The 112,939-nt window shown below is 69.7% G+C and carries 109 protein-coding genes and 2 tRNA genes (1 of these 111 cut by a window edge); 43 read left to right on the forward strand and 68 right to left on the reverse strand.

The genetic code is table 11. The features are described from left to right. The 4 genes in view from ABZW60_RS34105 to ABZW60_RS34120 are tightly spaced (at most 3 nt apart) and all read right to left on the reverse strand, a layout consistent with a single transcriptional unit that may run on beyond the window. A protein-coding gene (locus ABZW60_RS34105; RefSeq protein ID WP_355483972.1) for a CatB-related O-acetyltransferase crosses the window boundary here: on the reverse strand, positions 1-250 show its beginning. 392 nt of this gene lie to the left of the window's left edge; 250 of the gene's 642 nt are visible here — the first part of the coding sequence; the start codon lies at positions 248-250; its stop codon lies off the left edge, out of view. Beyond that, positions 247-657, reverse strand: a complete 411-nt coding sequence (ndk, locus tag ABZW60_RS34110; RefSeq protein ID WP_355483974.1) for a nucleoside-diphosphate kinase — start codon at positions 655-657, stop codon at positions 247-249. The genes ABZW60_RS34105 and ndk overlap by 4 nt, the downstream gene beginning before the upstream one ends. Before the next feature lie 3 nt (positions 658-660). Next, a complete protein-coding gene (locus ABZW60_RS34115) occupies positions 661-1,023 on the reverse strand; it encodes a DUF4233 domain-containing protein (RefSeq protein WP_355483976.1) in 363 nt (120 codons plus the stop codon). After that, positions 1,020-2,378 carry a folylpolyglutamate synthase/dihydrofolate synthase family protein gene (locus tag ABZW60_RS34120; RefSeq protein ID WP_355483978.1) on the reverse strand — a complete coding sequence of 453 codons (1,359 nt, stop codon included), beginning with the start codon at positions 2,376-2,378 and terminating at the stop codon, positions 1,020-1,022. The genes ABZW60_RS34115 and ABZW60_RS34120 overlap by 4 nt, the downstream gene beginning before the upstream one ends. Positions 2,379-2,452: 74 nt before the next feature. Here ABZW60_RS34120 and valS point away from each other — a divergent pair, with 74 nt between their 5' ends. The 3 genes from valS (at position 2,453) to ABZW60_RS34135 (ending at position 8,199) form a co-directional block, all read left to right on the forward strand. Beyond that, positions 2,453-4,993 (forward strand): valine--tRNA ligase, encoded by a 2,541-nt coding sequence (gene valS / locus ABZW60_RS34125; RefSeq protein ID WP_355483980.1) that lies wholly within the window; start codon positions 2,453-2,455, stop codon positions 4,991-4,993. A 160-nt stretch (positions 4,994-5,153) separates the two neighbouring features. Then, the gene (locus ABZW60_RS34130; RefSeq protein ID WP_355483981.1) at positions 5,154-6,707 is read left to right on the forward strand and encodes a hypothetical protein; all 1,554 of its coding nucleotides are present in this window, start codon (positions 5,154-5,156) and stop codon (positions 6,705-6,707) included. Between the two features lie 46 nt (positions 6,708-6,753). Then, positions 6,754-8,199, forward strand: coding sequence for a DUF234 domain-containing protein (locus ABZW60_RS34135; RefSeq protein ID WP_355484261.1), 1,446 nt, complete (start codon positions 6,754-6,756; stop codon positions 8,197-8,199). Position 8,200: 1 nt separating this feature from the next. On the opposite strand, the gene ABZW60_RS34140 is transcribed toward ABZW60_RS34135, so the two are convergent. Further along, positions 8,201-9,127: an AEC family transporter gene (locus ABZW60_RS34140; RefSeq protein ID WP_355483983.1), complete on the reverse strand. Its 927-nt coding sequence runs from the start codon at positions 9,125-9,127 to the stop codon at positions 8,201-8,203. Between the two features lie 68 nt (positions 9,128-9,195). Next, the gene (locus ABZW60_RS34145; protein WP_355483985.1) at positions 9,196-9,711 is read right to left on the reverse strand and encodes a MarR family transcriptional regulator; all 516 of its coding nucleotides are present in this window, start codon (positions 9,709-9,711) and stop codon (positions 9,196-9,198) included. A gap of 71 nt (positions 9,712-9,782) precedes the next feature. Between ABZW60_RS34145 and ABZW60_RS34150 the strand changes: the two genes are divergently transcribed. The 4 genes from ABZW60_RS34150 (at position 9,783) to ABZW60_RS34165 (ending at position 12,581) form a co-directional block, all read left to right on the forward strand. Continuing rightward, complete coding sequence (locus ABZW60_RS34150) at positions 9,783-10,211, forward strand: PPOX class F420-dependent oxidoreductase (RefSeq protein ID WP_355483988.1); 429 nt, start codon at positions 9,783-9,785, stop codon at positions 10,209-10,211. Beyond that, on the forward strand, positions 10,208-10,669 hold the full coding sequence (locus ABZW60_RS34155) for a nitroreductase/quinone reductase family protein (RefSeq protein WP_355483990.1): 462 nt from the start codon (positions 10,208-10,210) through the stop codon (positions 10,667-10,669). The genes ABZW60_RS34150 and ABZW60_RS34155 overlap by 4 nt, the downstream gene beginning before the upstream one ends. 74 nt (positions 10,670-10,743) lie before the next feature. Next, entirely contained in the window at positions 10,744-12,024 is a 1,281-nt protein-coding gene (locus ABZW60_RS34160; RefSeq protein WP_355483992.1) for a phosphodiester glycosidase family protein, read from the forward strand. A 20-nt stretch (positions 12,025-12,044) separates the two neighbouring features. Beyond that, a complete protein-coding gene (locus tag ABZW60_RS34165) occupies positions 12,045-12,581 on the forward strand; it encodes a YbhB/YbcL family Raf kinase inhibitor-like protein (protein WP_355483994.1) in 537 nt (178 codons plus the stop codon). Here the strand turns inward: ABZW60_RS34165 and ABZW60_RS34170 are convergent. Further along, positions 12,575-13,072, reverse strand: a complete 498-nt coding sequence (locus tag ABZW60_RS34170; RefSeq protein ID WP_355483996.1) for a hypothetical protein — start codon at positions 13,070-13,072, stop codon at positions 12,575-12,577. The genes ABZW60_RS34165 and ABZW60_RS34170 overlap by 7 nt on opposite strands. A gap of 86 nt (positions 13,073-13,158) precedes the next feature. On the opposite strand from ABZW60_RS34170, the gene ABZW60_RS34175 reads away from it, so the two are divergent. Together ABZW60_RS34175 and ABZW60_RS34180 are read left to right on the forward strand one after the other, a co-directional pair. Continuing rightward, positions 13,159-13,659, forward strand: a complete 501-nt coding sequence (locus ABZW60_RS34175) for a sigma-70 family RNA polymerase sigma factor (RefSeq protein ID WP_355483998.1) — start codon at positions 13,159-13,161, stop codon at positions 13,657-13,659. After that, entirely contained in the window at positions 13,656-14,264 is a 609-nt protein-coding gene (locus ABZW60_RS34180; protein WP_355484000.1) for a zf-HC2 domain-containing protein, read from the forward strand. The genes ABZW60_RS34175 and ABZW60_RS34180 overlap by 4 nt, the downstream gene beginning before the upstream one ends. A gap of 1 nt (position 14,265) precedes the next feature. Here the strand turns inward: ABZW60_RS34180 and ABZW60_RS34185 are convergent, their stop codons facing one another. The 4 genes from ABZW60_RS34185 to ABZW60_RS34200 form a co-directional block, all read right to left on the reverse strand. After that, a complete protein-coding gene (locus ABZW60_RS34185; RefSeq protein WP_355484002.1) occupies positions 14,266-15,504 on the reverse strand; it encodes a hypothetical protein in 1,239 nt (412 codons plus the stop codon). A 2-nt stretch (positions 15,505-15,506) separates the two neighbouring features. Beyond that, complete coding sequence (locus tag ABZW60_RS34190) at positions 15,507-17,066, reverse strand: alkaline phosphatase D family protein (RefSeq protein ID WP_355484004.1); 1,560 nt, start codon at positions 17,064-17,066, stop codon at positions 15,507-15,509. 126 nt (positions 17,067-17,192) lie between these two features. Continuing rightward, complete coding sequence (locus tag ABZW60_RS34195; protein ID WP_355484006.1) at positions 17,193-17,567, reverse strand: DUF1304 family protein; 375 nt, start codon at positions 17,565-17,567, stop codon at positions 17,193-17,195. Continuing rightward, positions 17,564-17,995: a cupin domain-containing protein gene (locus ABZW60_RS34200; RefSeq protein ID WP_355484008.1), complete on the reverse strand. Its 432-nt coding sequence runs from the start codon at positions 17,993-17,995 to the stop codon at positions 17,564-17,566. Before ABZW60_RS34200 ends, ABZW60_RS34195 begins: the two co-directional genes overlap by 4 nt. Positions 17,996-18,117: 122 nt before the next feature. Here ABZW60_RS34200 and ABZW60_RS34205 point away from each other — a divergent pair, with 122 nt between their 5' ends. Beyond that, a complete protein-coding gene (locus tag ABZW60_RS34205) occupies positions 18,118-19,149 on the forward strand; it encodes a helix-turn-helix transcriptional regulator (protein ID WP_355484010.1) in 1,032 nt (343 codons plus the stop codon). Here ABZW60_RS34205 and ABZW60_RS34210 read toward each other — a convergent pair. Further along, positions 19,136-20,035, reverse strand: coding sequence for an AraC family transcriptional regulator (locus tag ABZW60_RS34210; protein WP_355484012.1), 900 nt, complete (start codon positions 20,033-20,035; stop codon positions 19,136-19,138). The two genes, ABZW60_RS34205 and ABZW60_RS34210, sit on opposite strands and share 14 nt — an antisense overlap. A gap of 122 nt (positions 20,036-20,157) precedes the next feature. Here ABZW60_RS34210 and ABZW60_RS34215 point away from each other — a divergent pair, with 122 nt between their 5' ends. Further along, a complete protein-coding gene (locus ABZW60_RS34215; RefSeq protein ID WP_355484014.1) occupies positions 20,158-21,012 on the forward strand; it encodes an SDR family oxidoreductase in 855 nt (284 codons plus the stop codon). Positions 21,013-21,640: 628 nt separating this feature from the next. Here the strand turns inward: ABZW60_RS34215 and ABZW60_RS34220 are convergent. From ABZW60_RS34220 to ABZW60_RS34235, 4 genes are read right to left on the reverse strand one after another with little or no spacing between them, the layout of a single operon-like run. Further along, positions 21,641-22,468 carry a fumarylacetoacetate hydrolase family protein gene (locus ABZW60_RS34220; protein WP_355484016.1) on the reverse strand — a complete coding sequence of 276 codons (828 nt, stop codon included), beginning with the start codon at positions 22,466-22,468 and terminating at the stop codon, positions 21,641-21,643. Further along, positions 22,465-23,982, reverse strand: coding sequence for a hypothetical protein (locus ABZW60_RS34225; protein WP_355484018.1), 1,518 nt, complete (start codon positions 23,980-23,982; stop codon positions 22,465-22,467). The genes ABZW60_RS34220 and ABZW60_RS34225 overlap by 4 nt, the downstream gene beginning before the upstream one ends. A gap of 43 nt (positions 23,983-24,025) precedes the next feature. Next, positions 24,026-24,874 (reverse strand): carbohydrate ABC transporter permease, encoded by an 849-nt coding sequence (locus ABZW60_RS34230; RefSeq protein WP_355484020.1) that lies wholly within the window; start codon positions 24,872-24,874, stop codon positions 24,026-24,028. Continuing rightward, complete coding sequence (locus ABZW60_RS34235; protein ID WP_355484022.1) at positions 24,874-25,755, reverse strand: sugar ABC transporter permease; 882 nt, start codon at positions 25,753-25,755, stop codon at positions 24,874-24,876. Before ABZW60_RS34235 ends, ABZW60_RS34230 begins: the two co-directional genes overlap by 1 nt. A 189-nt stretch (positions 25,756-25,944) precedes the next feature. Here ABZW60_RS34235 and ABZW60_RS34240 point away from each other — a divergent pair, with 189 nt between their 5' ends. From ABZW60_RS34240 to ABZW60_RS34270, 7 genes are read left to right on the forward strand one after another with little or no spacing between them, the layout of a single operon-like run. Then, on the forward strand, positions 25,945-27,249 hold the full coding sequence (locus tag ABZW60_RS34240; RefSeq protein ID WP_355484024.1) for a sugar ABC transporter substrate-binding protein: 1,305 nt from the start codon (positions 25,945-25,947) through the stop codon (positions 27,247-27,249). Between the two features lie 2 nt (positions 27,250-27,251). Continuing rightward, the gene (locus ABZW60_RS34245; RefSeq protein ID WP_355484026.1) at positions 27,252-28,292 is read left to right on the forward strand and encodes a Gfo/Idh/MocA family oxidoreductase; all 1,041 of its coding nucleotides are present in this window, start codon (positions 27,252-27,254) and stop codon (positions 28,290-28,292) included. Further along, entirely contained in the window at positions 28,289-30,424 is a 2,136-nt protein-coding gene (locus tag ABZW60_RS34250) for a heparinase II/III family protein (protein WP_355484028.1), read from the forward strand. Before ABZW60_RS34245 ends, ABZW60_RS34250 begins: the two co-directional genes overlap by 4 nt. After that, a complete protein-coding gene (locus tag ABZW60_RS34255) occupies positions 30,417-31,178 on the forward strand; it encodes an amidohydrolase family protein (protein WP_355484030.1) in 762 nt (253 codons plus the stop codon). The genes ABZW60_RS34250 and ABZW60_RS34255 overlap by 8 nt, the downstream gene beginning before the upstream one ends. Beyond that, entirely contained in the window at positions 31,175-31,981 is an 807-nt protein-coding gene (locus tag ABZW60_RS34260; protein ID WP_355484032.1) for an amidohydrolase family protein, read from the forward strand. Before ABZW60_RS34255 ends, ABZW60_RS34260 begins: the two co-directional genes overlap by 4 nt. Further along, on the forward strand, positions 31,978-33,336 hold the full coding sequence (locus tag ABZW60_RS34265) for a hypothetical protein (RefSeq protein WP_355484034.1): 1,359 nt from the start codon (positions 31,978-31,980) through the stop codon (positions 33,334-33,336). The genes ABZW60_RS34260 and ABZW60_RS34265 overlap by 4 nt, the downstream gene beginning before the upstream one ends. A gap of 18 nt (positions 33,337-33,354) precedes the next feature. After that, entirely contained in the window at positions 33,355-34,644 is a 1,290-nt protein-coding gene (locus ABZW60_RS34270) for a glutamate-1-semialdehyde 2,1-aminomutase (protein ID WP_355484036.1), read from the forward strand. Here the strand turns inward: ABZW60_RS34270 and ABZW60_RS34275 are convergent. The 6 genes from ABZW60_RS34275 to ABZW60_RS34300 form a co-directional block, all read right to left on the reverse strand. Further along, positions 34,607-36,202 carry an alpha/beta hydrolase gene (locus ABZW60_RS34275; RefSeq protein WP_355484038.1) on the reverse strand — a complete coding sequence of 532 codons (1,596 nt, stop codon included), beginning with the start codon at positions 36,200-36,202 and terminating at the stop codon, positions 34,607-34,609. The genes ABZW60_RS34270 and ABZW60_RS34275 overlap by 38 nt on opposite strands. A gap of 119 nt (positions 36,203-36,321) precedes the next feature. Further along, positions 36,322-37,620 (reverse strand): ATP-dependent Clp protease ATP-binding subunit ClpX, encoded by a 1,299-nt coding sequence (gene clpX / locus ABZW60_RS34280; RefSeq protein ID WP_350277727.1) that lies wholly within the window; start codon positions 37,618-37,620, stop codon positions 36,322-36,324. 157 nt (positions 37,621-37,777) lie between these two features. Next, positions 37,778-38,389: an ATP-dependent Clp protease proteolytic subunit gene (locus ABZW60_RS34285; protein WP_355484040.1), complete on the reverse strand. Its 612-nt coding sequence runs from the start codon at positions 38,387-38,389 to the stop codon at positions 37,778-37,780. 30 nt (positions 38,390-38,419) lie between these two features. Then, positions 38,420-39,043: an ATP-dependent Clp protease proteolytic subunit gene (locus tag ABZW60_RS34290; protein ID WP_167215451.1), complete on the reverse strand. Its 624-nt coding sequence runs from the start codon at positions 39,041-39,043 to the stop codon at positions 38,420-38,422. 413 nt (positions 39,044-39,456) lie between these two features. Further along, the gene (tig, locus tag ABZW60_RS34295) at positions 39,457-40,851 is read right to left on the reverse strand and encodes a trigger factor (RefSeq protein WP_355484042.1); all 1,395 of its coding nucleotides are present in this window, start codon (positions 40,849-40,851) and stop codon (positions 39,457-39,459) included. Between the two features lie 78 nt (positions 40,852-40,929). Then, positions 40,930-41,002: transfer RNA gene (locus ABZW60_RS34300), tRNA-Pro, on the reverse strand. Between the two features lie 108 nt (positions 41,003-41,110). On the opposite strand from ABZW60_RS34300, the gene ABZW60_RS34305 reads away from it, so the two are divergent. The 3 genes from ABZW60_RS34305 to ABZW60_RS34315 all read left to right on the forward strand — a co-directional run bounded on the left by ABZW60_RS34305 (position 41,111) and on the right by ABZW60_RS34315 (position 42,539). Then, positions 41,111-41,181 (forward strand) — tRNA-Gly (locus tag ABZW60_RS34305). A 303-nt stretch (positions 41,182-41,484) separates the two neighbouring features. After that, complete coding sequence (locus ABZW60_RS34310) at positions 41,485-42,216, forward strand: phosphotransferase (RefSeq protein WP_355484044.1); 732 nt, start codon at positions 41,485-41,487, stop codon at positions 42,214-42,216. Further along, positions 42,213-42,539, forward strand: coding sequence for a hypothetical protein (locus ABZW60_RS34315; RefSeq protein WP_355484046.1), 327 nt, complete (start codon positions 42,213-42,215; stop codon positions 42,537-42,539). Before ABZW60_RS34310 ends, ABZW60_RS34315 begins: the two co-directional genes overlap by 4 nt. A 45-nt stretch (positions 42,540-42,584) precedes the next feature. Here ABZW60_RS34315 and ABZW60_RS34320 read toward each other — a convergent pair whose 3' ends face one another. The 5 genes from ABZW60_RS34320 to ABZW60_RS34340 form a co-directional block, all read right to left on the reverse strand. Then, complete coding sequence (locus tag ABZW60_RS34320) at positions 42,585-43,091, reverse strand: hypothetical protein (protein WP_355484048.1); 507 nt, start codon at positions 43,089-43,091, stop codon at positions 42,585-42,587. 13 nt (positions 43,092-43,104) lie between these two features. Continuing rightward, complete coding sequence (locus ABZW60_RS34325) at positions 43,105-44,628, reverse strand: nitric oxide synthase oxygenase (RefSeq protein ID WP_355484050.1); 1,524 nt, start codon at positions 44,626-44,628, stop codon at positions 43,105-43,107. Positions 44,629-44,730: 102 nt separating this feature from the next. Further along, positions 44,731-45,360, reverse strand: a complete 630-nt coding sequence (locus ABZW60_RS34330) for a DivIVA domain-containing protein (RefSeq protein ID WP_355484052.1) — start codon at positions 45,358-45,360, stop codon at positions 44,731-44,733. Further along, positions 45,357-46,532 (reverse strand): globin domain-containing protein, encoded by a 1,176-nt coding sequence (locus tag ABZW60_RS34335; protein WP_355484054.1) that lies wholly within the window; start codon positions 46,530-46,532, stop codon positions 45,357-45,359. Before ABZW60_RS34335 ends, ABZW60_RS34330 begins: the two co-directional genes overlap by 4 nt. A 282-nt stretch (positions 46,533-46,814) precedes the next feature. Beyond that, positions 46,815-48,683: a hypothetical protein gene (locus ABZW60_RS34340; protein WP_355484056.1), complete on the reverse strand. Its 1,869-nt coding sequence runs from the start codon at positions 48,681-48,683 to the stop codon at positions 46,815-46,817. 140 nt (positions 48,684-48,823) lie between these two features. Between ABZW60_RS34340 and ABZW60_RS34345 the strand changes: the two genes are divergently transcribed. The 5 genes from ABZW60_RS34345 (at position 48,824) to ABZW60_RS34365 (ending at position 56,805) form a co-directional block, all read left to right on the forward strand. Beyond that, a complete protein-coding gene (locus tag ABZW60_RS34345) occupies positions 48,824-49,885 on the forward strand; it encodes a MoxR family ATPase (RefSeq protein ID WP_355484058.1) in 1,062 nt (353 codons plus the stop codon). Beyond that, positions 49,878-51,659, forward strand: coding sequence for a hypothetical protein (locus tag ABZW60_RS34350; protein ID WP_355484060.1), 1,782 nt, complete (start codon positions 49,878-49,880; stop codon positions 51,657-51,659). Before ABZW60_RS34345 ends, ABZW60_RS34350 begins: the two co-directional genes overlap by 8 nt. Positions 51,660-51,723: 64 nt before the next feature. Continuing rightward, the gene (locus ABZW60_RS34355) at positions 51,724-52,953 is read left to right on the forward strand and encodes an MFS transporter (protein WP_355484061.1); all 1,230 of its coding nucleotides are present in this window, start codon (positions 51,724-51,726) and stop codon (positions 52,951-52,953) included. Between the two features lie 319 nt (positions 52,954-53,272). After that, complete coding sequence (locus ABZW60_RS34360) at positions 53,273-54,937, forward strand: ABC transporter ATP-binding protein (RefSeq protein WP_355484063.1); 1,665 nt, start codon at positions 53,273-53,275, stop codon at positions 54,935-54,937. Further along, positions 54,934-56,805, forward strand: a complete 1,872-nt coding sequence (locus ABZW60_RS34365) for an ABC transporter ATP-binding protein (protein ID WP_355484065.1) — start codon at positions 54,934-54,936, stop codon at positions 56,803-56,805. The genes ABZW60_RS34360 and ABZW60_RS34365 overlap by 4 nt, the downstream gene beginning before the upstream one ends. 43 nt (positions 56,806-56,848) lie before the next feature. Here the strand turns inward: ABZW60_RS34365 and ABZW60_RS34370 are convergent, their stop codons facing one another. Together ABZW60_RS34370 and ABZW60_RS34375 are read right to left on the reverse strand one after the other, a co-directional pair. Further along, complete coding sequence (locus ABZW60_RS34370) at positions 56,849-57,775, reverse strand: RNA polymerase sigma-70 factor (protein WP_355484067.1); 927 nt, start codon at positions 57,773-57,775, stop codon at positions 56,849-56,851. Then, entirely contained in the window at positions 57,775-58,707 is a 933-nt protein-coding gene (locus tag ABZW60_RS34375) for an NAD(P)-dependent oxidoreductase (RefSeq protein ID WP_355484069.1), read from the reverse strand. Before ABZW60_RS34375 ends, ABZW60_RS34370 begins: the two co-directional genes overlap by 1 nt. Before the next feature lie 163 nt (positions 58,708-58,870). Here ABZW60_RS34375 and ABZW60_RS34380 point away from each other — a divergent pair, with 163 nt between their 5' ends. Genes ABZW60_RS34380 through ABZW60_RS34390 form a run of 3 tightly spaced genes read left to right on the forward strand, consistent with a single transcriptional unit; the run spans position 58,871 to position 64,638 of the window. Beyond that, on the forward strand, positions 58,871-62,269 hold the full coding sequence (locus tag ABZW60_RS34380) for an alpha-N-acetylglucosaminidase TIM-barrel domain-containing protein (RefSeq protein ID WP_355484071.1): 3,399 nt from the start codon (positions 58,871-58,873) through the stop codon (positions 62,267-62,269). Between the two features lie 8 nt (positions 62,270-62,277). Then, the gene (locus ABZW60_RS34385) at positions 62,278-63,456 is read left to right on the forward strand and encodes an ROK family protein (protein ID WP_355484073.1); all 1,179 of its coding nucleotides are present in this window, start codon (positions 62,278-62,280) and stop codon (positions 63,454-63,456) included. A 30-nt stretch (positions 63,457-63,486) separates the two neighbouring features. Beyond that, entirely contained in the window at positions 63,487-64,638 is a 1,152-nt protein-coding gene (locus ABZW60_RS34390) for an AAA family ATPase (protein ID WP_355484075.1), read from the forward strand. Here the strand turns inward: ABZW60_RS34390 and ABZW60_RS34395 are convergent. The 13 genes from ABZW60_RS34395 to ABZW60_RS34455 all read right to left on the reverse strand — a co-directional run bounded on the left by ABZW60_RS34395 (position 64,635) and on the right by ABZW60_RS34455 (position 74,466). After that, positions 64,635-65,492 carry a hypothetical protein gene (locus ABZW60_RS34395; protein WP_355484077.1) on the reverse strand — a complete coding sequence of 286 codons (858 nt, stop codon included), beginning with the start codon at positions 65,490-65,492 and terminating at the stop codon, positions 64,635-64,637. The genes ABZW60_RS34390 and ABZW60_RS34395 overlap by 4 nt on opposite strands. Further along, entirely contained in the window at positions 65,492-66,214 is a 723-nt protein-coding gene (locus ABZW60_RS34400; RefSeq protein WP_355484079.1) for a CDP-alcohol phosphatidyltransferase family protein, read from the reverse strand. Before ABZW60_RS34400 ends, ABZW60_RS34395 begins: the two co-directional genes overlap by 1 nt. Positions 66,215-66,396: 182 nt before the next feature. Beyond that, a complete protein-coding gene (locus ABZW60_RS34405) occupies positions 66,397-66,837 on the reverse strand; it encodes a nitroreductase family deazaflavin-dependent oxidoreductase (protein WP_355484081.1) in 441 nt (146 codons plus the stop codon). 59 nt (positions 66,838-66,896) lie between these two features. Continuing rightward, on the reverse strand, positions 66,897-67,316 hold the full coding sequence (locus ABZW60_RS34410; RefSeq protein ID WP_355484082.1) for an SRPBCC domain-containing protein: 420 nt from the start codon (positions 67,314-67,316) through the stop codon (positions 66,897-66,899). Positions 67,317-67,333: 17 nt separating this feature from the next. Then, on the reverse strand, positions 67,334-67,783 hold the full coding sequence (locus ABZW60_RS34415; RefSeq protein WP_355484084.1) for a hypothetical protein: 450 nt from the start codon (positions 67,781-67,783) through the stop codon (positions 67,334-67,336). Between the two features lie 158 nt (positions 67,784-67,941). Then, positions 67,942-68,037, reverse strand: a complete 96-nt coding sequence (locus tag ABZW60_RS34420) for an LPXTG cell wall anchor domain-containing protein (protein ID WP_355484086.1) — start codon at positions 68,035-68,037, stop codon at positions 67,942-67,944. A 194-nt stretch (positions 68,038-68,231) separates the two neighbouring features. Then, complete coding sequence (locus ABZW60_RS34425) at positions 68,232-69,242, reverse strand: hypothetical protein (protein ID WP_355484088.1); 1,011 nt, start codon at positions 69,240-69,242, stop codon at positions 68,232-68,234. 156 nt (positions 69,243-69,398) lie between these two features. Then, complete coding sequence (locus tag ABZW60_RS34430) at positions 69,399-70,262, reverse strand: hypothetical protein (protein WP_355484089.1); 864 nt, start codon at positions 70,260-70,262, stop codon at positions 69,399-69,401. A 117-nt stretch (positions 70,263-70,379) separates the two neighbouring features. Continuing rightward, a complete protein-coding gene (locus tag ABZW60_RS34435; RefSeq protein WP_355484091.1) occupies positions 70,380-71,474 on the reverse strand; it encodes a PP2C family protein-serine/threonine phosphatase in 1,095 nt (364 codons plus the stop codon). A gap of 63 nt (positions 71,475-71,537) precedes the next feature. Next, positions 71,538-72,365 carry a DNA-formamidopyrimidine glycosylase family protein gene (locus tag ABZW60_RS34440; RefSeq protein ID WP_355484094.1) on the reverse strand — a complete coding sequence of 276 codons (828 nt, stop codon included), beginning with the start codon at positions 72,363-72,365 and terminating at the stop codon, positions 71,538-71,540. Between the two features lie 171 nt (positions 72,366-72,536). After that, on the reverse strand, positions 72,537-73,004 hold the full coding sequence (locus ABZW60_RS34445) for a ribose-5-phosphate isomerase (protein WP_355484096.1): 468 nt from the start codon (positions 73,002-73,004) through the stop codon (positions 72,537-72,539). Between the two features lie 10 nt (positions 73,005-73,014). Next, positions 73,015-73,770 carry a hypothetical protein gene (locus ABZW60_RS34450; protein WP_355484097.1) on the reverse strand — a complete coding sequence of 252 codons (756 nt, stop codon included), beginning with the start codon at positions 73,768-73,770 and terminating at the stop codon, positions 73,015-73,017. A gap of 81 nt (positions 73,771-73,851) precedes the next feature. Continuing rightward, positions 73,852-74,466, reverse strand: a complete 615-nt coding sequence (locus ABZW60_RS34455; protein WP_355484099.1) for a DsbA family protein — start codon at positions 74,464-74,466, stop codon at positions 73,852-73,854. Between the two features lie 111 nt (positions 74,467-74,577). On the opposite strand from ABZW60_RS34455, the gene pepN reads away from it, so the two are divergent. Both pepN and ABZW60_RS34465 read left to right on the forward strand, forming a co-directional pair. Continuing rightward, complete coding sequence (gene pepN / locus ABZW60_RS34460) at positions 74,578-77,151, forward strand: aminopeptidase N (RefSeq protein ID WP_355484101.1); 2,574 nt, start codon at positions 74,578-74,580, stop codon at positions 77,149-77,151. A 79-nt stretch (positions 77,152-77,230) separates the two neighbouring features. Continuing rightward, positions 77,231-77,761, forward strand: a complete 531-nt coding sequence (locus ABZW60_RS34465; protein ID WP_355484103.1) for a hypothetical protein — start codon at positions 77,231-77,233, stop codon at positions 77,759-77,761. An 8-nt stretch (positions 77,762-77,769) separates the two neighbouring features. Here the strand turns inward: ABZW60_RS34465 and ABZW60_RS34470 are convergent, their stop codons facing one another. Next, entirely contained in the window at positions 77,770-78,702 is a 933-nt protein-coding gene (locus ABZW60_RS34470; RefSeq protein ID WP_355484105.1) for a serine hydrolase domain-containing protein, read from the reverse strand. Positions 78,703-78,785: 83 nt separating this feature from the next. On the opposite strand from ABZW60_RS34470, the gene ABZW60_RS34475 reads away from it, so the two are divergent. Continuing rightward, positions 78,786-79,469, forward strand: a complete 684-nt coding sequence (locus ABZW60_RS34475) for a hypothetical protein (RefSeq protein ID WP_355484107.1) — start codon at positions 78,786-78,788, stop codon at positions 79,467-79,469. Here the strand turns inward: ABZW60_RS34475 and ABZW60_RS34480 are convergent. The 7 genes from ABZW60_RS34480 to ABZW60_RS34510 all read right to left on the reverse strand — a co-directional run bounded on the left by ABZW60_RS34480 (position 79,451) and on the right by ABZW60_RS34510 (position 85,287). Beyond that, positions 79,451-80,035 (reverse strand): GNAT family protein, encoded by a 585-nt coding sequence (locus ABZW60_RS34480; protein ID WP_355484109.1) that lies wholly within the window; start codon positions 80,033-80,035, stop codon positions 79,451-79,453. The two genes, ABZW60_RS34475 and ABZW60_RS34480, sit on opposite strands and share 19 nt — an antisense overlap. Position 80,036: 1 nt before the next feature. Then, positions 80,037-80,438: a DUF5130 family protein gene (locus ABZW60_RS34485; RefSeq protein WP_355484111.1), complete on the reverse strand. Its 402-nt coding sequence runs from the start codon at positions 80,436-80,438 to the stop codon at positions 80,037-80,039. After that, positions 80,425-80,721, reverse strand: coding sequence for a hypothetical protein (locus ABZW60_RS34490; RefSeq protein ID WP_355484113.1), 297 nt, complete (start codon positions 80,719-80,721; stop codon positions 80,425-80,427). The genes ABZW60_RS34485 and ABZW60_RS34490 overlap by 14 nt, the downstream gene beginning before the upstream one ends. A gap of 77 nt (positions 80,722-80,798) precedes the next feature. After that, on the reverse strand, positions 80,799-81,299 hold the full coding sequence (locus ABZW60_RS34495) for a hypothetical protein (protein WP_355484115.1): 501 nt from the start codon (positions 81,297-81,299) through the stop codon (positions 80,799-80,801). Between the two features lie 81 nt (positions 81,300-81,380). Continuing rightward, positions 81,381-81,992: a lytic polysaccharide monooxygenase gene (locus tag ABZW60_RS34500; protein ID WP_355484117.1), complete on the reverse strand. Its 612-nt coding sequence runs from the start codon at positions 81,990-81,992 to the stop codon at positions 81,381-81,383. A gap of 119 nt (positions 81,993-82,111) precedes the next feature. After that, positions 82,112-84,229, reverse strand: a complete 2,118-nt coding sequence (gene malQ, locus ABZW60_RS34505) for a 4-alpha-glucanotransferase (protein ID WP_355484119.1) — start codon at positions 84,227-84,229, stop codon at positions 82,112-82,114. A 53-nt stretch (positions 84,230-84,282) separates the two neighbouring features. Further along, positions 84,283-85,287 carry a hypothetical protein gene (locus tag ABZW60_RS34510; RefSeq protein ID WP_355484121.1) on the reverse strand — a complete coding sequence of 335 codons (1,005 nt, stop codon included), beginning with the start codon at positions 85,285-85,287 and terminating at the stop codon, positions 84,283-84,285. Between the two features lie 104 nt (positions 85,288-85,391). Between ABZW60_RS34510 and ABZW60_RS34515 the strand changes: the two genes are divergently transcribed. After that, the gene (locus tag ABZW60_RS34515; protein WP_355484123.1) at positions 85,392-86,120 is read left to right on the forward strand and encodes a mechanosensitive ion channel domain-containing protein; all 729 of its coding nucleotides are present in this window, start codon (positions 85,392-85,394) and stop codon (positions 86,118-86,120) included. A 66-nt stretch (positions 86,121-86,186) separates the two neighbouring features. On the opposite strand, the gene ABZW60_RS34520 is transcribed toward ABZW60_RS34515, so the two are convergent. The 4 genes from ABZW60_RS34520 to ABZW60_RS34535 are packed head-to-tail and all read right to left on the reverse strand — an operon-like array spanning position 86,187 to position 87,930. Further along, a complete protein-coding gene (locus ABZW60_RS34520) occupies positions 86,187-86,615 on the reverse strand; it encodes an OsmC family protein (protein ID WP_355484125.1) in 429 nt (142 codons plus the stop codon). A 38-nt stretch (positions 86,616-86,653) separates the two neighbouring features. Continuing rightward, positions 86,654-87,073, reverse strand: a complete 420-nt coding sequence (locus ABZW60_RS34525) for a globin (RefSeq protein ID WP_355484127.1) — start codon at positions 87,071-87,073, stop codon at positions 86,654-86,656. Positions 87,074-87,088: 15 nt separating this feature from the next. Further along, positions 87,089-87,505 (reverse strand): acyl-CoA thioesterase, encoded by a 417-nt coding sequence (locus ABZW60_RS34530; RefSeq protein ID WP_355484130.1) that lies wholly within the window; start codon positions 87,503-87,505, stop codon positions 87,089-87,091. Then, a complete protein-coding gene (locus ABZW60_RS34535) occupies positions 87,505-87,930 on the reverse strand; it encodes a thioesterase family protein (RefSeq protein WP_355484132.1) in 426 nt (141 codons plus the stop codon). The genes ABZW60_RS34530 and ABZW60_RS34535 overlap by 1 nt, the downstream gene beginning before the upstream one ends. Before the next feature lie 87 nt (positions 87,931-88,017). On the opposite strand from ABZW60_RS34535, the gene ABZW60_RS34540 reads away from it, so the two are divergent. Together ABZW60_RS34540 and ABZW60_RS34545 are read left to right on the forward strand one after the other, a co-directional pair. Beyond that, the gene (locus tag ABZW60_RS34540) at positions 88,018-88,776 is read left to right on the forward strand and encodes an SDR family oxidoreductase (RefSeq protein WP_355484263.1); all 759 of its coding nucleotides are present in this window, start codon (positions 88,018-88,020) and stop codon (positions 88,774-88,776) included. 12 nt (positions 88,777-88,788) lie between these two features. Continuing rightward, complete coding sequence (locus ABZW60_RS34545) at positions 88,789-89,244, forward strand: MaoC family dehydratase (protein WP_355484134.1); 456 nt, start codon at positions 88,789-88,791, stop codon at positions 89,242-89,244. On the opposite strand, the gene ABZW60_RS34550 is transcribed toward ABZW60_RS34545, so the two are convergent. Both ABZW60_RS34550 and ABZW60_RS34555 read right to left on the reverse strand, forming a co-directional pair. Next, complete coding sequence (locus ABZW60_RS34550) at positions 89,241-90,128, reverse strand: GNAT family N-acetyltransferase (protein ID WP_355484136.1); 888 nt, start codon at positions 90,126-90,128, stop codon at positions 89,241-89,243. The two genes, ABZW60_RS34545 and ABZW60_RS34550, sit on opposite strands and share 4 nt — an antisense overlap. Positions 90,129-90,223: 95 nt before the next feature. After that, the gene (locus ABZW60_RS34555; protein ID WP_355484137.1) at positions 90,224-91,129 is read right to left on the reverse strand and encodes a GNAT family N-acetyltransferase; all 906 of its coding nucleotides are present in this window, start codon (positions 91,127-91,129) and stop codon (positions 90,224-90,226) included. Positions 91,130-91,332: 203 nt separating this feature from the next. Between ABZW60_RS34555 and ABZW60_RS34560 the strand changes: the two genes are divergently transcribed. Then, positions 91,333-91,863 (forward strand): hypothetical protein, encoded by a 531-nt coding sequence (locus ABZW60_RS34560; protein ID WP_355484139.1) that lies wholly within the window; start codon positions 91,333-91,335, stop codon positions 91,861-91,863. On the opposite strand, the gene ABZW60_RS34565 is transcribed toward ABZW60_RS34560, so the two are convergent. Next, positions 91,854-92,825, reverse strand: a complete 972-nt coding sequence (locus ABZW60_RS34565; RefSeq protein WP_355484141.1) for a WYL domain-containing protein — start codon at positions 92,823-92,825, stop codon at positions 91,854-91,856. The genes ABZW60_RS34560 and ABZW60_RS34565 overlap by 10 nt on opposite strands. Before the next feature lie 54 nt (positions 92,826-92,879). On the opposite strand from ABZW60_RS34565, the gene ABZW60_RS34570 reads away from it, so the two are divergent. Continuing rightward, entirely contained in the window at positions 92,880-93,449 is a 570-nt protein-coding gene (locus ABZW60_RS34570) for a TIGR03086 family metal-binding protein (protein WP_355484142.1), read from the forward strand. Here ABZW60_RS34570 and ABZW60_RS34575 read toward each other — a convergent pair. Genes ABZW60_RS34575 through ABZW60_RS34585 form a run of 3 tightly spaced genes read right to left on the reverse strand, consistent with a single transcriptional unit; the run spans position 93,446 to position 96,576 of the window. Next, positions 93,446-94,198 carry an SDR family oxidoreductase gene (locus ABZW60_RS34575; protein WP_355484144.1) on the reverse strand — a complete coding sequence of 251 codons (753 nt, stop codon included), beginning with the start codon at positions 94,196-94,198 and terminating at the stop codon, positions 93,446-93,448. The two genes, ABZW60_RS34570 and ABZW60_RS34575, sit on opposite strands and share 4 nt — an antisense overlap. Then, positions 94,198-95,418, reverse strand: coding sequence for an acetyl-CoA C-acetyltransferase (locus ABZW60_RS34580; protein ID WP_355484146.1), 1,221 nt, complete (start codon positions 95,416-95,418; stop codon positions 94,198-94,200). The genes ABZW60_RS34575 and ABZW60_RS34580 overlap by 1 nt, the downstream gene beginning before the upstream one ends. A 12-nt stretch (positions 95,419-95,430) precedes the next feature. Further along, positions 95,431-96,576 carry an acyl-CoA dehydrogenase family protein gene (locus ABZW60_RS34585; protein WP_355484148.1) on the reverse strand — a complete coding sequence of 382 codons (1,146 nt, stop codon included), beginning with the start codon at positions 96,574-96,576 and terminating at the stop codon, positions 95,431-95,433. 73 nt (positions 96,577-96,649) lie between these two features. Here ABZW60_RS34585 and ABZW60_RS34590 point away from each other — a divergent pair, with 73 nt between their 5' ends. Next, positions 96,650-97,249, forward strand: coding sequence for a TetR/AcrR family transcriptional regulator (locus ABZW60_RS34590; protein WP_355484151.1), 600 nt, complete (start codon positions 96,650-96,652; stop codon positions 97,247-97,249). Positions 97,250-97,297: 48 nt separating this feature from the next. Here ABZW60_RS34590 and ABZW60_RS34595 read toward each other — a convergent pair whose 3' ends face one another. Then, positions 97,298-97,867: a YceI family protein gene (locus ABZW60_RS34595; RefSeq protein WP_355484153.1), complete on the reverse strand. Its 570-nt coding sequence runs from the start codon at positions 97,865-97,867 to the stop codon at positions 97,298-97,300. A 147-nt stretch (positions 97,868-98,014) separates the two neighbouring features. On the opposite strand from ABZW60_RS34595, the gene ABZW60_RS34600 reads away from it, so the two are divergent. The 3 genes from ABZW60_RS34600 to ABZW60_RS34610 are packed head-to-tail and all read left to right on the forward strand — an operon-like array spanning position 98,015 to position 100,202. Next, positions 98,015-98,473 (forward strand): MarR family transcriptional regulator, encoded by a 459-nt coding sequence (locus tag ABZW60_RS34600; RefSeq protein ID WP_355484265.1) that lies wholly within the window; start codon positions 98,015-98,017, stop codon positions 98,471-98,473. Between the two features lie 55 nt (positions 98,474-98,528). Then, positions 98,529-99,401 carry an aminoglycoside phosphotransferase family protein gene (locus tag ABZW60_RS34605; RefSeq protein WP_355484154.1) on the forward strand — a complete coding sequence of 291 codons (873 nt, stop codon included), beginning with the start codon at positions 98,529-98,531 and terminating at the stop codon, positions 99,399-99,401. 30 nt (positions 99,402-99,431) lie between these two features. Further along, positions 99,432-100,202, forward strand: coding sequence for a hypothetical protein (locus tag ABZW60_RS34610; RefSeq protein WP_355484156.1), 771 nt, complete (start codon positions 99,432-99,434; stop codon positions 100,200-100,202). 1 nt (position 100,203) lies between these two features. On the opposite strand, the gene ABZW60_RS34615 is transcribed toward ABZW60_RS34610, so the two are convergent. From ABZW60_RS34615 to ettA, 4 genes are all read right to left on the reverse strand, one after another. Further along, complete coding sequence (locus tag ABZW60_RS34615) at positions 100,204-100,824, reverse strand: dihydrofolate reductase family protein (RefSeq protein WP_355484158.1); 621 nt, start codon at positions 100,822-100,824, stop codon at positions 100,204-100,206. Further along, the gene (locus tag ABZW60_RS34620) at positions 100,821-101,300 is read right to left on the reverse strand and encodes an SRPBCC domain-containing protein (protein WP_355484160.1); all 480 of its coding nucleotides are present in this window, start codon (positions 101,298-101,300) and stop codon (positions 100,821-100,823) included. The genes ABZW60_RS34615 and ABZW60_RS34620 overlap by 4 nt, the downstream gene beginning before the upstream one ends. Continuing rightward, a complete protein-coding gene (locus tag ABZW60_RS34625; RefSeq protein WP_355484162.1) occupies positions 101,297-101,626 on the reverse strand; it encodes a metalloregulator ArsR/SmtB family transcription factor in 330 nt (109 codons plus the stop codon). Before ABZW60_RS34625 ends, ABZW60_RS34620 begins: the two co-directional genes overlap by 4 nt. A 106-nt stretch (positions 101,627-101,732) precedes the next feature. Then, complete coding sequence (ettA, locus tag ABZW60_RS34630) at positions 101,733-103,415, reverse strand: energy-dependent translational throttle protein EttA (RefSeq protein ID WP_355484164.1); 1,683 nt, start codon at positions 103,413-103,415, stop codon at positions 101,733-101,735. 107 nt (positions 103,416-103,522) lie between these two features. On the opposite strand from ettA, the gene ABZW60_RS34635 reads away from it, so the two are divergent. Both ABZW60_RS34635 and ABZW60_RS34640 read left to right on the forward strand, forming a co-directional pair. Then, positions 103,523-103,984, forward strand: coding sequence for a single-stranded DNA-binding protein (locus ABZW60_RS34635; protein ID WP_355484166.1), 462 nt, complete (start codon positions 103,523-103,525; stop codon positions 103,982-103,984). 81 nt (positions 103,985-104,065) lie between these two features. Next, positions 104,066-104,683, forward strand: a complete 618-nt coding sequence (locus ABZW60_RS34640) for an SRPBCC family protein (RefSeq protein WP_355484167.1) — start codon at positions 104,066-104,068, stop codon at positions 104,681-104,683. Positions 104,684-104,775: 92 nt separating this feature from the next. Here ABZW60_RS34640 and ABZW60_RS34645 read toward each other — a convergent pair whose 3' ends face one another. The 3 genes from ABZW60_RS34645 to ABZW60_RS34655 form a co-directional block, all read right to left on the reverse strand. Beyond that, a complete protein-coding gene (locus tag ABZW60_RS34645) occupies positions 104,776-106,455 on the reverse strand; it encodes a GTPase (RefSeq protein WP_355484169.1) in 1,680 nt (559 codons plus the stop codon). Further along, positions 106,452-109,958: an AAA family ATPase gene (locus tag ABZW60_RS34650; protein ID WP_355484171.1), complete on the reverse strand. Its 3,507-nt coding sequence runs from the start codon at positions 109,956-109,958 to the stop codon at positions 106,452-106,454. Before ABZW60_RS34650 ends, ABZW60_RS34645 begins: the two co-directional genes overlap by 4 nt. Before the next feature lie 1,185 nt (positions 109,959-111,143). Beyond that, on the reverse strand, positions 111,144-112,817 hold the full coding sequence (locus tag ABZW60_RS34655) for a PrsW family intramembrane metalloprotease (RefSeq protein WP_355484173.1): 1,674 nt from the start codon (positions 112,815-112,817) through the stop codon (positions 111,144-111,146). Between the last annotated feature and the right edge of the window lie 122 nt (positions 112,818-112,939).

Genomic DNA, 112,939 nt, shown 5'->3' on the forward strand with positions numbered 1-112,939 from the left:
TGGCGCCGTTCATGACGAAGCGGACGCCCTCGCCCAGCGCGCAGAACTTGCCGATGACCAGCTTCTCCGGGCCGTAGTGGTACAGCACGTTGCGGGTCTCGAACGCGGTCGGGTCGTCCGGGTCGTCGTAGTACGAGAACTCCCCGACCTCGATCAGCGGCGAGGTCACAAGGGGTTTCAGGAGCACCACCCGGGACTGCCCGGGCATCGGGTGCAGCACACCGGGGTCGGGGAGTTCGGGCAGGTTCACGGCAGGTCGGGGAACCAGATCTTGATCTCGCGGTCGGCCGACTCCGGGGAGTCGGAGCCGTGCACGAGGTTCTCGCGGTTGGACAGCGACAGGTCGCCGCGGATCGTGCCGGGGGCGGCCTTGCGGCCGTCGGTGGCGCCGTTCAGGGCGCGGACGACCTCGATCGCCTCGTCGCCCTCGAGCACCATCGCGACCATCGGGCCGCTGACGACGAAGTCCCGCAGCGGCGGGTAGAAGGCCTTCTCGACGTGCTCGGCGTAGTGCTGGTCGGCCAGCTCGCCGTCGATCGTGCGCAGGTCCATGGCGACGATCCGGAGCCCCTTGGCCTCGAACCGGCCCAGCACCTCACCGATCAGGCCACGGCGTACCGTGTCGGGCTTGAGCAGGACCAGGGTGCGCTGCGACATCTGTCAACTCTCTCTCGAAGGGGTCTGGCCGGCTGAGCCTAGCTGCTCCTGCGCTTTCTTGGCCTCCTCGATCCGGCGGCCGAGGACGATCGCGGCGACCCAGAAGGCGGCGAAGGCGACGCCGAGGACGAACATCACCGGGACGACGAAGCCGAGCCCGACCGCGCCGACCTGGACCAGCGAGCCGAGCACGTACCCGGCCCGGAACCGCAGCAGACCGGCCGCGACGAGTGCCAGGGCGAACAACCCGAGGCAGACCGGGACGGCCACCGCGGGGCGGATGTCGGCGACCGAGATCATCACCGGGGTGACGAGAGCCAGGACGACCGACTCGAACGCCAGCACGATCGACGCGAGCGACCTCATGTCTGGTCCTTGCCCTTACGGACCAGCAGCGCCCGCGCCTCACCCGCGGTGATGACGGATCCGGTGATCAGGACGCCGCCGCTGCCGAGCGCGACCGCGTTCTCCTCGGCGAGCCGGATCGCGTCGTCGATCGCGTCGATCAGGTGCGGCCGGACCAGCACCCGCTCCTCGCCGAACACCTCGGCCGCCAGCTCGGCGAGCTCCTCGGCCGGCATCGACCGCTCGACGAAGCTGTTCCGGGTGCAGATGACGGTTTCCATGATCGGCTCGTAGGCCTCGAGGACGCCGTACACATCCTTGTCCTTCATACAGCCGAGGACGCCGATCAGCGGCTGGAACTGGAACGCCTCCGAGACCGCGGCCGCGGTCGCCTCCGCGCCGTGCGGGTTGTGCGCGGCGTCGACGACGATCGTCGGGCTCTGCCGGACCACTTCGAGCCGCCCCGGGCTGGTGACCTGCTCGAAGCCGGCCTGCAGCAGCTCGGTCGTGACCCGCCCCTCGGTCTCCGGGCTGGCGCCGAGCAGCGCCTCCACGGCCGCGACCGCGGTGGCAGCGTTGTGCGCCTGGTACTCACCGTGCAGCGGGAGGAACAGCTCGTCGTACTCACCGCCGAGACCCTTGATCGAGACCACCTGGCCGCCGACCGCGAGCGTACGGCTGACGACGCCGAACTCGATCCCCTCGCGGGCCACCTGGGCGCCCACCTCGGCGGACCGGCGGAGCAGGACCTCGAAGACGTCCAGGCTCTGCTGCGCCATCACCGCCGTACCGCCGGGCTTGATGATGCCGGACTTCTCCCCGGCGATGGTGACCGGATCCGCGCCCAGCAGGTGCGCGTGGTCGACCGCGACCGGGGTGATCACCGAGACCGTGCCGTCGGCGACGTTGGTGGCGTCCCAGGTCCCGCCGAGGCCGACCTCGATCACCGCGACGTCGACCGGGGTGTTGGCGAACACGGCGTACGCCATGCCGACCATCGCCTCGAAGAACGTCAGCGGGTGCTCCTGCTCGGCGTCGACGAGCTCGAGGTACGGCGCGATCTCCTCGTACGCCTCGACGAACAGCTCCTCGCTGATCGGCTCGCCGTCCAGCGTGATCCGCTCCCGCACGGACTCCAGATGCGGGCTGGTGAACCGCCCGGTACGCAGCCCGGCCTCGCGGAGCAGGGTGTCGATCATGCGGGCCGTGGACGTCTTGCCGTTGGTGCCCGTCAGGTGCACCACCGGGTAGGCCTTCTGGGGGTCGCCGAGCAGCTCGACGAGCCGCTGGACGCGCTCCAGGGTGGGTTCGATCTTGTGCTCCGGCCAGCGCTGCTGGAGCCGTGCCGACACTTCGGCGAAGGAGAGGTCGCTCATCAGGAGGCCAAGTCTAGAGAGCGCTGTGGATAACCGGTCGGAAGCACCCCTTGACAACCACTAACATTGTGCGCATGAGCCAGACGTCCCGCGTTCCAGACAAGCCCAGCCTCGACGGCCTCGAGGAGAAGTGGGCTGCCGTATGGAAGGAGCAGCAGACCTACGCCTTCGACCGCACCGCCGAGCGTGCCGATGTCTACTCCATCGACACCCCGCCGCCGACGGTCTCCGGGTCGCTGCACGTCGGGCACATCTTCAGCTACACCCACACCGACCTGGTCGCCCGTTACCAGCGGATGCGCGGCAAGAAGGTCTTCTACCCGATCGGCTGGGACGACAACGGCCTGCCGACCGAGCGCCGCGTCCAGAACTACTACGGCGTCAAGTGCGACCCGTCGCTGCCCTACGACCCGGACTTCACCCCGCCCGCCAAGCCGGACCCGAAGAAGCAGCTCCCGATCTCCCGGCAGAACTTCGTCGACCTGTGCGGCGAGCTCACCCACATCGACGAGCAGGCGTTCGAGGCGATGTGGCGCCAGGTCGGCCTGAGCGTCGACTGGTCATATCTCTACACCACGATCTCCGAGGACTCCCGGCGGACGTCGCAGCGCGCCTTCCTGCGCAACTTCGCCCGCGGCGAGGCCTACCTGGCCGAGGCGCCGACGATGTGGGACGTCACGTTCCAGACCGCGGTCGCGCAGGCCGAGCTCGAGGCCCGGCCGTATCCGGGCGCCTACCACCGGATCTCGTTCCACGGCGCCGACGGCCCGATCTACATCGAGACCACCCGGCCCGAGCTGATCCCGGCCTGTGTCGCGCTGATCGCGCACCCGGACGACGAGCGCTACAAGCACCTGTTCGGGACGACGGTGAAATCGCCGCTGTTCGGTGTCGAGGTCCCGGTCCTGGCGCACGGGGCCGCCGAGATGGACAAGGGCGCCGGCATCGCGATGTGCTGCACGTTCGGTGACCAGACCGACATCCAGTGGTGGCGCGAGCTGCAGCTCCCGGTCCGCACGGTCATCGGCCGCGACGGCCGGCTGCTGCGCGACACCCCGGCCTGGCTCGAGGGCTCCGAGCTGTACGGTGAGCTCGCCGGCAAGACGGTCTTCAGCGCGCGCGAGCTGATCGTCCAGAAGCTGCGCGACAGCGGCGACCTGGACGGCGAGCCGAAGAAGACCGAGCGGATGGCGAACTTCTACGAGAACGGCGACAAGCCGCTCGAGATCGTCTCCACCCGGCAGTGGTACATCACGAACGGCGGCCGCGACGCGGGCCTCAAGCAGGAGTTCATCGAGCGCGGCAACGAGCTCGCCTGGGTCCCCGAGCACATGCGCCACCGCTACCTGAACTGGGTCGAGGGCCTGAACGGCGACTGGCTGATCTCCCGCCAGCGGTACTTCGGCGTCCCGTTCCCGGTCTGGTATCCGCTGGACCACGAGGGCCTGCCGGACTACGACCACCCGCTGATGCCGTCCGAGGCCGAGCTGCCGATCGACCCGACCTCGCAGGCCCCCCGGGGGTACGACGAGTCCCAGCGCGGCAAGCCGGGCGGGTTCGAGGCCGACCCCGACGTGATGGACACCTGGGCGACGTCGTCGCTGACGCCGCACATCGTCTGCGGCTGGGAGCGCGACGACGACCTGTTCCGCCGGACCTTCCCGATGGACCTGAACACGCACGCGCACGAGATCATCCGCACCTGGCTGTTCTCGCGGATCGTGCGCGCGCACTTCGAGAACGGCTCGCTGCCGTGGGCGCGGTCGCTCATCTCCGGGTTCGTCGTCGACCCGGACCGCAAGAAGATGTCGAAGTCCAAGGGCAACGCGGTCGTCCCGTCGGAGATCCTGGAGAAGTTCGGGTCCGACGCGGTCCGCTGGCGCGCGGCGATGGCGCGGCCGGGCCTGGACTCGCCGTTCGACGAGTCGCAGATGAAGGTCGGGCGCCGGCTCGCGATCAAGGTCCTGAACGCGTCGAAGTTCGTGCTCGGGTTCGGAGCGACCACGGTCGACCCGGCCGCGGTCACCGAGCCGATCGACCTGGCGATGCTGCAGCGGCTGCGGGCGGTCGTCACCGACGCCACGGCGGCCTTCGAGCGGTACGACTACACCGGCGCGCTGGAGATCAGCGAGCGGTTCTTCTGGACGTTCTGCGACGACTACGTCGAGCTGGTGAAGGAGCGGGCGTACGGCGGTCAGGGCGACGCCCCGGCCGCGTCCGCGAAGGCCGCGCTCGCGGTCGCGCTGTCGGTCCAGCTGCGGCTGCTCGCGCCGTACCTGCCGTTCGCGACCGAGGAGGTCTGGTCGTGGTGGCAGGAAGGCTCGATCCACCTCGCGTCCTGGCCGACGCCGGACGGTGACGTCGCGGTCGCGGCGCAGGAGCCCGAGGTGCTGGACGCGGTCTCCGAGGTCCTCGCGGGGATCCGGGGTGCGAAGTCCGAGGCGCAGGTCTCGATGAAGACCGAGGTGTCCAAGGTCGAGGTCAGCGGTCCGGCCGCGCGGCTGTCGCTCGCCGAGCGCGCCGAGCCGGACCTGCGCGCCGCCGGGCGGATCACCGGCGAGATCGTCTGGAACGCCGACGACTCCGACACGGTCAAGGTCGTCGCGACGCTCTGAGTGCGTCTGCCTGGTGCCCGCCTCCCCGGCCCGGGGCGGCGGGCACTCGCGCGTTCCGCCGGGTGGATCCTCACCCTGTGAGATCGGTTTGTCATGATGTGGAACCATCGGTGCGAGCCGAAAGCTGCACCCCGCGACCCGACCGTCCGAGGAGCCCCCGATGAGCGATCCCACCAACCCCGCGGATCCGAACGACCAGGCCGCCGACACCACCGAGTTCCCCGCCGTCCCCGAGACGCCCACGAACGACCTCAAGGCGCAGGACGGCACGGCTCAGCAGCCTGCAACCGACGGCCTGACGGAAGAACCTCCGGCGCCGGGCACACCGGGTGCGGGGTCCGTGGCCGGGGCCGGGACGACTGGGACGACCGGGACGACCGCAGCCGACAGCACGGCGGAGGGTGCGTTGCAGGGACAGACGGCGACCGACGGTGACCAGGAGGAGCTTGCGGCGCGAGGCTCAGCGAGCCAGCCGACGGCAGACGCCGCCGCGAAGGCCGGGGAGACCGGGCTGACTGCGCAGGACGGCGCGGGTCAGCAGGCACCGACGAAAGAACTTCCAGCGGAGGGCGCAACAGCCGGGCGGCCGTCGGCAGACGCAGATGTGAAGGCCGGGTCGGGCGGGCTCACGGTGCCAGGCGACGAAGGCAAGCAAGCGGCAAGCGACGGCGGCCTCGAAGGGGTTGCAGGACAGGGCGCTGAGGGCAAGCGGCTGGCGGCAGACGCCCCCGCGACGACCGGGCAGGCCGGCCGCACGGCGGAAGCCGGCGCGACGACCGGGGACGCCGGGCTCACGGCGGGAGCCGGTGGGACGACCGGGGACGCCGGGCTCACGGCGGGAGCAGGCGGGAAAGCCGGGACGGCTGCGGGTGCCGGGGCCTTGGCGGCTGGGGGTGGGCAGGGGTCTGGCGGCCGTGAGACGGCCGGGGACGCCGGGCTCGTGACGGGAGCAGGCGGGACGGCTGTGGGTGGCGGGGCCGTGGCGGCTGGGGGTGGGCAGGGGTCTGGTGGCGGTGGGGTCGCGACCGTGGCTGCGGAGGGGGTCGGGCAGGTGCCTGCGGCTGGGCAGGCGGCTACAGATGGGCAGACGGCTGCGGGTGGGCAGGCTGCTGCGGAGGCGCAGGCGGCTGCGGAGGCGCAGGCGGCTGCGGAGGGGCAGGCTGTTGCAAAGGGGAAGAAGGGGCTGCGGCGGTTCAGAGTTCGTGGGCCTTGGGTGACTGTGGGTGGGGCTGTTGTGGTGTTGGGGGTGTTGGCTCTGCTCGGGTATGTGTGGGGGCTGGGGCCGTTGAGCAGGCTGAATGCCGAGCGGGCTATCACGCCGCCGGCGAAGGTGGCGGGGCTCGATCGGATTACCGATCCGAAGATCCGCACGGAGGCGCAGCTCGATCAGATCCGGGATCGGCTGAGCCAGATCAACGACGGCAAGAAGGTGATGGTCGAGGCGTACGGCAGCCTCGAAGGCGACCGGTTCTACGTCCTGATCGCGCTCCGCGGCCGGGTCGACGTCGACAAGGTGGTCGCCGACTCCGGCGCGACCCCGGACAAGATCAAGAAGGTCGGCCGGTCCACCTGCATCGACGCGGTCGGCAACCTCCTCACCCAGTGCTACCGCGGCTCGAACACCCTCACCGTCATCGCCCAGGTCGCCAACGAAGGCGTCACGGTCGACCAGGTAGCCCCCGTCGCCGAAGAAGCCTTCAAAGCCATGCGATAGGATCGAAGACAACCAAGTTTGGTACGTTCATTTTTGGTTGTATCATGTGTGGGCCTCTAAAGGGAGGGTGCACATGGATCACTTCTACGGCCGGACCCGGGAGCTCGACACCCTCGAGAGGCTGCTGCGTCGCGTCGAGGACCGAGGTCGGACAGGACGTCCGGGCAAGGCTGTCCTCATGCGTGGGCGCCGCCGGGTCGGCAAGTCGCGGCTCGTCGAGGAGTTCATCGAGCGTTCTGGGCTCCCGAGCCTCTTCTTCACAGCGTCCGCGCAGTCCAACGCCACCGCCGACGTCCGCTTGTTCGTCGAGGCCGGTGCCGGCTCAACACTTCCGCAGGCCAAGCTGTTCGCCGGACAGACGCCGCACGACTGGGATGCAGCCCTGCAACTGCTCGCCGCCGCACTCCCCGCAGACCAGCCGAGCGTCGTCGTCCTGGACGAAATGCCGTACCTCATCGCGAACGACCCTGGCTTCGAGGGCACGCTGCAGAAGCTCTACGACCGTGAGCTGTCCCGCAAACCGGTGCTGTTGCTGTGCGTGGGCTCGGACATCGCCATGATGGAGCGCTTGAACGACTACGACCGGCCGTTCCACCAACGCGGGACGGAGATGGTGGTGCCACCGCTGAGCCCGGCCGACGTCGCGGACATGCTGCGACTGGAGCCTGCCGATGCGTTCGATGCGTACCTCATCTCCGGCGGTCTCCCGCTGATCCTCGACGACTGGCCGACGAACGCCGGCATCTTCGACTACCTCACATCGGCACTGGCCGATCCGACGACAGCGCTGATCGTCAGCGGCGAACGCTCACTCGCCGCCGAGTTCCCCGCTGACGCGCAGGCCCGACTGGTGCTCTCGGCCATCGGATCGGGCGAACGCACCCACACAACGATCGGCCGGGCCGCCGGCCTGCCCACAACCAGCCTCAATCGCGCACTGCACCTCCTGACCGCCAAGCGTGTGGTCGAGGCAGCGACACCGCTGTCCACCCGCCCGTCGAAGGAGACGCGGTACTACGTCGCCGACCCGCATCTTCGCTTCTGGCTGGCCTTCCTGGGTCCCCACCTCACCGAGGTCGAGCGCGGGCGCGGCGACCTCACGCTGGCACGCATCCGTCAGTCCTGGCCGTCATGGCGCGGCCGAGCCATCGAACCCGTGGTGCGCGAGTCCTTGCTCCGCCTGCCGACCGACGGACTCCCCCACGACACCGGCGCGATCGGCGGCTACTGGACGAGGACGAACGACCCCGAGATCGACCTGGTCGCAGCCGATCGCGGCCCGGTCGCGAAGCACATCACCGCCGTCGGCTCGATCAAATGGCTGGAGCGTAAGGCCTTCGACACGCACGACCTGAGCCGTCTCCACGTCCACCGATCGCAGCTTCCGGGTGCGAGCGAATCGACCCCGCTGATCGCGGTATCCCGCGCGGGCGTCGCGGTCGAGGGCGTCCAGGCGGTCGGTCCGGAGCAACTCCTCTCCGCTTGGCGCTGAGCTAAGTGAGGAGGCCGGCGATGAGGATCATGACCGGGATGGAGAGCAGGGTGCTGAGGAGTACTGCGCTGCGGGCGAGGGTTCGGCTGGCTCGGTAGTGGACTGCGTAGACGTAGACGTTCTGTGCGGTCGGGAGGGCGGCCAGGAGGGTTGGGGCCAGTAGGGCTGAGCCGTGCAGGTCGAGGATCCAGCGGGCGACGGCGTACGCGATCAGTGGCTGGGCGAACGTCTTCAGGCCGACGGCCAGTACGACGTCCCGCCGCAGCGTGATCGAGTCCTTCGTCCCGGCGCTCAGGCTCAGCCCGTAGGCGATCAGCGCGACCGGCACCGCGGCCGCGGCGATCAGGTCGATCGGCCGCATCGCCAACTCCGGCAACCGCACCCCGATCAGCGACACCAGCAACCCCAGCAGGGACGCGACCGTCAGCGGGTTGCGGAGCGGGCGCGTGACCATGGTCCGCAGCGAGACGCGCCGGCCGCTCCCCTGCCGGTCCCCGTCCAGTACGGCGAACGCGATCGGCGCCATCACCAGCACCTGGAACAACACGATGGGTGCAACCAACGCACCGTCGCCGAGCACGTACGCCGCGACCGGTACGCCGAGGTTGCCCGCGTTCACGTACGACGACGCGAGTACGCCGATCGTCGCCTGGGACCGGGTCCGCCGCCAGATCACCGCCGCGATCAGCAGGAACACGACCTGCACCACGAACAGGCTGATCAGGTTGGTGACGAGCACGACCGAGAAGATCGCCCGCAGGTCGGCCCGCGCGACGGTGGTGAACAGCAGCGCCGGCGTCGCCACGAAGAACGCCAGCCGGGACAGGACGAGCTCGTCCTGCGACCGCAGTACGCCGAGGACACCGACGACGTACCCGAGCACGGCCACCGCGACCAATGCGCCGAAGGCACCGACGACGGCGGACATCTCAAGCACTCAGCGGGCTGGACACGCGTCGATCGTAGGGGTAAGCGCTGTCCGGGCGGCCCGGTTGCTCAGGACCTGGACGGTGACGTGCGGCACCTCGAGACGATCCCGGCCAGCACTTCCCGCAGGTGTTCCCGGTCGGCGGCGCCGAGCTGCCCGATCAGGTCGTCGAGCGCCTTACCGACCTCCGCGTGGAACGCGGTGGCCGCGCGCCGGCCGGGCTCGGTCAGCGTGACCCGCACCGCCCGCCGGTCACCGGGCACCGGCGACCGCTCGGCCAGCCCGCGCTTCTCGGCGCGGTCCATCAGACCGGTGAGCGCCGCCTTCTCGACACCGAAGCACTGCGCGAGCTCCGCCATCCCCTTGGGTCCGTCCAGCAGGACGCACAGCAGCCTCGCCTGTTGCGGCGTCAGATCGTGGCGCTCGGAGACGCCGGTGTAGATGCCCTGCACCAGACCGGTGACCTGGACGAGCCCGGTCACGGCGTCCATCTCCGCAGGGTCCAGGTCCCCGCCGTGCACGTGCGCGAATCCGGCGAAGCGCCGCGCGCGGGCCGCGTCCGGCGGCGTCCCCGTCTCACTCACCACTCCACGGTACATGGGATGTATAGTTAATGGCGCATACAGTAAAGGCCATTAACTATCGAGGAGCCTCGATGTCCTTCAGCGAAGCGGAGACCGCCTACCTGCGGTCCCAGCCCCTGGGCCGCCTCGCCACCGTCTCGGACGACGGCCAGCCGGACGCCGTCCCGGTCGGTTTCGAGTACGACGGCACGCACCTCTACATCGGCGGGATCGACCCGGTCCGGACCCGCAAGTACCGCAACGTCCGGGACGGGAACACCAAGGTCGCGTTCGTGGTCGACGACCTGGTGTCGGCCCGCCCGTGGATCCCCCGCTACCTGCGGATCTACGGCGAGGCGGAGCTCGTGGAGCGCGAGGGCCAGTTCGGCACCGCGGCGTACCTGCGGATCACACCCACCCTCTCCTGGAGCTTCAACCTGGACGGACGCCCGTTCACCCACGACGAGAAGGTCGTCACGACCCGCACCGTCCACACCCCGGAGGAGGTGCCGAGCCGATGAGCTTCGACACCCGAGCCGGTACTCGCGGCGCGCGGCAGCCGAAAGGCCGTCTGCTGCGCTGGCTGAACACCCTGATGGCGCGCCGGATCCGGCGGCGCGGCGGCGGCAAGTTCATGGGCTTCGACGCCCTGGTCCTGCGCACGGTCGGGCGGAAGTCCGGCGCGGAGCGGATGACCCCGGTCGGCTGGTTCCCGGCCGCCGACGGCAGCCGGCTGATCGTCGCCTCCGCGGCCGGCGCTCCCGGCAACCCGGCCTGGTACTACAACCTCGCCGCCCACCCCGACCAGGTCCGGATCGACCTCGACGGGCGGACGATCGCGGTCCGCGCGGAGCAGCTGCACGGAGCGGAGCGCGCCGAGGCCTGGGAGCGGATCGTCGAGGCGGCGCCGCGGTTCGCGGAGTACCAGGTGAAGACCGATCGGGAGTTGCCGGTGATCCGGCTGGTCGAGCGGCCCTGAACCGTAACCTGGAAGATGCTCACGAGTCGGGGCGAGGTCTAGAAAGATTCCACCGCCTGCTCCGAGGATGGGGTATGACTACTTCCGCTCGAGCCTTCACGACCGCGCTGGCCGCGGCCGCGGTGTTCGGATCCCTGACCGTCGGCGCCCCCGTCGCCACCGCGGCCCCCACCGCAGAGCAGGCGACGCAGGCCTTGCCGCTCGGCGACGCCGATCTGGTGGAGACCCGCACCGACCGGACGCTGGCGCGCGGCGTCACGCTGACCCGGATCGTGCGCGGCACCGACCCGGCGCCGGCCGACCAGATCAACACCACGACGCGTGGCCCGTGGGTCGTCAACGTGCTCACCATCGACCCGCGGACGGCGCGCGGCCACTTGAAGGCGACGTACGGTCCCGATCTGGCCCGCGTCGAGAAGACGTCGGACCTGGTGAAGTCGGCCGGCGCGCTGGCCGGCGTGAACGCATCGTTCTTCACCTTCACCGCGAACCCGCAGTACCCGGGCGACCCGGTCGGCCTCGGCCTCTTCGACGGCAAGCTGCTCAGCGAGCCGCTCACCGACCCGACCGAGGCCAACCTGCTGATCGATGCCAAGAGCAACAGAGTGGTGACCGGCCACCTGCGCTGGACCGGCGCCGTCCGCAACCGCCTCAGCGGCGCGGAGCTCCCGCTCGAGTTCCTCAACCACCCGCCGGTGGTCCCGGCCGCGTGCGCCGCGCTGCCCGACCAGACCGCGTGCACGGTGCCGGGTGACGTCGTGCGGTTCACGCCGGAGTTCGGCGCCGCGACCCCGGCCGGCGCCGGGGTGGAGGTCGTGCTCGACCGCCGCGGCTGCGTCGTCCGTACGGCGACCACCCGCGGTACGACGCTCACCCCGACCCAGACCTCGCTGCAGGCGACCGGCCAGGACACCGTCGCGCTGCTGCAACTGGCGAAGGGCTGCCTGCGCACGGACCTCGCGGTGGCGGACGAGAGCGGCCGCAAGGTCCCGCTGCGCGACGGTCTGTACGGCGTGACCGGCCGCTACCAGCTGACGAAGAACGGCGAGATCGTCGTACCGGACGGCACCGGCAGCTTCTTCGACCGCAACCCGCGCACGATCGCCGGGACCACCCGCGGCGGGACGATCGTCCTCGCCACGATCGACGGCCGGCAGACGACGAGCGTCGGCACGACGATGGACGAGACCGCCGCGGTCGCCAAGGCGCTCGGCCTGCACGACGCCATCAACCTCGACGGCGGCGGCTCGACCGCGATGGCGCTCGGCGACGGCACGGTCGTCAACCACCCGAGCAGCACCGGCGGCGCCGAGCGGGCCGTCGGTGACGCGGTCGTCTTCGTCCCGGGCCGGTAAACCGGTAGTACGTTGAAAGTATGCGACTGGTGCTGTGGGCTGCCGTGCTGATGAGCGCGGCAGCCTGCGGCGGGGACCAGTCGGGGAAGGAGCCGGCCGTGACCGCACCGGACAGCATCACCGTCACCAGTACGGCGTTCCGCGACGGCGAGACGATCCCCCGCAAGTACACCTGTGACGGCGAGGGCGTGGCTCCACCGCTCGCCTGGAAAGAGATCCCGGCGAACGCCGGAGCGCTGGCCCTCGTCGTCGACGACCCCGACGCACCCCGCGGCACGTTCACCCACTGGGTCCTGCTGGACCTCGAGCCGACCGCCGCGTCACTTACGGAGGGCGGAGCGCCGCCAGGGGCGAAGCAGGCGAAGAACTCCGGCGGCAAGACCGGGTACTTCGGGCCCTGCCCGCCGAGCGGCACGCACCACTACCGCTTCACCGTCTACGCCTTGTCCGGGCCGACCGGTCTTCCCAACGGCGCCGATGTGGGCGAGGCGCTGGAGGCGATCGACGGCAAGAGCATCGCCCGCGGCCGGCTGACCGCGGTCTACGCGCGTCAGTAGCCGTAGCCGCCGCCGTCCGACGACGAAGGGGCCTTGGTCGGTGCAGCCGCTGTCGTGGTGGCGGCGTGCCAGGTGAAGTCGACACCGGAGAAGGCGTCGGAGAAGTTGTTGCCCTTGGCCTCGCCGGCGGTGTCGAGCTTGAACGTGTAGAGCGGCTTGCCCTGGAAGGTGAGCTGCTCCGCCCCCGTGTCGGAGCGCTTCATCGTGGCCAGGCCCTGCACCGCCTGCGCGTCTCCGGTCGCGGGAATCCAGAAGCTCAGGCAGTTGCCGGTGCACTTCAGAGCGCCGCCGGCCTCCTGGTCGGCGAAGTACAGCGTCTTCCCGGAGGCGTCGACGAGTGTCTGACCGACGCCGCTGACGTCCTTGACCGAGACCGCGTCCCCGGCCGGCGCCGCTCCGCCACCTCCGGCAGCCGGCGCGGAGCTGCCGCAGGCAGTGAGCCCGCCCAGCGCCGCCACCGTTGCTCCTAGCAACAAGATTGTGGTTTTCATCAGATCTCCTCTCCCCAGCAGATACGCGGGATCGGCCGCGGCGGTTCAGTTGAACCTTTCACCGCCGCGGTGCGTACTCCCTGGGTGTGGATGACGACACGGTGATCCGCGCGCTGTACGACAAGTACCGGCGGCCGCTGTTCGGATACGTCCTGCGTTCGGTGGGCGACCGGCAGTACGCCGAGGACATCGTGCAGGAGACGATGACGCGCGCCTGGACGCACGCGGCCGACCTGGATCCGGACCGGGCCGGTCGCTGGCTGTTCACGGTCGCCCGCAACCTGGTGATCTCCGGGCGCCGCCGGCAGCGTGCCCGGGTGGCGGAGGTGCCGATCGAGGACCGCGAGTTCCCGGCGCTCGGCGACGACATCGACCGGGTGCTGCAGGTGTGGCAGGTGATCGACGTCCTGCGAGGGCTCAGCCAGGACCACCGGCAGGTGATCGTCGAGCTGTTCTACCGCCGGCGCACCGTCAACGAGGCGGCCGCCGTCCTCGGGGTCCCGCCGGGAACGGTGAAGTCGCGCAGCTACTACGCACTGCACGCGTTGCGCGCAGCACTGGAGGAACGGGGTGTGACCGGCTCATGACGTGCCCGGAGACGATGTCGATCGGCGCCTACGTGCTCGGTGCGCTGGAGGCGTCCGAGCGCGCCGCGGTCGAGGAACACCTCGTGTCGTGTACGGCGTGCCGCGAAGCCCTGCTGCAGTTCGCGCACCTGCCGGGGCTGCTGCACGCCGTACCGGTCGAGGACATCGAAGCCGACCAGCCCGAGCCTGCGCCGCTCCAGCTGGGCAAGAAGAAGCGCCCACGGCGCATCTGGGCGCTGGCCGCGGCGTCGAGCGCGGTGATCGCCGGTGTCGCCAGCTGGGGTCTGCTGAGCGTGCCGGCGTCGGCGACCTGGACAGCCACGGACGGCGTCGGCGGCATCGACACGACGGCCAAGCTGACCAGCCGGGGTTGGGGTACGGACATCCAGCTCCGGCTGACCGACCTGAAGCCCTATGAGCACTGCACGCTGATCGTGCACGGCCGCGACGGGACTGTCGAGACGGCCGGCTGGTGGGCGGCGAACGGCAGCTACCAGGCAGACGTCCCGGCCAGTACGTCGATCCCGCTCGGCGACATCGACCACCTCGAAGTGGTCGACGCAGGGGACACCGTACTGAGCACGGTGTCCCCCACGACGCACTGATTCACCAGCTGTTGTTGGAAATTCCCGTGCCCAGGTAGACCTGGTCGTAGGTGTTGCCGTCGTTGTCGTCGGTGTACGCGACCGCAACTTCGGCGTACGGCGAGACCGCCACCGTCATCTGCTCCTGACGACCTTCCGGCACCGAGCTCAGCCGCTGCGGCGACAGTCGTCCGGTGTCGGTCCCATCGGTCCCGAAGCCGCGCACCCAGACGTCCGGGTCGGCACCTGGGACTGTCCAGCCGACCACCGTCTGCGCCTGGTCATCGATGCCGATCGACGGTCCGGCACCTGCCGCCGCTACTTGTACGTCGCCGTACCTGGCTGTGCCCGCGCTGCTGAACGAACGCGTCCAGACTCCAGCTGACTCCCACGCGACCGCGAAGTCGCCGTTGAAGTTGGCAGCCGCGGAGGGATGCGTCTGCTGGCCTGTGGTGTTCACGTTGGCTACCCGGCGAGAGAGCGTGGCCGCACCGTTCGCGCGTCCAAGCCGGATCAGCCCGATGTTGTAGTCGGCGTTGGCGTCGCCGTCCTCGTCCCACACGACAACCGCGTCACCGGAAGCCGACACTGCCACGTCCGGGTTGTGGTGCTGGCCGGTCGTCTGTGAGGCGGTCACCTCCCAGGCGCGTGTGGTCGGGCCGGTGTAGCCGGCTGCCTTCACCGTTGCCGGCGTGCCGGTCTGGATGTCCTCCCACGCCACGGTGAACGCGACCGCGGCACTGGACGGTGCACCATCCGGGTCGACAGCGACCCGCGGGTTGATCTGCTGGCCGGTCGCGCTGCTGTTGGCGTTGCCGGAGGCTGTCACGGTGCCGGCTGTGTTCACGACGCGGTACGGGATGTTGTAGTACCCGTTGCCGTCCGGGTCGTCCTGCCAGACGACGACCGCGTTGCCCTTGTCGTCCAGACCGACGTCCGGGTGCAGGTGTCGCCAGTTGGTCACACCGCTGCTGCCGCCGGCGGACAGCTTCGTCTCGTACACAGCCGTGCCGTTGCGGAACAGCCGCAGGTAGATCTCACTGTGCACCGGGTCGGTCGCGTTGTCCGTGTCGCGGTCGTCCTCCCACGCCACAGCGACGTACCCGTTCCGGTTGGTCGCCACGGACGCGGCGTCCTGGTCGCCGGTGGACACACTGTTCGCCGTCACCCAGGTGGGCGCGGCGATGTGCGCGTCGGCAGTGGTCGCGGTGAAGGTCAGCGCGGTGGCTGCCAGTGCGGTGATCGCCAGAGTCTTCTTCATCGTCACACCGCCTGCAGTCCGGGCCGGCCTTCTTCGATGACGAACGACTTCGCCGTGCTGACCGCGGCGCCGTGCTCCGACACACTGGCCAGCGCACGGAAGTCGGCCCGTAGCTGCGTCGGGCTGATCGTCGTCCGGACGTATCCGCGCCGGTTCTGGTAGAACCGCAGCCACGGGTTGTCCGCCAGGTTCGGGATCGTGGTGGATCCGTCGCCGTCGCCACTCGACGTGACCGAACTGGTCACCAGTTCGGAGCCGATGACGGCCGAGTTCGCGTTGCCGTAGTCGGCTTTCAGGTCACTGGCCCAGGCCCGGTGCACGTCGCCGGTCAGCACGACCGGGTTGCGGGTGCCGCGGTCGATCCAGCCTTGCTGGATGCGGGCCCGCGAGGCGCGGTAGCCGTCCCACGAGTCCATGCTCCCGGCGCCGGCCGAGTCGAACCGGCGGGCGAAGAACACCTGCTGGCCGAGGATGTCCCAGGTGCCGTAGTGCTGGTTGAGACCGTCGAGCAGCCAGGTCTCCTGGGCGTTGCCCGGCAGGCTGCGGGTGGCGAGGTCCGCGTCCGAGCACACCTTCCAGCCGTCACCACAGGCCTGGTCGTTGCGGTACTGCCGGGTGTCGAGCATGTGGAACGTCGCCAGGCTCCCCCACCGCAGCCGGCGGTACAGCGGGATCGAGTTGCCGCTGTTGGCCTGTGCCGGGCGCAGCGGCATGTTCTCGTAGTACGCCTGGTACGCCGCCGTCCGGCGCGCGGTCCACTGCGCCGTGGTGAGCGACGGCGTACTGTCCGCGCGCACCATGTTCGCGTAGTTGTTCTCCACCTCGTGGTCGTCCGGTACGACGATCCACGCCGCCGCCGCGTGCGCTGCCTGCAGGTCGGGATCCGACTTGTACTGCGCGTACCGCCGGCGGTAGTCCGCGAGCGACACGATCTCGCTCGCACCCGCGTGCAGACGGGGCCGGCCGCTGGTGGCGCCGTACTCGTAGATGTAGTCGCCGAGGAAGAGGATCAGGCCCGGGTTCTCCTCGGCCATCCGCCGGTAGACGGTGTAGTAGCCCTCCTCGTAATGCGCGCACGAGGTGAACGCCATCACCAGATCACGTCCGTTGGTGCCGACGGCCGGCGCAGTCCGGGTGCGGCCGACCGCTGAGAGATGTCCCTGCGCGCGGAAGCGGTAGAAGTAGTCCGCGTCCGGGCTGAGGCCGCTCGCGATGACGTGCACCGAGTGGGCGGAGGCGTACTTCGCCGTGACCGTGCCGGACGCGACCAGCGTGCTGAAGGTGTCGGTGGTCGACACCTGCCAGTCGACGGCGACGTCGGCGTTCGCCATCCCGCCCTGGCCGTCGGCGTTCAGCGGCGACGGGGCCAGACGGGTCCAGAGGACGACGCTGTTCGCGTCGGGCTCACCGGACGCGATGCCGAGTTGAAACGGGTACGGGACGGCGGCGGTGGCGGTGATCACGGACGACTGGGCCGCGACCAGCGGGAGCGCCGAGAGGGCGCTACCCCCGGCCGCGGCGAGTCCTCCGAGAACAAAGGTCCTGCGACTGATTGGGCTCATGAGCCTCACCTTCACGGGTACTCAGGGCGGTAGGCCCCCGGATCGGTCGAACTGCCGGTGACCATTCGGGAACCTTGAGTGTGCGTGGTGCTCCGTGCCCATGATTGCGCAGAACTGGTAAATTTCCTACAGCAGGACGAGCAGCAACAGAACGGCGGTCGGAACCCCTTCGAGCAGGGTGTTCAACCAGAGTCGCCGCTCCGTGGCGAGCAGCACGAGCGCGAGGAAGACGTGCTGCCCCGCGGTGAACGCGACCAGCGCCTCGCCCTGCGGTACGTGCCCGGTCCGGGCCAGGACGACGCCGAGCGCCAGCGCGATCCCGGTCGTGAGGTTGTAGAAGCCGAGGTTCACGATCCACAACCGGACCGCGTCGAAGTCCCGCCGCTCGAGCAGGAACATCGGATACAGCCGCGGATGGCGGTAGAAGAAGGACTCCATCAGCCAGACCGATCCCAGCATCACCGCGATCGCGATCGCGAGGATCTGCGCGGCGGTACTCACAGCGACACCGTGACGCCGTGCCTGCTGGTGATCTCGCCCAGCGCGGCGTAGTCGGTGGGATCGGCGCCGGCCAGGTCCGCGAAGAAGGCGCCCATCCTGCCGGTCTGGCTGATGGTCAGGAACTTCGCCGAGGGCGTCAGCACGGAGAACGTGTTGACCGTGCCGGCCGGGATGCTGATCGAGGCGCCCGGACCGAGGTCGTAGCCCTGATCCCCTGCCTGCACGAGGATCCTGCCCTGCAGGACGTAGAACGCCTTGCTCCACGACTCGGTGTGCGGCGGTGCCGCGTCGGCGCGCGGGGCGTCGATCTCGAACAGCTCGTACTGGCCGGCGGTGTGCTCGGCGCCGATCTTCACGGTCACGGTCGCGTCCGGCGCGACGTACTCGACGCCGCTGCCCGCGTTGCTGAGGTGCACTGTCTCGTTCATGGCTGCGACGCTAGGAAGCGGCCGACGACGGCGGTATCCCGTGCGGGCGGGCTCTTCCGGGGCGGCGGAATCCCCACATTTCGGGGATAGGCGGCGACGGGACGGCGGCGCATACTGAGCCCATGTGGGAGGGCCGGGCGCGGGCCGCGCGCCGGGAGATCGCAGCACTGGCAACCTCGGGGATGGGGGTCGCCGAACTGCACACGGCCGCGATCGAGGTGGTCGAACAGGTCGTCGGCAGCGAGCTCACCTGCTGGGCCGGGATCGATCCGGGCACGCTGGTGATCAGCTCGATGACCAGCGGCGCGGCCCGCATCCCGCCGGAGTACGAGCCACGGCTGGCGGAGACGGAGTACGCCGGGACGGTGCCGAACTCGTTCGCCGAACTGGCCCGCACGGCGCACCAGGTCGCGCGGCTGTCGGACCTGCCGTACCGCGAGGTGGTCGGGCACCGGCGGCTCAACGAGGTGTGGCGTCCGCTCGGCATCGAGCACGAGGTCCGGACCACGTTCGTCGTCGACGGGGACTGCTGGGGCGCGGCCGGGTTCGTCCGCAGCGGCCCGGACTTCAGCGATCGGGAGGTCGAGTTCCTGGGGTCGGTGGCGCCGGTCATCGGCGCTGCGACGCGGATCGCCGTCCGCACGGACGCGCACGGGTACCGCGGAGGGGTCGGCCCGTCGATCGTCGTCACCGGCCCGGCAGGTGAACCGCGGGCGATCACCGCGGCCGCGCGCACCTGGCAGGACGAGCTGGACGAGATCGCGCCGGGCCGTTTCGGCGTACTGCTGCGGGCCGTCGTCACCGGAACGCGCGCAGCGTCGTCCGGGACGTTCCAGGCGCGGGTGCAGACCGCGGCCGGCGAATGGGTCCTGCTGCAGGGCAGCCGGCTGCTGGGCGACACCGCGGACGAGGTCGTGGTGACGATCGAGCCCGCCTCGGGTCATCACCTGCTCGGCATGCTGCTCGCGGCGTACGGCCTGACCACGCGGGAGCGGGAGATCTGCCTGGAGGTGATCTCCGGGCACAGCACCGGCGCGATCGCCGACCGGCTGTCGATCTCGCCGCACACGATCCAGGACCACCTGAAGTCGGCGTTCGCCAAGGTCGGCGTCCGCAGCCGCGGCGAACTGGTGGCGACGCTCAGGCCGGGATGAGCTGCTTGCGATACGTCCCGGGCGGTACGCCGAAGTCGCGCTTGAACGCCTTCGCGAACGCGAACTCCGACGTGTAGCCGATCTCCTTGGCCACCGCGGAGAGCGGGCGGTCGTGGTCGCGCAGCAACCGCGCCGCGGTCGTCATCCGCCAGCGGGACAGGTACGTCAGCGGCGGCTCGCCGACCGCTTCGGTGAACCGCCGGGCGAACGCGGCCCGCGACAACCCGACACCGGACGCCAGGTCGGCCACCGTCCATGCCGCACCGGGCTTCTCGTGGATCAGCTCGAGCGACTGCACCACCGCGGGATCGGTCAGCGCCCGCGCCCAGCCGCGATCCGTCGGGCAGTCGTTGTTCTCGAACCAGGCCCGCAGGATCAGCACCAGCAGCGCGTCCACCAGCGCCGGTACGACGGCCGCGGCGCCCGGCCGCTGCGCGTCGAGTTCCTCACCGAGGATGCTGATTGCCGTGTGCAACGACCGGTGGCGGCCCGGGTTCGCCGGGACGACGACCACGTCCGGCAGCCTGCTCAGCACCGGGTGCGGGCGCTCGCGATCCAGCCGGTAGGTCCCGCACAACAGCAAGGATCGTGCGCCCTGCCCCTGCTGCGGCTCCTCGACCGACGGGTCGAAGTCGACCAGCGGGGAGTCGGGGTGGTCGGCGATCGCGTGCTCGGCGCCCCGCGGCAGCAGCACCGCGTCACCCGGCCCCAGCGGGATCGGATCGCCGTCCGGCGGCAGCAACCACGCCGTGCCTTGCAGGATCAGGTGGAACGTCGCGCCGAACGAGTGCACGAAACGCAGCCCCCACGGCCCGCGGACGTCGGTGCGCCCGGACGTGGCGGGGCCGGTCCGCATCGCGGCGACGACATCGGCGAGCACATCCATACCTGTCATGATACGCGCACCGATCAAGACGATCGGATATAAACCAGCGCTTCATGGACATAGATCCGCTCATCATGGCGACCTACTGTCGGTGACAGAACGTCAACTGACAAGGAGTCCGCATGAGCATCGTCGTCACCGCCGCCACCGGTCATCTGGGCACGCTCGTCATCGACGAGTTGCTGCGGCGGGTCCCCGCCGGGCAGGTCGTCGCGGTCGCGCGGAACGCCGCGAAGGCGGCCCCGATCGCCGACCGCGGCGTCGAGGTCCGGATCGCCGACTACGACGACCCGGACGCGCTGGCGAGGGTCTTCGGTTCCGGCGACACCGTCCTGCTGATCTCCAGCAGCGAGGTCGGCAACCGGCTCGCCCAGCACCAGGCCGTCATCGACGCCGCGAAGAACACCGGCGTCGCACGGATCGCGTACACCGGCATCCTCGGTGGCCCGGAGGCCGACCTCGCTCTCGCCGCCGACCACAAGGCGACCGAGCAGGCGATCCTCGACTCCGGCCTGACCTACACCTTCCTGCGCAACGGCTTCTACAACGAGGTCTACACCGAGCAGCTCGCGACGCAGCTCGAGCACGGCGTCGTCGGCAGCACCGGCGACGGCCGGCTCGCCACCGCGTCGCGGCGCGACTTCGCGGCGGCCGCGGCCGTCGTCCTCAGCACCGACGGCCACGACAAGACCGCGTACGAGCTGAACGGCGACACCGACTGGTCGCTGGCCGAGTACGCCGCCGAGCTCTCGCGGCAGACCGGCAAGGAAGTTGCCTACAACAACGTGCCTGGCGAGGTGCTGCTCGGCATCCTGACCGGAGCAGGACTGCCGCAGCCGCTCGCCGAGCTGCTCGTCGACATCGACAAGGGCGTCGAGCGCAACCTGCTGACCGGCCGCGGCAGCGACCTCACCCGGCTGATCGGCCGTCCGACGACCCCGATCGCCGACTCGATCGCCACTGCCCTGGCGAACTGAACCCGCCCAAGAACCGGATCACCCCGCACTCCAAACCCATGCGTCACGCTCACGCCTGCGCATTCACACCCACCCCGGGCGGCTTTCGTTTCAGGGGTCATCCACTCCTCTTGGGGGTTCTCTGCTCGTACACCAGTGGAGAACCCCCAACTCGAATGGATAACCCCTGGGCCGCCTGCGCGAGCCAGGCGCGCGGCGCCGCTCCCTCAACCGCGAGCGCGCCAGCTCCGGTCGTCGTGGGCGGACACAGGTTCTGGTGGGTTGGGACCAGTTGTGGCGAGTTGGGACCTGCGATATCAGGTCCCAGGTCTCCCGTTCTTGTCCCAGGTCACCGGTTCGTATCTCACCACGCACCCGGGCGCGCGCCGAACCAGGTGCAGATCAACAGGTAGAGCACCGCTGTACGCCGTACACGCCGAACGGATACACGCTCAGGTGCACTAAGCCGCTACCCGACACCTCCTGTTGGCGCGTCCGCGACCGAGTCACCTACGCGACAAGACACGGATATCCACTCCTGTTGGGGGTTCCCTGTTTGTACACCAGCAGAGAACCCCCAACACCAACGGATAACCCCTGGAATTGGCGTCGGCGCAGACGGGCAGACTGGTCCCGGGCGCTCGACTGGTCAGGGTGCTGCGACCAGCTTGTTGTGGTGTTCGCCCAGGCCGTCGGCCCAGACCCGCAGTACGTCGCCTTCGCGCAGGTACCGCGGTGGTTTCTGGCCCGCGCCGACCCCGGCCGGCGTACCGGTGCTGATCACGTCGCCCGGGTAGAGCGTCATGAACTGCGAGATGTAGTGCACCAGCCGCGCGACGCCGAAGATCATCTCGGCCGTCGAACTGTCCTGCAGCGGCTCGCCGTTCACGTCCAGCCCGAGCTTGAGCTGTTGCGGGTCCGGCACCTCGTCCGCGGTCAGGATCCACGGCCCGAGCGGGCAGAACGTCGCCGCGTTCTTGCCCTTGTCCCACTGCCCGCCGCGCTCGAGCTGGAAGTGCCGCTCGGACACGTCGTTGACCAGCACGTAGCCGGCGACGTACCCGAGCGCCTCGGTCTCCGAGCCCAGGTACGCCGCGGTCCGGCCGATCACCACGCCCAGCTCGACCTCCCAGTCGGTCTTCTCGGCGCCGCGCGGGATCACCACGTCGTCGTACGCGCCGACCACGGTGTCCGGCGCCTTCATGAACAGGATCGGCTCGGCCGGCGCCTCCTGCCCGCCCTCGGCCGCGTGGTCGGCGTAGTTCAGCCCGACACACACGATCTTCCCGGGGCTGAGCGGTGCGGCGAGCCGCACCGCCCCGAACTCCACCGGTGCGTCGGTGGCCGCGGCGGCGCGTTCCCGCCAGCGGTCCGGGTCGAACGCCTCGGAGGGTCCCGGCAACGTCACCACCCGGCCGTCGTCGGCCAGTACGGCGTCGCGCAGCCCGTCGTCGGCGTGGATCCGGAGCAGTCTCACTTGTTCCTCCAACCAGAGTTCTTGGCCCAGTTCAGGTAGGCGATCCCCAACGCGTGCGAGCCTTGCACCGGCACGAGCTGTACGGCGTCGTACACGCGCAGGGACTGCTGATAGACGAGCAGATCCTGCTCGGCGTACTCGCCCCAGCGCGCGCACTGCACCGCGTTCGCCGGCACCGCGACGCCCGTCCCGTCGACCCGGTACCAGACCTCGTTCGCGGACCGGATCAGCTTCTGCGTGAACGTCTTCGTGAAGCGCTGGATGTCCGTCGCGGGCCCGCCGTCGATCCCCGCGTCGTACGCCGCGTGCACGAACTCGGTGCTGATCGCGGCATGGCTCAGGTCCTCGATCTGCTTCGAGGCCGGGTAGGACGGCGTGTACTCCGAGATACCCGCGGTCTTCGCGTAGCCGGTGTACAGCTCGCTGTACGGCGGCCAGTAGGTCCAGACGTAGGCATCGCCAACGAGTCGCAGCGCGGGCTCGTACGCCTTCAGCATCTGCAGCACACGCGTCCGGTACTTCGGCTGCTTGGTCACACGGAACAGCTCGACCAGCACCTGACCGATGCCCTGGCTCTGGTTGTACGGCTGGATGGTGCCGTCGAACGGGATCGGCGCGCCCTTCGGCCACACGTAGTCGCCGGTGCCGTCAGCGCGCGAGACCCACTCCGGATCGTGGAACGCGACGGCCGCGACGGCGGCGTCCAGGACCTCTCGCGCGAACTCCTGTCGCGGCCCGCGCCGGAGCGTGGCGGACTGCAGCACCATCCGCGCGTAGCGGGCCAGCGGGAACGCGATCATCCCGGTGTGCACCGCGAAGACGTAGTACTGCGACTTGAAGGCGATCGTGGCCGCCGCCGGTGCGGGTGCGGTAGCGGGAGCTTCCCGGAGGTCGACCGCCGTCCAGCGCAACGACGCGTTGTAGGCGTTGTTGACCGCGGTCACGACGTACGTGGGCGCTGTCGGGTCGAGACTGACCGCGGGCAAGGTGACCACAGTCGTGGTGGCCGGGTTGCGGAGCACGAGATCGAAGGTGCCGTCGGCAACATTCAGCACCTCGGCGGTCGACTCGGCCGACCTGGTGCCGGCCCAGCGGAGCTGGACCGCGGGGGTGCCGTTCCCGTCGGGCAGCACGCCGTGGCCGGCGGTGTAGTTGCCTGCCGTGCGCCAGACCTTGCCGGAGCGGCCCGCGTAGTCGCGGACCTTCCGGGCGTGGTCGGTGGTCTTCATCAGGTGCCGGGCGCGGTCCTCGAACGTGCGCAGGTAGCGCTCGTCCTGGTAGGCCTCGTACATCCGGAGCAGGCCGAGCAGGAAGTACGACTCGCCCCAGGCGTACAGGCCTGCCTCGTTGTCCTGCGCGTTAGAGGCCAGATAGCCGGCCTGCGCGGCGTCGAAGGCTTCGGGCGAGTCGTAGACCAGCGGATCAGCGGAGGCCGACAGAGCGGGAAGACCAGCCCAGGCGGCGATTCCGCCGGCGGTGGTTCCGAGAACGAACGTGCGGCGGGTGGGGTTCATGGTTGCCTCACAAGGGGGAGGGGGCGGGGGCGGGGGCCGAAAATCAGCCTTTGACTGCGCCGCCCATGCTGTTGAGGATGCGTTTCTGCAGCAGGAGGAAGACGATGATGACCGGCACCAGCGAGATCACGGTGCCGGCGGCGAGACCGCGGACGTCGGTGCCGGCGACGCCGCTCAGATAGGCGATCCCGAGGGCGATCGGGAACTTGGACTGGCTGGTCAGCACCACCAGCGGCCAGATGAAGCTGTTCCACACCGACACGAAGCCGAGGATCGCCAGGACCGCGAGCGTCGGCGCGACGATCGGCACACAGATCCGCCAGAAGATCGCGAACTCGTTCGCGCCGTCGACCCGGGCGGCCTCGACGATCTCGTCCGGGATCTGCGAGAACGCCTGGCGGAGCAGGAAGATCCCGAGCGAGGACAGGATCGCCGGCAGGATCACCGCGGCGAACGTGTCGGTCAGGCCGAGCTCACTCATCACCAGGAACCGCGGGATCAGCATCAGCTCGCCGGGCAGGAACATGATCGACAGGAACAGCATGAAGAACACCCCGCGGCCGCGAAACGCGATCCGGGCCAGCGGGTACGCCGTCAGCGCGGACACCACGAGGTACACCGGGACCGTGATCCCGACGTAGATCACCGAGTTCACCAGGAACCGCGCGTACGGGATCGTCGTCCACGCCTCGCGGAACCAGTCGGCCACCGGCGGCCGCGGGATCAGATCGGGCGGGAACCCGAACACGTCCTGACTGGCCGGCTTCGTCGCCGCGCTGAGCAGGATCAGGAAGGGGCCGATGAACAACGCCGCCACGACGACGAGCAGCAGGTAGAGACCGACGCGGCGGACGTCGACCCGCCGCTTCGGCCGGTACAGCCGGCGGGCCATCAGACGTCCCTCCGCCGGGTCACCAGCAGGTTGAAGCCGGCCAGGACGATCATGATCGCCCACAGCAGCAGGCCGACGGCGCTCGCGTAGCCCATGTCGTAGTCCTCGAAGGCTTTCGACCAGATGTAGTAGCCGAGGGTGAGAGTGGAGTCGAGCGGCCCGCCGCGGGTCAGCACGTAGACGGACTCGAACGCGCGCATCGCCTCGAGCATGCTGAGCACGAGCGTCACCGCGAACGTCGGCCGCAGCGACGGTACGACGACGTGCAGCAGCCGCTGCCACGCGTTCGCGCCGTCGATCGTCGCCGCCTCGACCTGGTCCGCCGGCACCGACTGCAGACCGGCCAGGTAGATCATCATGAACAGGCCGGCGTTCTTCCACGCCTCCAGCAGCACCACGGTCGGCAGCGCCCAGTGCCGGTCGAGCAGGAAGTCGATCGGGCCGGTGCCGAACAGGCCGAGCACCCAGTTCACGACGCCCTCGCGGTTGAACACGTACCGCCAGGCGACCGCCACCGCGACCATCGACGTGATCACCGGCAGGTAGTAGAGCATCCGGAACGCCTGGATCGCGCGCAGCTTGAGGTTCACCAGCATCGCCAGGAACAGCGGTGCGATCACGGTCAGCGGCAGGAACAGCAGCAGGAACAGCAGCGAGTTGCGCAACGCGATCCAGACCCGCGGGTCGTGCGCCAGCCGGACGAAGTTGTCGAGTCCGGAGAAGCGCACCGGATGCACGATGTCGTAGTCGGAGAACGCCAGCTGGATCGCGATCACCGCGGGCCAGGCGAACATCGCGGCGTAGAACAGCAGTCCGGGCAGCATGAACACGTACGGCGTGTACCAGTGCTGACCGACGACGCGGCCCTTGAGACCGGGCATGTGGCTCCTCGTGTCTGAAACCCAGATTTCAGATACCAAGCTGACCGGAACCGTAACGCACATCTCACGGCGCAGGAAGCGGTAACTCCAGAAAATTTCGGGCAGTTTCCGTTGACTCCACCGAGCTGATGGCGAACACTCTGGTGTCTGTAAGCCAGGTTTAGGACATTCCGTTCTGAGGAGCCAACGATGGCCCGACCCCTGCTCAGACTCCGACTCGCTGTTGTTGCCACTCTCGTGCTGGCGCTGGCCGGCTGCGTGTCCGGCAGTCCGGCGGGCGGTGACGAGGACCAGAAACAGTCCGGCGACGCCTACTCCGGTGACGTCGAGTGGTGGACGATCAACCTGCAGAAGAACTACGGGCCGGACATCCAGAAATGGATCGACGCCTACCAGAAGGAGCACCCGAAGGTCCACATCAACTGGGTGGACGTGCCGGGTGCGGACATCACGACCAAGCTGCTGGCCGCGATCGCCAGCGGCAAGGTGCCGGACGTCGTCAACTTCACCTCCGCGACCACAGGGTTGTTCGCCGGCTCGATGGCCGACCTGAACTCGCTGTTCAGCAAGGAGGACGTCGCGGCGTACCTGCCGAACCTGACCGAGCCGCTGGTCGTCGACGGCAAGCGCTCCGCGATCCCCTGGTACAACGGCGGGACATCGCTGGCGTTCTACAACAAGGACCTGCTGGCCAAGGCGGGCTTCGACCCGGCCAAGCCGCCGAAGACGTACGACGAGGCGCTCGCGCTGGCGACGAAGTACCACGACGCGACCGGCAAGTCGGCGACCAACTTCATGGCGTACTCGAGCGTGGTGCAGGCCAACGGCATCCCGCTGCTGTCCGAGGACGGCAAGCAGGCCGCGTTCAACACGCCGGAGACGCAGGCGCTGCTGGAGAAGTTCAAGCCGCTCTTCACCTCGGGCGTGATCGCCCCCGGCAGCCTCGGCGAGAACCCGCGGGACCTGCCGCAGTCGCTGGAGAACAAGCTGATCGCGTTCAACCCGGCGGCCGTGTCCAGCTCGCTGCTGAACGTCGAGAAGAACGCGCCGGCCGTCTACTCCTCGATCGTGGTCGGACCGCCGGTGACCGGTGCCGACGGCAAGTTCTACATGCCGGGCCAGCAGGTGATGGGGATCCCGGCGAAGTCGGACAACCAGGCAGCGGCGGCCGCGTGGCTGAAGTACGTCGCCGCGCCCGAGCAGCAGCTCGCGCTGTGCAAGCTGGTGCCGATCTACCCGTCGTCGGTGAAGGCCCTCGCGGATCCGTTCTTCACCGACATCAGTGGGACCACGCCGGCCGACCAGGCGCGCAAGATCCTGATCGACACCTTCAAGCAGAGCGTGGACGCGTCGATGGGCTCTGGCAACGACGAGCAACTGCGGGCGCTGTTCGACGACCAGGTGCGCGCGTTCATGTCGGGTACCAAGAGCGCGAAGCAGGCACTGGACGACGCCGAGAAGGCGTGGAACGACACACTGGCGAAGGGTAAGTAGACGTGGCGGACACACTGCGGATCGGGATCGTCGGCGCAGGCATCATGGGCCGGGGCAACGCGTTGTCGTTGTCCGGCCGGGCCGACGCCTCGATCACCGCGGTCACGAGTCGCTCGGCCGCGTCGACCGAGCGACTGGCCGACGAGATCGCCGGGCGGGGCGCCCGGCCGGTCGTCCACCCCGATCTCGAGACCCTGCTGGCGAGCGACTCCGTGGACGCCGTCGTCCTGACCACGCCCGACGACCTGCACGGCGAGATGATGGTCCGGGCCGCGGAAGCCGGGAAGCACATCCTGGTCGAGAAGCCGATGACCACCTCGGTCGCCGAGGCGGACGCCGCGGTGCGGGCGATCCGCGCGAACGGCGTGATCGCGATGTGCCTGTTCAACCACCGCTGGGTGCCCGCGTACGCGCAGGCCTACGAGCTGCTCGCCGACCTCGGCGACGCCGCGGTCGCGTACGCCCGCAAGGACGACACGATCTTCGTGCCGACCGAGATGCTGTCCTGGGCCGACCGCACGACCTGCGCCTGGTTCCTGTCCAGTCATGACATCGACCTGGTCTCCTGGCTGCTCCGCGACCAGGTCAGCCGGGTCTACGCGACCGCGCGCTGGGGCAAGCTGCGGTCGCTCGGCATCGACACACCCGACGCCATCCAGATCCAGGCCGAGTACTCCCGCGGCACGGTCGCCACCTTCGAGTCCGCCTGGATCTACCCGAACACGTTCCCGACCACGGTCGACTCGTACGTCGCGGTGGTCGCCGACAACGGCGTCGTCCAGCTGGACCGGCAGAAGGAGAACGTCGTCCTGGCACGTTCCGACGGCTACACGTACCCGCGGAACATGCTGCAGCGCGTCATGCACGGCATCCCCGCCGGTGCGTACGCCGACGCGATCGCGCACTGGGTCGACTGCTGCCGGACCGGCCGCGAGCCCCTCATCACCATCGAGAGCAGCCGCAACGTCACCGCCGTCCTGGAGGCCGCGCACCTGTCGATCGAGACCCGCCGGCCCGTCGACGTGTCCATGCTGGTCGCATGAGCGACAGTCCTGAGAAGCCGCGGCACATCGACGGGCGGATCGATCGGATCGGGACGGACGACCTGATCAAGGCGTTCGGGTCGCCGGCCGTTGATCTGGCCGGGTTGCGTGCCGTTGTCGGTGAGCAGCTCAGGCGGCCGGCGTGGCCGCTGCCGGAGTGGGCTGAGGCGACGCGATCCACTCCAGCCGCCGACGCCGTACTGGCTGCGGCTGCTCCCCTGCTGGACGGTGTGGACGTCAGCGGGAGCGGACTGGGTCGGTCGCAGCTGTACGGCTTTCACTACCTGGGCTGGCTGGCGCCTGGGGTGCAGGCGTGGCTGCTGACTGGCGATCTGCGTTATCTGCAAGCCTTTGAGCAGCACCTGGACGACTGGGTCTCGCGCCGTGGCTCAGTGACGGGTGAGTGGCCGGGGCTGGACGTCATCTGGTACTCGCTGGGCACCTGGGCCCGCTGCCGCAGTTTGTTGCCGACCCTCGAAGTACTCACCGACTCGCCGCTGTCCGATCGCGTCTGGGAGCGGCTGGTCGCAACACTCGTCGGCGGAGCCCGCTGGGCGTACGACGAGCATGACGTCTTCCGGCACGGGAACTGGCAACTCGTGTGCGCCACAGAGCTGCTGCATATCAGCGCCGTCCTGCCGTCGCTAGTGGAGTCGGCGGCGTGGGCGGAGCGTGCACGGCAGCGGATCGAGGAACACCTGGAGCTGGACATCTACCCGGACGGCGGCCACTACGAGCGGTCTCCTGGGTACCACCGGATGGTGTTGACGGCTCTGCAGACGGCCGCACGGATCGACCCGGCTGTGGCGGCACATCCCCGTTTCGTTGCCATGCACACGTGGATGTACGAGCTGGTATCGTCGGGCGGCTGGCTGCCGCACCTGCAGGACAGCGGGATCGAGTGGCCGGCAGCGTCGCTGCTGCGCGGGAGCTACTTGCTGAACGACCCTGTGCTGGCACAGGTCGCGGCGCAGTGGCTGTCGCCGTCGGAGTTCGGTGCCGAGCTGGCGACCTTTCCAGCCCGGCCGGACCGGGCGGAATGGCTGTTGCCGGCAGCGATACCTGAGCTGCCGCGGTCCACTGTGCTGCCCGAGTCCGGGTACACGATCCTGCGGGGCTCCGACGTGCGTGCGGTGATCAACCACGGGCCGCACATCGAGCACGAGCTGGAGTCGCACTCGCATCGCGCCGTACTCGATCTGGTGCTGGACGGGTGGGGTCAGCCCTTGCTCTGGGAGGCGGGTGGTCCGCCGAGCTACGACGATCCGCTGTACCAGACGTGGTACCAGTCGGGCCGCGGTCACAACACGGTGCTGGTGGACGACCGGGAGCTGTCCACCGACCGCGGCGTCTCCGTCGACCCGCTGGTCGACACCGACGTCCTCGCGATCTTTTCCGCCCGCCACCACGGCAACGGCCTCGAGCAGTCGCGCACGATCGCGATGGTCCGCGAGGAGCCGTCGTACGTCGTCGTCACCGACCACGCCGACGGGCCTCACACGTTCCGGGCGAACTGGCACGCGCTCCATCCTTGGCGCGAGCTCGGCCCACTCACGTACGACGCCGGCGCGCCCGACGGCCCGGGCCTGCTGCTCCTGGACGCAGCTGCCGCTGAAGCAACCTCCGGCACCGAGGTCGGCGTGGCACGTCGTCCGCTTCTGGGGCGTCGGGTGGCTGAATACGGCGAGCTGCATTCGCTCGCCCTCACGCGGTCGACCGGGGACTTCACGACCGTACTGATGCCACATGCCGGTGGTGAGCCGCCCGCGGTGTCCGTCGAGCGCAAGGACGGCGAACTGCTCGTCACATCCGGTAAGACCGTTGACCGGCTCGGCCCGTCGGCCTGGACCCGGACCGTCGACGGACAGTTGTCCTGGGCAACCGGTTGGCGGGTGCGGGCGTTGCCGGGCCTGGTCCGGACGACCGACGACGTCGACGTCCTGGCCACCGTGAGTGGGGACCAGGTGCGCTTCGAGATCACCTGCGCGGGACGCTGCGGCCTGTGGGTCCGTGCGGGTGGCGAGATCCGGCTCGGCGGCACGATGATTGATGCGACGACCGAGAACGACTGGGCTCACCTCACCCTCCCGTACGCCGGGCCCTGGACTGTCGACGGGGTGTGGCATGGGTGACGCCGTGACCGAGGGCTGGTTCGATGCGCGGATCGTGAGCGGCGCGCATCCGGCATCGCTGCTGCCGCCCACCGACCGGGACGCGATCGCCGCACACCTCGACCGGTACGCGCTGTCCGGTGCCCTGGTGAGCGCGATGGCGTCCTGGCTGCACGATCCTGTCGGCGGGAACGCGGAAGCCTCCGCGGTCGCGCACAGTCTGGCCGATCGCGGCGTACTGGCCTGCTGGACGGCCGTGCCCGCGACACCCGGTGAGCTCGACTCCCTGACAGGGCTGGTGAATCGCGCCGTCGACGACGGGGTCGCCGCGTTCCGCATCCACCCCGCGTCGCACGGCTTCTCCCCCGTGCTGCTCGACGAGTTGTACGACGCATTGCAGGCCCATCACCTGCCGTTGTGCGCGGACGCCGCGGAACTCCCCTGGCCCGACCTGACCCGGATCGCGATCCGCTTCCCGGAGCTGCCGATCGTCGTGTCGAACCTCGGCTACCGCAAGCTGCGCGAGCTCTGGGCCGTGCTCGACGCACACGCCAACGTGCACGTGGATCTGGTCGACTTCGCCGCGCACCAGGGCGTCGAGTGGCTGGCCGCCAACGACCTCGCCGACCGGCTGCTGTTCGCGACCGGTCTCGGCGTCCGCGACCCCGGTGAGAGCGTCGTCCGGCTCGCCTGGTCGGGCCTCGACGACGCGACGGTCCGGCTGGTCGGATCCGGGAACGCGGGCCGGCTGTTCCGGATCGGGGTCCGGTCATGATCGGGCGCCTTCCGCAGCACCGGATCGTCGACGTGCACGCGCACCTCGGCCGGTACTCGCTGTTCTTCATCCCCGAGCCGGAGGCCGCGACGATGGTCTCGGTGATGGACCGGACCGGGACCGACGTCACCGTGCTCTCGGCGAACCGCGCGATCCAGCAGGACGCGCACCTGGGCAACTCCCAGTCGCTCGCCGCGGTCGACGCGTACCCGGACCGGATCGCGGCGTACGCGGTGATCAATCCGTGGCAGGACCCGGAGCGCGAGCTCGAGCGGGTCGCGAGCGACGACCGGTTCGTCGGGATCAAGGTGCATCCGAGCCTGCACCGCTACCCGGTCACCGGCGCGCGGTACGCCGCGGTGTGGAAGTTCGCCGAGTCCACCGGCTGCCCCGTCCTCAGCCACTCCGAGCACCAGTCGCCGTACGACGCCCCGGCGCTGTTCCGGACCGTGGCCGAGCGGTACCCGGGGACGTCGGTGATCCTCGGGCACGCCGGCATCACACCGGCCGGCGTGGACGAGGCGATCGAGGCCGCCAGCCGGTACGACTCGCTGTGGCTGGAGGTCTGCGGTTCGCAGATGACCGGGCCGCTGATCGCCTCGATGGTCGACCAGGTGGGCAGTGGCCGGGTGCTGTTCGGATCGGACTTCCCGTTCATCGACCAGCGGATGTCGCTGGGCCGGGTGGTCTGCGCGCCACTGACGCAGAGTCAACGCCAAGATGTTCTCAGCGGGAACGCCCGCAAGCTGTTCCGGTGGCGGCCGTTGCCGGACGGGCCCGGAGAACGAGGGGTTGACCTATGACGGACGAGACACAGCAGACCGAGCAGGTGTCGGGCGAGCGGCTGCCGTCCGTGACGGTCGGTCTGTTCGGGCCGCGCCGCCTGGTGAAGACGATGGCGGAGGTCGGCCAGGAGGTCGCGGAGCGGTCCGTCCACGGCGTGCGGTTCCTGACCGGCGGGTATGACGACCTGTCCGAGGCCGAGGAACGGTACCTGCGGCTGCGGGACCGGATCGACGCCGCGGTGTTCCCCGGCCCGTGGGCGTTCGACCTGGCGACGACCGGCCACTGGCTCACCGTTCCGTCGACACACCTGCCGCTGACCGGCGCCGCGCTGTACGCCGCCCTGCTGCGCGCCTCGCTGACGATCCCTGGCGTCGACCTGAGCCGGGTCAGCATCGACTCGATCTCGCTCGCGGACGTCTCCGAGGCGTACAGCGAGATCGGTCTCGACACCGCCCAGGTGTACGACGTGCCGTACGAGGGGCCTGAGTCGGTGGCGGGCTTCGCAGCGTTCCACCGGGAGAAGTGGGAGCGGCAGCACACCACGGTCGCGCTGACCACGATCCTGTCCGTGGAGCGTGAGCTGCGCGCGGACGGCGTACCGGTGCTGCGGATCGCGCCGACGCGGTCGAGTGTGCGGGACGCGCTGGAGACCGCCGTACTGCTCGGGCAGGGCACGCGGATGGGCGCTCACCAGCTCGCGATGATCGCCGTACAAGTCATCCCCTCAGGTGCCGAGTCTGGTGACTACTGGCAGCAGGAGCTGGCCTTGTCGACGCACCAGAAGCTGCTGTCCGAGGCACGCCAGGTCGGTGCGTCGGTCACGCGCCGGTCCGACACCCTCTTCCTGGTGACCACGACGTACGGCGCCCTGCTGCGGCTGACCGAGCAGTTCAGCGTCGCGCCCTTCCTCGGCGCCTTGACGGCACAGCTCGGCGTACCTGTCGCCGTGGGCGCGGGCACCGGCCAGACTGCTCGTGCTGCCGAGGCGAATGCCCTCATGGCCGTTGAGGAGTCTGTTGCGGCAGGCGGCAAGGTAGCGGTGTACCTGGACGGCAGCAGCGACCGTTTGGACCTGGAGCCGGGTGCTGCGAGAACTGACGCCGCACCGGTCGACAGCACGTCGCCGATCGACCAGCGGGCGCTGGAGATCGTCACATCGATCGCCTCGGCCATGAGCCCCGCGCCGGGCCGGCAGGTCGTCGTTGACGTCGAGAGCGTCGCCGCGATCATGCAGGTCACCCAGCGCACCGGACGCCGGATGCTGAAGGAGCTGGTCGAGGCAGGTCTCGCCTGGCCGCTGCCGCCGGCTCGCTCGACCGCGGGCGGGCGGCCACGCCAGCAGTTCCGTCTGCTCACCGAGAAGCTCGACTGACCGCCCTTGGAGGATGCAGTGCACACACAAGCCGACCGCCTCTACGCACGCGCCAAGAAGGTGATCGCGGGCGGGGTGTCCAGCGACGCTCGCCGCGCCGACCGGCCGCTGTTCGTGGACCGTGCCAGCGGTGCGGAGCTGTGGGACGTGGACGGCAACAGGTACCTCGACTACGTGCTCGGCCAAGGCCCGAACCTGCTCGGCCACGCCGCGCCGCTCGTTGCCGACGCGGTCTCCACACAGGTACGCCGCGGCGTCGCGTACGCCGCCCAGCACGAACTGGAAGCACAGGTCGCCGAGCGGCTGTGCAGCATGGTCCCGGCGGCAGAGCTGGTCCGCTTCAACAGCGTGGGCTCGGAGGCGGTGCATGGCGCGATCCGGCTCGCCCGCGGGCACACCGGTCGGCCGAAGATCGTGAAGTTCGAAGGCAACTACCACGGCTGGCTCGACCCGGTCCTGTACAGCGTGCACCCGGACCTCGCTCTGGCCGGCGACGCGAAGCATCCGACCGCGGTCGGCGGTACGGCGGGCCAGCCGCGTCATGACGCGGACGACCTGATCGTCCTTCCCTACAACGATCTTCCCGCCGTCGCCGCGGTCATGGATCGCTGCGGGGACGAGATCGCCGCGGTCATCCTCGAGCCGCTGCTCTGCAACACCGGCTGCATCACGCCCGCACCGGGCTACCTCGAAGGGCTGCGGGATCTCACCCGGCGGCACGGCTCGTTGCTGATCTTCGACGAGATCATCACCGGCTTCCGGGTCGCTCCGGGCGGGGCGGGCGAACTGCTCGGCGTCGTCCCCGATCTGGCCGCGTTCGGGAAGGCGATGGCCGGTGGCATGCAGGTGTCCGCGCTGGTCGGCTCGGCCGAGGTGATGGGCACGATCGCCGCCGGGAAGGTCGCGCACGCGGGGACGTTCAACTCGCATCCGGTCGCGATGGCCGCGGCGGACGCCGTCCTGACCTACCTCGACGACAAGCGCGACGACGTGTACCCGCCGTTGAACGCAGCCGGCCAGCGGTTGATGGCCGGCCTGCGGACCTCGGCGGAGCGTCACGGCGTACCGCTGCTGGTCGACGGGCCCGGTCCGGTGTTCCAGACGTACATCACGGACCAGGCCGCCGTCACGGACTATCGGTCGTTCGCTGCCTGCGACCGGGCCGCGATGGCTCGGTTCCACGCGGGGCTGTTCGCTGCCGGGATCAACATCGTCCCGCGCGGGCTGTGGTTCCTGTCCACCGAGCACACCGCGGACCAGGTCGACGAGACTATTGCGGTAGCAGATTCAGTGCTTTCGTCCCTGTAGGCACGGGATCGAACGGCTTGCGGTCCTGGTTGCACGTCGCGCCGTCGGCCGGCGACTCCAGGGCCGTCAGGTAGTCGGTAATCATCCGGTCGGCACACGTGCTCTTGCCGATCGTGGTGTGGCCCCAGCCCTCGACCGTCACCATCCGGGCATCCGGGTACAGGTCGGCGTACGGCCGCGTCGCCTCGTACGGCGTGGCCGGGTCGTGGCGGGTGCCGAAGACCAGGACCGGCGACTGCACCGTGTTCTGCCACGGGCCGCGGAAGTCGTCGGTGTCGCGGATGCCGAGGAACTCGCACTGGATCCCCACCCAGGCGCGGAACCGGCCGAAGTGCGGGGCGCGGCGGTCGGCGGCATCGGCGTATGCCGGGTAGGCCAGCGGACGGTGCGACTGCCTCGCTTCGACGCACGGCTGCAGCACTGTACCGACCGAGTTGTAGTCCTCCTTGCGCCGGTTCCACTCGACCAGCGCCTGCGGGGCGGTGGCCGCGGCCTTGGTCCGGTTCTGCCCGGCCAGCTGGGCCCACATCTGCGCGAGCGCCGGGAACCCGATCGGGTCGTACAGGTTGGAGAACGTCGCGGCGACGGCGACGGCGTACGTCACGGTCAGCGTGGTGCCGTCCGGCAGGCCGAGTTCGATCGGGTCGGTCTTCAGCCGCTCCAGCGTGCTCTCCACGACCGTCGTCGGGTCGCCGAGCTGGTTCAGCGCACAGTTCGCCGCGGCCTTCTTGCACTCGGCGAGGAACTGCTCGTACGTGTCGTACGCACCCTCGCCCTGCTTCAGGCGGACGCCGACCGGGTTCGGGTCGCCGTTCGAGCCGGAGTACCACTCCGGGCTCAGCGTGCCGTCGAGGACCAGCGCGCGGACCTTGTTCGGGAAGAGCTTGGCGTACGTCGCGCCGAGATACGTGCCGTACGAGTAGCCGACGTACGAGAGCTTCTCGTCGCCGACCGCCTGCCGGAGCAGATCCATGTCACGGGCAACGTTCGCCGTCGAGTAGTGCGCGAGCCGGTCCGGCGACGTGGTCCGGCAGTTGATCGCCACCTTGGCCATGTCGACGATGAACCGGCGTTCCTCCGTCGCGGTCACCGGGAACGCCGGCACGTTCGCGAGCGCCCGCTCCTCCTCGGCCGCGGTCGGGTAACAGGTCGCCGGATCGGAGCGGCTCACGCCGCGCGGATCGAAGCCGAGGATGTCGAACTGCGCCCGCACCTGCGGGGTGTAGATCAGCTGACCGGCCTGCTGCACCAGGTCGACGCCGGAACCGCCCGGGCCGCCGGGGTTCGTGAACAGCGTGCCGATCTTGTGGGCCGGGTCGCTCGCCGGCAGCCGGGTCAACGCGATCGTCGTGGTCGCGTCGTGCGGACGGTCGTAGTCCGTCGGGACCTCGACGGTCGCGCACTGGAACGGCTTCAGCTTCGGGTCGGTCCCGCAGCTGCCCCATGCGATCGTCGGTACCACGGGCTTGGCCTGGGCGACCGCGGTGGTCATCGGCGTCAGCAGCACCAGGGCGGCGCCGGCGACAGACAGTCTTCGAAGGATTCTTCTGGGCGTCATGTCACCGACCGTAGGCGGGCCGGTCCTCCGGTCGCGTCCACCACGAGAAGGAGGCCGGGAACCCGCCGTACGGCGGACCCGGCCTCCTGCTGCTGAGTGCTGTCAGACGCAGCGGTGTGTCAGGCGCTCTTCTCGCGGCGATCGCGCTTGCTGCGCTCGATCTGGTCGCGCGGGATCAGCGTGGGGTTCACGTTCTCCAGGACGACCTCGCCGGTGACGACGACCTTCGCGACGTCCTCGCGGCTGGGCACCTCGTACATCACGTTCAGGAGGACTTCCTCCATGATCGCCCGCAGACCCCGGGCGCCGGTGCCGCGCAGCAGCGCCTGGTCCGCGATCGCCTCGACCGCGTCGTCGCTGAACTCGAGCTCGACGTTGTCGATCTCGAAGAGCCGCCGGTACTGCTTGACGAGCGCGTTCTTCGGCTCGGACAGGATCTTGATCAGCGCCTCGCGGTCCAGCGGGGACACCGTGGTGATCACCGGGAGCCGGCCGATGAACTCGGGGATCAGACCGAACTTGAGCAGGTCCTCCGGCATGACGTCGGCATACCCGCCGAGCTCCTTCGGCTTCTCCGGCTCGCGGCTGGTGTTGAAGCCGAGGGTCTTCTTGCCGACCCGCTGCTCGACCATGTGGTCCAGGCCGGCGAACGCGCCGCCGACGATGAACAGCACGTTGGTCGTGTCGATCTGGATGAACTCCTGGTGCGGGTGCTTGCGGCCGCCCTGCGGCGGCACACTCGCCGTCGTCCCCTCGAGGATCTTCAGCAGCGCCTGCTGGACACCCTCGCCGGAGACGTCCCGGGTGATCGACGGGTTCTCGCTCTTGCGGGCGATCTTGTCGACCTCGTCGATGTAGATGATCCCGGTCTCGGCCTTCTTGACGTCGTAGTCCGCCGCCTGGATCAGCTTCAGCAGGATGTTCTCGACGTCCTCACCGACATACCCGGCCTCGGTGAGCGCGGTCGCGTCCGCGATCGCGAACGGGACGTTCAGCATCCGGGCGAGCGTCTGGGCGAGGTACGTCTTGCCGCAGCCGGTCGGGCCGATCAGCAGGATGTTCGACTTGGCCAGCTCGACGGCCTCGTCCTTCGCGTGCCGGCCGGCGCTCGACGCGCCCTGGCCGTCGCGGACCCGCTTGTAGTGGTTGTAGACCGCCACCGCGAGTGCCTTCTTGGCCACGTCCTGACCGACGACGTACGCGTTGAGGAAGTCGTAGATCTCCCGCGGCTTGGGCAGCTCGGTGAGTCCGACCTCGGAGCCCTCGTTCAGCTCCTCCTCGATGATCTCGTTGCAGAGATCGATGCATTCGTCGCAGATGTAGACGCCGGGACCGGCGATGAGCTTCTTGACCTGCTTCTGACTCTTCCCGCAGAACGAGCACTTGAGCAGGTCGCCGCCGTCACCAATGCGTGCCACCGGGACAGATCCCTTCTATGCGCAGTCGGACCGATTTCGACGGTACCCCGTCCGGGGCCGAAAAACCGCGCTCGCCACCGGGTTGTGACTACGCCGGTGGCGAACGCGTCAGGCTCTTGACAGCCGGTCAGACCGGCCGAGCCCGAACTGAACCTGTTCAGACGCCGGCCGGGACCGGGGTCTTGAGGGTCTGCAGGACGTCGTCGATCAGGCCGTACTCGATCGCCTGCTGGGCGGTGAGGAACTTGTCCCGCTCGATGTCGCGCGAGACCTCCTCCGGGTCCTTGCCGCTGGCCTCGGAGATCATCTTCTCCAGCAGCGAACGCAGCCGGAGGATCTCGTTCGCCTGGATCTCGATGTCACTCGACTGGCCGTAGGTGCCCTCGGTGGCCGGCTGGTGGATGATGATCCGGCTGTTCGGCAGCGCTAGCCGCTTGCCCGGCGTACCGGCGGCGAGCAGCACCGCGGCGGCCGACGCGGCCTGGCCGAGGCAGACCGTCTGGACGTCCGGCTTGATGTAGCGGACGGTGTCGTAGATCGCGGTCAGCGCCGTGAACGAGCCGCCCGGGGAGTTGATGTAGATGCTGATGTCGCGGTCGGAGTCCATCGACTGCAGGCACAGCAGCTGCGCCATGACGGCGTTCGCGATCTCGTCGGTGATCGGCGTCCCGAGGAAGATGATGCGGTCCTCGAACAGCTTCGTGTACGGGTCGATCCGGCGCATGCCGTACGACGTGCGCTCCTCCCACTGCGGGATGAAGTAGTTCATTGGTGCGTCCTTAACTGACGGAGTGGGAGATCAGGAGTTCGGGCTGCCGGAGCTGAGCTGCGCGGCGCTGGCGACGACGTGATCGATGAAGCCGTACTCCTTCGCCTGGTCGGCGGTGAACCAGCGGTCCCGGTCGGCGTCGTTCTCGACCTGCTCGAGCGGCTGGCCGGTGTGCTCGGCGATCAGCCGGAACAGCTGCGCCTTGATGTGCAGCGACTGCTCGGCCTGGATCTTGATGTCCGACGCCGTACCACCCATACCGCCGGAGGGCTGGTGCATCATGATCCGCGCGTGCGGCAGGGCGAAGCGCTTGTTCTTCGCGCCGGCGCAGAGCAGGAACTGCCCCATCGAGGCGGCCAGACCCATCCCGACGGTCGCGACGTCGTTGGAGATCCACTGCATGGTGTCGTAGATCGCCATGCCGGAGTCCACCGAGCCACCCGGCGAGTTGATGTACAGCCAGATGTCCTGGTTGGGGTCCTCGGCGTTGAGGAGGAGCATCTGCGCGCAGATCGCGTTCGCGTTGTCGTCGCGAACCTCGGACCCCAGGAAGATGATCCGGTTCTGCAGCAGGCGCTGGTAGATGTGGTCGTCGAGTCCGCCGGATCCGTTGCCGCCCGCGGCGGTGGGGCTGGCTGCAAATGTCTCGTTCACGAACCCGACATTACTGGTCGGCGGCGACAGACCTAAGGCTGGGCCGGAGGTGTTCGCTCACGGCGCACCGCTCGCCCGCGGTTCGTCTGCTGTCAGCGAATCCGGCGCCGCTCACCAGCCGCACAGGACGACGGATCCGGGTTCGTCGACCGCTGCTTCGTCAGGTACCTCCGGGCGGTCCGGCCCTTCCGGCTCCCGCCGTACCTCCGGCTCCTGCAGTAGCGCGGTCACCCCGGTCCCCCTCGCCTGGAAAGCGTTTCACCAGCCACCGTAGGCGAGCTTTCTTGCGATCGTGTCGCGATCGTCCGGCGAACATGCGTACGGCCCGGATCCCACCTGGGGTCCGGGCCGTACGGGGTCTTGCTTGCTCTGTGTTGCTCGCGGGGTGTTGCTTGCCGCGTCTTGCCGGCGGGTCAGGCCTTCGCGGGCTCCGGCTCCTCGGCGCTCGCCTCGGCCTCGGCCTCGGCGGCCTCCGGGTCGGCGTACGTGCCGTCGGGCTGCAGGGTCTTCAGCTCGACCGTGTTGCCGGAGGCGTCGGTGACCTTGGCGTTCTCCACCAGGTAGGCCAGCGCCTTGCCGCGGACGACCTCGGACACCAGGCTCGGGACCAGGTTGTTCTCCACCGCGTGCTGCGCGAACTGGTCCGGGCTGACGCCGGAACGCTGCGCGTGCCGCACGATGTGCTCGGTCAGCTCCTGGTCGTTGACGCTCAGCTCCTGCTGCTCGGCCACCAGGTCGAGCACGAACTGCGCCTTGATGGCGTCCTCGGAGCGCTTCTTCAGGTCCTCGTCGAACTCGTCCTGGGTCTGCTCCTCACCCTCGAGGAACTGCTCCATGGTCATCCCGGAGTACCCGAGCTGCTGCTCCAGGTTTTCCTTGCGGGCGGCCAGCTCGTCGGTCAGCAGGCCCTCGGGGACCGGCACGTCGACCAGCGTCAGGATCTTCTCCAGGACCGCGTCGCGGGCCTCGCCGGCCTGCTCGAGCCGCTTGCCGCGCTCCAGCCGGCCCTGCACGTCGGCCTTCAGCTCCTCGGCGGTGTCGAACTCCGACGCGGTCTGCGCGAACTCGTCGTCGAACTCCGGGAGCTCCTGCTCCTTGACCGCGGTCACGGTCACCTCGACGTCGACGTCCTCGCCCTTCAGCGAGCCGCCGACCAGCTGGGTGACGAAGGTCTTCTTCTCGCCCGCGCTCAGGCCGATGACGGCCTCGTCCAGGCCGTCCAGCAGCTGGCCGGAGCCGACCTGGTACGACAGGCCGGTGGCCTGCGCCTCCTCGACCTTCTCGCCGTCCTTGCTGGCGGACAGGTCGATCGTGATGAAGTCCTTGTCCGCGGTGGCCCGCTCGACCGGGTTCAGCGAGCCGAACCGCTGGCGCAGGCCCTCGATCTGCTCGGTCACCTCGTCGTCGGACACCGCGATGTCCTCGACCTCGGCCTCCAGGCCCTCCAGGTCGGGCAGCGTGATCTCCGGGCGGACCTCGACCTCGGCGGAGAACTGCAGGCTCTCCTTGTCGTTGAACTCGGTCACGTCGACCTCGGGCCGGCCGATCGCCTTGACCTGGTTGTCACTGACCGCCTGCGAGTACAGCTTCGGGAGCGCGTCGTTGATCGCCTCCTCCAGCACCGGACCGCGGCCGACGCGCTGGTCGATGACCTGCGGCGGGATCTTGCCCTTGCGGAAGCCCGGCACGACGATCTGCTGGCCGATGCTCTTGTACGCCGCGTCGAGGCTCGGCTTGAGCTCCTCGAACGGCACCTCGACGATGAGCTTGACCTTGGTCGGGCTCAAGGACTCGACGGTGCTCTTCACGGTGGCGGTTCTCCTTGATTCGGTGACATGTTGCGACGCCGGACAGCCGACGCCACAGCCGGTACTGCACGGGGTTTGTCGGGGCGACAGGACTCGAACCTGCGGTCTCCTGCTCCCAAAGCAGGCGCGCTAGCCACTACGCTACGCCCCGCAGTGACCGCACGAGTCTAGCCGCCCGAAACCAGTGCTCGCGCCACCGGGGCCCTCGAAAACCCGTTTTGAGTCTCCAGGCCTCCGTATGGAATCATGTCCGAGCACCGCGGGTGTAGCTCAATGGTAGAGCCCCAGTCTTCCAAACTGGCTACGCGAGTTCGATTCTCGTCACCCGCTCGGGCGAGCGGCGAGGCATGCCGACGGAAAGCGTCGGCCTGTCTCGCCCTCTTCTTTTGTGCGCCTTCGCTTCGCTCGGCGCGGGCGGGGGCTCCGCCACCCGCACCCCCATGGCGTGGGTCGGGTCGGCCGGTCGCCGCCAGTGCTGGGTTGGGTCGGCCGTCGCCGCCAGTGCTGGGTTGGGTCGACCGGTCGCCGCCAATGCTGGCTGGGTTGGCTGGTCGCCGTGTCCTGCTGGGTTGGGCTGGTTGGTCGCTGCCTGTGTTGGCTTGGGTGGATCCGTTGGGCCGTAGGGTTTGGTGGATGGGGTGGGACGTGCTCCGGGAGTGGGGCGAGGATGTGGTTCGGCTCGGGCCGTTGTCCGGGGGTGTGGCCAATGATGTGTGGCGGTTGCGGGTTGGGGGGCGGCCGGCTGTTGGGCGGTTGGGGTCGCGGAGTGATGGGGATCTTGCTTGGGAGACTGGGCTGCTCCGGTACCTCGACTGTCAGGGGTTGAGTGTGCCGGTGCCGATTCCTACTGAGGACGGTCGGTTGTTCGCGGATGGGCTTGTGGTGATGACCTATCTGGAGGGTGGACCTCCTGAGACGCCGGACGACTGGCGTCGGGTGGCTGAGACGCTTCGTGAATTGCATCGGTTGACGCGGGGGTGGCCGCAGCGGCCGGGGTGGCGGGGGTCGGTGGATCTGCTGCACGCGGAGACGGGGACGAAGGTCGACCTTCGGGCGATGCCGGCTGAGGGTGTTGTTCGGTGCCGGGCGGCGTGGGCGCGGCTTGTTGGGCGTGAGACCTGCGTTGTGCACGGCGATCCCAACCCCGGCAACATCCGTATGACGGCGGACCAGGTCGGGCTGATCGACTGGGACGAGTCGCACGTCGACGTCCCCGACCTCGACCTCGTGCTCCCCGGCAACGCCGCCGGCCTCGACGACCACGCGTACGACGTCGCCGCCCAAGCCTCCGCCGCCTGGGAAGCCGCCGTCTGCTGGGACGACGACTACTCCGTCAAACGCCTGGCCGAAGTCCGTCCGGTATGACGATCGAGTGGAGTGCTGAGGACCGCCGGTGGTTCGAGCGGCATGAGGCGCGCCTGCGGGAGTTGGTGGAGCAGCGGCTGGCGGAGCACCGGCGTACGGGCGTGTATGTGTTCGACATGTTCATCGCCGAGGACGACGACTCGACGGACGGGCCTCCCAACCGGTGGGTCGCGCTGGACCACGACACGGGTGAGCTGATCCAGCGGGTGCCGGCTGAAGAGTTGGACGACTTCTACGCCCAGCACCCCGACTGGGTCGAGTACACCGGCATGGTCGATGAACTGAACGACCAGGCGAAGGATGAGATGACTCAAGAGCCCTGAGCTTCTCTACGGGTGGATCGCCCAGGAAGGTGGTTGGGCGCGCCGCTACCGGTGCAGGCGGTGTAGCCAGCGCGTCGCCTGCGCCGGCCGGGTGAGGTGGAGGAACTTGAGGTTCGGCAGGTCGGGGCGGGTGAGGAGGGTGCGGCCTTCCTGGCGGCGGACTTGGTGGGATGTCCAGGCCCAGCGCAGCGGATGCCGAGGATCACGCCAGATGGCTGATCCTCCGGGCTTGTGCGCTCCGGCTGGTCGGCGGGTCAGCTCGATCCTGACGGTCCGGCGCAATGCTCGCCACACGACCAGAGGCTTCGGGTAGTCGAGGAAGACGACCGTGTCCGCGACCCGGTAGATGAGCTCGTCGGCGTAGTACGGCGCCCCGTCGAGGATCCATCGGGGCCGGGCGGCCAACTCGGTCAAGGCTTCGAGGTACTCACGCGATCCCATCGCGCCCAGTGCGTCCCGCTCGGTCAGGGGCAACGCCGTACGCGCGGCCAACTCTCTCGCGAGGGTCGACTTGCCGCTGCCGGCGCAGCCCATGACCACTACCCGGTCCACGTCTCCCAGCATGTCAGGGGAAGGCGGGTGGGCCGCCGTGGAGGGAGCGGCAGGTGGCTTCGGGGTCGGTGAAGAAGTTGGGGACCTGGGTTTTGGTCGTGTAGTAGCGGTGGAAGACCGGGGTCAGGGAGCCGGACAGGGGCGGGACGATCCAGCTCCAGTCGGCGGGGCAGTCGCGGCCGGCGCGTTCCTCTTTTTCCAGGTGGATGAGGAAGCGGCGGGACTCGGTGTGGTGGTCGGTGACGGTGACGCCGTTGAGGTTGAAGGAGTGCAGGACCGCGCGGTTGATCTCGACCAGCGCCTGGTCGCGCCACAGGGTCGCCTCGTGTGAGGTGTCCAGGCCCATCCGGTCCGCCACCTCGGGAACCAGGTCGTAGCGGTCGGTGTCGCCGAGGTTGCGGGCGCCGATCTCCGCGCCCATGTACCAGCCGTTGAACGGCGCCGCCGGATACGAGACGCCGCCGATGTCGAGCCGGTTGTTGCTGATCACCGGTACGGCGTGCCACCGCAGCCCGAGCCCGGCGAACCAGGTCAGCTCGGGATGCTCCAGCGGCACCTCCTGCACCGCGTCGCCGGGCAGCTGGAACATCCGCGGCCCCTCGTCGGCGGTCTCCACGACGAGCGGGAGTACGTCGAACGCGCCGGGCCGGTCGGGCGGCCGCCACCCGCGCTGGATCAGCTTGGTGGTGAACGCGCGGTACCGGGGATCGCCGAGCGATCGCCCGTTCGGTTGCTCGTACCCGGCGTACCGGATGAGCTGCTCGTTCCAGATCCGGGGTGCGGGACGGTTCGGCGTCTCAGGAGCGAACACGCTGATCGTCGGCCGGATCTTGCCGCCGTTGTGCGCGCTCCGCAGATGCTCGAAGCAGTGCGCGGCGACGCTACCGGCGTCGGACACCGTTCTCAGGTCGCGCACCTGCAGGCTCCGCCAGTACAGCCTGCCGATGCACCGCTTGTTGTTGCGCCAGGCGACGCGGGCGCCGAAGGTCAGCTCGTCGGCGGTGTGCCAGTACGTGCCGGTCAGGTCGATCTCCTGCATCACCGCCGCCAGCCGTGGCTCGAGCCGCCCGGCGCTCGGGTTCTCGCCGTAGAAGAGCTCGAGGAACTCCGTCGCCGCGGCACGCACCTGCTCGACATCGGCGATGTCAGGCGCGGGCTCCGGCACGGGCGGCCCGGAGGACGCCCCGGACGAGACCGGACAGCCGGTACGCGGGTCACCACCCGACGGCTCGGCGCCGCCCTCGAGCCGCGGAGCGCCGCCCGGCAGGCGGGATCTGCCCCGGCGGCGAGGTGCGAGCCGGGATTCGCCCGCTTGGGGCCGAGAGTCGCCGGCTTGGGCTCGGGATTCGCCGGCTCGGGGGCGCTGCGTGCGGGGACGCACATCGACGGCGTAGGCGACGCAGATTCCGACCGCCAGGACGAGGATGGCCACGCCGAGTGCGATCGCCACAGCCGTCGGCAGGTCGCCGCCGAGGCCGAGCGCGCCGATGACGCCGGCTGCCACGGCCAGCCCGACAGCCGCCAGCGGGCGTGCCAAGGGGCGTGCCGGGAGGCGGCGAAGGGGCGGCGGCGCTTGATGGGCCGGGGGGCCCAACCTGTCGTCCTCTGCGGGAGCGGGTCTCAGAGGAGCTCGCACCGGTCAGTCCGAGCTCGGAGACGCGGGGCCGCTCCCGTTCCGCAGGCGGACCTGCCAGTCGCTCATGTCGTCGAACCAGGCGTCCTTCTGGCGCGACGCCGGTTCGCCGGGCACGGTGCCGTTCCCGATCCGGTCGACCTCGGTGGCGAACGAGTCCACGATCGACTGCATCCGCACCTGCGCCGTCTGGGCGTACGAGCGGACCTGCTGCCCGGCCGAGTCCATGGCTTCCTCGACGATCCGGCGCTCATGAGCGCGGGCCTGCCCGATCCGCTCGCGGGCGTCGCGGCTGACGTCCTGGACCATCTCCTCGGCCACCAGCTGCGCCTGGCTGAACAGCTGGACGATCTGCTCGTTCACGCGGTCGCCGGCCTGCTCGTACTCGTCCACCTGCGTCTGCGCGCGCTGGAGCTCCGCCCGGGCGCGCTGCAGCTCTGACTGGAGACGCTGGTTCTCGGCCCGGCTCTCGCTGAGGTCCCTGGCCGTGGCGTGGACCTGCTCGGCCACCACGTCGAGGTACTCGTACACCTGGTCGGCGTCAAGACCCCGTAACCGGCGCTGGAACGTCTCGCCCCGGATCGCTTCGGGTGTGTGGTAGTGCGGAGAGCCGTGGCGGTGCTTTCCGTTCGTCACTTGTTGTCTCCTGACCTGGTCAACGCTGGGCCGGCGGTGTGCTCGTCCACGGCCGCGTAGTAGAAGTGCTCGTACTTGATGTGCTCGGTGTCGACGCCGGCCGCGGCGAGCCGCTCCAGCGTGTGCGCGACCATCTGCGGGCCGCCGCACACCATCGCCGTCCGTCCGTGCAGGTCCTGCTGCGCCGCGATCGTCCCGGCCTTGCCGCGCGTCCCGGGGTAGGACGCGTCGTCGGACACCACCTCCGTGTAGTCGAACCACGGCCGGGTCTGGGCCAGCTCACGCAGCCGCGGCCGCTCGTACAGGTGCCAGGGCATCCGGACGCCGTGCAGCAGCTGGACCCGCGGGGCGAAGCGCGTGCGGTTCCACTCGTTGTCGATCTGCTCCAGTACGGCGAGCAGCGGGGCGAGGCCGGTGCCGCCGGCGACCATCAGCAGGTCCCGGACGTCGTCGTCGTGCCGGGTGAGCCGCTCGCCCACCGGCGCGCCCAGCTTCACGGCGTCGCCGGCCTTGAGTGACCGGACCACGGTCGGGCTCACCTGGCCGCCGTCGATCTGCTGGACGTGCAGGTCGATCGAGCCGTCGGCGCGCGGCGCGTTCGCCGGGCTGAAGTACCGCCACATCCGGGGACGTTGCGGGATCTCCATCGACACCGACTGGCCGGGGCGGTAGTAGTACGCGCGCCGCGGCTTGACGGTGAGCAGCGTGAGGTCCATGGTGCGCCGCTCGACCGAGAGCACGTCGGCGTCCCACCAGTCCGGGCTGGTCTCCGACGACGTCTCCGCGGCCTCGACCATGATCCGTGCGATCACCTGGTACGCCGCCGTCCAGTGCATGGCGAGGTCCTCGTCCCACTCGGGGCCGAGGAAGTGTTTCAGGGTCGCGCAGAGCGAGGCGCCGACCGCGTTGTAGTGCTCCGCGACGACGGCGTACTTGCGGTGGTCACGGCCGAGGTGCTGCAGGAAGGCCGCGTCCTGGTCGATCTGGTTCGCGTGGCTGACGATCCGGCCGAGTGCGCTGACGAACTTGTCCCGCTGGCTCGACATCGACAGCGGGAACATCGCGCGTACTTCGGGGTAGGAGACGAACAGGTGTGAGTAGAAGTACAACGGCACCTGTTCACCGTGTCGCGTCACCCGGTCCCAGCTGTCCTGGAGGGCGTTGGCATCCATCGGGCTTCGCTATCCGGCTCGAGAAGGCAGCTCCTCGAACGATGCGGTCGGCCCGTCTGCGGGCGCGATTGACTGCCGGTCGTCGGTAGGTCGCGCCGACGGATACTGCGTTGACAAGGGTGCCCTCCCAGTTCCAGTCCCCGAGTCTTCTTTTCCAGTCCTCCGTTTGTCTCCGCGAAGACCTACCCCAGGGCCCCGGACGCGAAACCGCGAATCGGACCAGAACGTGCCGAAATTGTCACGCCCCGCTCAGATCCCTGTGAATTCAAACGATTGAGAGTCTCAGGGCGCCCGGAGGAAGGCGATTCCGTCAACGGTGGCAGGGGCTGTCGAGGTCGAGACGATCTTCAGCGCGCCGGTGCGGAACGGTGTGGTGGGCAGGTAGGTGACGACGCGGCTGGTCGTTGTGGCTGCCAACGAAACGGTGCCGATCTTGATGTTGGCGTGGTAGACGTCCACGCGGCCCTGGCCGGGGCCGTGGAGTGCTACCAGCGCGATGCGCAGGCCCGCCTCGTTGGCCTTGGTCAGGTAGGCGCCGTTGGCCTTCAGCACGGTCGTGGTGCCCTGGAACGCCAGAGTGCTCGTGGAGCGGGTGACGGTTCCGGCAGACGTCAGCGCACGGTCGTCCTCGGGCGCTACCGAACAGATCGGCGCGGACCAGGCGGAGAGATTGCCCAGGTAGTCGCGGGCGCGGACCATGAAACACTCGTCCCAGCCCAGCCGCGGCGCCCAGGTGATCGACGTGATGCGGGTGTTCTGCCACACCGCCGGGTAGATCCACTTCCCGAACGCGACACCCGGCGCGGCGACCTTGTAGACCACGTCGTACGACGCGATGTCGGTGTCGTCCTTGTACGCCCAGCGCACCGTCGCGGACCCGCTGAGCTGGACGCGATCGCCGATCCGCCACGTGACCAGGGACGGCGCCGTCCCGTCCACCTCGCTGCAGTACGACGCACTCCACGCGCTCAGGTTGCCGGCGTAGTCCCGCGCACGCACCTGCCAGCACGTATCGGTGCCGATCGGCGCGGTGAGACTCGCCCCGGTCGTCTTCAGCCCCTGCCAGGCGGCAGGCTGGATCCAGGCGCCGTACGGCGACGTACGGCTCGGGCGCTGCTGGTACTGCAGGTCGTAGCTGTTCACGCCCGTGGCTGGTGAGTTCGGGTCCTGCGGGTCGTCGTACGCCCACTCGAACGACAGGCTGGTGTTGTCGCGGATGCGGTCGCCGGCCGACGCGGTGGTCAGTACGGGCGCCACGGTGTCGGGACGCTGCTGCGGGTCCGCGGTCAGCCAGCTGAGGGTGATCACCCGCGGGTTGCTCGACGCGTCGGCGTACACGATCTTCGCCAGACCGGATCCGTCAGCGCGGAAGCTGGGGGTCGCGGTGCGGATCGGCCCGTACCGCCGCTGCCCCAGCGCCGGGTCGTTGAGGTCGGTGACCAGCAGGTCGGAGCCGGACGCCTGCACGGCGAAGCCGTTGCCCAACTGCGAGTCAGCGGCCACGGACAGGTTGCGCGGCGGCTGCGGTCCGCCGACGTCCACGACCTGGTTGCAGCCGCTCAGCAGCGCCCAGCGGCCGTTGACGTCGTCCTGGCCGACTGTGCACGCGCCGGCGACGAGCACGGTCTTCACCACGCCGGTGGTCAGGTTCTTGCCGTCCAGATGGCCCGGCTCGGTCACCTTCCAGACCGTGTCGCCCGACATGGCGAACGGCGGGGCGAAGTCGGCCACCTTGGCTTTCGTCGCGACGTCGTACACCTCTGCGGTCGCCGCCGCGGTCGCCCGGTGCGAGACGAGCTTGCCGCCCTTCCCCAGCACCACCTCGTCCGCGGCCGGGAACGTGAGGCCGCCCACCTTCGCCGTACCGCTGTCGAAGGTCAGCAGCGTCGGCCCTTCGACCTGCAGCGGCTTGCCCGCGCTCGAGCCTCCGGTGGCAGTCCAGGTGGTCCCGTTGTTGCTCGTCTCGTACACCGGGTTCGAAACGACCACGCGCGCGCCGGACATCCCGACGTCGACCGCGGTCTTCCCCGGGACGAGCACGCCCTCCCCCAGATGCTGCGGCGGGTCAGCGGCCATCACCTGCGACGACGCCGTCAACGGCAGCAGCACGACGGCACAGACAACAGCCGCCTTCACACGAAAGCTCGGCACCACAGACCCCCCAGTACTCCTCGGTCAACGCGCCGCACCCTAGCCAGTAACCGCCGGTAACGGAAGCGGGCCGGAAAAGCGGGTGACACACCGTGACCGCAGGAGGATCCTGAAGGGCTGACCAACGACGAAAGGGACTGATGCAGCCAGGAATCACGGTATCGGCGGCCGAGCTGCCCGAAGTACTGCTGCACGTGGCAGTGGTACGCCCGGTCTTCCTCTGGGGCGCACCGGGGATCGGGAAGAGCAGTCTGGTGCGAGCGTTCGCGGAATCGCTCGGTCTGGAATGCGTCACGCTCCTGGGCACCCAGCTGGCGCCGGAGGACCTGATCGGGGTCCCGCAGATCGTGGACGGCCGCAGCCGGTTCGCGCCGCCCGTGGCGATCGCCCGCGACGAGCCGTACTGCCTGTTCCTCGACGAGCTGAACGCGTCCTCCGCGGAGGTGCAGAAGGCGTTCTACTCGCTGATCCTGGACCGCCGCATCGGTGAGTACGAGCTGCCCGAGGGCTCCGTCGTGATCGGCGCCGGCAACCGGGCCACCGACAACGCCCTGGCCCGTCCGATGGCCAGCGCGCTGGTCAACCGGCTCGTGCACATCCACCTGCGCGCCTCCGCGACCGACTGGCTGCGGTGGGCGGGGACGGCGGGGATCCACCCGTGGGTCCTCGAGTACCTGCGGAACCGTCCCGACCACCTGTGGACCGCGCCGCCGAAGACCGAGGAGCCGTTCTCGACCCCGCGCAGCTGGCACATGCTGTCGGACGCCCTGCTGTCGTACGGCGACGACGTGTCCGACGAGACGCTGCGGGTCCTGGCCTTCGGCACCCTGTCCGCGACGCACGCGTCGGCGTTCCGCGCCTATGTGAAGACGGTGCGGCACGCCTACGGGCTGGACGCCGTCCTGAAGGGCGAGACCGGCTGGCCGTCCGCGCCGGAGGACCGGGACCTGCTGTACTTCCTGGCCGAGACGTTCCGGGCCCGGCTGGTCAAGGAGCTGGCCGCCGACAAGGCTTCCGCGAGCCCTGCCGCACGTCAGCTCGCACACCGCGGCAAGGCGCTGCTGGTCGAGCTGGCGGAGATCTCGCTGGAGGTGGCGCAGCTGGTGATCGCGGCCGACGACGACGGCCGCCCGGTGCTGCCGACGTGGTTCCTGGTCGAGGTCAGTCGCGACCTGCCGCGGCTGGTGGCCGCACGTGCCTAAGCGTAAGGCGCAGCGAGACCCGGCGTGGGAAGCGATCCAGGCGGGCTGGGGTGCCATCGCCCGGCACCCGCTGTTCGCACCGCTGGCGGACTGGGCGCACAGTCCGCTCCGCGACGACAGCTGCCCGGCCGACGGCTGGGCGACCATCGACTCGAACGGTCAGATCAGGACGCACCGGACGCGCCGGGCGACGCCGGAGGAATGGTCCTGGGTCTTCGCGCATCTCCTGATCCACCTGGGCCTGGGCCACGCCGAGCGGGACCTGCCGGCCCCTGATCAGGCCATGAGCGCCTCGTACGACGTGGCCGTCAACCGGTACCTCCAGTCGCTCAAACTCGGGACGCCGGTCGTCGACATGCCGGTCTCGTTCCCAGGACTGGACGAGGACGCGCTGGCGCGACAGTGGCGACGCTCCGGCGTGCCGGCGGACTACGAGCGCCTGGGCGTCGCCGGTCACGCACCGGACGTCCGGACCGCCCGCTGGAACGGCTGGGGTAAGCCGCCGAACTGGAGCGAACTGTTCGCCGCCGGGCTCTCGGCTGCCGCCGCAGCAGCTGTCGACGTGGCCGGCGGCGCACGCTCCACGCTGAGCTCTGGCCGCGACGGCCGGGACAAGTGGGACCTGGCGCTCGGCTGGTTCGTGTCGTCGTACCCGCTGCTCGGCGCGATCGCGTCGAGCATGAAGATCGTCGCCGAGGCGGAGCTCGCTCGCGGGTGGGACATCCACACCGCGGCGGTCAACGCGTCCGTCGGCGAGATCTACATCAACCCGCTCACCAACCTCACGCTGAGCGAGTGGCGGTTCGTCATGGCGCACGAGATGCTGCACGCCGCCCTGCGGCACGGTGAGCGTGTCGGCGGCCGCGACCCGTATCTGTGGAACGTGGCGGCCGACCTGGTGATCAACGGCTGGCTGCTGGAGATGGGGGTCGGCACGATGCCCGACGGGGCGCTTCACGACCCTGCGCTCAAAGGCATGTCCGCCGAGGAGGTCTACGACCGTGTCGCCAAAGACCTGCGCCGCTACCGCAAGCTGGCGACGCTGCGTGGGGTCGGCCTGGGCGATGTCCTCGGCCATCCGCTCCCGCACTCCGGCGAGGCCGCCCGCGGGGCCGGGCTCGACGACATCTACCGGCGCGCGCTGAGCACCGGGCTGGCGTACCACGACAACGCCCGGGGCACGCTGCCTGCCGGGCTCGTAGAGGAGATCCGCGCACTGGACCACCCGCCGCTCGCCTGGGACGCGCAGCTGGCCCGCTGGTTCGAGGAGCACGTCCCGGCGGTCGAGAAGACCCGCACGTACGCCCGTGCCTCCCGGCGCCAGTCCGGTACGCCGGACATCCCGCGCCCCGGCTGGGTCCGCCCCGTCGAGCTCGAGCGGCTCCCGACGTACGGCGTCGTGCTGGACACGTCGGGCTCGATGGACCGCGAACTGCTCGGCAAGGCGCTCGGAGCGATCGCGTCGTACTCACGCGCCCGCGACGTACCGGCCGCACGGGTCGTGTACTGCGACGCCGCGGCGTACGACGCCGGCTACGTGCCGGTGGACGACATCGCCGGCCGGGTGAAGGTCCATGGCCGCGGCGGGACCGTGCTGCAGCCCGGGGTCGACCTCCTGGAGCGCGCCGCCGACTTTCCCGCCCACGGGCCGATCCTGCTCATCACCGACGGCGAGTGCGACGTCGTCCGGGTACGGCGGGAGCACGCGTGGCTCATCCCGCGCGGCGCGTCGCTTCCGTTCACCGCAAGGGGGCCGGTGTTTCGCGTGGAGTGAACTGCCTCTGCTCACGGCGAACAGGCGTAGTCGAACGACTCTGCTGAGTGACAGGTTCACCGGCATGGCATGGGTCGTGAGAGGCGAGTTCCGGAAGCTGTGGATCGGGCAGCTGGTGTCGGCGTCGGGCAGTGCGGTCACCACTGTGGCGCTGCCGTTGGTGGCCGTGGTCAGCCTGCAGGCGTCAGCCGTGCAGATGGGTGCGCTGTCGGCGTTGACCATCGCACCGCACCTGGTGTTCGGGCTGCTGGCGGGCGTCTGGGTCGACAGGTGGTCGCTGCGTCGCGTGCTGATCTGGACAGACGTCGGACGCCTGGTCCTGCTCGGTTCAGTGCCGGCCGCGGCGGCACTGGAGTGGCTGCACATCGAGCAGCTGTACGCCGTCGCCGTACTCACCGGAGTGCTGACTCTGCTGTCCGACACCGCGTCGCAGACGATGATCCCGTGGCTGGTGCCGCGGGACGAGCTGATGCGAGCGAACAGCGCCGCGCTGCTCAACGTCAACCTCGCCTCGACGCTCGGTCCCTCCGCGGCAGGTTTCCTCGTTCAGGTGCTCACGGCCCCGTTCGCGATCGTCATCGACGCGGCGTCGTACGTCGTGTCCACCGTGACCGCGTACCTGATCCGTGAGCCCGCGCGTGGCGCCGCACCGGAGCGGTCCCAGGCACGTCTCTCGGCCGGCCTGCGCGTGCTGTTCGGCGACAGGATGCTCCGGCCGCTCGTCCTCTCCGCGGCTGTTGCGGCCATGGCCGGCGCGATGCAGGGACCGCTCATCGTGCTGTTCCTGATCCGGGAGCTGCACAAGTCACCGGCCTTCGTCGGACTCTCGCTCACGACGTTCGGAGCAGCCGCGGTGGCAGGCACGTTCGTTGCCCCTGGCTGGTCCCGGCGTGTGGGACTCGGCCGGTCCTATCTGAGCGGCGTGTTCCTGGCATCCCTGAACGGCGTCGCGTTGTTCACCGGAACGACATCGCTGATCCTGCTCGGACAAGTACTCGCCGGGCTCGGAATGTCGCTGTTCGCCGTCCCGCAACGGACCCTGCGGCAGTCCACGGCCCCGCCGCACCTGCTGGGCCAGGTGACCGCCTCGTGGCGGACCCTGGTCATCGGTGGACAGACCGTCGGCGCAGCCGTGTCAGGGGTGCTGGCCACCGCGATCCAGATCCGTCCGACCCTGCTGCTCGCCACCGGCGGCATGCTCGCCGGACTCCTGATCGCCCTCTGCTCCCCGCTCCGCGAGCTCCGGGAGCTGCCCGAAGAGGCATCAGGTCAGCGATCGATCGCCAGGCACTGATCATGGAACGTGATAGGTCCGGAACGCCCCTCCGCCTGGCACCCGGACGGCCTATTGCGACAAGCGGTAATTCATCGCCGGGGAATGGAATTGGCAGGACAAGCGCTTACCCACTGAGCGATACTGGAAAGTGCGCCGTTTTCAGGTCGCCGAAACCCCTTTGACGAAGTAGATGGGAAGTGCGCCCGTCCAGATGCACCCCGAGCACGCTGTCCAAGCGCCGTCGATCGCTGCCCCTACCACCCGTGCCCCCGAACGTAGCCGCAATCTGTGGCGGCTGCGTCCCTATCTGAAGCCACACCGCTGGCGCCTCTCGGTGATGTTCACCACCGCGATGCTCGGCGTCGCCGTCAGCCTCACCGTCCCGCTGGTCACCAGGGCCATCATCGACGGCCCGGTCACCCGGCGCGAGCTGAGCATGCTGGTTCCGCTGGCCCTGCTGGCCCTCGGGCTCAGCATCTCCGAGGTCATCCTGGTCTGGATGCGCCGCTGGGCGCAATCCCGGACCGTCAGCGACCTGGAGGCCACGCTCCGGCACGACCTGTACGTCCGGCTGCAGTCGCTGCCGATGGAGTTCCACACCCGCTGGCAGAGTGGCCAGCTGCTGTCCCGCGTCACCACCGACCTGTCCACCATCCGCCGGTTCATGGGCTTCGGCCTGCTGTTCCTGGTGATGAACATCCTGCAGCTGGCCGTGGTCACGATCCTGCTGCTCCAGCTCTACTGGCCGCTCGGTCTCGTCGTCCTGGTGGCCGCCGTACCGATCGTCATGGTCTCGCTGAAGTTCGAGAAGAAGTACCTGCGGATCTCCCGCAAGGTGCAGGACCAGCAGGGTGACCTGGCCACCCGGATCGAGGAGTCGGCGCTCGGCTTCCGGGTGATCAAGGCCTTCGGCCGCCGGCCGCACGTCCAGGCGCAGTTCGACGACGAGGCCACCACGCTGTACCACACCGAGGTCGAGAAGGTCCGGCTCGCGTCCCGGTTCTGGAGCTTCCTCGGCGTCATCCCGAACCTGACCCTGGTGATCGTGCTGCTGCTCGGCGCGCTGGCCGTCGGCCGCGAGGCGATCACGCTCGGCACCCTGGTCGCGTTCATCACGCTGATGCTGTCGCTGGTCTGGCCGGTCACCTCGCTCGGCGCGATCCTGGCGATGGCCCAGGAGGCGATGACCGCGGCGGACCGGATCAGCGAGATCCTGGACACCCACTCGGTGATCAAGTCCGGCAGCGAGGAGCTCACGAACCCGCGCGGTCACCTGCGCTTCGAGCACGTCGGGTTCCGGTTCTCCGACGACTCCACCGAGGTGCTGCACGACATCAACCTGGACCTGACCCCTGGTACGACGCTCGCACTGGTCGGCGCCACCGGGTCCGGCAAGACCACCCTGACCGCACTGGTCCCCCGGCTGTACGACGTGACCGCCGGGCGGATCACCATCGACGGGCACGACATCCGGGACCTGTCCCTGGTGTCGCTGCGGACCGCGGTCGCGTCCGCGTTCGACGACCCGACGCTGTTCTCCATGAGCGTCCGGGAGAACCTGACGCTCGGCCGTCCGGACGCCACCGACGACGAGGTCCAGCAGGCGCTGGAGGTCGCCCAGGCGCAGTTCGCCAACGACCTCCCGTGGGGCCTCGAAACGCGCGTCGGCGAGCAGGGCATGTCGCTGTCGGGTGGTCAGCGCCAGCGGCTCGCGCTGGCACGGGCAGTGCTCGCCAAGCCCGCAGTACTGGTGCTGGACGACACCCTGTCCGCCCTTGACGTCCACACCGAGGCCCTGGTCGAGGAAGCGCTGCAGAACGTGCTCTCCGACACCACCGGCATCGTGGTCGCGCACCGCGCGTCGACGGTGATGCTGGCCGACAAGGTCGCGCTGCTGCAGAACGGCACAGTCACCCACGTAGGAACACATCAGGAGCTACTGGCCACGGTGCCCGAGTACCGGCACCTCCTGGCCGCGGAGGAAGAGGAGGTGCACGCATGACGACGACCCAGCAGACACCTCCTCCCGAGGATGTGAAAGACGACCAGCCGGAGGAACAGAGCTGGCGGGGTCAGTTCGAGGAGGACCCCGACCGGGAGATCTCCCGGGCCACGAGCATCCGGCTGAAGGAGGACTCCCGGAAGCTGCTCGGCGAGCTGCTCCGGCCGTACCAGAAGCTGATCTGGCTGCTGGTGGTGATCGTGATCGTCGAGAACGGCGCCCGGCTCGCCGTGCCGTACCTGGTCCACCTGGGCATCGACAACGGCATCCCGCCGATCCTCGCCGGTCAGGGCTCGCGGGAGCTGATCACGATCGTGATCGCCGTGCTCGCGTCGGCCCTGTTGCAGGCCTGGGCGCGGCAGCTGTTCCTGATGCGCTCCGGCCGGCTCGGCCAGACCATCCTGCTCGGCCTGCGGCGCCGGGTGTTCGACCACTTCCAGCGGCTCAGTCCGGCGTTCCACGACAAATTCACCTCGGGCCGGGTGATCTCCCGGCTGACGTCCGACGTCCAGGTCATCGACGAGATGCTGGCGAACGGGTTCGACGGTCTGGTCACCGCCGCGCTGACGCTGGTGGGTACGGCGATCATCCTGCTCACGCTGGACCTCAAGCTCGGTCTGCTCGCGCTGCTGTCGTTCCCGGCGCTGCTGATCCTCACGGCGTGGTTCCGGAAGCGGTCCGCGGTCGTCTACCGGCAGACCCGGGAGGCGGTCGTGCTGGTCATCGTGCACTTCGTCGAGTCGATGACCGGGATCCGCGCGGTGCAGGCGTTCCGCCGCGAGCCGCGCAACGAGGAGATCTTCCATGGCGTCAACGACCGCTACCGGAAGGCGAACCTGGAGTCGTTCCGGCTGAACGCGATCTTCATGCCGTCGATCAAGGGCGTCGGCAACATCACCATCGTCGCGATCCTGGCGTACGGCGGGTACCAGGCGTACCACGGGCACGTGACGGTCGGCGTGCTGACCGCGTTCCTGCTGTACCTGCGGCAGTTCTTCGAGCCGCTGCAGGACATCTCGCAGTTCTACAACACCTTCCTGTCCGCCTCGGCGGCGCTGGAGAAGCTGTCCGGCGTGCTGAACGAGACCCCGGACGTGCCGGAGCCGATCAAGCCGGCCAAGCCCGGCCCGGCGCGGGGACACCTCGAGCTGCGGAACGTGCGCTTCGAGTACGTCGACGGCGTACCGGTGCTGCCCGGCCTGCAGCTGGACGTCCCGGCCGGTCAGACGCTGGCCCTGGTCGGCACAACGGGAGCCGGCAAGACCACGATTGCCAAGCTGGTGGCGAGGTTCTACGACCCGACGGGCGGGCACGTGCTGCTCGACGGTGTCGACCTGCGGGACCTGTCCGAGGACGACCTGCGCGAGCGGGTCGTGATGGTGACGCAGGAGAACTTCCTCTTCACCGGCTCGGTCGCGGACAACATCCGGTTCGGCAAGCCGGACGCGACGATGGACGAGGTCGTCGAGGCCGCCAAGGTGATCGGCGCGCACGACTTCATCATGGCGCTGCCGAACGGCTACGAGACCGCGGTCGAGAAGCGTGGCTCGCGGTTGTCGGCGGGCCAGCGGCAGCTGGTCGCGTTCGCGCGGGCGTTCCTGGCCAACCCGGCCGTGCTGATCCTGGACGAGGCGACGTCGAGCCTGGACATCCCCAGCGAACGGCTGATCCAGCGGGCGCTGAAGACGATCCTGGCCGACCGGACCGCGATCGTGATCGCGCACCGGCTGTCAACCGTCGAGACCGCCGACCGCGTGCTCGTCCTGGAGTACGGCCAGATCATCGAGGACGGCTCGCCCGACCACCTCATCACGGTCGACGGCCACTACGCCGGACTGCACCAGGCCTGGGAAGAGTCGCTGGCCTGACCTGACGGCACACAGCGGGGCGCAGGGTCTTCCTTGCGCCCCGCTACCCGTTTCTACGGGCCGCGTTGGTGTCCCGTACGACGGCCCACGCGTCGGCGACCGGGCCGACGTGCCGGAGCTTGTCCGGGTTCACCACCGCGCGGATCGCCTGGATCTGTCCGTCGACGATGTCGAGGGTCCAGGTGTTCACCACGCGGCCCTCGCCGTCGCGGAAGATCGCGCCCGGCTGGCCGTTCACCACGTGCGGCTCCACGACGCCACCGATGCGAGTGAACGGCGCGGCCAGGGCGGCGAGCATGCCTGCCACATTGCGAGCGCCGGCAACGACACCGCGACCCCACTGCGGCGCCTTGCCACCGGCGTCGCCGACCAGCTGCACATCGGCCGCCAGAAACTCCAGCAGGTTGTCGACGTCGCCTTCTGTGAACGCATCGAAGAACCGGACCGCCAGCTCCTCCCGCTCGTGCTGGTCGGCAGCGAACCGCGGCCGCCCGGCCTCCATGTGGCGACGCGCTCGAACCACGAGCTGACGACAGGCCGCCTCGGTCCGCCCCAGTGCCGACGACACCTCGGCGAAGTCGAACCCGAACACCTCCCGCAGCACGAACGCTGCACGCTCCAGCGGAGACAGCCGCTCCAGTAGGAGAAGAGCCGCCATCGACACCGAGTCGGCGAGCTCAGCTGCCCGCTCCGGGTCCTCGTACGGGTCGGACAGCAACGGCTCGGGGAACCACGGCCCGACGTACTCCTCCCGCCGGCGCCGAGCAGACCGCAGTACGTCGACACAGATACGCGTGACGACAGCGGACAGGAAGGCCTTCGCGGACGCCGGCTCAGTGCTTGTAGCGGCGTACCGGAGCCAGGTGTCCTGCACGGCGTCCTCTGCCTCGCTGACGCTGCCGAGGATCCGGTAGGCGATCGAGAACAGCAGCGGTCGCAGCTCCTCGAACTCCTCGTCGCGCGTGCGCATCACGCCAGCTCGGCCTTGAAGCCATGACGCCACGACGGGTACTGCAGCTCCCAGCCGAGCTCCCGCTTCGCCTTGGCGTTGGAGAAGCCACGGCCCTCGGTCATCATCACCACAGCCTGGTCCCCCGCCAGCCGTCGCGCCAGCCACACCGGAACACGCAGCGGCGGCTTGGCACCCGCGCACTCCGCCAGGTACGGCAGCCACTCGCTGGCCGGTGCCGGGTCGTCGTCGACGATGTTGAACACACCGCCGGCCTTCTGCTCGACAGCCAGCACCGTGGCGGCGGCCGCGTCGTCGAGATGCACCCACGAACTGTAGCCAGTGCCGCGTCCCACCAGCGGGTACTGGCGTTTGCGGACGAGCTCCACCTGGTCGTCGATCGCCCCCGGACCGTAGAACGCGCCGTACCGCATGACGGCTCCACCGATCTTCAGCACGAGGTCCTCGATCCGGCTCAGCGCTTTCAGGCCGACGTACGCGGCTGTGCCCTCCAGAAGGTCCAGCGGGTCCTCCTCGGTCTTCACCCAGCCGCCCTCGCGGACACCGTTCCAGCTCGCGTAGCCCTGGGCAACGAAGTGCGGCACGCCCACCGCCTCGGCCGCGGCCAGCAGGTGGTCGGTCCCCTCGGTCCGCAGCCGGTTGGTCTTGGCGAACCAGCGGTCCGGGTGCTTGATGTCCGGCTTGCCCGCGTGCGCCATCGAGATCGCGGTCATCTGGTGCACGATCACGTCCGGCCGCGCCAGCGCGACCGCTTCACCGACCGCCGCGCCGTCCAGCCCGTCCATCACCACCGCGTCGGCCCCTGCCGCCGCGATCAGGTCCAGCTTCGCCGCACTGGTTGTCGTCGCCGTCACCTGATGCCCCCGCGCGACCAGCTGCGGCACCAGCCGCCGCCCAAGAACACCACTGCCACCAGCCACGAATACTCGCATCGCTCTCCACGCTCCTCCGACGGTTTCGTGCCCGAGACGAGACAGCGTGGCCTGCTGTGACACGCAGGTTAGGAAGAAATATTTCGAAAGTCGTCGCCGAGCTGTTGACCGGCTCCGCGCCGCCATTTAGTTTGGGCCGCGATCAAAATCGGAGGTCAGGTTGATGAACCGACGTACCAGGGTCCGGCGATGGCTCGCCGCGACGACCGCGGCGGCGATGACGGCGCTGCTGCTGACCGCGCCGCCCGCGCAGGCAGAGTCCCCGGAGCCGGCCCCGACCGGCCGCCCGCTGTTCGACACCGGCCCGGCCAAGGACGCGATCCGGCGTCTGGTCGGCGCGCGGTCCGGCAGCCAGATCACCCTCGCCACGATCCCGGCCTCCGAGGGCCGCGACACCTTCCGGATCACCCGCCGCGGCGCCCGGCCGGTGGTCGAGGGCAGCAGTACGCCGGCGCTGCTGATGGGGTTCAACTGGTACCTCAAGCACGTCGTGAAGGCAGACATCTCCTGGACCGGTGACCAGCTCGCCCTCCCGCCGGTACTCCCCGCGCCGCCGCAGCCGATCGAGCAGTCGTCGGTCGTCGAGCACCGGTTCGCCGGCAACGACACCGAGGACGGGTACTCCGGCCCGTACCGCACGTTCGAGGACTGGGAACGGCTGATCGACGTCCAGGCCCTGCACGGCGTGAACGAGATCTTCATGCCCATCGGGACCGAGGCCGTGTACTACGAGGCGCTGCAGTCCTTCGGCTACCAGGCGGACGAGCTGCGTGCCTGGATTCCGACGCCCGGCTACCAGCCGTGGTGGCTGCTGCAGAACATGTCCAACTTCACCGCGCCGGTCAGCGCCCAGGTGATCCGGGAGCGCGCCGACCTCGGCCGGCGGATCGCGGACCGAATGCGGTCACTCGGGATCACGCCGGTCCTGCCGGGCTACTTCGGCACGGTGCCGCGCGACTTCGCGGCGAAGAACCCGGGCGCCACCACCGTTCCGCAGGGCACCTGGGTCGGACTGGACCGGCCGGACTGGCTGGCGCCGACCGACCCGCTGTTCGACCAGGTGGCGGCCCGGTTCTACGAGGTCCAGGAACGGATCCTCGGCCGGTCGACGATGTTCAAGATGGACCTCCTGCACGAGGGCGGCCGGCCCGGCAGCATCTCGGTCGGCAAGGCGTCGGTGGCGGTGCAGAACGCCCTGGACAAGGCGCATCCGGGCGCGATCTGGGCGATCCTCGGCTGGCAGAGCAACCCGCGCCCCGAGACGATCGCGGCCATCGACCGTAGCCGGATGCTGGTCGTCGACGGGCTGTCCGACCGCGCCTTGAGCCCTGACCGCGAGAAGGACTGGTCCGGGACGCCGTACGCGTTCGGGTCGATCTGGAACTTCGGCGGGAACTCCACCATGGGCGCCCCGATCCGTGCCTGGAACGAGCGGTTCTGGGCCTCGCTGGCGAAGAGCGGTTCGGCCCTGTCGGGCATCGCGATCATGCCCGAGGCCAGCTACAACAACGCGGTGGCCATGGAGTTCCTGGCCGAGCTGCCGTGGCACGACGGGCCGGTGGACCTGGAACAGTGGTTCGCCGACTACGCGGACGCCCGGTACGGCGGGACGGACCCGAAGGCGCGGGAGACGTGGCGGATCCTCGCCGAGACCGCGTACTCGATCCCGCCGAACGGCGGCCGCTCGTCGGGACACGGAGGTCTGTTCGCCGCGATCCCGAGCCTGACGGTCCAGCGACCGCACAGCTGGGCGCAGGCGGCGTTCGCCTACGATCCTGCCGAGTTCGCGGGGGCCCTGCCGGCGCTCCTCGCCGTCGGCGGGTCGCTGCGCAACAACGCGGCGTACCGCAACGACCTGCTGGAGGTGGCACGCCAGTCCGTCGCCGACCGGTCCCGGACGTTGCTGCCGCAGATCCGGTCCGCGTACGAGGCCGGTGACCTCACGCGCTTCACGCAGCTGACGGACACGTGGCTCGGGTACATCGCCGGCGTCGACGACCTGGTCGGCACCAACGAGCAGTACCTGATCGGACGCTGGCTGGAACAGGCCAGGAGCTGGGGCGCGAACAGCACCGAGTCCGCGCAGCTCGAGTACGACGCGCGCAAGCAGCTCACGTCGTGGGGCCTGCGCACCACGGACCTGCAGGACTACGCGTACCGCGAGTGGTCCGGCCTCCTGGACGGGTACTACGCGCCGCGCTGGAAGCAGTACTTCGAAGCGCTGAAGACCACGGCCACACCGCAGATCGACTGGTACGACGTAGCGGAACGGTGGTCGTCCGACCAGCAGACCTACCGCACCAGGCCGACCGGCGACACCTACGTAGAGGCCGCCAAACTGCTGGACCGACTGCGCAACGACGACTACGACCTGACGCTGACACTGCGGCCGACGGGCACTGTGGACTCGTCAGGAGCCGCTCGAGTCACGGCAACTGTGACGAACACCAACTACTTCGCCGCAGTGACCGGACTGACCTTCGACATCCCGGCGCCCACTGGATTCACGGTCGAGCCCGTGGGCGAGGCGCCGGACCGGATCGAGCCAGGTGGAACGGTGTCGCGTAGCTGGACTGTCCGTGGAGGTCCGACCAGCCAGGTGTCGCTTGACGTGACGATGCGGTCCGACCAGTCCTCACGCAAGGCCGGCGCGGTCCTGCCGGTCGCAGCGGCCGGACGGTACCAGCTGAGTGATCTGGACTTCGCGTCGTCGCGCAACCACGACGGCGTCTACCCGGTCGCGCGGGACACGGTCACACCCGCCACGCCGTCCGGCAACGGCCAGCCGATCCTGCTCGACGGTGTTGCCTACAGCAAGGGCCTCGGCACCAACGCGAACGCCGACGTACGGTTCGAGCTCGGTGGCGGCTGTGCGCGCTTCACCACGGTGGTCGGCATCGACGACGCGATGAACCACACCCCGGACGGAGACGTTGTCGTCCGCATCTTCGGGGACGGCCGACTGCTGACCGAGTCCGGCGTGCTGCGCAGCGGCATCGCGGGCGCCGCGTCGAAGGCGGTTGTGCTCGACGCGGACGTCACCGGCGTACGGCAGTTGCGGCTGCAGGTGCACCAGTACGACGCCAACCGGTTCTTCGACGCGTTGTCGTTCGGCGTACCGACGCTCACGTGTTCGACGCCCCCGCCGGTGTCGTTGAGCCGGGGCAAGCCTGTAGCGGCTACGAGTGCGGAAGGGGGCCATGCGGCGGCCGCTGCGGTCGACGGCGACCTGAGCACCGGCTGGTTCTGTGCACCCGCACAGTGCGCCGGCCAGCCGTCGTCACTGCAGGTGGACCTTGGCGCCGCTCACGCACTGTCCGCGGTCCGCGTCACGCCGTACTACGCCGACGGCCGGTCGTACCTCTATCGTGTCGACGGAAGCGTGGACGGGCAGACGTGGACCCGGCTGGCCGAGAAGGTGACCCACAAGGCGCAGACTGATGTGGGCGACCGGTACGACGTGACGGGCGCCTACCGGTACGTCCGGGTGACCGGGTTCGGGAACACCACCAACGCCTACACGCTGCACCTCCAGGAGCTGGCGGTGTACGGCGTGGGCTGAAGGCAGGGATGACGAAGGCGATACGGATCACCGAGAAGGTGACGCCCGGGGTACTGCGCGAGCGCAATACCAGACTGGTCCTGCAGACCGTGCTGATCGGCGACGGCACCATGTCGCGCGCCGACATCTCCCGGTCGACCGGTCTGGCGCGTGCGGTGGTGTCGGAGATCGTCGAGTCCCTGATGGCACGGCACCTGGTGGTCGAGGAGGCCGGGACGCCGAGCGGCCGCGGCAAGCCCGCGAAGCCGCTCCGCGTCGACACCGGCCGCCAGTGCCTGCTCATGGCCGACCTCCGCCCGACCGAGATCGTCGCAGGCGTCGTGGGACTGGACGGGGTCATCAGTACGACCGGCCGGGTGGCCCTGCCACCCGGCCCGAGCCCTGACGACGTGATCTCGGTCCTGGGCAGCTTCCTGCGGCAACTGGCAGCCGACGACGGGCGAGCGGTGCTGGCCGCCGGGATCGCGGTCCCCGCGATGCTGTCGCCGGAGCAGGGCATCGTCGAGTCGATCCAGTTCCGCTGGCACGACGTCGACCTCGCCGGACCGTTGCGGGAGGCCCTCGGGTACGACGTGGTGCTGGTCAACGACGCGACCGCGGTGGCGATGTCCGAGCTGTCACACCGCAGTCAGGCCGGCGGCAGCGTCATCGTGCTGCACATCGCCGGCGGCATCGGGTCCGCGATCATCCTCGACGGACGCGTGCACCTCGGCGAGCGGCAGCGCGCCGGCGAGGTCGGGCACATCGACGTCGGCGTCAGCGACCGGCGCTGCGAATGCGGGCGTACGGGCTGCCTGGAGACGGTGGCGAACCTGCCCGCGATCCTCGGCGACGCGTCGGTCGAGGACCTCGACGCGGTCGCGTCCACCGGGGAGGGACCCGAGCTGCGCGCCCTCGCCGAGCGCGTCGAGTTCGCGGGCCGCAGCCTCGGTGCGCTGGTCTGCGTCCAGGCCGCGATCCTCGACATCCCGGACGTCGTGATCGACGGGCCGGTCCGCCGGGCCGGTTCACGACTGCTCGACGCCATCGAGCAGGAGCTCGCCCGCCGGCTGCCCGCGGTCGACGTACGCCGTCCGCGGTTCTCGACGATGGCCGACCGGAGCAAGATGCACGGTGCGGCGGCCGCGGCAATGCTGCAGGAACTCGGAGTCCTGTGGCACATCTCGCCGGACCGCGCCGAGAGCTGACTGTCGGAGGGCGTCGGTACCTTGGCTGGCATGTTGACGACGCTGGCGGTGGAGAACTACCGGTCCCTGCGGCGGATCGTCATGCCGTTGCGCGGGCTGAACGTGGTGACCGGCGCGAACGGGACCGGCAAATCGAGTCTGTACCGGGCGCTGCGGTTGCTCGCCGACGCGTCGCGGAACGGCGCTGTCGCGGCGCTCGCTCGTGAGGGTGGATTGCAGTCGACGTTGTGGGCAGGGCCCGAGCATGTGCGGAAGGACCGGCCGACGCAGGGCACGGTGCGGACCGGGCCGGTGACGTTGCGGATGGGATTCGCGGGCGACGACTACGGCTATCTGATGGACCTCGGGCTGCCGATCGCGCACGGATCGGAGTTCGACCTGGATCCGGAGATCAAGCGCGAGGCCTTGTGGGCCGGGCCGTTCCTGCGTCCGGCGGCGCTGCTGGTCGAGCGCAACAACCGCGAGGTGCGGATCCGTTCGGCGAGCGGAGAGTGGCAGCGCGGCGGGCACCAGCTGCAGACGTTCGACAGCATGCTGAGCGAGTTCGCGGACCCCGAGCGCGCGCCCGAGCTGCTGCTCGTGCGGGAGCGGCTACGTGGCTGGCGGTTCTACGACCACTTCCGCACCGACGCCACAGCGCCCGCCCGCCGGGTGCAGGTCGGCACGCGCACCGCCGTCCTCGCTGCGGACGGCGCGGACGTGGCGGCCGCGCTGCAGACGATCCGGGAGCTGGGTCCCCGGGGCGCACTCGACGAGGCGATCGAGCTCGCGTTCCCGGGCAGTCACGTGCAGGTCGTCAACACCGCGGGCCGCTTCGAGATCGCCTTCCACCAGCACGGTCTGCTCCGCCCGCTGTCCGGCGCCGAGCTGTCCGACGGCACCCTCAGGTACCTCCTGTGGGTCGCCGCGCTGCTCACCCCGCGGCCGCCCGAGCTCCTCGTCCTCAACGAGCCCGAGACCAGCCTGCATCCGGACCTCCTGCCCGCTCTGGCCAACCTGGTGGTGACCGCCGCGAAGGAGACCCAGGTCATCGTCGTCACCCACTCCCGCCCGTTCATCGCCGCACTCGCGGCCCTCTCCCCCGAGCTCCAGACACTCGAGCTCGTCAAGGAGAAGGGCGCCACGACCATCACCGGCCAAGGCCCGCTGGACGAGCCACCCTGGAAGTGGCCGACCCGCTAGGGACCGGCAGGCACGTCCTGCGGCTTGACGCTCTCGAAGCGGACCAGGATCACCGACCCGGCCGCGGACAGGAGGAAGCCGATGATCGCGGCCGGCCACCATCCGGCGCGTACGGCGTCGTCGAGCACGAAGACGCCGACGGCGGCCGGCGTGATGGTCTGCAACGCGATCATCGGCGTGGTGGCCAGCGTCACCGATCCCCGCTGCAGCGCCAGCGAGTACAGGATGAACGCGAGCGCGCCGCTGATCGGCAGCGTGTACAGCGTCGGGCTCCGCACGAGCTCGCTCAACGAGCCGTCCTGCAGCAGCCGGGCCGAGATCGCGACACCGGCGTACCCGAGACCGGCCAGCATGCCGAGCAGCGCCGTGGAAACCCCGTGCTGCGACCGGCTGGCGACAGCACCCAGTACGGCGATGGTGACGAGCCCGACGATGATGCCGATGGTGAGGCCGTGGTGTTGCGCGCTGTCCCCCGCGTCGCCGGCGGCCACCGCCAGCAGGCCGAGGCCCACGCACACGCCGATCACCGCGGACCACTCGAGCGCACTCAGCCGGTCCGACATCAACCGCGTCGCGAGCAACGCGGTGACCACCAGACTGACGGCGATCCCGGCCTGCGCCAGGTACAGCGGCAGCAGGCGCAGCGCGACGAAGTGCAGCCCGAAACCGGCCAGGTTCAGCGCCAGTGCCCCGAGGAACGCGGGCTGCTTGAGCAGTGCGACGACGAAGCCGCCGAGCCGGCGCGGATCCAGCTCCGACTCGGTCGGCACCTTCCGGGAGCCGACCGCCTGCAGGATCGCGCCGATCCCGAACAGCACCGCGGCGCCGAGCGCCGCGCTCAGCCCGAGAACCACTACGCGACGGCCCTACGGCGCCAGGTGAGGTAGAGGCTGAGACCGCCGTAGTACACCAGGTACGCCAGCGAGATCGCGACCACGACCGTGTTCGGATCCGGCATCTGCGCCAGCAGTACGGCGTACGACGCCAGCCAGATCGCGGTCGTCAGCAGGTTCAGCGAGCGGAACGCCTTGGTGCGCGACGGGTACACGTACTTGACCGGGATGAACACCAGCACCGAGCAGACCACCAGGATGATGCCGGTGGTGACCGGGCTGAGGCCGAGGACCACGACGTAGAACGCGACCACGTTCCAGTAGCTCGGGAAGCCGAGGAAGAAGTGGTCCTCGGTCTTCGCGTCGACCCGGCAGAACTGGTAGCTGGAGGCAAGCAGCGGCAACGCGCCGAGCACCGCGCCCCAGGTCCCGGACGGGAGGTAGCCGCCGGTCCACAGCAACACGATCGGTGCGAACGCGTACGTGAGGTAGTCGACGATGTTGTCGAGCATCGCACCGTCGAACCACGGGATCGTCTCCTTCACCCGCAGCCGGCGGGCGAGCATCCCGTCGGTCCCGTCGATCACCAGGGTGGCGAGTCCGAGCCAGAGCGCCCGGACGGCGTCGCCGTCGATGGCGGCGATCACGATCAGCAGCGCGAGCACCGTTCCGCTCGCGGTATAGGCATGCAGTGCAAGTCCGGCCAGACGCAACCGCGTCGACCCGACGAACGGTTCCCGCACCGCGTCGTGTGTGGTCAGGACAACTCCCAGAACTCAGGCGACGCAAGGCGTCGGGCCGGGTCGAGGTCGACCCAGCCGTCGCCAGCGTCTCACAAGCCTGGCCCCCGCCCCGTCACCGACCGTCATCCGAGGCGAGATCTTTGCAAGGACTTAGGTCCTGTCTGGTGGATCACCAGACAGGACTATGTGACCGGATCGAGCAGGAAGAGCGGGATCTTCCGGGTGGTCTTGGTCTGGTACTCCGCGTACGGCGGGTAGGCGGCGACGGCCCGCGGCCACCACTCGTCGTACTCCGCGCCCTCGATCTCGCGGGCGACGTACTCCTTCGTGGTGTCGCCGTCCTGCAGGGTGAGCTTCGGGTCGGCCTTCAGGTTGTAGTACCAGACCGGGTTCTTGGGCGCGCCGCCGAGCGAGGCGACCGCGGCGTACACGCCGTCGTGCTCGACCCGCATCAGCGGGACCTTCCGGATCTTGCCGGACTTGGCACCGCGCATGGTCAGCAGCACCACCTTCATGCCCATGATGTCGACCGCGTCGGTGGTCCCGGCCGCGGCGACCTTCTCGACCTGGTCCCGGACCCAGCCGGTGGGGCTCGGGGCGTAGTCGTCAGTGTTCGATGTCATGTCACCAAGCATAATGGTGACGCATCAACATCGACAGCTCCGGCGCGTCGGACCGCCGGTCAGAGGGTCGGGGCCAGGGCGGTCAGGGCGACGAGGGCGTTGTCCCACGCCAGGGCGGACTGGTCGGGATCGTGCTCGTCGGCCAGGCGATCGAAGCCGGATTCGACGACCAGCAGGCGGGTCCCTTCGGCTTCCGGGGTGAGCGTGAACTCGACCAGGTTCGCGTTGCCCGGCGCCGGTTCCACCCCGGGATCGACCGCGTACCGGTAGGCGAACCGCCGGCCGGGCTCGACCTTCTCCACGAACCCGAAGAACTCCCCGTGCTCGTCCCACCGCATCACCAGCCGCCCGCCGGGGCGCAGGTCGATCTCCGCGCCGCCGAACGCGTACCACCGGGCGAACATCTCGGGCTGCGTCACCGCTGCCCACACCGTCTCCGGCCGGGCCTCGATGTACACCTCACGCTCAACGCTGTCCATGCCGACCATCCTGCCCCTCACACGGCGCAGGACCGCAGTTGCGTCGCGGTCGCGATCGTCGCCTCGATCCACCGGCGGCGCAGGAAGTGCGCCTTCAGCAGCCGGTGGACACCGTCCAGCACGACCAGCCGGCCGCGGTACGCGACCAGGTTGATCGGGAAGTCGAGGTCCGCGTCCATCACCCGCTGGTAGTGCGCACGGAAATTCATCGGCGTCTCGGCGACCTGGTGCGGCGTCACCTTGAACCGCTCCTCCTCGAGCTGCCACAACGGCAGGTCGAACATCCAGACCAGGTCGGCGATCTCCACCGGCTCGACCTTCAGATCAAGCTCCCACAACTTCGCGAGCTGCCACCGGTACGGCGGAAAAACCTCCCGCAACGCCTCCGGCATCATCCCGACCAGCTCCTCGAACGACACACCCGGCCCCGCCGGGTCCAACGTGTCACCCAGCCCATCGATCGTCACGACGGAGCACGCTACGCCATCCCAGGCCGAGGCAGCGCTTCACCAACCCCCGGGTCGAGCAGGACCACCGGGGCCGCCCCACCGCCACCCGCGGTGGAGCAGGCCGGTAGAAGTGGGTCGCGGCCGCCCTGTGGAGTAGGGCGGCCGCGGTTGGGGTGTTAGGCGGTGTGCTTGCCGCGGCGGCGGAAGGTGACTACGCCGGCGCCGGCCAGCATGACGCCGCCCGCCGCGAGGAGCAGGGCGATCAGAGTCATCCGCCGTCACCCGAAGTACAGCAGGACGATCGGGGCCGTACGCCGTCACCCGCGCTGGAGCAGGGCAATCGGGGGCGCCCGCCGCCCGCAGTACAGCAGGGCGATTGGGGCCGTCCGCCTTTGCCTGCGGTGGAGCAGGGCGGTGGAAGTGGGGTGCGGCCGCCCTGTGGAGTAGGGCGGCCGCGGTTGGGGTGTTAGGCGGTGTGCTTGCCGCGGCGGCGGAAGGTGACTACGCCGGCGCCGGCCAGCATGACGCCGCCGGCTGCGAGGAGCAGGCCGCCTGCGAGGCCGAACGGGCTGTTGCTGCTGGCAACGGAGTTCGCGTTGGTGCCGCCGAAGCCGGCGTCGACCTCGGTCGGCACACCGGCGGTCGGCGTGTCACTCGGCACGTCGGAGACCGGCGTCGACTCGGTGGCCCCGGGCGTGCTCGACGGGCTCGTCGACGTACCCGGAGAGGACGGCGTGTCCGTCGGCGTCGCGGGCGGCGTGTCCGTCGTGGTGGGCGTGGTGGGCGACTCGGTCGGCGAGGTCGGCGGCGTCGTCGGAGTGTCCGTTGTCGTCGGCGGGGTCGTCGGCGGCGTGGTTGGCGGGGTATCCGTCGTGGTCGGCGGCGTGGTCGGAGGTGTCGTCGGCGGGGTGTCCGTGGTGGTCGGCGGAGTCGTCGGCGGCGTGGTGGGCGGAGTGCTGCAGCCCTCGACCCAGAAGACCTTGTGCTTCTTGTCGGCGCCGATCGAGCCGGGGGCGTTCACGGTCAGCTTCACGTGGTAGCCCTGCTGCGGGTGCGGCTCGCCGCTGAACTTCAGCGTGTACACCTCACGCGCGTCCAGGTCGGTGCCACCGCCGGCCTCGTCCTCGCCGATGAACGGGTTCAGGTTGCCGGACACCACCTGCAGGCCGGCATCCGCGGTCGGGGCCTGGTCCTCGAACGTGACCTTGGCCTTGTACGAGTCGTCCTTGTCGTAGTTGTAGAACTCGACAGTGAACGTGCAGCCCTGGTGCGGGTTGTTGTCCGGCGGGCCGCTCTGGATGTCGGCGCCTTCGATCTTCACCGTCCCGTTGTTGCCTGGCGGGTTGTGCGATCCGCTGGTCTGGTCGGCGTTGGCGGAAGGCGCGACGAGCAGAGCCGTTGCGCCGAGAAGCAGTGAGAGCGCTCCGGCGCCGGCGAAGATGCCGGTCGCGCGGGAGCGAACGCCCGTGTGGGTCATTTCCGTCCTCGAACGAGTGCAGGGGGTAGGCCTCGAAGAAGTATTTCGGTTTCGTTACAGCAGTCAAGCTTGTTCGGTAACGATTGGCCTGCGTGTCGCGCGGTTGTCCACAGGTCCCGCTGACGAGGCCTGTGGACACGGCGCGGTTCGAGGTTGCTATCTGGTGTGGCGGCCGTGGCGGCGGAGTGAGGCGATGGTGCCGCCGGCGAGCAGCATGCCGCCGAGCGTCATCAGAATCCCGCCGGTTTCAGATCGGTTGCCGTCGTCGGTCGCCGCGACCGGACGAGCCGGCGGACCGGCCAGTCCAGCATTCACAGCAGTCGGTACGCCGGTACTCACCGAACTCGGGTGACGCGTCGGCGCCGTCGATGGCGTGGCCGCGGGCGTCGTCGGCGGCGTCGTCGGCGGCGTCGTCGGAGGCGTCGTCGGAGGCGTCGTCGGAGGCGTCGTCGGAGGCGTCGTCGGAGGCGTCGTCGGAGGTGTGGTGGGGGGTGGGGCGTCGCAGCCCTTGACCCAGAAGACCTTGTGTTTGGTGTCGTTGCCGTTCGAACCCGGGGCGTGGATGGTGATCTTGACGTGGTAGCCCTGGACCGGGTGCGGCTGGCCGGTGAACTTCAGGGTGTACTCCTGCCGCGCGTCCAGGTCGTTGCCGCCGCCGGCCGGATCGCCGCCGATGAACGGGCTCAGATCGCCCGACACCACCTGCAGCCCGCCGTCGCTCGTCGGCGCCTGGTCCTGGAAGATCACCTGCGCGTTGTACGGCCCCTGCTCGTAGTTGTAGAACTCGACCGTGAACGTGCACCCCTGATGCGGGTTGTTGTCCGGCGGCCCGCTGTCGACGTCCACCCCTTCGATCTTGATCGTGCCGTTGTTGCCCGGCGGCGCGGCCATCGCCGCACCGGCGGGTACGGCGTCCCCGCCCGGCCGCACGACCATCGCGGCGGCGCCGATCAGAACCGTGAGCGCTCCGGCGACTGCCACCATCGCGGCAGCGCGAGCACGAACCCCCTTGACGACCATCCCCAGTCCCCTGTCTCGTCCATGGTCATACGGCGGGCGGACATCTCAGCAGCAGTATGACCCGCTCGTTGCCCATGTCAACGAATTCGGGGATTGACAACGAGAGACTTGGTTGCCTCAGGCATGCGCCATGCGGTGGATGATGACGATCGCCGAGTCGTCCCCCGGCCCGCCGGCCGTCGCGACCAGCTCCGCGGCCGCGCCCAGGAAGCCCTGGCCCACCAGCCGCTCCGCGTGCCCCGCCAGCCGGTCCGTGCCGCGGCCGATGTCCTGCCGCGGCGTCTCCACCATCCCGTCGCTGTACAGGAACAAGGCGTCCCCGAGCTTCAGCTGCCCGTGGTTCACCTCGAACTCGGGCGTCTCCACCAGCCCGAGCAGCGGCCCGTCCGTGTCCCGGGTCTGCCACCGCCCCGACCACGCGTCGAACTGGATCGCCGGCGGATGCCCGGCCGTCCGTACGTCGAAGTCGCCCGTCCGCAGGTCGAGCACGACGTGCACGACGGTCGCGAAGTCGTCGTCCCACTCCTGCCGCCGGATGTACCGGTTCGCCGAGGACAGGAAATCCTCCTCCGGTACGACGCCCAGCAGCCCGCCGAACGCCCCGGACAGCAACAGCGCCCGCGTCCCGGCGTCGATGCCCTTGCCGGAGACATCGACCAGCGCCACCTCGAGCACGTGCTCGTGCACCGTCGACACGACGAAGTCGCCGGAGAACGTCGACCCGCCCGCGGACTGGATCGCGACCTCGACCCGCCAGCCGGGCGGCAGCGTCGGCAGCTCGCCCTGGGCGGTGAGCGTGTCCCGCAGCTCCATCAGCATCGACTCGCCGCGCGTCCCGGGCACACCGAGCCGGCTGCGCACCTTGGCGCTGGTGATCATGATCCAGCCGACGATCACGAGCACCAGCACGAAGCCGATCCGCGGCAGCGTCAGGCCGCGCGACAGCACGACGTACGCGCCGAAGGTGGTGGTGATCCCGGTCAGCGCGACCAGTTCCCCGAACCGGAGCAGTACGCCGCCGACGACCAGCGGGACGATCAGGAACGACGCGGGCACGAACGTCGACCAGGCCAGGCTCGCGATGGAAATCAGCAGCTGCACCAGCATCAGCGCCGCGAAGGCGACGCGGTGCGAGCGGCGGGCACGACGACCCAGCGCCTCGACCCGGCGGCCGATGCGTCGTATCAGCGCGAGTCCGCCGCTCTTCTTCATGGTGTGAAGAAGATAACGGTACCGATCGGTCCCTGCATCAATTCGAAACACAACCGATGATTGTCAGCTCTTGCGAGTGAGACCGGTTCGCTGGCACCTGGGGCACCAGAACAAGTTACGGCCCGCGAGAATCTTCGTCCGGATCACCGACTGGCAGACGAAACAGCGTTGCCCCCGGCGCCGGTAGACGTAGACCTCGCCACCATGGTCGTCGCGGCGCGGGTCACGGCCCATCGCCTCCGGGGTGTGGTCGTCGGCAACGGTGTCGATCCGCCCGGTCTCCACGCCGTACTTCATCAGCGCGAGCAGGTCGTCCCACATGCCCTGCCACTCGCGCTTCTTCACCACGTTGCCCGGCGTCATCGGGTTCAGTTTGGCCCGGAACAGCACCTCGGCGCGATACACGTTGCCGACCCCGCTCAGCACGTCCTGGTTCATCAGCAGCTGACCGATCGGCAACTTGCTACGGTGGATGCGGTTCCATGCCAGGTCCGGATCCGCGTCGTCACGCAGCGGGTCCGGACCGAGCCGGCCGAGCAGCCTGTCGCGCTCCTCGTCGGTGATCACCTCGCACACGGTCGCGCCGCGCAGGTCGGCGTACGCCGTGGCGTTCTGCAGCCGCAGCCGGACCTGACCGACGGGTTCGGGCACGGGTGCCGGGCGGATGTCCATCTTGCCGATCAGGCCGAGGTGGATGTGCAGCCAGCCCGCGCCCTCGAAGTCGGCCAGGAAGTGCTTGCCGTGCGCCTCGGTCCGGCGCAGCAGGTGCCCGTCGAGCAGCGCGGCGCCCTCGGCGAACCGGCCCTGCGGACTCGACGCCCGGACCGGACGGCCGCCGAACGCGTCCCAGACGTCGTTCGCCAGCCGGTGCAGCGTGTGGCCTTCAGGCATGATTCCTCTTATGGGGACGACAGATGGATCCAGAGGGGGCCGGACGGGTCCGCCCACTCCGGCCGTGGTCGGTACCGGCCGGAGCATGCGGGCCCGCGACGTCTCGCGGCCCCGTCAGCCTGTCGTACGCCGCCCTGTTCTCCCGGGCACCGATCCGGACGAGCACGACGATCAGGGCAGCGGCGGGAGCTCGCCGGTCGACTCGTAGGCGGACAGCATCTCGATCCGCCGGGTGTGCCGCTCCTCGCCGGAGTAGTCGGTCGCCAGGAACGTCTCGACGAACGAGGTGGCCTCCTCCTCGGTGTGCATCCGGGCGCCGACGCTGATCACGTTGGCGTTGTTGTGCTCGCGGCCGAGCCGCGCGGTGTCGGCGCTCCAGGCCAGCACCGCCCGGACACCCTTCACCTTGTTCGCGGCGATCTGCTCGCCGTTGCCCGAGCCGCCGATCACGATGCCCAGGCTGCCCGTCTCCCCGGCCACTGCCTGACCCGTGCGCAGGCAGTACGGCGGGTAGTCGTCGACGGCGTCGTACACCGCCGGACCGTGGTCCACGACGTCGTGCCCGGCAGCCGTCAGGTGCTGCACCAGGTGGTTCTTGAGTTCGAAGCCGGCATGGTCGGAGCCGATGTGCACTCGCATGGCCCGCAATCTACTTGTCAGCCTTCCGCACGCGAACGCCGCCTGGCACTGTCAGGGCCGCGGTCAACTCCGTCACCGCGGCGTACGCCTGCTCGTACGGCGTCCCGCTCTGGTGCAGCGTGAAGACCGCGACGATGCTCCGGTCGTCCGGGCCGACCGTGCCGGTCGTGTGCAGCGCGTCGTTCACCAGGTCGACCACGGACTCCGGTTTCGCCCGGTCGGACCGGTACCCGCTGGATCCGTGGAAGCCGGACCAGCCCTGCTTGAGGCTGTAGCCGTCCTCGAACACCGAGGCGATCCCGAAGTACTGGTCGAAGCCGTCCGTGCCGTAGCGGGTCGCCTGGTGCAGCTGGCCCATCACGTACTTGCGGACGGGCTGCGGCGCGTCCTCCAGCAGGTAGCGGTAGATCCGCACCGTGTCGGCGGCGGTGATCGCGACGTACCCCCAGAAGCCCGGGTGGCTGGGCGGTGGGCCGGCCGTGTGCCGCAGGCCGAGTCGCTCGGCCATGCGGTCCACGATCGCCGCGCCGCCCAACTGGTCCCAGTAGTAGCTCGCCGCGTCGTCGTCGCTGCTGCGCAACATGACCTCGAGACGCTTCCCGTCGTCGGGCGGTACGTCGTAGTCCGGTCCCCGCTGCCAGAAGAAGTCCAGCGCGATCAGCAACTTCACCACCGACGCGGACCGGAAACGCCGATCCGCGTCGTGCTGGTGGACGAACTGTCCGGTCTGGCGGTCGAACACGGCGACACCGGCGGCCAAGGTCATCTGAAACCCACTCACTGCTGGACGGACTCACGAGTGAGTAACTTTCACCGCCTGGGCGGTGAAAGTTCAACCCCTGAACCGTCAGTCGAAGATCGGGCCGCGGTCCCGGGTGCGCTTGATCTCGAAGAAGCCCTCGGTGCCGGCCACCAGCCGGACGCCGTCCCAGAGCTTGCCGGCCGCCTCGCCCTTGGGCGCCGGCGTGACCACCGGGCCGAAGAACGCGGTGCCCTCGACGGAGATCACCGGGGTGCCGACCTCCATGCCGACCTGGTCCATCCCCGCGTGGTGCGACTTCTTCAGCGCGTCGTCGTACCGGTCGGTGTCGGCCGCCTCGATCAGCGACGCCGGCAACCCGACCTCTTCCAGGGCTTCGCGAACCACATCACCCTTGCCGTCGCCGACGCCGCGGCCTTCGACGTGGATGCGGGTGCCGAGCGCGGTGTAGAGCGGCAGCAGGATCTCGTTGCCGTGCGCCTGCTCGGCGGCGATCAGCACCCGGACCGGACCCCAAAGGTTGCGGAGATTGGCCTTGTACTTCTCGTCGAGCTCGTCACGGCCGTCGTTCAGGACGGCGAGGCTCATCACGTGCCAGGTCGTCTTCACGTCCCGGACCTGCTCGACCTCGAGCATCCAGCGAGACGTCATCCAGGCCCAGGGGCAGGCCGGGTCGAACCAGAAATCGGCGGAGGCAGTCATATTCACCATCATACAAAGTTGAAACAACGGTTATACCGACTCGGTATCCAATACCCAATGTCGGGGGGAAACCCTCAGCCAACCCGTGTGCCAGGTGCATAGGATGCCGACATGCCTGGAACCAACCTGACGCGCGACGAGGCGCGTTCCCGTGCGGGCGTGGTCAGCGACGTGAGCTATGCGGTCGAGCTCGATCTGGCCAACGCCCCGACCGGTGCACCGACCTACCCGTCGGTGACCACCATCACGTTCGCCGCCGAGGCCGGCGCGAGCACGTTCGCCGACCTGATCGCGGACAAGGTCCGCGAGGTGACCCTGAACGGCGTCGCCCTCGACCCGGACACCGTGTACGACGGCGCCCGGATCCAGCTCGACGGGCTGGCGGAGCGCAACGAGCTCACCGTGGTGGCGGACTGCCTGTACTCACGGACCGGTGAAGGGCTGCACCGCTCGGTCGACCCGGCCGACAAGGAGACCTACCTCTACACCCAGTTCGAGGTGCCGGACGCCCGCCGGGTGTTCGCCACCTTCGAGCAGCCCGACCTCAAGGCCCCGTTCACCTTCACCGTCTCCGCACCGGCCCGCTGGGTCGTCATCTCGAACGCCCCGACGCCCGAGCCCACGCCGTACCAGGGCGCGGACGGCGAGGAGCTGGCCCGCTGGGAGTTCCCGCCGACCGAGCGGATCTCCACCTACATCACCGCGGTCGTCGCGGGTCCGTACCACGTGGTCACGGACGTGTACGAAGGGCCGCACGGGACGTACCCGCTGTCGCTGCTGTGCCGGCCGTCGCTGAAGGACGCGCTGGACGTCGACGACCTGTTCGAGGTCACCAAGCAGGGCTTCGCGCTGTTCGAGGAAGCGTTCGGTACGCCGTACCCGTTCCACAAGTACGACCAGGCCTTCGTGCCGGAGTACAACATGGGCGCGATGGAGAACGCGGGCTGCGTGACGCTGCGCGACGAGTACCTGTTCCGCAGCCGGACGACGCACGCGGAGATGGAGGCGCGCGCCAACACCGTGCTGCACGAGCTGGCGCACATGTGGTTCGGCGACCTGGTGACGATGACCTGGTGGGACGACCTGTGGCTGAACGAGTCGTTCGCCGAGTGGGCCAGCCACTGGGCGCAAGTAGTCGCGACGACGAAGTACGCCGACGCGTGGACGACGTTCTGCAACGCCCGTAAGAACTGGGCGTACCGGCAGGACCAGCTGCCGTCGACGCACCCGATCGCGGCCGACATGATCGACTTCCACGCTGTCGAGGTGAACTTCGACGGCATCACCTACGCCAAGGGCGCCTCGACGCTGCGCCAACTGGTCGCGTTCGTCGGTGAGGACACCTTCGTCAGTGCGCTGAAGGAGTACTTCAAGGACCACGCGTTCTCCAACACCGAGCTCGCCGACCTGCTGAAGCCGCTGGAGAAGGCGTCCGGCCGCGACCTCGACGACTGGACCGAGCGCTGGCTGCGGACCGCCGGCGTGAACACGTTGCGCGCCGACTTCGCCGTCGACGACCAGGGCGCGTTCACGTCGTTCGCGATCGAGCAGACCGCGACCGAGAAGTTCCCGGTCCTGCGGCCGCACCGGCTCGCGGTCGGCCTGTACCGGCGGACCGACGCCGGTCTGGTCCGGACCGAGCGGTTCGAGGTGGACATCGACGGCCCGCGCACCGAGCTCCCGGAGCTGACCGGCGCGACCCAGCCGGACCTGGTGCTGCTGAACGACGACGACCTCACCTACGCCAAGATCCGGCTCGACGAGCGCTCCCGCGCGACGCTGGTGGAGTCGATCGACCAGCTCACCGAGTCGTTGCCGAGGGCACTCGCCTGGGGCTCGGCATGGGACATGACCCGGGACGCCGAGATGCCGGCCAGCCAGTACGTCGGCATCGTGCTGCGCGGCATCCGGGCCGAGACCGACCTGACCGGTGTCCGCTCCCTGCTCAACCAGGCGAGCAGCGCGATCAACCAGTACGCCGCTCCGCAGAACCGGCCCGCCCTGCGCGCGCAGTTCGAGGAGGCGCTGGCCGGGCTGGTCGCCGACTCGGAGCCGGGCAGCGACCACCAGCTGGCGTTCGTCCGGGCCTACAGCTCGGCGGTGTTCTCCGAGGGCGGCGCCGACCGCCTCGCCGGCTGGCTGGAGGGTCGCGACCTGCCGCAGCGCCTGGCCGTCGACACCGACCTGCGCTGGACGCTGATCGTGGCGCTGGCCAGGCTCGGCCGGATCGGTGCTGACGAGATCGACGACGAGCTCACCCGCGACACCACGATCACCGGTCAGGAGCGGGCCGCCCAGGCCCGTGCCGCCCGGCCGACCGCGGAGGCGAAGGAAGAGGCCTGGCGGGTCGCCGTCGAGTCCGAGGACACCCCGAACGAGACCCAGTTCCGGACCATCCTCGGCTTCCAGCAGCCGGGCCAGGAGGACCTGCTGCGGCCGTACGTCGACAAGTACCTGAACGCGGCCAAGGACGTGTACACGCGGCTCGGCTCGTCAATGGGCGAGAACGTGCTCGTGTACCTGTCGCCGCGGCACCTGGCCGACCAGGCGGCGCTGGACGCGCTGACCGGCTGGCTGGCCGTGGAGTCGTCGTCCGTCGACGCTCCGACGCTCCGGTACGTCACGGAGGCCCAGGCCGATCTGACCCGCGCGATCGCCGCGCAGGCGAAGGACATCGTCGCCTGACAAACCCTCCGACAGGGCCGGTCTCATCCTGGGACCGGCCCTGTCGCTTTGAACCTCGCCGTGCGGTAAGACTGGGTCGGTGCCCGCCTCTGATCCCGCCTTGGCTGGTGCGGCAGCTGTTGCGCTGACCGGACTCGCAGAGGCGTACCGACCCCGACCCGTCACCCCACTGATGCCCTGGCGGTTCACCCACCGTCTGGTGAAGCCGTACGTCGTCACAGCCCGCGGACGGCAGTGGGACGACCACATGGTCGACCTAGCCCGTGGTACGGCCACCCGGCAGCTCGAGTTCGACGACGCGATGGGCGCCGTCGGTCTCGGCGTCGTCGTACTGCACCTGGGCGACGACGGCATCTACCTGGTCGTGCAGAGCTGGGCGAAGGACTTCCAGTCGCGCCTCAGCATCTTCAGCGGCATGGACGTCGAGGACCTGCGCCCGGCCCCGATCGGCGCCGCACCCTGCGTCTGGGAACTCGAGGTCCTCAGCCACGAGCGCGCGTCGTACGTGAAGAACATCCTGTCGGCCGACGTCGACGTCGACGCCTGGCTCGACGACGTCCTCGACACCCGCCCCACCCCACGCCCCGACGGCATACCTTCCGGCACGTAGACGCTTTCTCAGCGAGCTGCTGGGCAGAGCGCGTTGTCGATGAGGTGCTTGGCTGCCTGCTCCTGGGCGAGCGCGGCCGGCATCGAGTCGTTCAGCTGGCTCGACATCGAGACGACGACGCTGCGGCGGCCGCCGGGGAGGACGCCGGTGCGGGTCTTGTAGCCGATCTGGTCACCGCTCGGGATCCACACGGTGCCGCCGCACGGCAGGTCGCTGGAGAACAGGCCCAGGCCGTAGCGGGCGTTCGGCCAGAACTCGTCCGCGCTGCCGTCGGTCGGGACGGTCCGCATCATCTCCCGTCGTTGCGCGGGCCCGAGGAGCCGTCCGTCGAACAGGGCCCGCACGATGACGTCCAGGTCCTTCAGCGTGGAGATGTACCCGCCGGACGCGTCCGCGTCGATCAGCTCGGTCGTGTCGGTGTACTCGCCGGCGGTGAAGCGGGTGTAGCCGTGCGCGTGCGGCTCGGCGATGCGCGGGTCGGTGCCGGGGAAGTACGTGTCGCGCAGCCCCAGCGGGCGGACGATGCGCCGGTCGACCTCGTCGTACCAGGTTCGTCCGGTGACCGCCTTGATGACCAGGCCGACGAGGTCGTACCCGGTGTTGGAGTAGCTCCAGCCCTGGCCCGGCTGGAACTCCGGCGGGTGGCCGAGCCCGGCGCGGACGATCTCCTCCTCCGTGTGGGCCGTCGTACCCGTTGCCCTGGACGAGACCCGGCAGCCACTTCTCCACCGGGTCGTCGAGGAGCATCCGGCGTTCGGCGACGAGCTGCAGGACCACGGTCGTGACGAGCGCCTTGTGCCGCCGGACGGTAACCATCGCCTCCGGAACCGGACAGTGGTAGCGCGAACGCTACCCGTGAAGTCAAACGATTGTTGGTCGGCAGATCGTGAGGAAGTGTGCGCGATGCGCGATCGTCTTCTGCGGAAAGAGATTCTTACCACCTGAAGGACCCTCACTTATTCGGTCGTTCGGTTTAAGCTGCGGGGGATTTGTCCATCAGGGTGTCTGGGGAGGGGCCCTTGCCGTGAGTCGCGTCGACCACCGGAAGCCGCCTGCCCGGGCGGCCCGGAGACAGCAGCAGCGGCCTGCCGCCCGCCGGAACGCGCCCGCCGCGCGACCGCGTAAGGCCCAGCGATCGCGCAGTGCGATCGGCGCCGCGATCGTGGCGAGCCTGGCGATGGTCGCGGTGTTCGCGTTCATCCTCACCCGGGGCACGGACTCGGACACGCCCGCCGACGGGTTGCGGATGGGTTCGGGGACCGACAGCGGCGCCGCCGCGCCGCCCGCGCCCAGCGCGAGCGCGACCGGGAGCGTCACCAAGGCTGACCGTAAGCCGCCGGTGTCCGCGACGGCGCCGAAGCCGACGGTGACCTCGACGACCCCGCCGGCGGTGAACACCGGGCCGACCTCGCCGAAGTTCAAGCGCGGCCAGTGGATCGCGATGCTGGACAAGTACCCGGCCGATGCGGGCGACACGGCCAAGGAGACCGCCGCCCGGATCACGCGCGCCGGCATCCCGGCGAAGGCCATGCTGGTCGACGGTCAGTACCCCGGCCTCACGAACAGCTCGTTGACGCCGGTCACCGGCACCTGGATGGTCTACCTCGGCCCGGGCGCGTCCTCGGAGCAGATGCTGAACCTGTGCCTGGACCCGCGCACGCAGGCGGCGTACCAGAGCCCGTGCCCGACCTACGAACCGGCCGGCTGAGGTACGGCGTCCGTCGCCAGCCGGGCGTGCAGGTGCGAGTCGTGCCGCTGCCCGGTCGGCTCGACGTAGTAGTCGCGCATCACGCCCTCGAGCCGGAACCCGGCGCGCTCGGCGACACGACATGACCCCTCGTTGACCAGCGCGTGGTCGAGCGAGATGCGGTGCAGCCGGAGGCCGTCCGCCGCGAAACCCCAGCGCGCGGCCGCGTCGAGCGCGCGGGCACCGAGCCGCCGGCCACGGGCGAGCGGGCTCACCCAGTACGCCGCGACCGCCTGGTCGGGGACGCGGTGGACGTCCCGCAGGGTCACGCTGCCGAGCACCTGATCGGTCGTCGCGTCCGCGATCGCGAAGACCGCGTTGCCGCGCGCCCAGCCGTCGATCCGCGGCTCCAGCCAGCGGCGGGCGCGCTTGTCGGCGGGTGTGCTGATCACCGCCGTGCCGGCGGTCCAGCGCAGGATGCCCGGATCCTGCAGCGCCAGGGCCACCGCAGCCTCGTCGGACGCGACGAACGGACGCAGTACGGCGTCGTCCAGGTCGATGCGACGTGGCTGCAGGGCCGCGGCCACGTCAGAGCTTGTGCGGCTCGTTGTTCGCGTGCAGCAGCGGCGGCTGGTGGGCGTGCGCACCCAGCTGCTGGACGCCGGTGACGAGTCCGCCGGTGAGGTCACCGGTCGCGAACGACGTCTGCATCGTCAGCGCGGCGAGACCGGCCGACGAGTCCGACAGCTGCCGCCTGGCCAGGGAGCCGACGACGATCTCCAGCCGGCGGCCGGCCGGGTCGACGTACACCAGGACGCTGCTGTCCGGGTCGTCGAGCTCGTTCAGCAGCTCGATCGCGAACGGGCGGGTCTCCGAGTCCGCACCGCCGACGTATACCGAGAAGTGCAGGCCGGAGGTCTCCTCGGCGTGCCGGACGGCCCGCTCGATGTCGTAGAGCTGGTCGGGGGTGAATGCGTCACCAGCTGGCACTTGCGCCTCCGAGCGTGCGGGCGACGCCGGTGGCGGTCGCTGTGGTCGCGGTGACACCCGGTGCACTGGTCAGCTCAGGCAGCTCGGGCAGGTGGGCCGGGTCCGGCTTGGTCGCCGTCGGTCCGTTGATCCAGACCGGCGGGGCCCACCAGGACAGGCCCGGGCGGTACCGCGGGCCGCTCGCGATCGACGACGCGAACACCAGCAGCGCCAGCACGGCGATGACGAGGGCAGGAATCCCGACGAACACCAGCAACGAGTGCCCGGACAATTCGACAATCACGACCTGAAGCCTAGTACGCCCTCACCTGCCCACGCAGGAGGGGCTACCACCTACGGCAGCAGCCCCTCCCCCACAACTCAGCAGCCGCCGCAGTTGTAGTAGGTGATGTCCCAGTGGTTGCCTTCGTCGGCGTAGATGTTGCCGGCGCCGGAGCGCCACTGGGCGGCGCCGTCGCCGCGGTCGGCGATCCGGGTGAAGGTGTTGTGGATGTAGTTGCCGACACACGTGTACTTCGAGATGTCGACCTTGTACCCGTTCCAGTGGCTGTAGGTCCCACTCGCGTGGCCGACCTCGGTGCCGCCGGTGATGTTGACCGCGCACCCGCTGGCGGTCTTCAGCGTGCGTACGCCGTAGGCCGTGCTGTCGTTGATCTGCTCGAACGACGTGCACGTGGAGTTGTAGCGGTCCGAGCAGCCACCGCTGGACGACCAGGTCAGCCCTGCGGCCCGGAAGATCGAGGTCGCCTGGGAGTGAGTCAGCTTGGTCAATGCGGACGCCTGCTCGACCGCCACCACACCGGGCAGCAGACCGACGAGCACGGCGACCAGGGGAACCACGACGCGACGGAGCAACTTCATGGGGACACTCCTTGAAATATGGGGCGGTTATTTCAAGGAGTGGATTTCCCAGGAAAGTTATTCACCAAACGTCAGGTTGAATCAGAAATTGACGTCCGAGCACTGGTAGAAGGCGTTCCCGGTGTCGGCGATGGTCCAGACCGCGAGGATCATGTGCCGCCCGGTCCGGCCGGTCGGGATCGTGCCCGGGTGCGTCACGTCGTTGGCCGGCCGGCTGCCGTTCATCTTGACGGTCAGGAACGGGGTGAGCTCGAGCGCGGACCGGGTCAGCGGCTGCGACGGGTTCCAGCCCTGCTTGGTCATGTAGTACGAGAAGTCGGTGGTCGAGTGCGGCGCGGTCAGGTGCCACGCGAACGTGAACCCCTGCCCGCCTTGCAGCTGGGTAGCCGGCCAGGCTCCCCCGCGCTGGTCGTCGAGCTCGTGGAACTGGCTGAGCCCGGCCGAGCACAGCACTCCGTCAGCCGGTCCCGCGGCCGGGAAGCCCTTCGGTCCTTCGACGCTCTGCGGCTCCCACTGGATCGCACCGCAGTTCTGCACGGCGCCTTGCTGACAGAGCTTGGCGCGGCTGACGGGTGAGTTCGTCCAGCCGTGCCCGTAGGCGAGCGGGACGGAGGTGCTGATGGTCAGCGCGAGGGCGCCGACCGCAATTCCAGCCAGGCTGAGCCTGCGTTTGCGCAGCAAAGACAGCAGCATGGAACAACTCCTTCAACTGTTGGGGCGGTGGACAGCGAAGGAAGGCGCCTCTCCTGCTTAATAGAAAACAACCGTTCAAATCTATTGTCAACGGTTCGTGAGCAGGCGAATACGGAAAGCTAGATATTCAGCGCGCCGATCAGTCGTCGCAGGCGCTGGTTGTTCGGCAGGTCCTCGATCAGGACGGGCTCGCCCTGCGGTCCGCCGAGCGGCACCCGCCAGTTCGGGTACTCGTCGGTGGTGCCGGGCTGGTTCTGCGTCCGGCGTTCCCCCACGGCGTCCGTCAGCGCGACGCCGACGAGCTTCGCGGGCGTGTGCGCGACGTACCGGTGCATCGCCTCGACGATCCGCTCGACGTCGCCGTCGGTGTTGCTGAGCAGGTGGCGCTCGCGGAGCGCGTTCAGCCAGGCGTCACGGTCCGCCTCGTCGACCTCCAGCTCCTCTTCCACCGGCCGGGTCAGCAGCCCCAGACGGTTCCGCAGCTCCACGTGGTCACCGGCGAGGTAGCCGGCCGTCGGCGGCAGGTCGTGCGTGGTGACCGTGGCGAGGCAGAGCTCCCGCCAGCGCTCCGGCGACAGCGGCCTGCCGTCGGCGTCCCGCTCGAACCACAGCACCGACGTTCCGAGGATGCCGCGCTCGGTCAGGTAGTCCCGCACCCAGGGCTCGACGGTCCCGAGGTCCTCACCGATCACGGTCACCCCGGTGCGCTGGGCTTCCAGCACCAGGATCCCGACCAGCGCCTCGTGGTCGTACCGGACGTACGTGCCCTCGGTCGGGCGCTCCGGCGAGGTCACCCACCACAGCCGGAACATGCCGAGGATGTGGTCGATCCGCAGTCCGCCGCCGTGCCGCATCACCGCACGCACCAGATCCCGCCACGCGGCGTACCCGGTCTCGGCGAGCGCGTTCGGCCGCCACGGCGGCTGCGACCAGTCCTGTCCCTGCTGGTTGAACGCGTCCGGCGGCGCTCCGACGTGGATGTTCGGGGCGAGCACGTTCTGCAGCGCCCAGGCGTCGGCGCCGTCGGGGTGCACGCCGACGGCCAGGTCGTGCACGATGCCCAGCGACATGCCGGCCGCCTTCGCGCGGGCCTGGGTCCGCGCCAGCTGCTCGTCGAGCTGCCACTGCAGCCAGCAGTGGAACTCCACCGCGTCCGGATTCTCGTTGCGGAAGGCAACAACTTCCGGCGAGGTCGGCTCCTGCAGCTCCTCGGGCCACTTGCTCCACTCCGGCCCGTGGACATCGGCGATCGCGGCCCAGGTGGCGAAGTCGATCAGGCCCTGGCTCTCCCGGTCGCAGAACGCGCCGTACTCGGCGATCCGCCCGACTGACGGCTGCACGCCGAACAGCACCTGCAGCGCCTCCCGCTTGGCCGCCCAGACCGTGTCCCGGTCGAGGGCCGTGGAGTCCTCGCTCAGTGCCCGCACCTGCAGTGCCAGCGCGCGGACCCGGTCGCGCTCAGCCGGGGCCAGGTCGCCGTACTCGTCGATGTCCTCGATGCGCAGGTAGATCGGGTTCGCGAAGCGCCGCGACGCCGGCAGGTACGGCGAGGGCTCCATCCGGCCGGCCAGCTCCGCGGCGTGCAGCGGGTTCACCAGGACGAAGCCCGCGCCCAGGTCGTGCGCCGACCACGCGGCCAGGTCCCCCAGGTCGTGCAGGTCGCCGATCCCCCAGGACCGCCGCGAGCGCACCGAGTACAGCTGCAGCACCCAGCCCCAGGTCCGGTGCAGCTTCTCCGGCTCCAGCTTCGCCGGCGTGACGATCAGGGTGCTGACCGAGATCTCCGGGTTGGCGCCGATCCGCGCGCACAGCCGGTGGTACCCGAGCGGCAGGTCGCCCGGCAACTGGAACGTCGCCTCACCGACCTGGACGCCGTCGACCCACTCCGGCTCGACCCAGTGCTCCTGCTGCGGGATGTCCCGCCGGTGACCGCCGTCCTCGAGGTCGATCCACACCTCCGCCGACGAGCCGTGCGGGAGGTGTACGGCGAACCACGGGGTCCAGCCCTCCCGCATCACCACGGTGGCCGGCAGCGTACGCCGCCAGCGCGCCTGCTGGTGCCCGGCCAGCGCCAGGGCCGCCTTCTCCGGCGTCGACGCGTCCACGCCGAGGGCCGCGAGCACGTGGGCCACGACCTCACTGGACACGACCACGTGCTCGCCCTGCCAGTTCCAGTACTCCGTCGCCACACCATGGGCAACCGCTAGCTCGACAAGGGCCGGAGTGGGAGCAGTCACCCCAGCGAGTCTGCCGCATCAACGGCCCCCACGGCCAAACGCCGCGCGTTGCGTTACGCGTTCGAGCGGCGGCGACTGAGCATCAGGACGGCCAGCAGGAGGACTGCGCTGGCCACGACCAGTCCGATCGCGACGCCGGCCAGGTTGTCGGTCAGCTGGTACAGGGCGGTCGGCCAGATGACCAGGAGGATCGCGCAGCCGACCACGGCGTACGCCGAGCGCCTGGTCCGCCCGTACGCGACCAGCAGCGCCGCGGGGCCCGCCGTACCCACGGCCAGCGCCATGATCTCGCCGCGCTCCTGGACCAGCCAGCAGATCGACGAGCTGAACATCGCCGCTCCGGCCAGTGACCACGACGTCACCTGATCGCGCACCAGGCCGAGCATCGCGAACACGAACGCGACGATGATGAACCCGGTCCCGGCGATGCCCGCGCTGTTCGGCGCCGAGCCGGTGTCCGGAGTGAGGACATCTGCCGTGATCACCAACACACCCACGGCCAGGATCCCGAATGTTGCCACCAGCAACGAAGGCTGCTTGAGCCACCACACCCCGACGGCCGCCAGCGCGAGCGCGAGCGCCACCCCGGTGACCCGGCCGGCCTCCCCCTCGATCGCCACGTACGTCGCGAACCCGGCCACGCAGCAGCCCAGGGCCGCGAGCGCCGAGCTCAACTGCTCCCGGCGCCGCAGCAGCGCCAGCACGACCGCGGCGGCCAGCAGCACGACCGCGGCCGCCGTACCGGTGGTGATCCGGGCGGCACGGCCCATCTCACCCCAGTTCGCCAAGGTCAGGAGCGCGACGGCGCCGAGCAGCAGCGCCCCGCCGATGTAGCCGAGCACCTCGACGAGCGCGCTCGTGTGGGCCGGGACGGGCGACGGCTTGCCCTTGGCCGGCTCCGGCTCGGCCGGCTCCTGCCGCGGACGCGGCCGGCCGGGGTCGGCGAGCGCCGCGTCGATCTCGGCGTCGGCGGCGTCCCGGATCGACTCGGCCTGGTACTGGCGCAGCACACCAGCACTCACGAGCCGGGAAAGCTCGTCGTCCAGCCGGCTCGACATGCGATCGCATCTCCTTGTCAGCCCTACTACCATCAGGCGGCGAGATGCCTATTCTGACCAGCTACCTTGTGTCCCTAGCCAGTCACCCCCTGTTTTCACCGTTGTTGAGTCTCCCGGACACGTTCCCGACGTTCTTCCGGATGGGCAACGACGGCAAGCTGGAGGTGACCGATCAGGTCGTGGTCGTACCGGCCCGGATCGCCGGTCTGATCATCGGCTTCTTCGCGCTGCGCTGGCTGCTGCACAAGCTCGTCCGCCGGTTCACCCGGCGGACCGGCAACGGCACCGTCGCCGGCGTCCTGGCGAAGTCGAAGATCGGCCAGGGCTTCGTGGAGAGCACGCTCGCGAGCGAGCGCCGGGCCCAGCGCGCCGAGACCATCGGCTCGCTGCTGTGCAGCGCGATCACCATCGTGCTGAGCGCCGTCCTGGTGGTGATGGTGCTGGCCGAGCTCGGCTTCAACATCCTGCCGGTGATCGCGTCCGCGAGCATCATCGGCGTGGCGCTCGGGTTCGGCGCGCAGACGCTGGTGAAGGACTTCCTGGCCGGCGTGTTCATGATCTTCGAGGACCAGTACGGCGTCGGGGACCTGATCGACATGGAGAAGGCGACCGGTGTCGTGGTCGCGGTCGGTCTGCGGATCACCACGCTGCGCGGCGAGGACGGCACCACCTGGTACGTCCGCAACGGCGAGGTCCTCCGGGTCGGCAACATGACCACCCGCGACCCGAACAGCAGCGGCTCCTCCGGCGTCGGCTCCGGCACCGAGAAGGAAGAAGAGGCCAAGACCGACGAGAGCGCGGCGACCGGGAAGCAGGACGGGACCCGAGGCTGAGGTAGACACCCCGCCCGACAGGAACGCCTCCCGCGCGGCAGCACGGGAGGCGTTTCAGATGGCCGGTCAGGCGGTGAAGGTGACGTCCAGGGTGATCGGGACGGCGGACAGCGCCTGGGACACCGGGCAGTTCTTCTTGGCGCCCTCGGCGAACTCGGCGAACTCGTCGGCGGTCAGCCCCGGCACGTTGCCGTTCACGGACAGCTTGATGCCGGTGATGCCCTCACCCGGCTGGAAGGTCACGTCGGCCTGGGTGTCGAGCGACGCCGGCGGGTTGCCGGCCTGCGCCAGCGCGTGCGACAGCGCCATCGAGAAGCAGGTCGAGTGCGCGGCCGCGATCAGCTCCTCCGGGCTGGTCTTGCCGTTGGCGTCGTTCGCGCGGGAGGCCCAGGTGACGTCATACGTGCCGATGCCGGACGACTCCAGGGCGACCTGGCCGGCGCCCTCCATCAGCGAGCCTTCCCAGTGGGCCTTGGCCGTACGAGTGGTAGCCATGCTCGTGTTCTCTCCTTCGACAGGATTCAGGTGGGGATTCAGCGACCGGACACGTCGATCGCGCCGGGGTACTGCGGTTCGTCGGTGTTCACCATGCTGTGCGCGGCCATCACCATGTAGCGCCAGATCTCCTCGTCCCGCTCCGGGGACAGGGCGATCTCGTCGAGCGCGGCCCGCATGTGGCCGAGCCACCGGTCCCGCGCGCTCGGGGTGACGGCGAACGGGGCGTGCCGCATCCGCAGCCGGGGGTGCCCGCGCTGCTCGGAGTACGTCTTCGGGCCGCCCCAGTACTGCTCGAGGAACATCCGGAAACGCACCTCGGCCGGACCGAGGTCCTCCTCCGGGTACATCGCCCGCAGTTCCGGGTCGGCGGCAACCCCGCGGTAGAACGCTGCCACCAACCGGTGGAAGGTCTCCGCCCCACCGACGGCGTCGTAGAAGCTCTGCTGCTCAGTCATCTCGGACCTAGTCTCTCAACTGGTCACAACATGCTCGAGGAGGGCTGCCCGTTCGGCGTCGCCGAGGGGGCGTTTGGCGTGGGTCACGCCGTCCACGGCGACGATCACCGACTCCGCCCGGGCGTACAGGTCCTCGGAGTCGCCGCTGCGGTCGACGATCCGGGAGCCGAGCGTGTACGACGACGTACCGACCGACGCGATCCACACGTCCACGTCGTACGGCGGGTGCCGGAGCAGGATCGGGCGCAGGTAGTCCACCGTCTGGCTGACCAGCACGCACGGGTACTGCGCGAAGAAGTCGCCCGTCGTCTCCATCACCTGCCCGAGGAATGCGATCCGCGCCTCCTGCAGGTAGTCGAAGTACCGCACGTTGTTCACGTGGTCGTAGGAGTCGATGTCGGACCACCGGACCAGGACCGGGTGTGTGTACATCAGGCGCCCACCAGCTTCTCCAGGGCCGCGCGCTCGACCGGGGTGATCCGGCGCAGCCGGTTGGCGGTGAAGTCGAACGGGACCAGCTTGGTCTTCGCCTCGACGTACGTCCGGCGGTCCGGCTCGGCGTCGAGGATCTCGTAGTCGACCGTGAACGACGCGGCCCGGATCTCGCTGATCCACAGCTCGATCCGCACCGGCTCGGGCCGGAAGTGCAGCGGCGCGCGGTACTGCACCTCGTGCCGGGCCACCAGCAGGCCGGTCTCGAGGTTGTCGGCGCCGAGCTCCTTGGCGGTCCGGAACAGGAAGTCGACGCGGGCGTCCTGGAGATAGTCGACGTACCGGCCGTTGTTCACATGGCCGAGCGCGTCCATGTCGCCCCACCGCAACGGGCAGTGGTAGACGTGGCGGTTGTGATGATCCACACCACGATCATGTCATCCGGGGTACTTCCCGGGTGACTGACCGTGGGTAATGTCATCTCCGGCAGACCAGTGGACCGAATGGAGTGGTTGATGAGTACGCAGCGGGTGGCGATCGTGACCGGGGCGGCCCGGGGAATCGGCGCGGCCGTCGCGCAGCGGCTCGCGGCGGACGGTCACGCCGTCGCGGTCATCGACCTCGACGAGGGCGCCTGCGAGGCGACCGTGAAGGCGATCACCGAGGCCGGCGGCACGGCGATCGGCGTCGGCGCCGACGTCAGCAAGTCCGACCAGGTCGCGGCCGCGGTCGAACGCGTGGCCGCGGAGCTCGGCGCGCCGACGATCCTGGTCAACAACGCCGGCGTGCTGCGGGACAACCTGCTGTTCAAGATGTCCGAGGACGACTGGGACACGGTCATGTCGGTGCACCTCAAGGGCAGCTTCCTGATGTCGAAGGCCTGCCAGGCGCACATGGTCGAGGCCAAGTACGGCCGGATGGTCTTCCTCTCCTCGACCTCGGCCCTCGGCAACCGCGGCCAGGCCAACTACGCGTCCGCCAAGGCTGGTCTGCAGGGCCTGGCGAAGACGCTCGCGATCGAGCTGGGCAAGTTCGGTGTCACCGCGAATGCGATCGCGCCGGGCTTCATCGAGACCGACATGACGGCGGCGACCGCGGCCCGGGTCGGCGTCGACTTCGAGGAGTTCAAGAAGGCGACCGCCGCGAGCATCCCCGTGCAGCGGACCGGCAAGCCGGAGGACATTGCCGCCGCCGCCTCGTTCTTCTGCAGCGAGGAGGCCGGTTTCGTCTCCGGCCAGGTCCTGTACGTCGCCGGCGGACCGCGGAACTGAGGGGCGAAGCGCATGCCGCAGACGTTCAACGGCGTCGACGAGGTGGTGCACGCGGTCGGCACCCAGCTCGGTGAGACCGAGTGGCTGGAGATCACCCAGGAGCAGGTGAACCAGTTCGCCGAAGCGACCGGCGACCACCAGTGGATCCACGTCGACGTCGACCGCGCCGCCAAGGGGCCGTACGGCGGGACGATCGCGCACGGTTACCTGACCCTGAGCCTGATCGCCCGCTTCGGCGAGGAACTGTTCAAGGTCGACGGCGTCACCGCGAAACTCAACTACGGCGTCAACAAGGTCCGCTTCCCCGCCCCGGTCCCGGTCGGCACCCGCGTCCGCGCCGGCGCCACGATCGCGAACGCCGTCCAGACCCCGGCCGGCGTCCAGGTCTCGCTGAACTGGGTGATCGACCTGGAGAACTCCACCAAACCGGCCTGCGTCGCCGAGACCGTCGTCCTGCTCGTCCCCTAGAGCGGGCAGATCAGCACCGCGTGGGTTGCGATGCGGTGGTAACCGAGCCAATCGTTGACGGCGATCATAGGGGTGTTGCCGTCGTAGTTGGCGGTGTAGGCGCCTTGTACCCCTGCCTCGGCGGCGCGGTGCAGGGCGGCGGCCTTGACCAGTTTGGCCAGGCCGCGGCCGCGGAACTCGGGCAGCGTGGACGTCATCTTCGACCAGATCATCGTGTGGTCGCCGAGTCCCAGCGTGAACGCGACGACCCGCCCCTCGTACACGGCGGCGACGCTCAGATCGAGCACCGTGTCCGGGTTCCGCCAGACCCCCGCCAGCCAGTCCTCGTACGGCCGGGTGGAGATCTTCGCGTCGCCCGGCTTGGTGCGCTGGGCAACCATGTCGGCCTCGTACAGCAGCCGCGGATCGACGGCGCCGGCCGCCATCAGCTCCACGCCGCTCGGGACCTCGGGCAGCTCGGGCACCTTCCGCGGGTCGATGCCCGCGTAGTGCACCTGCCGTGTCTGCCGGTACCCGAACCGGGCCGCCCAGGCGACCGATCCCGGGTCCGCGAACACCCGTGCCGACGTCGCGCCGGCCGCCCGCAGGTTCGCGTGCGTTGCCTCCAGCAACCGCGTCCCGATCCCCCGCCGCCGGTGCTCCGGCCGGACCAGCACCCGTAGCTCACCGTCCAGCGGGTCCGAGCCGGCGATCAGGCCGCACGTCGCCCAGCCCGCGAGTACGGCGTCGTCGCCGACGGCCGCGAACGTGCCGCGGCCGGGTTCGTTCCCGCGGCCGAGCCGGCGGTCGAGCGCGCCCCGGGTGGTCACCAGGTACGGCACCAAAGCGTCGTGCAGCGCGACCGCCGCGTCCACATCCCCCGGCTCAGCCGCCCTGATCTCCATCTGAAACTCCTTGGGCACTCCAACGACAGCGAGGTCCCCCGGAATCTAGCGCCATTTCAGGTGCATACCGGAAGTGAACCCATTACAGCTCTGTCTCAGAGGGTTTTCAGCAGCCCGAGCTCGGTCTGCACCCGGCGGTACCCGAGCCAGTTGTTGACGGCAAGCATCGGGCCGTTCGTGTCGTCGTTGGACGTGTACGCCGAGGTGATCCCGGCGGCCGCCGCCCGCCGGAGCGCGGCCGACTTCACCAGCTTCGCCAGGCCCGCCCCGCGGTAGGCCGGAACCGTGCCGGTCATCCCCGACCACATCCGGTCACCGGCCCGCTCGACCACGGTGAACGCCGCCATCTCGTCGCCGGCCATCGCGCCGACACTGAGCGACCTGTCCACCGACGGGCTGTTCCAGACCTCTTCCAGCCACTGGTCGTAGTCGATCGAGTCCACCGGCGAGTCGCTCGGCTCGTCCAGCGACGCGATCGCGTCGGCCGTGTGGACCGTCCGCGGCTCCACGTCGTCCAGCGACACCAGCTCGATCCCCGCCGGCGTCTCCGGTTGCTCGGGCAGCGGCGCCGTCAGGTCGACGCCGGCGAAGTGCATCTGCCGCGTGCCGTCGTACCCGCGGTTGCGGGCGAAGTCGAGCCCGTCGGGCTGCACGAACGACCGGACCCGGAGCGCACCGACCTCGGTGAGGTGCTGGTGCAGCCGCTCGGCGAGCTCGCTGCCGATGCCCTGCTTGCGGTGCTCCGGGTGCACGTAGATGCTGAGGCTCGCCTGCCCCGGCTCGCTGGTCCACACGTTGAGCCCGGCCGACGCCCAGGCGACGATCTCGCCCTCGCGGTCGGCGACCAGCGGCAGGAACCGCTCCTTCGGCGACTGCGCGGTGATCATGTGCCGCGTCGCCGCGGCCGACATCACCTTGTACGGCGCGACCACCGCCCGCACCGTCGCCACCGCCTCGGCGTCGTCGCCCACCGCCTGCCGTACCACCGCCCGGGTCCTCATGACCCGGACCCTAACCAGCGGGCCTGAGGGCCGCCACGGATTAAGTGACAGGATCGCGTGCGTCCCGTGATTCGGATGTGCGCCGGACTCGTACTAGAGTGGCGCGGTGCTGTCGGACTGATCGCCCCGACCGCCGGAAGTGCCATCGTGGTTCCACGCGACGGGGTCACCGGCGGCGGGGCGTCCGCATCTAGGCTTGCCTCATGCAGATCCTCGACGGTGCGGCGGCCGCCCGCACTCTCGCCGGCCTGATGGTCTCCGACGCCCCGCGCCCCGAGTTCGCCGACGCGTTCGGCCCGTTCGCCCCGTTGATCGGCAGCTGGGACCTCGACGTCGCCTGGTACGACGACAGCGGTGCCGTCGTCCGGCAGACCAAGGGTGAATGGCATTTCGCGTGGGCGCTCGACGGCCGCGCGGTCGCCGACATCTGGATCACCCCGAGCCGGGCAGCGCGGGCCACCGACGGCGACGGCGAGTGGGGCCTGTCGATCCGCATCTACGATCCCGAACTGCAGGCGTTCCGCTCGACCTGGATGGGTCCGAAGGCGGCGTTCGTGATGCCGTTCGTCGCACGCGCGACCGCGGACACCATCACGCTCGAGTCGCAGACCGCCAGTACCCGTTGGCAGTTCACCGGCATCACCAGCACCGGCTTCCACTGGCGCAACGAGGACATCGATGCCGACGGCACCGTGATCCTGCGGCAGACGTTCGTGGCCACCCGTCAGCCGTAGGTCGCCACCGCCGCCTGCGCCAACTCGAGCATGCGCGCCCTGATCCCGGCCGGCTCCAGCACCTCGACATCACCCGCGAACCCCAGCAGCACCCCGCACGCCGCCTCGCGGACGCGGAAGTGCATCCGCAGATGCGGCCACTCGTCGTCGCTCGGTACGTCGCGCGCCACCTCCCCCTTGGCCAGCATCGGCGTCGCGATCCGCCGTACCATCTCGACCCGCTCCGGCCGCACCCGAACCAGGACGTCGACGCCGACCGGCATCTGCTGCTCGAGTCCTGATCGCAGCCGCTCCCACTCGGCGCGGACGTCCAGCCCTTCCGGCCGCTCCGCCGCCTCGTCGAGTACGTCGGCCTGCTCGACGCGGGACACCCGGTACATCCGCGCGGCGCCACGATGCGCCGCCACCAGATACCACCTGCCCGCCTGCTCGACGAGACCCCACGGGTCGACAGTTCGTTGCTGAACGCCCTCACTCGCCGACGCGTACCGAAGCCGTACCCGCCGGCGTGTGACGACCGCCTGCCGCAGTACGGGCAACGCGCCGGTGTCCTCGGCGTCGGCGAACCACCGCCGCCGGTCCACGACGATCGCGCCGGACAACGCGTCCGCGTCCCCCTGCAACTCGACCGGCAACGTCGCGGACAGCTTCCCCATCGCCGAGTGCAGCGCGTCCCGCAGCCCGAGCTCCTCCGACAACGCCGCGCGCCCGGACCAGGCGAACAACGCTTGCGCCTCACGCGGCGTCAGCTCGCTCACGTCGGCGCGGTACCCGGGCAGCAGCACGCAGCCCCCGTTGCGCCCGCGCTCGGAGTACACCGGGACGCCGGCCGCCGACAGCGCTTCCATGTCGCGCATGACGGTCCGCGTCGACACTTCCAGCCGCTCGGCCAGCTCCCGCGCGCTCAGCCGCTCGTGCCGCTGCAGCAACAAGATGATCTGCAACAACCGGTCCGCTCGCATGTCACCAACAATATGGGACAGAAGATGTCACATATACGGCTCGAAGCTGTCTCCATGAACAACTTCGATCCCCGCCCACTCTTCGTCCGCGCCCTCGACCAGACCCAGCAGTTGATCGACGGCACCGAGCTCGAGACCCTCGACCTGCCGACGCCGTGCACGGAGTACGACGTCCGCACCCTGCTCGGCCATCTGCTCACGGTCTCGGCGCGGATCAATCTGGCGCTGCGCGGCGGCGACCCGCTGACCATCCCCGTCGTCACCACAGGGGTCGACGACGTACCGGCTGCCTGGAAGGAGCGCCGCGTCGCCCTCGACTCCACCCTCGCCGACGACTCGGTCCTCGGGCGGACCTGCAAGCTGCCTTGGGGCACCTTCCCTGGCGCGGCAGCCATTGGCGCGTATACAGGTGAGCTCGCGACCCACGCCTGGGACCTGGCCACAGCGACCGGACGCCGTGACCAGCTCGACGAGGACCTGGCGGCACAGGTGCTGCCGATGGTTCGTCAGTACGTCCCGGCCGAGCAGCGCGGCGGGCACGTCCCGTTCGGCCCGGTCGTCCCAGTGGCCGCCGACGCGCCGCCGTACGACCAGCTGGCGGGCTGGCAGGGCAGGCAGGTCTAGGCGATCCCGCCGTTCAGCATCAGCCCGCCGTCGATGGTGATGGTCTGGCCGGTGATCCACGACGCCTCGTCGGACAACAGGAACCACACCAGCGAGGCGACGTCCTCCGGCCGGCCCAGCCGTCCCAGCGGGTACGTCGAGGCGACCTTGTCCTCACGGCCTTCGTACAGGGCTCCGGCGAACTTGGTCTTCACCACAGCCGGGGCCACGGCGTTGACCCTGATCTCCGGAGCCAGCTCGACGGCCAGCTCCTGTGTGACCCGGGACAGCATCGCCTTGGTCGCGCCGTACCACCCGATGCCGGGCGACGGGGCCTGACCGGCCACCGAGGACAGGTTGACCACGGCCCCGCCGTGCGCGCGCATCCACGCGTCCCGGCAGGCCCGCACCCAGGCGATCGCGGCCAGCACGTTGGTGTCCACCATCTTGGCCGCGACCGCCTGGTCGACGTCGAGCAGCTTCCCGTAGATCGGGTTGATGCCGGCGTTGTTCACCAGGAGGTCCACCGAGCCGTACGTCGCCACCGCGGCCGCGACCACCTGCGACCGGTGCTCCGGGTCGGCCGCCTTACCGGCGACCGCGAGCGCGTGCTCCCGGCCGCCCAGGGCCTCGACCGCCTGGTCGAGGGTCTCCTGGGTCCGGCCGGTGATGACGACCCGCGCGCCGTCGGCCACCAGGCGCTGGGCGATCGCCAGCCCGATACCGCGCGAGGCTCCGGTGACGATCGCCGTCCGGCCGTCGAGGCTCATCAGCTGAGGCGCTCGAGAACGATCGCCATCCCCTGCCCGCCGCCGACGCACATGGTCTCGAGGCCGAACTGCTTGTCCTCGAACTGCAGACCGTTGACCAGCGTGGTCATGATCCGCGCACCGGTCGAACCGAACGGGTGGCCGAGCGCGATCGCGCCGCCGTGCACGTTCAGCTTGTCCTCGTCGATCCCGAGCTCACGCGCCGACCCGATCACCTGGACCGCGAAGGCTTCGTTGATCTCGACCAGGTCGATGTCGTTGATGCTCATCCCGGCCCGCGCCAGCGCCTGCTTCGACGCCTCGACCGGCCCCAGGCCCATGATCTCCGGCGACAGACCGCTGACCCCTGTCGACACGATCCGCGCCAGCGGCGTCAGGCCGAGTTCGCGGGCCTTGGTGTCGCTCATGATCACGACCGCCGCGGCGCCGTCGTTCAGCGGGCAGCAGTTGCCGGCCGTCACGGTGCCGTCGGGGCGGAACACCGGCTGCAGCTGGCTGACCTTCTCCAGCGTCGTCCCGGCGCGCGGCCCGTCGTCCTTGCTCACCACGGTCCCGTCCGGCAGCGTCACCGGCACGATCTCCCGCTCGAAGAACCCGTTGCCGATGGCCTTCTCGGCGAGGTTCTGCGAGCGGACCCCGAACACGTCCTGGTCCTCACGGCTGATCCCCCGCAGCGTCGCCACGTTCTCCGCGGTCTGGCCCATCGAGATGTAGATGTCCGGGACCAGCCCGTCCTGGCGCGGGTCGTGCCAGGTGTCGTTGGTCTCGGCGTACTTCTCGGTCCGCGCGACCGCGTCGGTGAAGAGCGGGTTGAAGGAGCTCGGGTCGCCGACCCCGGCGGAGCCGAAGTTCTTGTACCGCGAGACGCACTCGACGCCGGCGCTGACGAAGATGTCGCCCTCGCCGGCCTTGATCGCGTGGTACGCCATCCGCGCGGTCTGCGTCGACGACGCGCAGAACCGGTTGACCGTGGTCGCCGGCGTGTTGTCCCAGCCGAGCTGCACCGCGACGCGACGCGCCATGTTGCCGCCGTGCTCGTCGTGCGGCTCCGCACAGCCGAGCGCGAGGTCCTCGATCTGGTCGCCGGTCAGTCCTGCCTTGCCGACCGCCGCCTGGATCATCTGGACGGCGAGGTCGTCCGGCCGGATCGTGGTCAGCGATCCCTTGTACGCACGGCCGATCGGCGACCGGGCCGTGGACACGATGACTGCTTCAGGCACAGCAATTCCCTTCTACAGGCCGAGGTCGCGGCCGATCAGCTCTTTCATGATTTCGTTGCTTCCGGCCCAGATCTTGGTGACGCGGGCGTCGCGCCAGGCGCGGGCGACCCGGTACTCGTTCATGTAGCCGTAGCCGCCGTGCAGCTGGACGCAGGCGTCCAGGATCTCGTTCTGCACGTGGGCGCTCCACCACTTGGTCTTCGCCGCGTCCACCGCGGACAGCCGGTCCTCGTCGTGCGCGACGATCGCGTTGTCGACGTACGACTGGGTGACCTCGGCCTTGGTGACCAGCTCGGCGATCAGGAACTTGTTGTACTGGAACGAGCCGACCGCCTGGCCGAACGCCTTGCGCTGCTTCACGTAGTCGATCGTCTCGGCGAGGATCTGCGTCGCGTGCGCGATGTTCGACACCGCGGCGCCGATCCGCTCCTGCGCCAGCCGCTCCATCATGTGGATGAAGCCGCGGTCCAGCTCGCCGAGCACGTTGCCGTCACCGACGAACAGGTCCTCGAAGAACAGCTCCGACGTACCGGACTCGGTCTGGCCGACCTTGTCGAGCTTGCGGCCGCGGGCGAAACCCTCCATGCCCTCCTCGACCACGAACAGCGTGATGCCCTTCGCGCCCTTGGCCGGATCGGTCCGCGCGGCGACGATCACCAGGTCGGCCATGTCACCGTTGGTGATGAACGTCTTCGACCCGTTCAGCACCCAGCCGCCGTCGGCCTTCTTCGCTGTGGTCTTCAGCGCGGCCAGGTCCGAGCCGCCGGACGGCTCGGTCATCCCGATCGCGGCGACATACTCACCGGCGCAGAACTTCGGCAGCCAGCGCTGCTTCTGCTCCTCGGTCCCGAGGTCCACGAAATACGGCGCGGCGCAGTCGTAGTGGATGCCGAAACAGCTCGACAGCGACGCGGAGACCTTCGACACCTCCTCGGCGAACACCGCGTTGAACCGGTAGTCGCCGACGCTCGAACCGCCGTACTCCTCCGGCACGTCGAGGCCGAGGAAGCCCTGCTTCCCGGCCTCCAGCCAGGCGGCGCGGTCGATCGTCTTCTCGTCGAGGAACTGCTCCATCCGCGGCACCAGCGAGCGGTCGCAGTACTCCTTCGCGCTGGCGCGGAACGCATGGTGGTCCTCGCCGAAGATGACGCGCTCCATGGGGCCTCCCCGAGGATTGAGACAAATGGCTAAGCGCTTGCTTAGCTTCACGCGTTTGGTGCAAGGTGTCAACGTGTCCGCAGTCACCGATCCCCTCGTGTGGGAACACGTCCAGCCGGCCGCGGCCCGCCGGCTGCTGACCGGCGCCGTCGACGCCTTCGCCGAGCGCGGCTACCAGGCGACGACCACCCGCGACATCGCCTCCCGCGCCGGGATGAGCCCCGCCGCCCTGTACGTGCACTACCCGTCCAAGGAGCGCCTGCTCTTCGAGATCAGCCTCTACGGCCACAACGCGGCCCTGGACGTGCTGCGGTCCGCCGACGCCGGGCCCACCCCAGCGGACCGCCTCCGCGCCCTGGTCGCGGCGTTCACCGCCTGGCATGCGCAGCACCACACCATCGCGCGCGTCGTCCAGTACGAGCTGGCCGCCCTCAGCCCCGAGCATCTGGCCGAGGTCGCGACGATCCGCCGCGCCATCTCGACGCAGATCGAGCAGGTGCTCGCGGACGGGGTCGCCGACGGCTCCTTCGCCGTCACGGACCTGCCAGGGACGACACTCGCCGTCCTCTCGCTGTCCATCGACGTCGCCCGCTGGTACACGCCGCACCGCGGCGACCCCGAGGCACTCGGCAAGCTGTACGCCGACCTCGCGCACCGCATGGTCCAGGCATAGCAAAGACCCCGCACCGGGCCGGCGCGGGGTCTTTCGGGTTTGCTGGGGTCAGGCCTGCAGCGCGGCCTGGACGTCGAGGTGGATGTCCACCTTGTCACCGATCAGCAGCTTGCCGCCCTCGAGCGGCACGTTGAAGTCGATGCCCCACTCCTTGCGGCTGATCGACGCGGAGGCCTCGAAACCGATGATGGTCTGGCCGTAGGCGTTCTGGTCGACGCCGAGGAACTCGACCGCGAGCTCGATCGGCTTGGTGACGTCCTTGATGGTCAGCTCGCCGGCCAGGACGTAGTCGTCGCCCTCGGGCTTGATGGCGGTGCTGACGAAGGTCATCTTCGGGCTGTTCTCGGCGTCGAAGAAGTCGCCGGAGCGCAGGTGCCCGTCGCGCTGCTCGCTGCGGGTGTGCACCGACGCCAGCTCGATCGCGACGTTGGTCGTGGACTCCTCGATGCTGTCCTTGACGACGATCTCGCCGCTGAACTCCTGGAAGGTGCCGCGAACCTTGGTCATCAGGTGGCGGACGGTGAAGCCGACCTCGCTGTGCGCGGTGTCGAGGGCGTACGTGCCGGCGACCAGGCCGGGGATGCTGCTGGTCGGGGTGCCGGTGGTGGTGTCGCTCATGGGGTCCTCTCGGAAGGGGTCGTACTGGTCGGGGGCGACGCAGCCTCGGTAGTTAAAACTTCAACCGATGACTACGACAGTAGGCAGTAACGGTTTAAAAGTCAACTACATTCCCGCTACACTGTTCCCGTGACGATGGAGACTGAGATGGACCGGGGGACTCGGTGGCTCGACGCCGAGCAGCAGGTGGCGTGGCGTGCGTACCTGCTGGGCACCGCACGCCTGATGGCCAAGCTGGACGACGACCTGCGCCAGTTCGGCCTCGGTATCAACGACTACGAGATCCTGGTCAGGCTCTCCGAGGCGCCCGACCGGCGGCTCCGGATGGCCGACCTCGCCGACCGGCTGCACCAGAGCCGGTCCCGCCTGACGCACACCGTCGGCCGTCTCGAGGCCGCCGAGCTGGTCCGTCGTACGTCGTGCACGAGCGACAAGCGCGGCGTCTGGGCCGAGCTGACCGACGCCGGCTTCGCGCTGCTCGAGCAGGCGGCGCCGTTCCACGTCGACGGTGTCCGGGAGAACCTGGTCGACCTGGCCAGCCCCGAGGACTTCGCCGCCGTCGGCCGGGTCTTCGACGCCGTGTCCGAACACATCGGCCAACGCTGAAGCCGTCGGCTAAAGCGTTTGAGACCGGCCGTCCGCGTCGGGGAACCTACTTCGCGTGACGGAATTCCCCCAGGACGGCCGGGCCGGTATCGACGCAGGCCTGGTCCGGCGATTGATCGCACAGCAGTTCCCGCAGTGGGCCGACCTCCCGGTGACGCCGGTCCAGGTCGACGGCTGGGACAACCGGACGTTCCGGCTCGGCGCCACGCTGACCGCGCGGCTGCCCACGCACGCGGGCTATGTGGCGGCGGTGGACAAGGAGCACGCGTGGTTGCCGGTTCTCGGTCCACAGCTCCCGGTCGAGATCCCCGAGGCCGTCGCGAAGGGTGCGCCAGGCGAGGGGTACCCGCATCCGTGGGCGATCCGGCGCTGGATCGACGGCCGGACCGCGTCGCACGAGACCGTGACCGACCTGCCCGGCTTCGCCGAGGCGATCGCTGAGTTCATCCGCGCGTTGCAGGCAGTCGACCCGACCGGTGGACCGCTCGCCGGTGCGCACAGCTTCCAGCGCGGAGGGCCACCGGCGTACTACCACGACGAGACGATCGAGGCCATGGCCGCGCTGAAGGGGCGGATCGACACCGATCTCGCGCGTGAGGTGTGGGACGCGGCGCTGGCGACGGCGTGGGACCGGCCGCCGGTGTGGTTCCACGGCGACATCGCCAACGGCAACCTGCTGGTCCGCGACGGCAGGCTCTCCGCGGTCATCGACTTCGGTACGTCGGGAGTCGGCGATCCCGCCTGCGACCTGGTGATCGCCTACACCTTCTTCTCCGGCGCCTCCCGCGCCGCGTTCCGGGAGGCCGTCGACCAGGACGCCGTCACCTGGGCCCGGGCCCGCGGGTGGGCGCTGTGGAAAGCCCTTATCACCGAGGACCTGCGCGTCGTCGACAACGTTTTGACCGACTATCGGGCGCAGACCGTTTAGCCGGGCGCTCACCGGCGTTACCGTCGGAAGATGTGGTGGTTTCTGGCCGCCTTGGGGGGCGGGACGTTGGCACTCGCGGGCCGGTACGTCTGGGACCGGCGAGCCGCACAGCGCGGTGACGCCGAGGAACTGGAAGAGATCCGCAAGCTGGCCGACGAGGACGTGACGCTGCTCGGCGAGGAGCTGCGGCGGCTGGACGCGCAGGTGGAGGGGCACCCGCTCGACCCGGACACGCGGGCGGACTACCAGGTCGCACTCGACGCGTACGAGGCGGCGCAGCGGGCCGTGAGGAGCATCCGGAAAGCCGAGGGCATCAGCTCGGTCACCGACACGCTGGCGACCGGACGGTACGCGATCGTCTGCGTCCAGGCGCGGATGCAGGGCGATCCGGTGCCGGCGCGCCGGGTTCCGTGCTTCTTCAATCCGCAGCACGGGCCTTCGGTGGCCGACATCGTCTGGACCCAGCCGAAGTTCGGCACCAGGACCGTCCCCGCCTGCGCCCAGGACGCCGCCCGCGTCCGGGCCGGCGAGGAGCCCGAGGTCCGTTACGTCCACTACGGCAGCCGCCGCGTCCCGTACTGGCAGGCCGGCGCCGCCGTCGCGCCGTACGGACAGGGGTACTTCGCGGCGGGCGCCGGCGCCAGCTACATCCCGCTCGCCGGCTTCGAGGCCCAGAGCGGCGCGGCCGGCGGGTGGGGTGACATCGGCGGGCATGGCATCGGCGGTTTTGACGCGGGTGGCTTCGGCGGGGGCGGCATCGACGGGGGCGGCTTGGACGGAGGCGGAGGCGGCGACGGCTGATTCAGACGTACGCCGTGACGCCTTCGTACTCCCCCACCGGAGCGGCACCGACCGCCTCGTACTCGAGCAGCATGAGTCCGGTCGGCGTCGACTCCTGCGCCTGAAGCCTCAGCCCGGCCGCGTCGCCCGGCTGCTCGAACAACCGCCGTCCGGCACCGAGCACAGTCGGCGCGACGACCAGCCGCACCAGGTCGACCAGGCCCGCCTGCAAGAGCGTGTTCCCTAGCCGCGCGCTGCCGTGGATCTGCAGTTCGCCGCCTGGCTGCCGCTTCAGTTCCTCGACGCCGCCGAGGCTGGTCAGCACGGTCGTCGGGTGCCAGGCGCCTTCGGTCAGGGTGGTGCTCACGACGTACTTAGGTAGCGAGTTTATCCGCTCGGTGTACGGATCGCCGGGGTCGGTGATCTGCGGCCAGTCCCGCGCGAACGCGTCGTACGTGCGTCGGCCCAGGAGCAGTCCATCGGCGCGCTGCAGCCATTCGGCGGTCCGGCGTACGAAGAGCTCGTCGATGTACGGGACGAGCCAGCCGCCGCGGGTGAAGCCGTCGCCGGTGTCCTCCGTCGGCGATCCCGGGCCCTGGCTCACACCGTCCAGCGTGACGAACTCCGTCAGTACCAGCTTCATTTCTCCACCAACTTCGCGAGCTGCTCGGTGACCGTTCCCCAGCCGTCCGCGAAGCCCAGCTCCGCGTGGCGGCCGCGACTGGCCGGGTCGCCGTGCCGGGCGATCATCCGGTACGCCGTACCGTCGGCGTGCTCGTCCAGCAGGACCTCGGCCGTCATCGCGATCGGCTGTGGATCCGCCGGACGCCAGGTGCTGTCGATCGCATTCGTGAACGCGATCCGCTCGAGATCGTCGGCCACCAGGACGACCGCCTCGAGATGCGGCACGAACTCGCTGCCGTCCTCGCTGAACCGCGTCACGATCGCCCCGCCCGGCGTCATCTCCAGCCGCTCGACCCGGCAGAGTGCCGGCGCGGGCACCCACCACTGCTCGAAGCGCCGCGGATCGGTCCACGCCCGCCACACGGCCTCCCTGGGCGCCCGGATCACCCGCTCCACCATCAGGTCCAGCTCCGGATCGAACCCCGCACGACTCACGATTCCTCCTCGATGACGAAGCGCTCCAGCCGGTCGGTGCGCTCCTCCCAGATCTGCCGCTGCTCGGCCAGCCAGTCGTCCACCAGTGCCAGCCGCTCGCGGTTGAGAACGCAGGTCCGCACCCGCCCGGTCTTCACGGTGCGGATCAGCCCGTTCGACTCGAGCGTCCGGACGTGCTTCATGAACGACGGCAGCGTGATCGGGAACTCCGCCGCGAGCTCGCCGACACTCGTCGGCCCCCGCCCCAGGCGCCGGATCACGCTGCGGCGGGTCGGATCGGCGAGCGCCACGAAGACGCCTTCGACCTCCGCCTCATACTGTGCCATGAGGCTAAGTATTGCGTCGGGTTGATAGTTAGCGCAAGGGCTAAGTATTGGGAAACGCGAAGGGCCCCGACTCCTGATGTGGAGCGGGGCCCTTCGGGTGTTCTCGCTAGTCGCGCGTGAGCTTGCGGTGGGTGACGCGATGCGGCCGCGCCGCCTCCGGGCCGAGACGCTCGATCTTGTTCGCCTCGTAGGCCGCGAAGTTGCCCTCGAACCAGAACCACTTGGCCGGGTCGTCGTCGCTGCCTTCCCAGGCCAGGATGTGCGTGGCCACACGGTCCAGGAACCACCGGTCGTGGGACACGACCACCGCACAGCCCGGGAACTCCAGCAGGGCGTCCTCGAGCGACTGCAGGGTCTCGACGTCCAGGTCGTTGGTCGGCTCGTCGAGGAGCAGCAGGTTGCCGCCCATCTTCAGCGTCAGCGCCAGGTTCAGCCGGTTCCGCTCACCGCCGGACAGGACACCGGTCGGCTTCTGCTGGTCCGGACCCTTGAAGCCGAACGAGGCGACGTACGCCCGGCTCGGCATCTCGAAGTTCGCGACCTTGATGAAGTCGAGCTCGTCGGACACCTGCTGCCAGACCGTCTTCTTCGGGTCCAGGCCGCCGCGCGACTGGTCGACGTACGAGATCTTCACGGTCTCGCCGAGCTTCAGTGACCCCGCGTCGGGCTGCTCCTCGCCGACGATCATCCGGAACAGGGTCGACTTGCCGACGCCGTTCGGGCCGACGATACCGACGATGCCGGCCCGCGGCAGGCTGAAGCTCAGGCCGTCGATCAGCTTGCGGTCGCCGAAGCCCTTCTCGAGCTTGCTCACCTCGAGCACGGTGCTGCCCAGGCGCGGGCCCGGCGGGATGTTGATCTCGTCGATGTCGAGCTTGCGGTTCCGCTCGGCCTCGGCGGCCAGCTCCTCGTACCGCGCGAGCCGGGCCTTGCTCTTGGTCTGCCGGGCCTTCGCGTTCGACCGGACCCACTCGAGCTCGCGCTCCAGGATCTTCTGCCGCTTGGCGTCCTTCTGGCCCTCGACGACGAGGCGCTGCTTCTTGGTCTCCAGGTACTTCGAGTAGTTCCCCTCGTACCCGTAGGTGCGGCCGCGGTCGAGCTCGAGGATCCACTCGGCGACGTTGTCCAGGAAGTACCGGTCGTGGGTGATCGCCATGACGGCGCCCGGGTACTTCTGCAGGTGCTGCTCGAGCCACAGCACGGACTCGGCGTCCAGGTGGTTGGTGGGCTCATCGAGCAGCAGCAGGTCAGGCTGCTGCAGCAGCAGCTTGCAGAGCGCGACCCGGCGGCGCTCACCACCGGACAGCTTGTCTACGATCGCGTCCGGCGGCGGGCAGCGCAGCGCGTCCATCGCCTGCTCGAGCTGCGCGTCGATGTCCCAGGCGTTGCGGTGGTCGAGCTCGGTCTGCAGGTCGCCCATCTCGGCCAGCAGCGTGTCGTAGTCCGCGTCCGGGTCGGCCAGCTCGGCGGAGATCTCGTTGAAGCGGTCCAGCTTCTGCTTGGTGTCGCCGACCCCCTCCTGGACGTTCTCCAGCACGGTCTTGCCCTCGGTCAACGGCGGCTCCTGCAACAGGATCCCGACCGTCGCGTCCTCGGCCAGCCGCGCCTCGCCGTTGGAGGGCTGGTCCAGCCCCGCCATGATCTTGAACAGCGAGGACTTACCGGTGCCGTTCGGCCCGACCACGCCGATCTTCGCGCCGGTGAGGAAGTTCAGCGTGACGTTGTCGAGAACGACCTTGTCACCGTGCGCCTTCCGGACGTTGCGAAGCGTGTAGATGAATTCCGCCATGCCTAGAGCCTATGTGCTTTCTCCACAGCCACGAATTCGGGCGTCCGATCGGGGCGCGGCAGGTGCATCTTCTCCGTCGACAGCACCTCTTCACGGAAGGCAATCCGATGAGCGTCAACGAAACCTACCTGACAGTCTTCGGCCGCGTCGGCAGCGAACCCGACCTCAGGGAGCGCGGCCAGTCCCCCCACCTGTCGTTCCGCCTCGCCTCCACCCCACGGCAGTTCGACAAGAACCTCGGCTACTTCGTCGACAAGACCACCAGCTGGTTCCAGGTCGAATGCTGGCGCCAGCTGGCCCAGAACACCTTCGACTCCGTCCAACTCGGCCAACCGGTCATCGTCGCCGGCAAACTCCGCACCCACGAATGGAAGGACGACAACGGCGAGCCCCGCAGCCGCCTCGTCCTCGAAGCCATCGCCATCGGCCACGACCTGACCCGAGGCACCACCACCTACACCAAATCCGCGCCGCGAGCTGAGCACGCCGTTCCCGAAGTGACCGCGGCACCGTTCCCCGCCGACGAATTTCCCGTCACGACGCTCCCCCTGGCCGCGGAGGCGGCATGACTATCTCAGCCTTGACTTATATAAGCCTTGCCCGGCATTCTGGGGACCCACGAAGCAGCCGAGCAGGAGAGGGAACCACCCGTGATCGACATCCTCGAGCACATCAACGCGGTCCAGCGCGAGGTCAGCCGGACCGGCGAGACCGTGACGGTGCTGATGCGCCGCTCCTACCGGGCCGAGCCGGCCGAGGTGTGGGACGCCCTGACGGATCCGGAGCGGATGCGGCGCTGGTTCATGCCGGTCAGCGGCGACCTCAAGATCGGCGGCTCGTTCCAGCTGGAGGGCAACGCCGGCGGCGAGATCCTGGAGTGCGATCCGCCGAAGCGGTTCAAGGTGACCTTCGGCGGCCCGACCAGCCTGCTCGAGCTGCGGCTGCTGCCCGGCGCGGACGCCTCGACCGAGCTCGAGCTGGAGCACTCGATGAGCGAGGCCCCGGCACCCGGTGGTTCCGGCGCGCTCTGGGTCGGTCCGGGCTGGGACGGCGGCCTGCTCGGCCTCGCCCTCTACGTCACCGGCGAGCTCCCGGCCGACGCCGACCCGGTCGAGATGGCGAACTCTCCCGAGGTCGTCGACTACAACGAGCAGTCCGTCCGCGCCTGGATCGAGGCGATCCGCGCGTCCGGCACCACGAGCGAGGACGATCTCCTCAGCGCCGCCAAGATCTCCCTGTCCCAGTACGCGCCCGACGCCGAGCTCTGACCGCGCTCGCCGCCGCGACTCGCCTCAGCCGAGACGCGCGGCGGTCGAGCACCGCCTGCCCGCCGGTGGTTCCATCGGCGGGCAGCGCTGCACTATCCCTGGGCAGCGGCGACGCTGTCCCGGCACTGCGTGTACGCCGCGAGCTCCGCGCGGGCCGGCGCCACAACGTGGCTGTCGGCAACGTTCTCCAGCTCCGCCCGAAGAGCCGTCGCCACCTGACGGGAGCGCCGCAGCGCGCCGTTCGTGGCGAACACCCGGCAGACGAAAGAGAGAGCCAGTCCAAGGACGGCACCACCGACCAGCATGACCCACGCGTAGGGAATGCCGTTCCACTCCGGCAGCGGCGGATCGTTCAGGTCGGCGATCCGCGCCACCAGCAAGGCGATCAGCCACGCGGCGCCGCCGAGGGTGACGAGGAACAGCAACCACTGCACGATCCTGGCGAAGCCCCACCAGCCGGGGTTCGCGGAGACACCGAGATCCGTTCGCGCGACCGCCTGGTCGAGTTCGTCGCCGAGCGACTCCTCGCGCCGCCGGATCGCCGTCCGGACCGAGTCCGCCCACGGACGCGACAAGCCCTCGGCAGCCTTGTTCGTGATCGTGCGGACCGCGGCGTCCATCCGGGCCCGCTGCACCGGGGTTGCCGCAGGCAACGAAGAGCGGGCGATCGCGACCTCGCTCGCCGCGGACTTGCGCAGCGCCTTGCCCTGCTCGCGCGACACCTGGTCGCCGTGCAGCCGCCGCAACGGATCCGGACGGAACCGCCCGAGCCACTTGGTCAACGGCCACCCGGTCGCAGCCCGCGCCCGCTGCAGGTACGAGCGCCGTACGGCGTCCGACACCACGGACAACCCGCTCGCGTCCGCCAGCGCATCGACGAGCTCGGTCACGTCGGCATCGGCGATCTCCGGCGTCTTCGCGGTGCCGCACTGGCTCGCCATCCGGTCCGCGACCCGATCGACATCGGCCGCGAGCCGCTCCCGCGCGGAGCGCTTGTTGCTGACCCGCTTCACCAGCAGGGAGCGGACCTCTTCCAGACCGTCGCCGCTGACCGCCGACGTGGCAACGACCGTCGGCGACTTGAGACCGTCCGACTTGAGCAGCCGGTCCAGGTCCTCGAGGCAGCTCTTCCGCTGGTCGGGCGTCAGCTTGTCGATGTGGTTCAGCGCGAACACCATCACCGGGGAATGCGAGGCGAACGGCTTGATGTACCGGTTGTGCAGTGCCGCGTCGGCGTACTTCTGCGGATCCACCACCCACACGAGCAGGTCGACCAGCTCCACCAGCCGGTCGACGATCAGCCGGTGCTCGACCTCGGTCGAGTCGTGGTCGGGAAGGTCGAGCAACACCAGACCGTCGAGGTCCTCGGAGTGCGCGTCCTCGAGCGAACTGCGATGCTGCACCTGGTGCCGGCGCGGGATGCCCAGCCAGGTCAGCACCTCACCGGCCGGCTCGTCACCCCAGACACAGGCGAGCGGCATCGAGCTCGTCGGCCGCCGCGTTCCGATCGCGGCCAGGTCGAGCCCGGTCAGCGCGTTGAACAGCGACGACTTCCCCGAGCCGGTCGCACCCGCGAGCGCGACCACTGTCAGGTCGCCCGACATGCGAAGGCGCTGCCCGGCCCGGTCGACGATCTGCCCGGCCTCGGTGAGCACCACGGGGTCGAGTCGGCCGTCGCCGGCTTCCGCGGCCGACTTGAGCGCGTCGATCTTCTTCAGGACATCGGTCTCGGCCCGCGCCGGGGTCTCGACCGTATCCACTGTTTCCGTCACGTGCAGTCCTCCACCGCGCGCGCGGCCTCGGTGAGTTGCCTGGCCGTCTCGGCGTCGACCGGATGCTGGTCAAGGACGGCCAGATACCGGGCGAATTCGGCATCCATCAGGGCATGAACCTTACCGTCCAGCTCCTCGCGTGCCTTGTCCACCATGCCCTGAACGGCCTTGTCGCCGAAAACTGCCTCCAGCAGCCGCTTTCCGACGACCGCACTGCCCGAGCCGGCGCTCGCCTCGGCACCCTTCGGAATGCCTGCGCCGCTGGCGAAGACCACGACCATGAGCGAGAGGCCCAGCCCGTTGACGCCGTACTCCAGGATCCGCGCCGTCGACTTCTTGTCCGCGCCTTCCTTGCGGACCAGCTCGAGGACGAACGCCTGCCACTCCCGGACCGTCCGGCTCGCCGCGGCGGGGAAATCGTCCGACACCGTCCCCAGCGACTGTCCGCCGTTGCCCTCGGCATCATTCGCCGCAGCCGCCAGCAGCTGGCGGCCCGGAGCAGTTGCCTGCCACACCTTCTCCGCGCGCTCGGCCGCAGCGGTCGCGTGCTCACGCAGCAACGACTCCAGACCGGACTGGATCGCGTCGCTGACGTCACGGGTCTCGGCCGGCTTGTTTCCGAGAGAGCTCTTCAACCGATCCCGCAACCGACCCGCGTTCGACTGGAGGCCCTTCAGCAGCTCACCGGTCCCGACGAATTCCTGCCACCGGGCCAGCACCTCGCCACGCAGCAGCGTCCCGTCCTGGCACGCCTTCGCGATGTCCTTGACGCCCTGGTCGTACGCCGTCTCCACCGACGACCGCAGTTCCACCGCGGTGTCGGCCTGCGCCTTGACGGCCTCGGCGAACGGCGGGGTCTTCTTCACCATCGCACTGACCGCGCCCTGCAGCGTCCGGCGCACGACGGCCGCCCGCGCCTCGGCGTCAGCGGCCAGGTCCGCCAGCCAGTCCTTGATCGAGGCAACGGCCGGCTGCGGCAGCATCCCGTTGCCGTCAACAACCGTCTCCTGGATCGAGAACAGCGGCGACTCGCCCAGACCGCGCTCGAGCAGCATCTGCGCGAGGTGGCCGGTGATGTCGTCGATCGTCTCGCTCGGCGCCCGGTCGAGCACGACCGCGACCGCCGTACTGCGATCCGAGGCGCTCTGCAGGAACTCCCACGGCACCGCGTCGGAGTACCGCGCCGCCGTGGTCACGAACAGCCAGAGATCCGCCGCCGCGAGCAGCTGGGTCGCGAGATCACGGTTGGCCTCGACCACGGAGTCGATGTCCGGAGCGTCCAGGATCGCCAGCCCGCGCGGCACGCTGTCGGCCTCGACCAGCCGCAACTGCCCCGCGTCCTCCATGCCACCCGGCTCGTCCGCGCTGGTCCGCGCCATCCCCGGCAGCACCCGGTCCCCCACGAACCAGTCGGCATCCGCCGGGTGATGAATCAGCACCGGCGACCGCGTCGTAGGCCGCAACACGCCCGGCTCGCTCACGACCTTGCCGATCACCGTGTTCACCAGCGTCGACTTGCCAGCTCCCGTAGACCCACCAACCACAGCCAGGATCGGAGCCTCAAGCTGCACCAACCGAGGCAACAAGTAGTCATCCAGCTGATCCAACATCGCCTTCTGCTGCTGCCGAGCCTCGTCAGCCCCCACAACCTCCAAAGGCAACTGACTCCCCGCCAACACCCCCCGCAACTTCATCAGAGCCGTAATCAGCGCCATAGCAGCCTGCTCAGCCACCAACCGCGCCGCCAACTCCTCACCAGTCAGCTCAACCTCATCCTCAACCCCACCATCGGCATCACCGTCACCCGCGGCACCGTCGGCACCACCGTCCCGGGCAACGCCGTCCTCGGCAGCCCCCGGGCCCACACCACCGTCAGCAACACCACCGCCCGCGCCAGCAGCACCACCCTGCGCAGCACCACCCGCGACAGCATCACCGCTCTCGACAGCAGCTTCACCCTCGGCAGGAGCTTCGTCCTCAACCGCACTGTCCCCAGCCCCACCGTCGCCCGCACCGCCCTCGACAGCACCGTCCTCGACAGCACCGTCCTCGACAGCGTCACTCGCGCCGGCAGCGCTGTCGCCAGACTCACCCTTGGCTCGACCCTCGCCCGCACCGGCTTCGCCCGCACCGTCGCCCGCACCACTGTCCTGGGCAACACCCTTCTGGGCAGCACCGTCTCCGGCAGCAGCTTCGTTCTCGGACGCATCGTCGCCCGCGTCGGCGTCGGCGTCGGCGTCGGCGTCGGCGTCGGCAGCACTGCCCTCGACAGCGTCACTCTCGCCAGCAGCACTGTCGCCAGACGCGCCCTCGGCGGCATCCTCGGCATCCGCCGCGTCGACCACCGCTGCCGTCTCATCAGCAGCGGCGCTCCCATCGGCCTGATCCCCCGACTCAGCCTGATCCCCACCGGCCTCGCCTGCAACGCCCTCGGCGCCACCGCCCTCAGCCGCATCACCCTCAGCCGCCACAGGTACGTCATCCGCCGACTCGTCGCCCGACGCACCCGCCTCATCGGCAACCACGCCCTCGCTGGCACCGTCTCCAGCACGACCGGCCTCACCTGCATCGCGATCCTCGGCAGCATCGCCGTCGGTGGCCGACTCGCCATCCGCCGACTCATGTACCGACTGCTCACCAGCATCCACGTCGGCGTTGTCACCCAAAGACTCGGTGCCGTCAGCCTCCGCGCCGTCAGCCGACCCATCTGCGCGCTCCGTACCCGCAGACGCCTCAGACTGACCCGCAGGCCTTTCAGACTGACCCGCAGGCTCCTCGGACTGCTCGGCAGACTGATCGGACTGGCCCACGGACTCATCAGCAGCCTCATCGACCGCGCCGCCCGCCACATCCGCTCCAGCACCCGCAGACACATCGGTGCCCTCAGCAACACCACCGGCGTCAGCCTCGGCGTCAGCACCAGCCTCAGCACCCGCCTCAGTCTCAGCCTCAGCAGACTCGTCGGCTTCGGTACTCGGGCCGGAGCCTCCGACCGGCTGCTCGGCCGAGCCCTCCGCGTCGTCGCCTCCGGACACCTCCGCGACTGCCTGGTCCGCGGAGCCGTCGCCCGCGTCTTCCGCAGAATCGTCGCCCGCGTCCTCCGCGGCGTGAGCGCCACCCTGCTCCGTGGCGTGGTCGCCCGCGGCGTCTGCAGGCCCGTGTGCAGGGTCGCCATCGCTATCAGACGTCCCTGCGGCCTCTACAGCTTCATCGCTCTGTACGTCGGCCGGCGAGTCCGACGACGTCTCCTCGGAGCCGCTGGTGGGCCCGTCCGCGCCGTCTGCGGGGCTCGCGTCGCCTGTCGGGGTCGCGTCGTCTGTCGGGCTCGCGTCGGCTTCTTCGCCTGCGTGGTGCGCGTCGTCGGCGCTGTCCGCAGGATCTGTGCCGTCGGCGGGTTGGTTCGCCTGGGCGGTGTCGGACCTCTCCGCAGTTTTGGGGAGGCCGATGATGATGTTGCCGAACTCGAGAGGAAATCCGTCGGGCGACTCATCGGGTTCGTACACGACGCCGACGGCCGAGTGGGGCCGCTTCTCCGCGGATGCTGCGGGTACGGCGGCTTGCTCGGCGGGCGACGTACCACTCGGGCCGTGGTCGTCCGCGCGGCCCGTCGCCGTACCAGCCGCGTCCGTACTGCCGCTCGCCGGACGTGCGGAGGCCTCGCCGTCCGCGGCTGACGGCGCCGCGCCTTCCGCGGAAGAAGCGTCTGCGTCGACTCGCTCGGCGGATGCCTCCGCGGTGGGCCCGTCTTGTGACCCGGCGGCTGGATCGGTCGCGCCTGAGCCGGCCTCGGCGGCAGTGTCAGCCGTCGCGCCGGCTTCTGTGGGCGTGTCTGAGGCGTTGTCGTCTGCTGCCGCGTCAGCGATATCACCGGCCGATGCGCCGACAGAGCCGTCGCTGGTTGCGGAGTCCGCGGAGGCGTCCGTCGACGCCTCTACAGGGCCGCCAGCGGCCTGAGCGGCAGCCGTGCCGTCTCCCGGCTGAGCCTGGCCGGCTCCGTTCGCGGGCTGAGCCTCGCCGGACTTCGCTCCGGGCTGTGCCTCAGCCGCCCCTGCCAAGGCCTCGCCCGCCCCTGGCTGGGAGTTGGCCGAGCCAGTTCCCGGCTGTACGCCAGCAGCGCCAGCCCTCGGCTGTGCGCTGGCCGCGCCATCTGCTGGCAGTGCGCCGGCAGCGCCATCTGCTGGCGGTGCGCCGGCAGCGCCGTCCACCTGCCGCGTGCCGGCCGCGGCGTCGCCCGGCCGGGTGCCGGCCGCGCCTTCGCCCGGCCGGGTGTCGGCCGCGCCTTCGCCCGGCTGGGTGTCGGCCGCGGCGTCGCTCGGCTGGGTGTGGACGGAGCTGTCGCTTGCGTCGGTCGGGGCGGCTTGCGACGCGGGGGTGGTTTGCGGTGGGGAGGTGGTGCGGCTGCCGTTGGATGTGGGCTCTGTGGGCGTGGGTGTGCCTGGGGTGGGGTCGTCGGCGGACTTGCGCCGGCGGCGGCGCCAGAAGCCTCGGGGTTTGGGGGTGGACTGGGCGATGAGGTTCGCCAGCTCCTGGGCATGCTGATCCTGGTTCGGAACCCGCGGTTCCGAACCGTCACCAGCTGCTGACCTGGTGTCAGCCACGGTGTCCGCCCACGAGCACAGAGTGCCCGGTCGGACAGCGCAGAAGCAAAGTCATCGTCATCCCCGTTTGGCGGCGTGGACGGGTGGCAGTCACTGCGGTGGTGGATACGGACCGTATCCTCCCGGCGGTCCTTGTTGACCAGGGGGTCCCGGTGGGTAACCAGGCTGACCGGTTCCGTTACCGGATTGTCCTGAGGGATACCCGGACTGGGCAGGCGGATAACCATCCTGCGGCCGCGGGTACGGCGCCTGGCCGCCCGCCCCCGGGCCCGCGCCACCAGCGCCCGGCACGGCCGCTCCAGCGCCCGGCACAGCGGCTCCAGCGCCCGGCACAGCGCCACCGTGTCCCGGCCCCGGCGCAGCGGCTCCAGCGCCCGGCATCGCGCCTCCAGGCCCCGGCACAGCCCCGCCCGGCACCGCGCCGCCTGGACCCTGCACAGCGCCGCCGGGCGGCATCGGCGGGGGTGGCATCGGCGCGCCGCCGGGGTACGCGGGCACACCGGCGTACTGCGGTGCGGCCTGCGCGAACGCCGGCATCGGTGGGAACGGGACGCTCGCGCGCCGGTCGCGGAGCTCGTCGAGCAGCGACTTCTCCGTCTCCAGCGCCTCCGGCCCGATCACCTGGCGGACGATCTTGTCGCGCAGATACGCCAACTCGGTCGCGTTGTGCTGAAAAGCCTTCGCCGCCGCTTCCGCCTGGGAGCCGTACCGCCGCGCGTTCTGCCGGAGCGCCTTGCGCCCACGCAGCGTCGCAATCAGCGGTACATCCTGCGGCACCAACCACCCGAACCGCACATAGTCGTACAGCCGGGAGGCGATCATCTGCCCCTCCCGCGACCGCATCACCAGCGCGAAGACGACCAGGCAGATGAACAGCGGCACCATCAGGCACAGGTACGCGAGGATGAAGCCCCCGCCGCCGGCCCAGCTCGCTGACGCGTTCCAGGCGGCGTGCGCGAGGACCGCGGCCAGGTACCCGACAACCGGGGCCAGATACCGGACGACGGTACTTCGGTGCCGTATCGCCACGCCGATCCCGATCGCGGTGAACGACGTGAAGAGCGGATGCGCGAACGGCGAGATCACCCCGCGGATGATGAACAGCGCGAACGCGCCGCGCAGGCCCGCGTCGCTGCCGGCCTCCTCGGAGAGCGTGTTGAAGACGCGGCCGTAGTACAGGATGTTCTCGGTGAAGGCGAAGCCGACGCCCACCATCCCGGCGTACACCAGGCCGTCGATGATGCCGTCGAACTCCTTGCGCCGGACCAGCGCGAGCAGCAGGATCACCGAGCCCTTGGCGAACTCCTCCACCGGCGGGGCGACGAAGACCGCGGACCGGTCGCCGCCGACGCCGGTCTCGGCCAGCCGGTGCGACACCTCGGTGTTGATGAAGATCGCGGCCAGCGTGGCGATGAACGCGCCCCAGCAGAGCGCGAAGACGATGTACCTGGTGGGCTCGGGCTCGTACCGGTCCAGCCAGAGGTAGAGCGCGATCACCGGGATGACCGGGACGAACGCGAACACCAGGCCCCAGGTGAAGCCGCCGGCGCCGGTCGACTTGGCCACGATCCCGAAGATCACCAGGCCGGCGATCGCGAACACGACCGCGATCACGATGCCGATCAGCACGCCGCGGTTGCGCCGCTGCCCGGGCACGGGGTGGTTCCCGAGCACGTTGGGCTGCGGGTACGGTCCGCCGGGTGAGTACGCCGACCCCGCCGCGGGTTGCGGCGCGCCGGACGGGCCTGGTGAGGGGTGACTCATGCCCCGAAGCCTAGTTGGGGTCAAGATCCATCGGCAGGACCACCCACTCAGCGTTACCGGGATGGAACGACAACCCTGTACTTCGCCCCGCCCCGAACTGCCGCGATCAGGAACCCAGAGGC

Origin of the sequence: Kribbella sp. NPDC003557 (assembly GCF_040610805.1) — a bacterium.
In the GTDB taxonomy this organism is placed as follows: domain Bacteria; phylum Actinomycetota; class Actinomycetes; order Propionibacteriales; family Kribbellaceae; genus Kribbella.

Coding starts and splice junctions, on each gene's coding strand:
- ndk (WP_355483974.1), bottom strand. CDS start 657: ATGTCGCAGCGCACCCTGGTCCTGCTCAAGCCCGACACGGTACGCCGT.
- ABZW60_RS34115 (WP_355483976.1), bottom strand. CDS start 1,023: ATGAGGTCGCTCGCGTCGATCGTGCTGGCGTTCGAGTCGGTCGTCCTG.
- ABZW60_RS34120 (WP_355483978.1), bottom strand. CDS start 2,378: ATGAGCGACCTCTCCTTCGCCGAAGTGTCGGCACGGCTCCAGCAGCGC.
- valS (WP_355483980.1), top strand. CDS start 2,453: ATGAGCCAGACGTCCCGCGTTCCAGACAAGCCCAGCCTCGACGGCCTC.
- ABZW60_RS34130 (WP_355483981.1), top strand. CDS start 5,154: ATGAGCGATCCCACCAACCCCGCGGATCCGAACGACCAGGCCGCCGAC.
- ABZW60_RS34140 (WP_355483983.1), bottom strand. CDS start 9,127: ATGTCCGCCGTCGTCGGTGCCTTCGGCGCATTGGTCGCGGTGGCCGTG.
- ABZW60_RS34150 (WP_355483988.1), top strand. CDS start 9,783: ATGTCCTTCAGCGAAGCGGAGACCGCCTACCTGCGGTCCCAGCCCCTG.
- ABZW60_RS34155 (WP_355483990.1), top strand. CDS start 10,208: ATGAGCTTCGACACCCGAGCCGGTACTCGCGGCGCGCGGCAGCCGAAA.
- ABZW60_RS34160 (WP_355483992.1), top strand. CDS start 10,744: ATGACTACTTCCGCTCGAGCCTTCACGACCGCGCTGGCCGCGGCCGCG.
- ABZW60_RS34165 (WP_355483994.1), top strand. CDS start 12,045: ATGCGACTGGTGCTGTGGGCTGCCGTGCTGATGAGCGCGGCAGCCTGC.
- ABZW60_RS34170 (WP_355483996.1), bottom strand. CDS start 13,072: ATGAAAACCACAATCTTGTTGCTAGGAGCAACGGTGGCGGCGCTGGGC.
- ABZW60_RS34180 (WP_355484000.1), top strand. CDS start 13,656: ATGACGTGCCCGGAGACGATGTCGATCGGCGCCTACGTGCTCGGTGCG.
- ABZW60_RS34185 (WP_355484002.1), bottom strand. CDS start 15,504: ATGAAGAAGACTCTGGCGATCACCGCACTGGCAGCCACCGCGCTGACC.
- ABZW60_RS34190 (WP_355484004.1), bottom strand. CDS start 17,066: ATGAGCCCAATCAGTCGCAGGACCTTTGTTCTCGGAGGACTCGCCGCG.
- ABZW60_RS34200 (WP_355484008.1), bottom strand. CDS start 17,995: ATGAACGAGACAGTGCACCTCAGCAACGCGGGCAGCGGCGTCGAGTAC.
- ABZW60_RS34205 (WP_355484010.1), top strand. CDS start 18,118: ATGTGGGAGGGCCGGGCGCGGGCCGCGCGCCGGGAGATCGCAGCACTG.
- ABZW60_RS34210 (WP_355484012.1), bottom strand. CDS start 20,035: ATGGATGTGCTCGCCGATGTCGTCGCCGCGATGCGGACCGGCCCCGCC.
- ABZW60_RS34215 (WP_355484014.1), top strand. CDS start 20,158: ATGAGCATCGTCGTCACCGCCGCCACCGGTCATCTGGGCACGCTCGTC.
- ABZW60_RS34225 (WP_355484018.1), bottom strand. CDS start 23,982: ATGAACCCCACCCGCCGCACGTTCGTTCTCGGAACCACCGCCGGCGGA.
- ABZW60_RS34230 (WP_355484020.1), bottom strand. CDS start 24,874: ATGGCCCGCCGGCTGTACCGGCCGAAGCGGCGGGTCGACGTCCGCCGC.
- ABZW60_RS34235 (WP_355484022.1), bottom strand. CDS start 25,755: ATGCCCGGTCTCAAGGGCCGCGTCGTCGGTCAGCACTGGTACACGCCG.
- ABZW60_RS34240 (WP_355484024.1), top strand. CDS start 25,945: ATGGCCCGACCCCTGCTCAGACTCCGACTCGCTGTTGTTGCCACTCTC.
- ABZW60_RS34250 (WP_355484028.1), top strand. CDS start 28,289: ATGAGCGACAGTCCTGAGAAGCCGCGGCACATCGACGGGCGGATCGAT.
- ABZW60_RS34255 (WP_355484030.1), top strand. CDS start 30,417: ATGGGTGACGCCGTGACCGAGGGCTGGTTCGATGCGCGGATCGTGAGC.
- ABZW60_RS34260 (WP_355484032.1), top strand. CDS start 31,175: ATGATCGGGCGCCTTCCGCAGCACCGGATCGTCGACGTGCACGCGCAC.
- ABZW60_RS34265 (WP_355484034.1), top strand. CDS start 31,978: ATGACGGACGAGACACAGCAGACCGAGCAGGTGTCGGGCGAGCGGCTG.
- ABZW60_RS34275 (WP_355484038.1), bottom strand. CDS start 36,202: ATGACGCCCAGAAGAATCCTTCGAAGACTGTCTGTCGCCGGCGCCGCC.
- ABZW60_RS34285 (WP_355484040.1), bottom strand. CDS start 38,389: ATGAACTACTTCATCCCGCAGTGGGAGGAGCGCACGTCGTACGGCATG.
- ABZW60_RS34310 (WP_355484044.1), top strand. CDS start 41,485: ATGGGGTGGGACGTGCTCCGGGAGTGGGGCGAGGATGTGGTTCGGCTC.
- ABZW60_RS34315 (WP_355484046.1), top strand. CDS start 42,213: ATGACGATCGAGTGGAGTGCTGAGGACCGCCGGTGGTTCGAGCGGCAT.
- ABZW60_RS34335 (WP_355484054.1), bottom strand. CDS start 46,532: ATGGATGCCAACGCCCTCCAGGACAGCTGGGACCGGGTGACGCGACAC.
- ABZW60_RS34345 (WP_355484058.1), top strand. CDS start 48,824: ATGCAGCCAGGAATCACGGTATCGGCGGCCGAGCTGCCCGAAGTACTG.
- ABZW60_RS34355 (WP_355484061.1), top strand. CDS start 51,724: ATGGCATGGGTCGTGAGAGGCGAGTTCCGGAAGCTGTGGATCGGGCAG.
- ABZW60_RS34360 (WP_355484063.1), top strand. CDS start 53,273: ATGTTCACCACCGCGATGCTCGGCGTCGCCGTCAGCCTCACCGTCCCG.
- ABZW60_RS34365 (WP_355484065.1), top strand. CDS start 54,934: ATGACGACGACCCAGCAGACACCTCCTCCCGAGGATGTGAAAGACGAC.
- ABZW60_RS34370 (WP_355484067.1), bottom strand. CDS start 57,775: ATGCGCACGCGCGACGAGGAGTTCGAGGAGCTGCGACCGCTGCTGTTC.
- ABZW60_RS34375 (WP_355484069.1), bottom strand. CDS start 58,707: ATGCGAGTATTCGTGGCTGGTGGCAGTGGTGTTCTTGGGCGGCGGCTG.
- ABZW60_RS34380 (WP_355484071.1), top strand. CDS start 58,871: ATGAACCGACGTACCAGGGTCCGGCGATGGCTCGCCGCGACGACCGCG.
- ABZW60_RS34385 (WP_355484073.1), top strand. CDS start 62,278: ATGACGAAGGCGATACGGATCACCGAGAAGGTGACGCCCGGGGTACTG.
- ABZW60_RS34390 (WP_355484075.1), top strand. CDS start 63,487: ATGTTGACGACGCTGGCGGTGGAGAACTACCGGTCCCTGCGGCGGATC.
- ABZW60_RS34405 (WP_355484081.1), bottom strand. CDS start 66,837: ATGACATCGAACACTGACGACTACGCCCCGAGCCCCACCGGCTGGGTC.
- ABZW60_RS34410 (WP_355484082.1), bottom strand. CDS start 67,316: ATGGACAGCGTTGAGCGTGAGGTGTACATCGAGGCCCGGCCGGAGACG.
- ABZW60_RS34420 (WP_355484086.1), bottom strand. CDS start 68,037: ATGACTCTGATCGCCCTGCTCCTCGCGGCGGGCGGCGTCATGCTGGCC.
- ABZW60_RS34425 (WP_355484088.1), bottom strand. CDS start 69,242: ATGACCCACACGGGCGTTCGCTCCCGCGCGACCGGCATCTTCGCCGGC.
- ABZW60_RS34430 (WP_355484089.1), bottom strand. CDS start 70,262: ATGGTCGTCAAGGGGGTTCGTGCTCGCGCTGCCGCGATGGTGGCAGTC.
- ABZW60_RS34435 (WP_355484091.1), bottom strand. CDS start 71,474: ATGAAGAAGAGCGGCGGACTCGCGCTGATACGACGCATCGGCCGCCGG.
- ABZW60_RS34440 (WP_355484094.1), bottom strand. CDS start 72,365: ATGCCTGAAGGCCACACGCTGCACCGGCTGGCGAACGACGTCTGGGAC.
- ABZW60_RS34445 (WP_355484096.1), bottom strand. CDS start 73,004: ATGCGAGTGCACATCGGCTCCGACCATGCCGGCTTCGAACTCAAGAAC.
- ABZW60_RS34450 (WP_355484097.1), bottom strand. CDS start 73,770: ATGACCTTGGCCGCCGGTGTCGCCGTGTTCGACCGCCAGACCGGACAG.
- ABZW60_RS34455 (WP_355484099.1), bottom strand. CDS start 74,466: ATGACTGCCTCCGCCGATTTCTGGTTCGACCCGGCCTGCCCCTGGGCC.
- pepN (WP_355484101.1), top strand. CDS start 74,578: ATGCCTGGAACCAACCTGACGCGCGACGAGGCGCGTTCCCGTGCGGGC.
- ABZW60_RS34495 (WP_355484115.1), bottom strand. CDS start 81,299: ATGAAGTTGCTCCGTCGCGTCGTGGTTCCCCTGGTCGCCGTGCTCGTC.
- ABZW60_RS34500 (WP_355484117.1), bottom strand. CDS start 81,992: ATGCTGCTGTCTTTGCTGCGCAAACGCAGGCTCAGCCTGGCTGGAATT.
- ABZW60_RS34510 (WP_355484121.1), bottom strand. CDS start 85,287: ATGTCGAGCCGGCTGGACGACGAGCTTTCCCGGCTCGTGAGTGCTGGT.
- ABZW60_RS34520 (WP_355484125.1), bottom strand. CDS start 86,615: ATGGCTACCACTCGTACGGCCAAGGCCCACTGGGAAGGCTCGCTGATG.
- ABZW60_RS34525 (WP_355484127.1), bottom strand. CDS start 87,073: ATGACTGAGCAGCAGAGCTTCTACGACGCCGTCGGTGGGGCGGAGACC.
- ABZW60_RS34530 (WP_355484130.1), bottom strand. CDS start 87,505: ATGTACACACACCCGGTCCTGGTCCGGTGGTCCGACATCGACTCCTAC.
- ABZW60_RS34545 (WP_355484134.1), top strand. CDS start 88,789: ATGCCGCAGACGTTCAACGGCGTCGACGAGGTGGTGCACGCGGTCGGC.
- ABZW60_RS34550 (WP_355484136.1), bottom strand. CDS start 90,128: ATGGAGATCAGGGCGGCTGAGCCGGGGGATGTGGACGCGGCGGTCGCG.
- ABZW60_RS34555 (WP_355484137.1), bottom strand. CDS start 91,129: ATGAGGACCCGGGCGGTGGTACGGCAGGCGGTGGGCGACGACGCCGAG.
- ABZW60_RS34560 (WP_355484139.1), top strand. CDS start 91,333: ATGCAGATCCTCGACGGTGCGGCGGCCGCCCGCACTCTCGCCGGCCTG.
- ABZW60_RS34565 (WP_355484141.1), bottom strand. CDS start 92,825: ATGCGAGCGGACCGGTTGTTGCAGATCATCTTGTTGCTGCAGCGGCAC.
- ABZW60_RS34570 (WP_355484142.1), top strand. CDS start 92,880: ATGAACAACTTCGATCCCCGCCCACTCTTCGTCCGCGCCCTCGACCAG.
- ABZW60_RS34575 (WP_355484144.1), bottom strand. CDS start 94,198: ATGAGCCTCGACGGCCGGACGGCGATCGTCACCGGAGCCTCGCGCGGT.
- ABZW60_RS34585 (WP_355484148.1), bottom strand. CDS start 96,576: ATGGAGCGCGTCATCTTCGGCGAGGACCACCATGCGTTCCGCGCCAGC.
- ABZW60_RS34595 (WP_355484153.1), bottom strand. CDS start 97,867: ATGAGCGACACCACCACCGGCACCCCGACCAGCAGCATCCCCGGCCTG.
- ABZW60_RS34600 (WP_355484265.1), top strand. CDS start 98,015: ATGGACCGGGGGACTCGGTGGCTCGACGCCGAGCAGCAGGTGGCGTGG.
- ABZW60_RS34610 (WP_355484156.1), top strand. CDS start 99,432: ATGTGGTGGTTTCTGGCCGCCTTGGGGGGCGGGACGTTGGCACTCGCG.
- ABZW60_RS34615 (WP_355484158.1), bottom strand. CDS start 100,824: ATGAAGCTGGTACTGACGGAGTTCGTCACGCTGGACGGTGTGAGCCAG.
- ABZW60_RS34625 (WP_355484162.1), bottom strand. CDS start 101,626: ATGGCACAGTATGAGGCGGAGGTCGAAGGCGTCTTCGTGGCGCTCGCC.
- ettA (WP_355484164.1), bottom strand. CDS start 103,415: ATGGCGGAATTCATCTACACGCTTCGCAACGTCCGGAAGGCGCACGGT.
- ABZW60_RS34635 (WP_355484166.1), top strand. CDS start 103,523: ATGAGCGTCAACGAAACCTACCTGACAGTCTTCGGCCGCGTCGGCAGC.
- ABZW60_RS34655 (WP_355484173.1), bottom strand. CDS start 112,817: ATGAGTCACCCCTCACCAGGCCCGTCCGGCGCGCCGCAACCCGCGGCG.